Raw genomic sequence first — 100,194 nt, forward strand, 5'->3', positions numbered from 1 at the left:
GCGTCGATCATCACCACCACCTGGGCGGGCTTGAGTTCCTTCGCCGTCTGCGCGCCCGGAAGTTTCAGCGCGACTCCGGAATCGGGGATCATCTTGAGCACGATCATCACGAAGAACACGAGCAGGAACATCATGATGTCGATCATCGGCACGATTTCGAGCCGCGGGCGTTCGCGTTCGAGAAGGTCGCGGCGGCGGCGCATCGGTCAGATCCGCGCCACGCCGGCGGCGCGGCGCTTCGGCGCATCCACCGCCGCATCGTCGCCGGCGAGGCCGCGACCGTGCAGCCGGTTGATCAGCACGACTTCACGAGTTCGAGCTGCTGCACGATCCGGCGGGTCAGATTGTTGAAATAGTTCACGAGATAGACCGCGATGATGGCGATCAGCAGGCCGGCGCCGGTCGAGACCAGGGCATCGGCGATGCCGCCCGTCACTTTCGCCGGGCCGCCATTGCTCGACAGCACGTCGAACGCCTGGATCATGCCGATGATGGTGCCGAACAGGCCCAGCAGCGGGGCGATCGTCACCGCGGTGTCCAGAATCCAGAGGCCGCGGGTGATTCGCGGCATCGCATCCATGATCTCTTCCTCGAGATGGTTGTCGAGCTCGTCGGCGGTCTCCCCGCGCGAGGCGAGGGCGGTGGCGATGAGGTGGCTTGCAGCGTGGTGCCGTGGCTCTCGGCGAGATCGCGCAGCCCGGCCGGATTGCCATACCCCACGGCGCGCAGTGCCGCATGGATGCGCCGCCCGGCGCCGAGCGTGCGCTTGAGCAGCCAGAAGCGTTCAAGCCCGACCACGAGCGTCACCAGCAGCAGTACCGGCATGACCGCCAGCAGGCCGCCCGTCATCATGACCAGACGGACGATTTCATTCATCGGCTCAGCTCCTCGTTCATCCCGCCCCGCGATGGCGCGCCGGCGGGGCGCTTCAATCCTATAGCCGCATTCCGCGCGGGGGCGAAAATGCGCCCGCCGCCGGACGCCGGGCGAGATGTGGCCGCGGCGGTGGGGCGGGAACGGAAATCCATGTCCATTCCGACCATCGAGCTAGCCGTGAACGCGGATCTGGATGGGTACCGCGAAGGTCTTGTCGGCGGCGCCGGGGAAGGGCGGGAAGTGATGGTGCCGCACCGCATCGAGCGCCGCGCGGTCGATCAGCGGGTTGCCGCTGCTGCGGTAGATCCGTGCTGAGAGCAGCCTTCCATCCGGGGCGAGGGTGAATTCGATGAACGCGATGCCGCGAACGCCGAGCATGCGCATCGTTTGTGTCACATGCACCTCGCGTTGCAGCGGCCCGCGCAGGCTGGCGGCGTATTGCGCGAAATCGAAAGCCGGCTGCGGCGGCGGGTGTTTCGTCTTTGGTGGCGGTGGCGGGGCGGGGCGGGGCGCCGGATGGGCGACCGGATGTGGCTTCGGCGCCGGGCGCGGCGGGGGCGGGTGATGCACCACGTTCGGCAGCGGCTTCGGCGGGGGCATCGGCGATGGCGCGGGGGCGGCGGCAGCGGCTTGGGCTGCGGTTGCGGCGGCGGGGGCACTGGCGGCGGGGCGCCGGCAGCGGCGGTGGCGGCGGCTGCACCGGCTTGGGCGGCAGCGGCAAGGGCGGCGCGAGCCGGACCAGATGCACGGTGGTCGCCGGAACGATGGGCGTGCGATAGCGCGGCAGGTGGCGGGCGGCATAGAGCGCGCCCGCGGCGATCAGCCCGACCAGCGCGAGCCCCGCCGCCGTTGCGCGCGGCAGCCCAAGCTCGTCGGGCCGCCAGGACGGAACGGCGCCGTTCGCCGTAGCCCCTCCGTCCTCATGCGTGGCTCCGGTGCTGGTCCGGGTTGGTGATCACGCCTTTGTCTTCGGGGTGTGGCTGAGGGCTGTCAAGGCGCCGCACCGGCCTCGATGCGGCGGCCGAGCCGCCGGCGAGATCGCAGATGAACTGCCACGCCACCCGCCCCGAACGCGCACCCCGCGTCACCGACCATTCCACCGCCTCGGCGTGAAGGGTTTCCGCGTCGACATCGAGGGCGAACGCCTTCGCATAGCCCTCGATCATGGCGAAGAAGGTCTGCTGATCACAATTGTGAAAGCCGAGCCAGATGCCGAACCGGTCCGACAGCGACACTTTTTCCTCGGTCGCTTCCGAGGCGTGGATCGCGGTGCTGCGCTCGTTCTCGATCATGTCGCGCGGCATCAGGTGCCGCCGGTTCGAGGTCGCGTAGAACAGCACGTTGTCCGGCCGGCCCTTGATCCCGCCATCCAATACCGATTTCAGCGCCTTGTAGTCGGCATCCTCGCGCTCGAAGCTGAGATCGTCGCACAGGATCAGGCACTGGCGGGGCTGGCCGCGCAGGATGTCGAGCAGCGCGGGCAGGGTGGCGATGTCCTCGCGATGGATCTCGATCAGCGCGAGACTGCCGGGATAGGCCCGATTCGCCGCCGCATGCGCGGCCTTCACCAGCGAGGATTTGCCCATCCCGCGCGCCCCCACAGCATCGCGTTGTTGGCCGGCAGGGCGCGGGCGAAGCGCAGCGTGTTCTCGGTCAGGATGTCCTTCTGCCGCTCCACGCCCTGCAGCAGCCCGATCGGCACGCGCGAGACCTGCTCCACCGGCTCCAGCGCCGCGCGCTCGGGATGCCAGACATAGGCATCGTGCGCGGTCACCTCGGCCGGCGGCGGCGGCGGCGGGGCGAGGCGGTCGAGCGCATCGGCGATGCGGGCGAGCAGGTCGTGTGTCGGCTGGTCCATGACGTCTCCTCAGGCAGGCCCCGCGCGGCTTGACGGGGCGGGCGTGCAAACTATGGTCCCGCCCGAGCCAGGACAAGCTTCACCACAGCAGATCGGGATATTCCGCATGTTCATCGCCACCGCCTACGCTGCCGCACAGTCATCGCCATCGGATGTCACGGCGGCGGTGATCAATTTCGCACCGCTGGTGCTGATCGTCATCGTCTTCTACTTCATCCTGATCCGCCCGCAGCAGCAGCAGGCCAAGGCGCAGAAGGCGCGGCTCGCTTCCATCCGCCGCGGCGACAAGGTGGTGACTGGCGGCGGCATCGTCGGCCAGGTGGTCAAGGCGCTGGACGGCGCCGAGGAAATCGAGGTCGATATCGCCCCCAATGTCCGCATCACCGTGCTGCGCAGCACGATCAGCAACGTGCTGACCGATTCGAAGCCGGCCGAGACCAGGCCGGCCGAGCCGAAGAAGAAGTAAGCGCCGCAAACGGCAACGGCCCCGGAGCGAATCTCCGGGGCCGCGAATATCGTCGGGCTTTGCCCGGCCTCAGCCCAGCAGGTGTTCGGCGTGGGCGTAGTTGGCCAGCTTGTCGAGCCAGTTCTGGATATAGTCCGGCCGGCGGTTGCGGAAATCGAGATAGTAGGAGTGTTCCCACACATCGAGGCCGAGCAGCGGCTTGCCCTCGCCGGTGGCGACCGGGTTGGAGCCGTTCGGCGTCTTGGTGACGGCGAGCTTGCCGCCCGGGGTGAGGATCAGCCAGGCCCAGCCGGAGCCGAACTGGGTGGTCCGGCGGTCTTGAACGCATCCTTGAACTGCGCGACGCCGCCGAAATCCTCGACGAGCTTCGCCTCCAGCCGGCCCGGCAGCTTGCCGCCATCGGTGGGCGACATGCATTGCCAGAACAGGTTGTGGTTCCAGTGTTGCCCGGCATTGTTGAACACCGGCGCGAGATCGGCCTTGTTGTAGGTGAAGGCGACGATCTCCTCCAGGCTCTTGCCCTGCAGGTCGGCGTTCTTCTCGACGAAGCCGTTCAGCGCCGTCACATAGGCCTGATGGTGCTTGCCGTGGTGAAGTTCGAGCGTTTCCTGGCACATGCCATGCGCGGCAAGGGCTGCGTGCGCATAGGGCAACGCGGGGAGTTCAAAGGCCATGGGGCATCTCCGATCCGGTTTGGGCTTCTGTTTCGGCGCCGGCACGGGGCGTGCCGACCGCTCGTCCGGTAGCTATGGTCCGGCCCTGCCAGCGTCAAGCATCGAAAGAGTTTCGCAATGACCGACCCCGACCTCGCCGCCCTCGTCCGTCGCGCCGATCCGGACCGCTTTCTCGGCGCGCTCTTCGCCCCGCCGGAGGCGCGGCGCTGGCTGTTCGTGCTCTATGGCTTCAACCACGAACTGGCGCGGGCGCGCGAGGTGGCGAGCCAGCCGCCGCTGGCGCTGATCCGGCTGCACTGGTGGCGCGAGGTGGTGGAGGGGGCCGAGCGCGCCCATCCGCTGGCCGCTTCCCTCCGCGCCGGCCTCGCCGGGGGCATTTTTTCCGCCGCCGCGCTGACGGCGCTGATCGATGCGCGCGAGGCCGAGGCCGAACCGATTCCCGACCGCGCCGCCTTTCTCGCCTATGCGCGCGGCACGGCGGGCGGGCTGGCGCGGAGTGCCGGCACGGTGCTCGGCGTGACCGACCCCGATGCGCTGGCGGCGCTGGAGGATCTCGGCACCGGCTATGGCATTGCCGGGATTCTCCGCGCCGCCCCGGCACTTGAAGCCGCCGGCCGCGATCTGCTGCCGCAGGACGGCACCGATCCCGCGACCTTGCGCGCGGACGCGGCTCGGCTGCTGCGCCACCGCGCGCCGCGCCAGGGCCTTGCCGCCGCCCTGCCGGCGGTGCTCGCCCGGCGCGATTTGCGCGACCTGCTCGCCCGGCGCGACCTGCGCCGCCCCGCCGGTCCGGCGCCGCGCGGCCTAGCGGACCGGATCGCCGTCGTGTTCGCCGGACTGACCGGACGCTGTTGAGCCGTACCCCTCGCCCCCGCGCGGCGCAGGTGATATGACGCCGGCATGACCGACACGACCGACCAGACCGAGGGGCCAAGCGGCCAGGTGCCCGTGACGATCGAGCAGGAGATGCGCCGCTCCTATCTCGATTACGCCATGTCCGTGATCGTCTCGCGCGCCCTGCCGGACGCGCGGGACGGGCTGAAGCCGGTGCATCGCCGCATCCTCTACGCCATGCAGGAATCGGGCAACACGCCGGACAAGCCCTATCGCAAATCCGCCCGCATGGTCGGCGATGTGATGGGCAAGTATCACCCGCATGGCGACGCCGCGATCTACGATGCCGCGGTTCGCATGGCCCAGGGCTTCTCGATGCGGGTGCCGCTGATCGATGGCCAGGGCAATTTCGGTTCGGTCGATGGCGATCCGCCGGCGGCGATGCGCTACACCGAGGCCCGCCTCGCCGATGCCGCGATGGCCCTGTTGGCGGATATCGACAAGGACACGGTCGATTTCCAGCCGACCTATGACGAGAGCGACAGCGAGCCCCGCGTTCTGCCCGCCGCCTTCCCCAACCTGCTGGTCAATGGCGGCAACGGCATCGCCGTCGGCATGGCGACCAACATCCCGCCGCACAATCCGAGCGAGATCATCGACGCGACGCTGCACCTCATCGCCCAGCCGGAGGCGACGCTGGACGAGCTGATGCGGATCGTCCCCGGCCCGGATTTCCCGACCGGCGGCATCATTCTCGGCCGTTCCGGCATCCGCAGCGCCTTCGAGACCGGGCGCGGCGGCATCGTTGTCCGCGCCCGCACCAGCATCGAGGAAATCCGCAAGGATCGCATGGCGATCATCGTCAGCGAACTACCCTACCAGGTGAACAAGGCGACGCTGCTCGAACGCATTGCCGAACTCGTGCGCGCCAAGGAAATCGAGGGCATCGCCGACCTGCGCGACGAGAGCGACCGCGAGGGCATGCGCATGGTGATCGAGCTGAAGCGCGACGCCACGCCGGAAGTCGTGCTCAACCACCTGTACCGCTTCACCCAGATGCAGACCGGCTTCGGCATCAACATGCTCGCCCTCGATGGCGGCCGGCCGCGCCAGCTCGGCCTGCGCGATGCGCTGGACTGCTTCATCACCTTCCGCGAGGACGTGATCCTGCGCCGCTCGCGCTTCGAGCTGAACAAGGCGCGCGACCGGGCGCATCTGCTGGTCGGGCTCGGCATCGCGGTGGCGAATATCGACGAGGTGATCGCGCTGATCCGCGCGGCGCCGGACGCGGCCTCCGCCCGCATCGCCCTGATGGCACGGGACTGGCCGGCCGGCGATGTCCGCCCGCTGCTCGAACTGATCGACGATCACGGCAACCAGATCTCGGCGGATGGCACCGTGCGCCTGACCGAGGCGCAGGCCCGCGGCATACTCGAACTGCGCCTCCAGCGCCTCACCGGGCTCGAACGCGAGAAGATCCAGTCCGAACTCGCCGAGGTCGGCCGCCGCATCGGCGAGCTGCTCGAAATTATCGCCTCCCGCCCGCGCCGGCTCGAGGTGATGCGCGGCGAGTTGATCGCCATCCGCGAGCGTATCGCGTCTCCGCGCCTGACCAGCATCGAGGACAGCATTGCCGACCAGGACGATGAAAGCCTGATCGAGCCGGGCCAGATGGTCGTCACCATGACGCGCGACGGCTTCATCAAGCGCACCCCGCTCGAATCCTTCCGCGCCCAGAACCGCGGCGGCCGCGGCCGCGCCGCCGCCTCGATGCGCGGCGACGACGTGATCACCCGCAGCTTCAACGCCCATACCCACCAGTTCGTGCTGTTCTTCAGCCAGGGCGGCAAGGCGTTCCGCGAAAAGGTCTGGCGCCTGCCCGAATCGGCGCCGGCGGCGAAGGGCAGGGCGATCGTCAACATCCTGCCCGAGCTGAACGGCGATGCCGTCACCGCCGTGCTGCCGCTGCCGCAGGACGAAAGCCTGTGGAACGATCTTCACCTCGTTTTCGCCACCGCATCGGGCAATGTGCGGCGCAACCGGCTGGCGGATTTCCGCAATGTGCGTTCCACCGGCCTGATCGCGATGAAGCTCGACGAGGGCGACCGACTGATCGGCGTCGCCACCTGCCGCGAGGGCGATGACGTGTTCCTGGCCACGCGCCAGGCGCGCTGCATCCGCTTCCAGATCACTGACGACACGCTGCGCGTTTTCGCCGGCCGCGACTCGAGCGGTGTGCGCGGCATTCGCCTCGGCGCCGGCGACGAGGTGATCTCGCTCTCGGTGCTTCGCCACGTCGAGGCGAGCGTGGACGAGCGCGCGGCCTATCTGAAATACGCCGCCGCCCAGCGCCGCGCCGGCGGCGAGGAGGCCGAGACCGAGACGGTGGAAAGCGACGAGGCGGCGGCCGACATCCAGCTCGCCCCCGAGCGGATCGCCGAGCTGCAATCGGCTGAGGAGATGCTGCTCACCGTCACCACCGGCGGGTTCGGCAAGCTCTCCTCGGCTTATGAATACCGCGTCACCGGGCGCGGCGGCCAGGGCATCGCCAATATCGCGCTTGCCGCGCGCAATGGCCGCGCGGTTGCCGCGAGCTTCCCGGTGCGGCCGGGCGGCGACATCATGCTGGTGACCGACCAGGGCAAGCTGATCCGCGCGCCGGTCGATCAGGTGCGCATCACCGGCCGCCAGGCGATGGGCGTGACGTTGGTGCGGGTCGAGAAGGACGAGCAGGTGACCAGCGTTTTCCCGGTCATCGACGATGGCGAGGAGGAAGGCTTGGAGGAGCGGGATGCGTGAGGGCGGGCTGGTTGGGCTGTATCCGGGAACGTTCGATCCCATTACCAACGGGCATCTCGACATTATCGGCCGCGCCGCGCAGCTTTGCTCGAAGCTGGTGATCGGGGTCGCGCGCAACGCCGGCAAGGGGCCGCTGTTCCCCACCGATGAGCGCGTCGAGATGGTGCGTGCCGAGGTGACCCCCATTGCCGAGCGCACCGGCACCGAGATCGACGTTCAGGCTTTCGATTCGTTGCTGATCGCCTTCGCCCAGCAGGTCGGCGCACAAGTGATCGTGCGTGGCTTGCGCGCGGTCTCCGACTTCGATTACGAATTTCAGATGGCTGGGATGAATGCGCGGCTCGACCAGCGGATCGAGACGATTTTCCTGATGGCGAGCGAGCGGCACCAGTTCATCTCGTCCCGCTTCGTGAAGGAAATCGCCCAGCTGGGCGGCGACATCTCGAGCTTCGTTCCAAAACTGACCTTGGAGAGGACCCTTCGCCGGGTTGGCAGACCATGATGATCAGACGCCGCACATTTCTCGCCGCCGCCGCTTCCACCCCTCTTGCCGGAGTTTTCATGTCCGAATCCGCTTCCGCCGCCAGCCCGTCGAACACCATCCACATGACGCTGCCCTTCGGCGTCGTCACGATCGAGCTGCGCCCCGATCTTGCCCCGAAAACCTGCGAGCAGATCCGCACGCTGACCGCGCGCGGCTTCTATGACGGCTGCGAGTTCTTCCGCGTGATCGCCGGTTTCATGGCGCAGACCGGCGACCCGACCAACACCGGCACCGGCGGCAGCAACCTGCCCAACGTGCCCGCCGAGTTCACCGACAAGGCAAAGTTCCTCACCGGCTCTCTCGGCATGGCCCGCACCAACGATCCGAACAGCGGCAACAGCCAGTTCTTCATCTGCTTCGCTCCCGCCGCCTGGCTCGATGGACAATATACCCTGTTCGGCCAGGTGACCGCCGGGATGGACTTCGTCGACCAGATCAAGAAAGGCCAGGGCCAAAGCGGCCGCGTCACCGATCCGACCAAGATCATCAAGATGGAACTCGCCGCGTAATACCGGCAATCCGCCACAGCCTCTTGACGAACCCCGCCGGAATTGGTCTTTCCGGCGGGTCGCCTGGTGAGAGCCCGTAGCTCAGTTGGTAGAGCACGAGACTTTTAATCTTGGGGTCCAGGGTTCGAATCCCTGCGGGCTCACCATGACGTTTCCGGCGCGGAGAACATCTCCTTGAGCTATGTCGAGCAGGTTCTGCAGCCCGATGAAACCGTACTAAGCTGGACGCATCTCCACTGGTTCGTCTATCTGCGCGGCATATTCGCGATCACCCTTGCCTTTGCGCTCATCGTGGCCGGAGGCATGGCGGCAGGACGGCCGGCGACGATACTGCATTTCGCCGCGGCGGCGGCATTTTTGCTCGGCTGCTGGCTGCTGCTCGTCGCCTGGCTTCGGCGCATGTCTACCGAACTCGCGGTCACCGACCGCAGGGTGATCCACAAGAGCGGCATTTTCGGCCGCACCACGCATGAGATGAGCCTGGAGAAGGTCGAGAGCGTCGAGGTCCGGCAGTCCCTGGCCGGCCGGCTCTTCAATTACGGCACCGTCATTGTGCGCGGTACCGGGTCGACCTGGGAGCCGTTCCCCCGCATTGCCGACCCGCTCGCGTTTCGCAGCAGCATTACCGCCGCCTGACCCGGCATCACAGCGCCGGGAATGCCGCCGCGCGAGCCTTGCGATCACCGCATTTGCCGTCGGATCGCGCGCCCCTCGTTCCCGGTGCGCGCGAGGCAGTCATTGGCGCAGCGCGGGCGTGTTCGCCCGGTGCGTATGGCGCTCGGCCTGGTCCGCGGTCCATGGCATTCAGGTGGCGTCCGCCTTGTCGATCACGACCAGCAACCCGCCGGCGAGCGGCGAGGGTGTGCGGTCGGCTGGAAGCGTTGCCGCCACCCGCATATCCTCCCGCGCGGCTGCCTCCTGTTCGCGATCCAGCACGCCATGACGATCGAGAAAGCGGTTCATCGCCGCCGAGATCCGTACGCATCCCTGCGAGGCCGGGCGGCCGAGGCGCGGCTCCAGAAGGTCGGGGTCGGTTGCATGCACCAGCAGCCGGATCTCGCCGGTCTCGCCATCGGGGCGCCAGCCCTTCGCCGCAATCCGCCAGCCGAAATCCCAGACCCGCATGCCCTTGAGGCCGAGACCGCGGACATGGTTTTCGTTGAAGGTGCCGAGTGCGCGGTAATCGAGAATGTCGGCGGTGTGAGCGAAGACGCCTTCCGGGGTGATGAAGTATCCGCGCCGGCCGGACTGTCCGGTCGAGACCGTATCGCAGCCGATCACCCGCCACGGCTCCGACGGGGCCGCGGCGATGAGGCAGAGCCGTTGCACGAGGGGATCGCGATTGACGACGACGATGAGTTGCGGCCGTGTCAGTCTCACGGTCGCTCTCGCCAGCGCGTGCCGCGTGGCCGCAATCCAGCGTGCCGCGGCAGCGTGCGCGGGAGGGAGGCGCGCTTCACTTCGCGCGCGAGGTCCGCCCGAGCCGCCGCGGCCTCGGCCTCGAAGGCCGCCCTGGCGGCGCCGCGCGCCGGTTCCGGCGGTGGCTGGAGAGCGCGAAGCGCCGGCCGCGCGCACCCTGCCAGCATGACTGCCAAGGCCAGCCACATCTTGGCGTGAGACGGTCTCATGTTTTCCTCCGCCGCAACCACAGATCGAGCCTGGAGCATCATCCGGTCAGATGATTCCATCTGATCGGATGATGCTCTAGGCCTGCCGCGGCGCATGGTCATTGATCCAGCGCAGCCTGGCGTTTGACCGGAACGGTCCGGGCGGTTAGATCACGATGCGATCGGACAAGGATCGGATGTGACGTTCTATCTTGTTGATCATCAAGAGTATTTTACCCGTTCAGATGATGTCGCCTGATCGGGCGATGCTCTGGTTGTCGCGGGCCGCGCCCACCGGCCGCAACATGGCGCCGGCAGGGCATGGCAAAGCCGAGGGACGTTTGCTTGCGTGAACCAAAATTGTTTGCCGGAGCGAGACTGAGGCTGATCCGCGAGCAGCGCGGCCTGCAGCAGCGCGATATTGCCCGCCAGCTCGGCCTGTCGCCGAGTTACATGAACCAGATCGAGAACGACCGTCGTCCGGTTCCGCCGCGCCTTGCGGCGCCCCTTTGCGAGTTGCTCGGCATTCCGCCGGCCGAACTGTCCGGCGATGACGAGGTGCGCCGCGCCGGTGACCTGCTCGAAGCCGCTCTCGATCCCGCGCTCGGCCCCGGCCGGCTGACCTTCACCGAGGCCCGCGCGGCGGTGCGCGACACGCCGGAACTCGCTCGTCGCTTTATTGCCCTCTATGCCGCCTATCGCTCTCTGCACACCAGCCTCGCGCGTGGTACCGCCCTGGGGCGGGACGAATCCGGCCCATTGCCTCCATATGATGAGGTGCGCGACTGGGTGCAGTCCGAGCGGAACTACTTCCATGAGATCGATCTTGCGGCCGAGCGGCTCGCCGCGGACGTCCACGCTACGCTTGGCCGTGAAGCCGCGGCACTCGAACATCATCTTGCCGCCACGCACCGGATCGAGGTCGTCCCTTCGGCCAATCTCCTGCCCGACGGGATTCTCTGGCAGATCGACCGTCGCAACCGCCGCCTGCTGATCGCCGAGGAAATGCGGCTCGAAACCCGCCGGTTCTCCCTGGCCCATGTGATCGGCCTGCTCAGCCATGGGCGGCTCATTTCGCGGCTGGTCGAGCGGGCGAAATTCTCCTCAGAGGCGGCGCGGGGGATTGCCCGTGTGGCTCTGGCCAATTACTTCGCCGGCGCGCTGATCATGCCCTATGGCGCCTTTCTCGCCGAGGCCGAGGCCGAGCGATACGATATCCAGCGCCTGCAGATCAGGTTCCAGGCGAGTTTCGAGCAGGTCTGCCACCGGCTCAGCACGCTGCAGCGCCCGGGCGCGCAGGGAATTCCGTTCTTTTTCCTGAAGACCGACGTCGCCGGCAACGTGCTCAAGCGCAGCAGCGCCACGCGCTTCCGCTTCGACCGTTTCGGCGGTCCGTGCCCGCTCTGGAATGTCTACCAGGCGTTTTCGCAGCCCGGGAAAATCTCGGTTCAGCTCGCCCAGCCGCCGGGCGAGACCACCTATATCAGCATCGCCCGCACGGTCGGCGGCGGCGGCACGTCCTATCTGGCGCGGCCGCGCGCCGTCGCGGTCGGTCTCGGCTGCGAGATCCAGTATGCACCCCGGATCGTCTACGCCGCCGGGCTCGATCTCGACCGGCCGGGCGCGATCGACCCGATCGGCCCCGGCTGCCGCTCCTGCCTGCGGGTTTCCTGCCGCCATCGCGCCATGCCGCCGATCGACGGCACGATCGATGTCGGCACCGCCGAGCGCGGCGTGGTGCCCTACCGGGTCAGCCGCCCGTCGTCCGGCGGCTGACGCCATCTGGCCGCAGGCGGCGGCCTCGACTATCAGAACCGGATGACGATCCCCGGCACTTCCGCGCGTTCCGCCGCCGCGTTGCGGATCGAGTCGCTGCGCCTTGCCGATTTCCGGTCCTACGCCCGGCTCGACTGGCAGCCCGGCGGCAAGATCATCGCCCTTGCCGGGCCGAACGGCGCGGGCAAGACCAATCTGCTCGAAGCCGTTTCGCTGCTTGCGCCGGGCCGGGGCCTGCGCGGCGCACGCCTCGCCGAGCTGGCCCGCCATGCGCCGGGCGCCGCCGGCGGCTGGGCTATTGCCGCAAGGCTGGAGGGCAAGGAGGGCGGTGGCGCGATCGGCACCGGCATCGAGGCCGGGCAGGGGGATCGTCGGCGCCTGCTGCTGGATGGCGAGCCGGTGCCGGCGTCGCGCATCGCCGCCCGGTTTTCCTGCCTCTGGCTCACCCCGCAGATGGACCGGCTGTTCACCGAGGGCGCATCGTCGCGCCGCCGGTTTCTCGACCGTCTGGTGCTCGCCCTCGAACCGGGCCATGCCAGCGAGGTCGCTGCCTTCGAATCCGCCTCGGCCAACCGCAACCGGCTGATCGAGGCCGGGCGGTACGACCCGCTTTGGCTCGCCACGATCGAGGATTCGATGGCCCGCCACGCCGCAGCACTCACCGCGTCCCGGCTCTACGTCATCGAGCGGCTCAACGCGCTGCTCGCCGCCGGCACCGCCGATCCGTTCCCCGCCGCGCGCCTGTCGCTCGACTGCCCGATCGGCGCCGAACTCGCGCACCGCCCGGCGCTGGAGGTCGAGGACTGGCTGCGCGCCCGCTATGCCGCCTCGCGTGCCGAACCGGTCGCCGCGATCTCGCCGCAGCGCGCCGATCTCGGTCTCGCCCAGGCGGCGAGCGGCCTCGTCGCGGCGCTGGCCTCGACCGGGCAGCAACGCGCGATGCTGGTGTCGATCGTGCTGGCGCATGTGGCGCTGGTTGCCTCCGCTCGCGGCACGGCACCGGTGCTGCTGCTCGACGAGCCGTTCGTGCATCTCGATGCCGCGCACCGGATGGCGCTCGGCGATGCCTTGCAGCGCGGGGAGGCGCAGGTGTTCTGCACCGCGACCGAGCGCGACCAGTTCGCTGCCCTCGGCGATGCCGCGATCTGGACCGTCGGCGAGGGCGGTCTTCGCCGCGATTGAGGCATCGCGCCAAGCTGAGGGCGCGGCTCGCGCACCAACAGCGCTCTGCCAGGATCGGGCTTCGGTCAGATCGCCGCCAGCAGGCGCCGCGCCTCCTCCGCATCGGCCACGATCTGCGCCCGCAGCGCGTCGAAATCGGCGAAGCGCCGCTCCTCGCGGATGAAATGGTGGAGCGAGACCGCGATATCCTGGCCGTAGAGGTCGCCGGCGAAGTCGAACAGATGCGCCTCCAGCCGCGAGATCGCCCCTTCCGCCACGGTCGGCCGCCGCCCGATATTGGCGACGCCCTTGACCCTGCTGCCGTCCTTGAGCCGCACTGTCACGGCATAAACGCCGCGCGCCGGCTCCAGATGCCGGCCGAGGGCGACGTTGGCGGTGGGAAAGCCGATCGTCCGCCCCCGCGCGTCGCCATGCGCGACCACGCCGCGAATCGCGTGCGGCCGGCCGAGCAGCGCGGTGGCGCGTTCAGGATAGCCATCCTGCAGCAGCCGGCGGATTCGGCTGGAGGAAATCGGGCCCTCGGCGTCATCCAGATGCGGCACGACCGAGAGGCCGATACCATGCGATTCCGCGGCCATCCGCAGCATGGCGACATCGCCGCCCCGACGGTGGCCGAAGGCGAAATCCGCGCCGCATGCCAGATGCGCCGCCCCGATGCCACGATACAGCACGTCCGCGACGAATGCCTCGGCGCTCAGCTGCGAGAAGGCGCGGTCGAAGGTGAGTTCGTAGAGGAAGTCGATCCCCGCCTCCTCCAGCGCCGCCGCCCTCTCGGCCTCCAGCATCAGCCGGAACGGCGGGTCCTCGGGGCGGAAGAACTCGCGCGGGTGCGGCGCGAAGGTGAGCGCGGCCCGCGGCGCTTCCGGCCGTGCGGCATGCGCGGCCCGCAGCACTTCCAGATGGCCACGATGCATCCCGTCGAAATTCCCGAGAGCCACGGAGGCACCGCGTGCCTCGTCAGGGATCGCCGTCCAGTCGTGGAAGACGCGGATCATTCGGCAGCGCGCTTCTCGTTCTGCGCCACGGCGACGACGGCTTCCGTGGGCGGAATCACCACGGCCTCGCCCTCGATCACCACCTTGCCGCGGACGAAGCAGCGCGTGCGCATCGTCGCCCGCCGCTTTTCATGATCGAGTGCCGCGACCTCGACCTCGGCGGTGACGGTATCGCCGATGCGCACCGGCGCGCGGAAGCGCATCGACTGGGTGAGATAGATCGTGCCCAGCCCCGGCAGCACCGTGCCCAGCACGGCCGAGATCAGGCTACCGCACAGCATACCGTGCGCAACGCGCCCCTTGAACAGTGTTTCGTCGGCCAGCTCCTGGTTCAGGTGCACCGGGTTCGTGTCCATCGACACTGCCGAGAACAGCAGGATATCTGCCTCGGTGATGGTTTTTCCCAGCGAGGCGGTCTGGCCGGGTTGGAGCTGATCGAAGGGACGCAGCTGGGCATGGGAACTCCCGTCGCGGTTCAAGATGTCGCGATGCACAAAGCGCCGGATCGGGGGGCCGGGTCAAGGCCCCGGGGCTTGATGGCGCAGATAGGCGAGCAGCCTCGTTTCCCGGCGCCCGCGTGTCACCGTATCGAGGATAACGCCCGTGGTCAGGCTGAGCGCGCCGGCGAGGACGATGCCGGTCGCCAGCACAGCGGTCGGCAGCCGTGGCACAAGGCCGGTGCGCAGATAGGTCGCGATGACCGGGGCGATGAGCACGGCTGCGGCAAGAAACGCCGCGAGGCCGAGGGCGCCGAAAAAGGCCAGCGGCCGCTCGTGCCGCAGCAGCCGCAGGATCAGCCTGAGGATGCGCCAGCCATCGCTCCAGGTTCTCAGCTTGCTGGCCGATCCCGCCGGCCGCGGGCGGTATTCGCCCTCGACATGGGCGATCGGCAGCGCGAGTTCGAGCGCATGCACCGCAAGCTCGGTCTCGATGTCGAATCCCGTTGCCAGAACCGGGAAGGATTTCACGAAGCGGCGCGACAGCACCTTGTATCCCGAAAGCATGTCCTCGACCCGGTCGCCGAAAATGGCGCGGACCGCCCCGGTGAGCAGGTGGTTGCCGAACCGGTGGCCGCTGCGATAGGCGGCGGCATCGGTCTCGCGGCGCACGCAGTTGACGAGGTCATACGGCCCGCGCTGCGCCAGCGCGATCATCGCCGGGGCCAGCGTCGCGTCATAGGTGTCGTCGCCATCCGCCATGACGTAGAGATCCGCCTGGATGTCGCGGAACATCCGCCGGACCACATATCCCTTGCCCTGCAAACTCTCCTGGCGAACGATGGCTCCTGCGGCACGTGCGATCGCGGCGGTGTCGTCGGTCGAATTATTGTCGAACACGTAGATATCCGCTGTGGGCAACGCAGCGCGGAAGGCGCGCACGACCGCGCCGATCGCCGCTTCCTCGTTGTGACAGGGCAGGAGAACCGCGATTTTCGGCTCCGTCATCGTGATCCAGCTCCGTATTGGCCGCATCCGGTGTAGCCGCCGTCGTGCCACCGGTAAACCGAGCAGGCCGCCCGTTTGGCCTTGAGCAGCGCCGCCGCTACAGTGAGCGCGCGGATGTGAAAGGACGCAAGATGCGAAGGCTGGTCCGTTTTCTGTCGCTCGCGCTGGTGGTCGTGGGGATCTTCTGGGTCGGGCTCTGGTGGTATGCCGAAAGCCGTCTCGCCCTGGCGGTGGACCAGATGACCACGCTGCTGCGATCGCATGGCTGGACGGTTGCCCACGGTGCGGTCATTCGCGGCACGTCGCCGTTCCGGGTCGAGGTCCTGGTGAGCGATCTGCGGCTGACGCCGCCTGTCACGAATGGTCCGGCGCCGACGCTCGCCATCCCCGCGCTGGACATGACGGTGCGCCCGGGCACGCCCTTCACGCTCGATCTCGCGCCGGCGTCGACATGGCGTCTCGCGCTGGCCGATGGCCCTTCGGCCACGCTGCATTTCGGCAGCATCGCCGCGACCGAGCGTTTCGATCCGGCCTCTCTGCTCAACGGATCGGACAATCCGCTTCGCGCCGGCAGCTTCCATGCGACCGATCTCAGGATCGACAGTCAGAATACCAATTTCACCCTGCTGAGCATAGCGGCGATATCCGTCGACGACACCCGTAATCCACGCGCGGGCACCGCCGAGACCGCGTTCTCATTGCGTGAATCGGTGTCGGGGCTCGCGCTGTCGCCGATCTTCACCACGCTGGGCGACCTGCCGTTCGGCGGCAAGCTCGGTCGGCTCAGCCTCGATCTTGCGGTCTCCGGCCCCGCCGCCGAACTGCCGGCCGGCCTTGCCGGTGCGCTCGCTCCGCAGATCAACCGTCCGGCCAGGCCCCTGGCAGGCATGACCCCGGCGGATTTCATGGCGATCTGGCAGCGAACCGGCCCCGCGCTGCATCGCTGGGCGCGCGCCGGCGGGCATGGCAGCCTCGGCGTCCGGCTTGTGGTCGGCCCCCTCGATGCAACCGGAAAAGGTGAGTTCGGCTTCGATTCCGGAACCCAGCCGCGCGGCCAGATGCACCTGGTCGCAGATGGGTTCGGCGCGGCGCTGGGAACGATCTCGACCCACTATCCCGGCCTCGTCGGCGGCATCAGCGCGCTGACCGCGGCCGCTTCGCCCTTTCTGGTCCGCGGCCCGAAAGGTGGCCAGCGCCTCGCCGTCACGTTCAGCCTCGCCCATGGCGCGCTGACGGCGAACGGCACCTATCTGGTGACGGTGCCGCCTCTGGTCTGGCCCGACGCACCGCCCCCGCCCGCCGGAGCGCCGAAACCGAAGGGTTGAGGCGTGACCGACTCGGCCCCCGACGACGAGGCCGGCGGCGCGATGCTGCCGCCGCACAGGATGCGCCTGACCGCGCTGATCGTGGCCACCGCGCTGTTCATGCAGAACCTCGACGGCACCATCGTGGCCACGGCCCTGCCGGCGATGGCGAAGAGCTTCCACGCCGATCCGCTGCATATGAGCCTGGCGCTTACCTCCTACCTGATCGCGCTCGCGGTCTTCATTCCCGCTTCCGGCTGGGTTGCCGACCGCTTCGGCAGCCGGACCGTGTTCCGCGCGGCGATTGTGACTTTCACGCTCGGATCGATTTTCTGCGGCCTGTCGCAGAGTCTGGGCGAGCTGATCGCCGCGCGGGTTTTCCAGGGCCTGGGCGGGGCGATGATGGTGCCGGTCGGCCGGTTGCTGCTGCTCAGGTCGGTGCGCCGGCGGGACATGATCGCGGCCACGTCGTGGCTCACCATGCCGGCCCTGCTCGGCCCCATCATCGGCCCGCCGCTCGGCGGCTTCATCGTCACCTATCTTTCCTGGCGCTGGACGTTCGACATCAACGTTCCCATTGGCCTGATCGGCATTGCCGCCGTGACCCGGCACGTGCGCGAGGTGAAGGACGAGGCGCAGGCCGGCCGGCTCGATCTCGCCGGCCTGGTCTGGAGCGGGCTTGCCATGGCGCTGCTGATGGCCGGTTTCGAGACGGTAGGCCGTGGCATCATTCCCCTGCGCTGGAGCCTCGGCTGCTTCGCCGGCGGCGCGGCGGCCGCTCTCGCCTATGTCCGGCATGCGCGCCACCATCCGCATCCGGTGCTCGACCTGACGCTGATGCGGATCGATACATTCGCGAATTCGACCATCGCCGGCAGCCTCTTCCGCGTGCTGGCCGGCGCCATGCCGTTCCTGCTGCCGCTGATGCTCCAGCTCGGCTTCGGCGATACCGCGGCGAAATCGGGCACGATCACCTTTGCGGCGGCAATCGGCGCGCTGGCGATGAAGCCGCTGGCCGAGCCGGTCCTGCGGCGTCTCGGCTTTCGCGTGGCGATGATGCTGTTCGGCGGGCTGGCGGTGGTCTTCACCGCCGCCTGCGCGGCCTTTCGGCCTGGCTGGCCGGAACTCGGGCTCGACGCGGTGCTGCTGGTCGGCGGCGTGTTCCGCTCGTTGCAGTTCACCGCCCTCAACACCATCGCCTATGCCGATGTGCCGCGGAGCCGGATGAGCGCGGCGACGAGCTTTTATGCCACGTTCCAGCAGATCACCCTGACCCTTGGCATATCGGTTGCCGCAGGCGCGCTTGAGTTCACCACGGCGCTCGCCGGGCATGCCGAACCCGCGATCGCCGATTACGGCTGGGCGTTCATCATCGTCAGCGCGATCGGCGCGCTCTCGGTGCCGGTCTGCGCCCGGCTCGCGCCCGGCGCCGGCGAGGCGCTGAGCGGGCACGGCGCCGCCGCGCCGGTGATTGACGCGAACCCGGCGCCGCGCCAGTAACGCAGCATCGCAAGCGGAAACGGATCTCTCATGATGGAAACCGGCAGCAGCATCGCGCTCGCGCGGCGGCTGTGGCGGCAACATGTCACCGCCTATCGCGGCCGTGTCGCGCTGATCATCGTCGCCACACTGGTGATGTCCGGCACGACGGCGCTCTACCCCGCGCTGATCGACCGCGCCTTTACCATGTTCGCCAAGCGCGATCCGCGGATTCTGTATCAGGTGCCGCTGATCGTGCTCGTCGTCACCTTGGTCAAGGCGCTTGCCCAATACGTCCAGACGCTGCTGACGCAGCAGGTTGTGCTTGGCACCATCCGCCGCTTGCAGGTCTCGATGTTCGGACATCTGACCAGTGCCGAACTGGTGCGGATCGATCGCGAGCCGCCGGCGGCGCTCGCCGCCCGTTTCACGACCGACGCCACCGTGATCCGCGAGGCGATGAGCCGCGCGGTGAACGGCATCGCCGATTTCTTCACGCTGATCGGGCTGGTCGGCACCATGCTCTGGATCGACTGGGAGCTAAGCCTGATCGCCGCCGTGCTCTACCCGCTGGCCGGGCTGCCGATCCAGAAGATCGGCCGGCGCATCCGGCGCGCCTCGGGCGGCATGCAGGAGCGGATGGGCGAAACCGCCTCACTGCTGAACGAGAGCTTCGCGCAGGCTCGGACCGTCCGCGCCTATGGTCTCGAAGAGGATGAACGCCGCAGGGCCGATCGGGCCTTCGAACAATTGTATCGCGCGCTGATGCGCATGATCCGGGGGCGGGCCGCGCTCGATCCGGTTCTTGAGGTTCTGGGCGGTCTCGCGATTGCCTTGGTCATCGGCTTTGCCGGCTGGCGGCACGCCGCGGGCGCTTCCGGCATCGGCAATTTCACCGGCTTTGTTGCGGCGCTGCTGATTGCCTCACGCCCGTTGCGCGCGCTCGGCACGATGAATGCCGCGGTGCAGGAAGGCATGGCGGGGCTGGAGCGCGTGTTCCACGTGATCGACGAGCCTTCGGCGAGCATCGAGCGCCCGGGGGCGGCGCCGCTGCCGCCTGGCCCCGGCCGGGTGGAGTTTCGCCATGTCGGGTTCGCCTATCCGGATGGCCGGCCGGGGTTGCGCGATCTTTCCTTTGTTGCCGAACCGGGCCGAACCCTCGCTTTGGTCGGCGCGTCAGGTGCTGGAAAATCGACGGCGCTGGCGCTGATTCCCCGGCTCTACGAGGCCGATCGCGGCGCGATCCTGATCGATGGCGCCGATATCGCGGCGGTGTCGCTCGGGTCTCTGCGCAGTGCGATCGCCTATGTCGGCCAGGACGCGCTGCTCTTCGACGACACGATTGCCGCCAATATCGGGATGGGCCGCAAGGGCGCCTCGATTGGTGAGATCCGGGAGGCGGCCGAGGCGGCGGCGGCAGGGTTCATTGCCGAGCTGCCCGAGGGGTTCGACACCCGCGTCGGGGTGAACGGCCAGCGGCTTTCGGGCGGGCAGCGCCAGCGCGTCGCCCTGGCCCGCGCCCTGCTGCGCGATCCGCGGATCCTGCTGCTGGACGAGGCGACCAGCGCGCTGGACGCCGAGAGCGAGGCGGCGGTGCAGGAAGCCCTCGCCCGCCTTCGGCGTGGCCGCACGACCATTGTGGTCGCGCACCGCCTCGCCACCGTGCGAGATGCGGACAGGATCGTGGTGGTTGCGGATGGGGTGGTGGTGGAGCAAGGCACGCATGCCGACCTGATGGCGGAGGAGGGCGCGTTTGCCCGCCTCGTTCGTGCGCAGGCACTGTCTTCTTAGAGTGCCTTCAGATCCATCCCCGGATTGGATGATGCGCCAAAGCCTGTGAAGCCGTGTTGGCGGAAATGATGTGTCCGATCTGTCTTTGCCGCGGCGCGCTGAAAGATATCTTGCCTTCCCCCCGTGCTGTCGGGCAAGATTCGCGATCATGTGGCCATGGCTTGTTCCGTGCCGTCTCAGCTATACAAAAAATAAAGACGAAATACAAAAATAAAGATATTAGTTGTGTTATTTTTACATAATAACTTATCAATTGTTTTTAATATTGGGATATATCGTTAAAATAATTTTTTAAAATAAATTAAAACATTATATACCGATTGTATTAATTGACGGAACGTTATTATCCCCTGTATAACCAACGTAACGAGTTAAGGGCTTCGGCGTCGCCGTGGCGCTGCAATTTTCAGATTTATTTCAATGGCCTGTAGATGGACTGCATATTTTGGAGAGGTAATTAGGCGAGCCTGCTTACAGGAGAAAAAGTCTCTTCCCCATGAAAAATCTCATTCAAACGGCATCAACTGCCACGAATATTGAATCGGTAGAGGATTGTTTTGTTGAGTTCGGTTTATGTTGTGCCGCCGGAAATGCCGGTGTGGGAAGCGCCGCAAGGTATTCGTTATGATTTTCTTGATGGGGCGCGTGTATATCTGCCTGAGCGTGAAGGCGGCGTATGGTTTGTCACTCTGAAGGACGTTGATTCCGGACTTATTGTTTATCAGAATGAGATCAAGACTGGCGTTCTAAAGTCAAAAAAGAGGTATTTTGTTCGTTTTGAAATCAAGATCGAGCGGCGTAGCGATTCGGGCGATATCGAGCTTGTCTTCGAACATGTGCTTGATCTTCGGGACCGCGACGTTGTCGTGCAGATCCCGGTTGGAACCATTGGGGATGTTTTTGCCTGGTTCCCCTATGTTTCGCGTTTTGCCGAGACGAGCAAGGCAAAAGTCACGTGTGTTCTGTCGCCAGTTCTCATTCCCCTGTTCGAGGCGACCTATCCGGAGCTTCGTCTGATGACCACCGCGCAGCTCGAAGCCGAAAACGTCATGAGCCGGGCCTATGCGAATTACCATATGGGGCTGTTTTTCACCGACGCCGAAAACACCATGCAACCGACCGATTTCCGCCATGTCGGCCTGCACAAGACGGCAGCTTACATCCTGGGCGTCGATCCGGTGGAAATCCGGCCGCGGATTGCGCTTGAGGATGATACGAGACCGATCGAGGAGCCCTATGTCTGCATCGCGGTGCAGAGTTCGGCTCAGTGCAAATACTGGAACAATCCCACGGGGTGGCTGGAGGTCGTCCGCCATATCAAGGCGCGCGGTTACCGGGTCATCTGTATCGACCAGAAGCCAGTGAACGGGGTCGGGTATGTGTGGAACCGGATACCGCACGGCGCCGAAGACGAGACGGGTGACCGCCCGCTGGCCGAGCGCGCCCGCTGGCTGAAGCATGCCGCATTTTTCGTCGGGCTGAGTTCCGGCCTGTCCTGGCTTGCCTGGGCCATGGAGACTCCCGTGGTGATGATTTCGGGGTTCACGCACCCCACCAACGAGTTCGAAACACCATACCGCGTCATCAACTGGCATGCCTGCAATTCATGCTGGAACGATCCGCGGGAAATGTTCGATCATAACGATTTTTTCTGGTGTCCACGGCATGCAAACACATCACGGCAGTTTGAATGCACGCGTCTGATCACCGCGGATCAGGTGGTCAAAATTATCGAGCCGCTTCTGAGTATTGAATAACCACTGTTTTCTGAAAAGGAATTGAACATGACGACAAATTTGAGTGGGACCTGGTCCGCGGTAAATTCCAACGGTACGCTTCAGTTTCTCAGCAATGGCGCAACCGTTACCGGTGCCGTCGTTCTTGACGGGAATATGACGCTCGTCGTTGAAGAGGGCGCGGTTGTCAGCGGGCTGACCAATTCAGGCCCGACTTGAACAGCGACCTGAAAATAGTCCAATGAAAACAGCCATGTATTGTGGGCGCGTGGTTTCTTAGCACCACACCCTGCGGCTTTCGGGAGGATTTGGATCAGGAAGCGGATGCGTCTCGCACGTTGGCTGGCAGGGCGACGCCGGCGGCCTTGAAGATCGGCCCGATCGAGTTGGTTGCTGGGGTGCGCAGGACGATCTGCTGCCCGCGCTTGCTGATGGTGACCTCCTGGAGGCGGTCGAGATCACGCAGGAGATCGGCCCATTCGACGCGCTTGCCGGCCCGGCGGAGTTTTTCGTCGAGCGCCTGGTGCAGGATCAGCGCGAGGAACGAGCAGAAGACGTGGCCGCGGATGGCGGCGTCGGAGGAATGGTAGATTGGCCGGGTGCGCATTGTCGCCTTCGCGACACGGAACAGCCGTTCGACATTCTGCAGGTCCCGGTAGCGGATCACCGCCTGCAGCGGTGAAATCCGGGCGTTGGAGCGCAGCACGAAGACGCCGTCGAAGCGGGCTTCCTCGGCGAGCTTGCCGGCGTCGATCTCGAACAGCTTGTGCTTGCGGCCGGGCTTTGCGTCACTGACCGGGCGCAGGAAGCGGCGATAGGCGGAGTTGCCGATCAGCGCCTTATCGCCGCGCGTCAGCTGACGATCGAGGGCGGCGACCACCTTGCGCCTGGTCTCGGCCTCTTCGATGGCCACCGCCTCGTTGCGGCAGACGATATAGCGCTTGCCCGCGACCTTGACCTCCTTGATGAAGAGCTGGGTCTCGTCGCCACCGGCGCGCTCGAGGCAGAGCGGGGTGTAGGGGCGCTCATCGGCCAGCACCACCTCGCGGACGATGCGGTCGGTGCGTTCCCTTGCGCCGAGCACGTATTCCAGCCCGCGCTCCTCCAGCGCGGCGATCGTCGCGGCACTGATCATGCCGCGATCGGCGACGACGCAGACCCGGCCGATGCCGAAGCGCGACCGCAGGCGGTCGATCACCGGCACCAGCACCGAGACATCGGCGGTGTTTCCTGGCCACATCTCGGTGCAGATTGGCCTTCCGTCCTGATCGATCACCACGCCGAGGATCATCTGCGCGAGCTGTGGGCGGTAATCCTTGGAGTGGCCCCGCGCGCCCAGCGTCTCGCCGCCGGCACCTTCGAAATACAGCGAGGTGGTGTCCATGAACACGACCGAGAGGTCGGTGAACAGATCATGCCGTCGGGCGAAGAGACGCTCTTCCACCAGATCCTTCACCGTCCGTGGCGCAAAGGGCGTGGCATCCCCCTGTTCCTCGTCCGGCAGCTCTTCGCCGAGCCAGGCCATGGCGCGGTAGAGGTGATGCAGGCCGAGCTCCTCGGTGCCGGGAATGTCGTAATCCTCGAGCCATTTGTCGCAGGCGCGATCCGAGCCCGAGACCATGATCCGGTGGAGCACGGTGGCGAACACCGCGCGCTCGACCGGGAACTCGAACTGCCGCCCGGCCAGCAGCTCCTCGAACACAGCAGCGATCCCGCTCTCCTGCCACAGTCGGCCGAACAACAGCGGCGCGCCGATCCGCTTGCAGCTCAGCCCGTCCGGATTGCCTGCCGCCAGCTGGGCCAGGACCGAGGCACGGTCGGCATAGCGCGCGATCGAGGCGGCGAGGCGGTCGAGACCTCCATCGGCCAGGACGACTTCCTTCCGGCCCAGGTTCTTGATGATGCGCTGCTTGCTGCGCCCGTCCTCACGGACGCTCTCGACCAGATAAAGGTAGCTGTAGCCGTTGATTCGCTTCTCGCGCACGAACATGCCGAATTGGCAGCCGAAAACCAATCATAAATCAAGTTAAAAGAAGCAATTTACGCAATTATTTAGCACCACGTTTTTGCAAAATCCCGACGTGCCTACGAAAATCTCGAGTGAAATCAAAGATCTCAACTTACGATACCGTATCGTTCCGGGTTTGACTGTTTAAGAGCCCGAATCTGAATGGTAGTGCGACTATCGGTGACGGGCGATTTTTCGTGTGAGCAGGCGGATATGGGCGAGGAAGAGCCATGCGGTGGCGCTGGTAACGGTGGCCTCGAAATCCCTTGCGAGACGTCGGCATCTGCCGAGCCAGGCGAAGGTTCTTTCTACCACCCAGCGCCGCGGCAGGAGTTCAAACCCGCTCGCGGCGTCGGAGCGCTTTACGATCTGTATGGTCCATTTGCCGATTTTGGCGAGGCGTCCATTGAGTTTAGGACCGGCATAACCGCCGTCAGCGAATATGTGCCGCAACCAGGGATACAGGGATTTGACGGATTTGAGCACGTCGGGCGCCCCGTCGCGGTCCTGAATACCGGCATGATGAACGACGGCACCGACGAGGTGGCCGATTGTATCTGTGATGATGTGGCGCTTGCGGCCCTTGATCTTCTTTCCGGCATCGAACCCGCGCGGCCCGCCGGCTTCGGTGGTCTTGACCGACTGACTGTCGATCACACCGGCTGTGGGTGAAGCCTCGCGTCCGGCCATTTCCCGCGCCTGCATGACTAGGACGTGATTGATGCGATCGAACGTGCCGTCACGACAGAAGCGGTAGAAATACCCCTGCACGGTGGTGAACGGAGCGAATTCCTTCGGGATCTGGCGCCACTGACAGCCGGTTGCCAGCATGTAGAAGATGGCCTCCACAATCCTTCGAAGCGCCACCCTTCGGGGTCGGCCTCGATGCTGCGGAGCGGGCATGAACGGCTCGATCATGGCCCATTCAGCGTCGGTGAGGTCGCTTGCGTAGCGCAATCCGGCCCGGCAATATCGTCGCCGAGCGATTTCAGTCCAGGTCATCGTGTCTCCGTCCGTCTTCGCAAACGAACTGAATCACAACTTACTGAAATCGCTCAACTATCTTTTTCGGTCCGGCTCTAAGTCGGGTCAGGCACGGGCGCACAAATTCAAATTTCGAGTGGCGGCGTGGTGGAAAGCTCCGTTCTCAACGGGGCCAACCTGCAGGTATCCGCGGGCGGTGCCAGCCTCGACAACACCGTGACCGGCACTAACGGGCAGGTCAACGTTTCCTCCGGTGGCATTGTATCAGGCACATTCGTCAGTGCCGGCGCAACGGCGAATTACCAGACCGGTGCAATTGTCGATCAGCCCTACATGCCGGTGCCAACAGTGTTGACCGGATTTTCTGCGTGGTCGGCGGTGAATTCCGGTGGCGCGACCGTCTATACCAGCGGCAGCACGACGGTCAGCGGTCCTGTGGTATTGGGCAACACAACGCTGGATATTCAGAATGGCGCGATTGTCTCCGGGCTGACGGTTTCGAGCGGCGCCAATGCGGCGATCAATGTGTCCTCCGGGGGCGAACTGCTTAGCTCGGTCCTCACGAGCGCCACTAACGCGACCGTCTCGCAGGGTGGCACGGTTCTTGACTCGGTCATTTCCAGCGGCGCCACGGTCAACGTCCAGTCCGGCGCCACAGCGACCAGCAACACCGCGGTCAGTGGCGGCGTTCTGTCCGCCAACACTGGCGCGACCTTGTCGAACAATATCGCGGGGGTCGGTGGATTTGTCAGTTCCGGAAACGCGGTCTCGGGCGGCTTCGACTATCGTTCAGGTACCGTTACCAACGTGCCGATCCTTTCCGGCGGCACCTGGTCGGCGGTGAGCACCGGCTCCGGAACAGTCTATCAGAGCGGAAGCACCACCTATTCGGGGCAGGTTGCTCTCGAACCAGGCGCCACTTTGAATATCTTGAGCGGCGCTGTTGTTTCCGGCCTGCTGACCCCGGCGCCTTACAACGGCAACAATACCGTGAATGTCAGCGCCGGCGGCGAGCTGCTCAGCTCGGTGCTGATCAATGGTTTTCTCAACGTTTCTTCGGGCGGCGTTACCAGCGGCAACGTGCTGAACTCAAACGCCGAAACGATTTCGTCCGGCGGTTCGTCGATCAACGACATCTACGCGAATATCTCGGGGAGCGGCGTCAACGACGCCAATGGTCCGACGGTTCAGAGCGGGGCCACCATTTCCGGCGCCACGGTTACGAGCGGTGGATATCTGGTTATCAGTTCCGGTGCGAACGCTTCGAACAATACGGCAACGGTGGGCGGCTTCATCAGTTCGATCACCAACTCGGGGACCAATGTCGTCGGGGGGTTCGTCGATATCAATGGTGGCCAAGTCACCAATGTGCCGGTTCTATCGGGCACCTGGTCGGCGGTGAGCACCGGTTCCGGAACGGTTTATGAGAGCGGAAGCACCACCTACACGGGCAGGGTCGCGCTTGATGCGGGTGCGACGCTGAATATCTCGAGCGGCGCTGTTGTCTCCGGCCTGCTGACCCCGGCGCCTTACAACGGCAATAATACCGTGAATGTCAGCGCCGGCGGAACGCTGCTCAGCTCGGTGCTGATCAACGGCATCCTGAATGTTTCCTCTGGCGGCGTTACCAGCGGCAACGTGCTCAACTCCAATCTGGAAACGATTTCGTCCGGCGGTTCGTCGATCAACGACACCTATATCAACGTCGCCAGCAGCGGTTTCACCGACAGCAATGGTCCGACGGTTCAGAGCGGGGCCACCATTTCCGGCGCCACGGTTACGAGCGGTGGATATCTGGTTATCAGTTCCGGTGCGACGGCCTCGAACAATACCGCGACGGCGGGTGGTCTGATCAGTTCGGTCACCAATGCGGGGACCAATGTCGTCGGTGGATTTCTCGACAAATCGGGCAATGCGCAGAACAATGTGCCGATCCTCTCCGGCGGCACCTGGTCGGCGGTAAGCACCGGAACAGGTACGGTCTATCAGAGCGGCGCCACCACATATAATGGTCCGATCGCGCTTGGCGCGAACACGACGCTGATTGTGGAGTCTGGTGCTGTTGTTTCCGGCCTGAACACGCCGGCTCAAAACGGCGGCAACACGGTCAGCGTGAATAGCGGCGGCGAACTGCTGAACTCGATCCTCACCCACGGTTATCTCTATGTAAACTCGGGTGGCGTGACCAGCGGCAACCTGCTGAATTCGGACCCGGTGACGATTTCCTCGGGCGGCGAGTCGATCGGGGACACGTTCTTCAACAGCGGTTATGCCACGCAAACGGTCACTGTCTCGAGCGGCGGCCAGATCTATAATCCGACCATCGTTCCCGGCGGCGCCGGCCTGACCCTGGACCAAGGCGCCAGCTCCAGCCCGAACAACCCGTGTTTTGCCGAAGGGACGCTTATCGCGACGGCGCGCGGCCCGGTGCCGGTGGAAAATCTTTCAGCCGGAGAAACCGTCATTCTGCATGATGGCGGCACGGCGCCGGTCGTCTGGCTTGGGCGCCGTACCATCGATCTGACGCGCCATCCGCGGCCGGAAACGGTGCAGCCGATCGTCATTTCCGCGCACGCCATCGCGGAGGGTGTGCCCGCGCGGGATCTGGTTGTGTCTCCGGATCACGCTTTCTATCTCGATGGCTTGCTGATCCCGGCCAAGATCCTGGTCAACGGCGTAACAATCCGGCAAATCGAGATGCGCGAGGTGACCTACTTCCATGTTGAACTGCCGTTCCACGCGGTGCTGCTCGCCGAGGGGATGGCGGCGGAAAGCTACCTCGAAACCGGAAACCGCGCCGCATTCGAGAATGGCGGCCAGGCGCTCATCCTGCATCCGGATTTCGCGCAGACCTTGCGCGAGACACGCAGCTGCGCGCCGTTTGCCGACCATGGCGCAGTCGTCGAGCGGGTCCGGGCGCGGATTCTCGACCGGGCCGGGATCGAGATGACGTCCGAGGCCGACATCGCAACAATCTATCGTGCTGACGGCAGCGTGGTGATCGCATCCCGTGTTGCTGTCCCTGGAGAACTGACCGCCGATCCGCGCGATCGCCGCGAGCTGGGTGTCAAGATCGGCGCGCTGAAGGCCGGGGATGAACTGATCGCGCTCGATCATCCCCGCCTTGCGGAAGGCTGGCATGATGTGGAGGCCAACGGTCGGTGGACCAATGGCGCCGCAGTGATCCCGGCTGATCTGGTGCGGGGCAGGGACGTAGAGATTACCGTTGCGAGCACGCTGTCATATCCTGTCATTACCGGCAGCCGTATGGCGGCTCGCGGCTGACGCTCGAACTTTTGGACCGCGCCCAGGCCACTCGATAGGGCGCGGTTCGTGACTGCAGAGGCCCGACCAGGCGAGACGCTTGGTCGGGCCTTTTTGTCACGAGCCCGTTCGGATGTTGCGCCACAGGCCCGAGCAGGTCGGGCATGCCGCAGCGCCAGGTTTCCGGCCGGCCGGCCACAGCGCGACGCGGACCGCACTCTCGGCGAAAACCCGCCGGTCGAGCGCGTGATGGGCAAGCGTGATCAACTCGACGGCGCTGGTGAAGATGGCGCCGTGGCTGCCGATGAATTTCTGAAATCGAAATTCGTTTCGATTCTGCGAGCGGGCAGGGCAGTCATGGGACGAATATTTTTCGTTTTTATTTAAAAAATACAGATCAAAATTATATGATGCCAGAGAGATCGGGCAGATCGATAGCAGGAATTGTAATAAGATTTCCGGCCTTTTTCCGCAGCGACCGATCATTCATGGTGTTTTACTTCGTCCGCAAAAGGTTGCAATGCGGGCGCGGTTGCGACAGGCTTGGGCAGTCGTATGACGCAAGGAGATCGCGATGGAACATAAAACGGGGATCGGGCTGGCATCGGCAATCGCACTGGTGGCCGCCACCGTTGTCAGCCATGCCGCCTCTGGGCCGATCAAGATTGGCGTGCAGGCGCCCATCACCGGCGCCTATGCCGATGAGGGGCAGGGCATCGAAAAGGCCGTGAAGCTGCTGGCCGAGCAGCAGAACGCCAAGGGCGGCCTGCTCGGCCGCAAGATCGAGGTCAAGGCCTGCGACGATGAAGGCAAGGCCTCCCAAGCCGCCATCTGCGCGCGCCAGCTGGTCAATGATGGCGTGATTGCCGTGGTCGGCTCCTACACCAGCGGCGCCGCCCTCGCGGCCGAGCCGATCTATGCGCGCTCGAACGTTATCCAGACCTCGGACGGCACCAGCAACAAGCTGCTCGCGCGCGGCTACAAGACCTGGTTCGGCAACGCGGCGCCCAACAGCGCCGAGGCGAAATTCACCGCGCACTACATGGTCGATGCCCGCCACTTCAAGCGCATCGCGGTGCTGACCGACCATTCGAGCTTCGCCACCGGCCTCGCCGATGCGGTGATACAGAACATCAAGGCCGACCATGGCAAGGTGATCGACAAGTCCTTCATCTCCGCCGGCTCGCAGAATTTTACCCCGGTGCTGACCAAGCTGAAGGCGCTGAAGCCGGACGCGATCTATTTCTCCGGCTATTACTCGGATGGCGGGCTGATCAAGGCGCAGATGGCCCAGCTCGGCATCAACGCGGCCTTTGTCGGCGGTGACGCCAACCAGAACGTCGCCTTCGGCAAGATCGCCGGTTCAGCGGCAAAGGGCGCCATCATCGTCAACGTCCCCGGCCCGGAACAGCTTCCCTATCCCGCCGCCAAGGCCTTCGTCGCCGCCTACAAGGCGAAATATCACCAGAGCCCGCCTTCGGTGTTCACCCTCACCAATGCCGATGGCATGCGCGCGGTGATGCAGGCGATCGAGCAGACCAAGAGCGTCAAGCCGGCGAAGCTCGAACATTACCTGCACAACATGAAGAGCTTCGATGGCCTGACCGGCCAGTTCCGCTGGAACGCCAAGGGCAAGCGCGTCGGCAGCCCGTTCACCGCCTTCGAGGTGAATGCCGACGGGAGCTACACGATCGTCTACCCGGCCCCCAAGGCCGGCTGACGACCCGATCGCGCGCGGAGGAGGCATCGCCATGGGAACGTTCATCCAGCAGGTCTTCAACGGCCTGACGGTCGGAGGCATCTACGCGCTCATCGCGCTGGGCTACACGATGGTCTATGGCGTGATGCGCCTGATCAACTTCGCCCATGGCGATCTCTGCATCCTCGGCGCCTTCATCGGCCTGACCTTCCTTACCTCGCTCGGCGGTGCCGGCCATCCCGGCGCCGCCCTGCTGGTGTTCGCCTTCGTTGCGGCGGTCGTGGTGGTGGCGGTCGCCGGCGTCGTGCTCGAACTCGCCGCCTATCGGCCGCTGCGCAAGGCGGACCGCCTCGCCGCCGTGGTTTCGGCGCTTGGCGCATCGCTGCTGATCGAGAACGGAATCATGCTGATCTGGAGCCCCCAGGTCAGCGTATTTCCCTCCGGCCTGCTGCCGGCGATCACGTTTCACATCGCGGGCGCCTCGATCAGCTTCGTGCAGGTGATGATCATTGTTGTCTCCTTCGTTCTGATGGCGGCGCTTTATCTGTTCGTGAACCACACCCGCTTCGGCACCGCGATCCGCGCCGCGGCGATCGACCAGGACGCCGCCCGACTGATGGGCATCAACGTCAACCGCGTGATCGCCAGCGTCTTCATCATCGGCCCGGCGCTCGGCGCGGTGGGCGGGCTGTTCGTCGGCGTCTATTATCGCGAAGTCTATTTCACCATGGGCTGGACCTACGGGCTTTACGCCTTCATCGCCGCCATACTCGGCGGCATCGGTAACATTCCGGGGGCGATGCTCGGCGGCATTCTGCTCGGCCTCTTCAACGCCTTCGCCGCCGGCTACCTCTCCAGCTCCTGGCAGGATGCGATCACCTTCGCGCTGCTGATCGGAATCCTGCTGGTGCGGCCTTCGGGAATTCTGGGCGAACGCGTCGCGGAGAAGGTGTGATGAGCGCAACCGCAACCCGCAATGTCGGCATCGCCGTCTGGATCCTCGGCCTGTTCCTGCCGCTCGCGCTGAACAGCGCCTGGGTCTCCGTCGCCGCGATCTTCGCGATCTATGGCATCGTCGCCCTGTCCGAAGACATCATCCTCGGCCGCGCCGGCATGTTCGACATGGGGCACGCCGTCTATTTCGGCATCGGCGCCTATGTCACGGCGATCCTGAACGTCACCTTCAACTGGCCGATCTTCCTGACCATCCCCTTCGCCATCCTGCTCGCGGCTGCGTTCGGCGCCCTGCTTGCCGCCCCGCTGATCCGCCTGCGCGGTGACTACCTGCTGGTCGCCAGCATCGGTTTCAACGCAATCTTCGTGCTGGCGATGCAGAACGACCTGTTCGGCCTCACCGGCGGGTCGGACGGCATCACCGGCATCGGCGTGCCCTCGCTGTTTGGTCTGCAGATCGAGAGCCAGAGCGCGATGTACTGGCTCGACTGGGTGGTGCTCGGCATCGTGCTCGTGCTGATGCGCAATCTCGACGGCTCGGAATTCGGTCGCGCGCTGCGCTATCTCAAGCAGGACGAACTCGCCGCGACGACGATCGGTGTCAATCCGCGCAAGGTGAAGACGCTCGCCTTCGCCATCGGCGCCGGGCTCGCCGGCCTCGCCGGCACGCTGTTTGCGGTGCAGCTCTCCACGGTCAGCCCGTCCTCCTTCAAGTTCACCGAATCGGTGACGCTGTTCGCCATCGTCATCGTCGGCGGCCAGGGCTCGATTCCCGGCGTGCTGCTCGGCACCGCGCTGATGTTCGTGCTGCCCCAGGTCTTCCGCGACTTCGCGCAATACCGCTACTTGGTCTTCGGCTTCGCGATGATCCTGGTGATGGTGCTGCGCCCGCAGGGCCTGTGGCCGCGGCGGGGGGCGCGGGCATGAGCGCGCTGCTGGAACTCCAGGGGGTCGGCATCCGCTTCGGCGGGCTGCGCGCGGTCGACAAGCTCTCCTTCACCGTCGACAAAGGGCAGATCGTCGCCCTGATCGGGCCGAACGGCGCCGGCAAGACGACCGTGTTCAACATGATCACCGGCGTCTACCGGCCGACCGAGGCAGCATCCGCTTCGAGGGGCAGGACATCACCGCCCGCCGCCCGCATCTCGTCGCAGCCGCCGGCATCATGCGGACCTTCCAGACCATCAGGCTGTTTCCCGAAATGTCGGTGCTGGAAAACGTTCGCGCCGGCTGCCACCTGCGGGTGCGCCAGCAATGGTGGCAGGGGCTGCTCAGCCTGCCGTCGCAGCGGCGCGAGGAGGCGGAGCTTTCCGACCGCGCGCACGAGATCCTGCGCCGGCTCGATCTCGACCAGTTCGCGCATGACCGCGCGATCTCGCTGCCCTATGGCGTGCAGCGCCGCGTCGAGCTGGCCCGCACGCTGGCGGCCGATCCCAAGATGATCATTCTCGACGAGCCGGCCGCCGGCCTGAACGACAATGAGTCGGCCGCGCTCAGCGAGACGATCTTCGGCATCCGCGACAGCGGCATCACCGTGCTGCTGGTCGAGCACGACATGAACGTGGTGATGAGCGTCGCCGACAAGATCGTGGTGATCAATTTCGGCCAGAAGATCGCCGAGGGCGGGCCGGACGACATCCGCAACGACGCGCAGGTGATCGAGGCCTATCTCGGGCGCGATGACGACGAGGAGGAGGGCGTATCGTGAGCCTGCTCGAAATCGCCGATCTCAAGGTTAATTACGGTCAGATCGAGGCGCTGAAGGGCGTCTCGCTGCGGGTGGAATCGCGCGAGATCGTGGCCATTCTCGGTGCCAATGGCGCCGGCAAGACCACGCTGATGCGCACGATCTCGGGGCTGCTGTCGCCGCGCGGCGGGTCGGTCGTCTTCGATGGCACCGACATCACCCGCATGGGGGCGGACCGGATCGTCCGCCTCGGCATTGCCCAGTCGCCCGAGGGGCGGCGGGTGTTCGGCACGCTGAGCGTGATGGAGAATCTCCGCCTCGGCGCCTTCACCCGCCCGGCGGGCGAGGTCGCCGGCTCGCTCGACTTCGTGCTGGAGATGTTCCCCCGCCTCGCCGAGCGCCGCAGCCAGCTCGCCGGCACGATGTCCGGCGGCGAGCAGCAGATGCTGGCGATCGGCCGGGCGTTGATGGCCAAGCCGCGCCTGCTGCTGCTCGACGAGCCGAGCCTCGGCCTCGCGCCGATCATCGTCCAGGGCATTTTCCGCACCCTGCGCGAGATCGCCGATAGCGGCGTCACCATCCTCATCGTCGAGCAGAACGCCCGCAGCGCGCTTAAACTCGCCGATCGCGGCTATGTTCTGGAGGTTGGCCGCTTCGTCATCGAGGACGATGCGAAGACGCTGCTCACCTCGCCTGAGGTGCAGGCCGCCTATCTGGGCGGCGAGCGTAAGAAAGCCTGACGACACGTCAGGATTTCGCGAGATCCTCGCGGATGCGGGCGAGTTCCTTCTTCCGCTTGCCGCTGACTTTGGGATAGTTCATGTCGAGCTCCTGCATGGTCTCCAGCAGGATGTTCGAGATGATCAGGCGGGCGTTGCGCTTGTCGTCCGCCGGCACCGCGTACCAGGGAGAATCGACCGTGCTGGTCGCGTTCAGGCAGTCCTGATACGCGGCCATGTAGTCGTTCCAGAATTTCCGTTCCTCGACATCGGCGGTGCTGAATTTCCAGTTCTTCGAGGGATCGTCGATCCGGTCGATCAGCCGGCGCAGTTGCTCCTCCTTCGAGATGTGCAGGAAGATCTTGACAATTTTCGTGCCGTTTCCGGAGAGGTGGCGTTCGAGATCGTTGATCGAGCGGTAGCGGTGATCCCAGATCGAGCTGACCTCCTTCGGCGGCTCGGGCACGCCTTCGTTGGCGAGGATTTCGGGGTGTACGCGCGCGATCAGCACCTCCTCGTAATAGGAGCGGTTGAAGATGCCGATCCGCCCGCGTTCGGGCAGGTTGCGCGTCGTGCGCCAGAGGAAGTCGTGCTGGAGTTCCACGGCACTCGGATGCTTGAAGCTGAAGACCTGGCAGCCCTGCGGGTTCACGCCGGACATCACGTGCTTGATCGCGCCATCCTTGCCGGCCGCGTCCATCGCCTGGAAAATGATCAGCACGGCGTGGCGGTTCGAGGCGTAAAGCAATTGCTGCATTTCGCTGAGCCGCTTGACGTGATCGTCCAGCTCGGTGCGATACGCGCCTTTCGAATCGAACAGCGGATCGATGGCGGTCGGCCAGGACGACAGGTCGATTGGCACGCTGGGCTGGATGCGGAACTGCCTTGAATTTATGGCCATGGCAACACTCCGGACTGAAATCTGGTGCCGCTCACACTGAGCCGCTGCCGGAGGCGTGTCAAAGACAGGTCGCGTTGGTCCCGATCAGGAAAAGAACGGAAGGATGATCAGCGCCAGACCTGTGGCCAGCAGAAAACGTGGTGGCAGGCCAAACAGGTAGTGACGTCGTAAAAAAATCTTGCGGCGTGGCGGGAATGTTGTGTTCATGTGATCTCGACGGGATTTACTCACCAGTCGGTAATTAAGACGACATTTTGCTAGTCGTATGTTTGCGGGGATGATATAATTCTGGCATGAAACGGGACGGTCGCAGATTTGATCATCGCACCCTGGAAACCATCCGGCTGATGGCTGTAGAGCGGGTGCGCGAGGGCGAAGCGGCCTCTTTGGTGATTGCCTCATACGGGTTCAGCCGCACAACAATCTATAAATGGCTCAGCGCGGCATCGAAGCCTGGGGTCGGGGTGAAAGCCTTGCGGTCACGGCCGGCAACCGGCCGGCCGCGGCGTCTGACGCCGCGCCAGGAGCAGCAGGTGTTGCGTTGGATCAATGGCCGCGATCCGCGCCAATACGGCCTGGATTTCGGGCTGTGGACCCGGCACGTTGTGGCCGAACTGATCGAGCGCAAGTTTGGTATCAAACTCGGTGTGACGGCTGTGGGCGAACTGCTGTCGAAACTGGGCCTGACGCCGCAAAAGCCGTTGCAGCGTGCCTATCAGCGCGATCCGGAGGCGATCGAGGCATGGCGACGTGAGCGGTTTCCTGAAATCGCCAGGCAGGCCAAGTCCTGTGGCGGCGAGGTCTTTTTCTGGGACGAGTCCGGCTTTCGGGCCGACGCCGTGCATGGCAAGACCTGGGGCGTGAAGGGACAGACGCCGATCGTCGAGCGTCCGGGCCAACGGCAATCGATCAGCGCCGCCTCGGCGGTGACAGCCCGCGGCGGGTTCTGGTATTGCACTTATGAAGGCGGCCTGAATGCTGAGTTGTTCGTAGCGCTGCTACGCCGGATGATGCGGCACCGCACGAGGCCGGTGCACCTGGTCCTCGACGGGCTGCCTGCCCACAAAACAGCGCTGGTGAAAGCCTACGTGGCGTCGACCAATGGAATGCTGACGTTGCATTTTCTGCCAGGCTACGCCCCTGACCTGAACCCAGATGAACTGGTCTGGAGCCACATGAAGCGGACGGGCGTCGCCCGGACTCCGCTACGCCAAGGCGAAAAGCTTCAGGACAAAATCGAAGCCCAACTCGCCGCCATCAAGCGCAAACCACGTCTCGTGCAATCATTCTTCAAAGCACCAACTGTCGCCTATATTACCGACTGCTGAGTAAATATAGAAAAGTTAAAAAGTTCTCAATTAGTGAACGATTGTTGATAGTATTATTAACGATAATTAGAGCGCTTTAAGGATTCACGCAAACGGAAAATACGGTGGTTCATGGTGTTGCCGGCGGACTGATCGGGATGGCGGGGGGTGCTGCAATAGAGCAGTCATGCCGCGGCAACTTTGTGATATGCAACTTCAGCGCGAAAATCTGGTTGCGCGCCTGGCGCGCCGATCCGTGCAAGGTTTCGTGCCTCGTTGCTCTATGGTATTGATAAAAAGCATCTTTATCCGACCAGATGACTCCATCTGATCGGATGATGCTATGGTTTCACGCTCCGGCGCCGGCTCTGCACGGCGACTGTGCCCGGATTAAGGATGGGGGATAGATGATCGCGGGACCTGAGCCATTTCGCCTGAACGTTCCCGAGACCGCGCTCGGCGCGTTGCGCCAGCGGCTCCAGCTCACCCGGTTGCCCGACGAAGTGCCCGGAGCGCCCTGGGCATACGGCGCCGATGTCGGCTATCTGCGCGAACTCGCGACCTATTGGGAAACCCGGTTCGACTGGCGCGCACAGGAAGCCGCGCTCAACGGCTTCGCGCAGTTCCGCGTCGAGATTGCCGGCGCACCGCTGCATTTTCTGCATGTGGAAGGCCGCGGCCCTTCGCCAATGCCGCTCCTGCTGATGCATGGCTGGCCCGGATCTGTCTTCGAGTTTCTCGACATCATTCCCCGCCTTACCGATCCCGCCCGGTTCGGCGGCGACCCCGCCGATGCCTGCACGGTGGTGGCGCCGTCGCTGCCTGGCTTCACCCTCTCGTTCCGGCCGGGCCAGCAGCGCCACGGCGTTCCCGGAATGGCCGACATCCTCGCGCATCTGATGACTGATGTGCTCGGCTACGAGCGGTTCGGCGCGCAGGGCGGCGATTGGGGTTCGGGAGTCGCCAGCCGGCTTGCCGTCGTGTATCCGGAACGCCTGCTGGGAATACACCTGAACTATCTCATGGCCACCCGCAACGCGATTTCCGCATCGCCCGACAATACCGACGAGGAAAACCGCTATCTCGACAGCCTCGACGACTGGACGCGGGAGGAGACCGCCTACACCAGCATTCAGGGCACCAAGCCGCAAACTCTGGCTTTCGCGCTGGTCGATTCGCCGGCCGGACTTGCCGCGTGGATGGTGGAAAAATTCCGCACCTGGTCGGACTGCGGCGGCGTCATCGAGCGCGCGATCGATCGCGACCGCATGCTCGCGAACATCTCGCTCTACTGGTTCACCGGCGCCATCGGGTCATCCTTCTGGCCTTATTATGCCCGCGCCCATGGCAGCGTCATCCAGCCGCCCGGCACCACGATCGACGTGCCGATGGGCTACGCCGAATTTCCGCATGAAATCCTGCGCCCGCCGCGTTCGGTGGCCGCTCGCGTCTTCACCGATATCAGGCGCTGGACCGTGATGAAGCGGGGAGGGCACTTCGCCGCGATGGAGCAGCCGGACCTGTTGGCGGAGGATATTCTCGCGTTCTTCAATCCCCTGCGCGCGAGCGGGCCGTCCTGAACGCCGCCGGCTGCGGGCTCAGCCGCCCGGCATCGGTTCCAGCCGATCGCGCAGCCGCGCCAGCGTGGCGGGCAGGTCGATCCGCATGGAGCTGAGAATTTCCAGCCTTTCGTCGGTCTTGGGGTCAAGCGGCGCGATCCGCGCCGCGTGCCGGGCAAGCCGCCGGTCCCGCCGGCGCAGCAGCGCCGCGATCTGCGGGCGATAAAGCCTGAACAGCGCGCCGAGCGCCTTGTTGATGCCGGCATCCCCCGGAGCATCCCGCCAGGCCATGCGGTGCAATTGCGTGATCAGGCGCTCCGCCTTCACATAATCGTCATTCGTGACCCAGAGATTGGTGGTGAACATCCTGCAGGGGCGGCCATGATCATCGAGGCCGATGGCAAGCACATGCGTCATCCCCGCCTTGCTCTTCCGGCGCAGGAAGCAGTGGATATGCCCGCTTTCGATCCGCCCGCGATGGGCATGGAAGTAATACTGCGCCCCGGTCACCGGATCGCGAACGTCATCGGGAGGATAATGCTCGAATTCGACGAACGGCGCGGTCCCCAGCAGGGCGGTCACCAGGTTTCGGCCCGAAGATTCGATCTCGCCCAACGCGGCGACGAGATCCACGGCCGCCGCGGCCTTGTCCTTGAATGTCACGGGGTCCTCAGCTCGCCGCTGTCGCCGGTTGCATATCTCCTCCCGTGCCGTCTGCCGGCGGCCGGAGCATCGTACCGGCCGCCATGCATCCGCTCTCAGGGGAAGGTGGTTGTCACTTGCTGCCGCAACACCCTTTTTTCATGGCGTGCGCCGGCTTCTGCTGCCCGCCCTTCTGGCTGGTCTTCTTGCCCCCGCAATTCGACATCTTCCCCGAGCAGGCCGCGAAAGCCGGGGTCGGAACGGTGGCGGCGACGAGCCCGCCAAGGCTGATTGCGGTGCCGAGCGTGAGCATGGAGGCTTTGAGTTTCATTCTGACTGCTTCCGTAATGGGGCCGCGCATGCGCCAATCGCATTCGCTTCTCCCAAATATGTTCGAATTCCCCAAAGGTTACACCCGGCGGCGGCAAAACCTTTCCTCGCTCGCCTGATCGTGTCCGGAGCCACGGGCAGAATTGCGATCGTGCGATGCCCGGCCCGAATTCGATATCCGGCTCCATTCACATCAGGGACGCCCGGTCAGGCGCTGGCGCGACGACGCAGTGTCGCGGTCGCGCGTCTTCAGGGGCGCGAACGCGCCGAACCCCGTCTTAAGGTCCAGATCGAGATAGATTCCCTCCATCCCGCCGCCGCGCTGATAGGCCTCATGCCATATCCCGGTCCCGCCGGTATCGGCGCTGAACGCGCGCCACCAAAGCCTGTGCGGCTCGCTGCGGGTGAAGCGTTCGAGCGACTCCAGATCGCGCCAGTATTGCCGTATGCCGACATGGTTGATGCGCCACAGGAATGTCTCGTGGTGCAGCAGCCCGTCCGGGCCCAGTCGCGCCATCGCCCCGATCGGCCGGCCGACGCCGAACAGCGTGCGCAGGCCGGCGAGTTTCCTGACTTTCATTCCCAGCAAGACAACGACCAGATCGGGATACGCCGACAGGTCCGCGATTTCAGCCTGGGTCATCATAATCCCGCTCCTGATAGGGTGATTGGCCGGTCGGGGTCATCTGCCCCGATTGGCGAGTCTTGTCGTCGCGCCCGGAGCGCAATTTCATGTTTACAATGTCAACATCTCATGCAAATGTTAACGATGTCAACTTCAAAATATCACCATGGCGACCTGCGTCAGAGCCTGATCGAGGCGGGCGCGATCCTGCTCCGCGACGAGGGGGTGGCCGGCCTTACCCTGCGTGCTGCGTCGCGCGCCGCGGGCGTTTCCCCTACCGCGTCCTATCGTCATTTCGCGGACAAGAGCGCCCTGCTGGCCGCGATTGCCGATCACGGCTTTGGCCTGCTCGAAGCGGATCTCCGCGCCGCCGATACCGATCCCGATCACCGGGTTGCGCTCTGCCGGCAGGGAGTCGCCTATGTCGAATTCGCCGTGGCCCATCCGGATCTGTTCCGGCTGATGTTCAGCGGCGTCCATGCAAAGCGGAATATGAGCGCCGGGCCCCCGGCCCGGCACGGCGCGTTTGCGGTGCTGGCCGATCGCGTCGCGCAGCGCGTCGGGCCTGCGAATGCCGCCGCCGTCACGCTCGCCGCCTGGTCGATCGTTCATGGCCTTGCCGCGCTGATCGTCGAGCAACGTATCGCAGCACCCGACCCGGCCGCCCTTGCGGCGCGGATCATCTCGCTGCTGAATCTGGATGCGTAGAGGCGAGAGCGGCCGGCACCCGAAAGGCGCTAATCAATTCTAAACATGTGCATGGGATATAACTTTGAACGTCCCGGTATTGCGGCGGACGGAAGGAGACCACGAACCATGCCGCAGGTGATCTCTATGAGTAACGGCCTGTGTCCGCCGGGGTGCGCAAGCCGATGATGACGAATGGAAGATCGCATGCGCTCGCTGTCCATATCCCTCAAATTCAACCTCGTTCTTGCCCTGTTTGCCGTCTTCGCCCTCGCGGCCGGCATCTATTCCAGCCTTGCCATCGCCCGGATCGATCGCAACGCCGAAGCGATCACCAAAACCGTGGCCCGCGCCGAGGTGCTCGAAATTCTCGCCAACCGCGCCATCCAGACCTTCGTGGTCGATCTTGAGTGGCAGGCGCTGGCCACGACGCCGAATACCTACGACAAGGCAGGCGAGGGGGCCCGGCAGTCGGTGGCGTTCTTCAACACGATGCTTGACGGCGCCATCAAGGCCCTGCCGTCCGAGCGCGGAACGCTGGAAGCCTTCAAGCGGCGCGGCAATGCCCTGGCGCAGCAGAGCTGTGTCGCGGCGACGCCGCCGGTGAATGGCAGTACGGATGTATTGACCGATCTCCCGACCCGCGAGCGCCTGCTGACCAACTGCATCGCGTCGCTGCCGTCCCTCACGGCGGACATGATCGCCGAGCGCACCAGGATGGACAGGCTGACCAGCGCCCGCCTTGCGCAGATGTCGCAGGAAACCCGACATACGATCATCGTTACCTTCATCAGCCTGATTGTCGGCTTCATCATGGTAATGTCGATCGCCCAGATCATCATTCGCCGCGGCGTTACCGGGCCGCTGCGCGCCCTCGGCGGCACCATGATGCGGCTGATGCGCGGCGATCTCGATGTCGAGGTCGAGGTCGGCCGTCGCGACGAAATCGGCGACATGGCGCGCTCCGTCGCGGTCTTTCAGGAAAATGCCCGGAAGACCCTGAGCCTGGAACAGGAAGCGGCCGCCATGCGCGAGCGAGAAGAGGCGGAGCGTGCCCGAAGCGAGGCGGAAAAGGCCGAAGCCGCCGCGCAGCAGCTGTTCGTGGTCAAGGAACTCGCCCAGGGACTCGCCGGCCTGTCGAACGGCGATCTGACCACGCAGCTCACCAAGCCCTTCGCCGGCGTGCATGAGCAACTGCGGCAGGATTTCAACATGGCGGTCAATCGCCTGCGCGAGACGACCCGCGCGATCGCCGAGGCCGCGCAGAAAATCTCCATGGTCTCGACGGAGATTACCGAGGCCACTGACAATCTTTCCGGCCGCACCGAGCAGCAGGCCGCCAGCCTTGAGCAGAGCGCCGCCGCGATCAACGAACTCACTGCAACGCTCAACCGCACCGCCACCAGCAGCGCCGAGGCGCATCAGGTGACCCTCACCGCGCGGGAACGCGCCGAAACCTCGGGCACAGTGATGCGCGAGGCCGTCGCCGCAATGAGCGCGATCGAGGCGTCGACAAGGCAGATTTCCGATATTCTCGGCGTTATCGACGAGATCGCATTCCAGACCAACCTCCTGGCGCTGAATGCCGGGGTTGAGGCGGCGCGCGCGGGAGATGCCGGCAGGGGCTTCGCCGTGGTCGCGACCGAGGTCCGTGCCCTGGCCCAGCGCTCGGCTGATGCCGCGAAGGAAATCAAGGCGCTGATCGGCAAGTCGGATCATGAAGTGACGACCGGCGTGAAACTCGTCAGCAACACCGAGCAGGCGATGCTCGGGATTTTGGCCGAGGTTGGCACGATGAGCGGGCTGATCGCCGAAATCGCGGAAGCGGCGAAGGAACAGGCGGCCGGACTCGACCAAGTCAATACGGCGGTTGGCCACATGGACCAGATGACGCAGCAGAATGCGGCGATGGCGGAGCAGACAACCGCGGCGACGCGCGGACTGATGGGAGAAGCCCAGCATCTCGCCGAGCGGGTTGCGCAGTTCAAGCTCGGCGGGCCGGTTTCGGCGCCGGCATCGCCGCGCCCCCCGTCTTCCCGGCCAGTGACCACAACAAGGAAACGTCCCGCCGTGCCGGCCGGTGTTGTCGCCGCTTCCGAAAATACCGAGGAAGCCTGGGCTGAATTCTGACGGCTTCAGCAGGCTCGCGCAAACCCTCTGTTGGCCATGGTTTTGTCGCGGGTGATCGCGTGACGCTGAAACAGGAACGCTGACCGTCGATGAAAATGAAATCCCCTTTCCAACCAGTGAGTGTGGAAAGGGGACTGGGTGGATTTGCCGGTGTCGTCAGGCCGAATGGTCTGTCATTCGGCCGCTGACTGCGGCCGGCGTCTGACCGGTTTCAGGAATGCAAGGTCTTGAGATACGCGATGATGTCCAGCGCCTGTACTTTGGTCAGGCGGCCCTTCCACGCGGGCATGGGCTGATCGAGCCGATCGCCGTCCTCATCCCGCGCGTCGAGGATGGCGCGAACCAGCAGCTTCGTGCTGTGATGATAGGTGGTTTCAAGGCCAGGCGCCCGCAGATTTGCGGAAACGGCCTTGCCGAAATGTACGCCCCCGGCGCCGTTGGCACGATGGCAGCCGCTGCAATGAGCCATGTAAAGAGCCTTGCCGGTAGCGACCGTATTGGCATGCGCGAAACCGGTGCCAGCCAGCACGGTGGCAAAGATCGCGCCAGCGATAAAGCGTTTCATAGTTTCAGGCTCCTGTGATCGAAGGATGATGCCGGATTGGACGCGGCGGACAGCGCACGGCCGATCATCTGACACGAAGTTTTCATACCGCGACATCAGACGATCCTGTATCCGGAACGAAATGACCGGTGTCAATCAGGGTGCAGACCGTTGGCGAAACACCAATCCGAAAAAGCAGGCAGATTTTTTCTTTCTCGCAGATAAATTGCGGATGTTGCGGTTTGTTTCAATGTGATGAAATCATCATGATAATTTTTGCTCCAGAGTTTTGGCCCTGAGGTCCGGAAGACAAGTCGCGTCCAATGGTTTTGTAACAAAAATATAACGAAAAATTCTCCAATATAAAATCAAATTTTCGATCTTTTGTAGAGAATCAATTTCATATATCGCAGAACTCCCTGATTTTCCGGAATAAAATGAACAGAATTCCCGGTTGGTCCGCTCCATATTGTTACCTGACCCAGATGAATGACTTCAAACCTTAACGTGACGGAACGTAACTGACCTTCTAAGTGCGGGCGTGTCGTTCACCGCTTGGTTGGAAACCGCGACATGATCAGTGTCGTGGTCCGCGTTTATCTCTGGGAGAGAGCCGGATAATGAAATTATACCACATCGTTTCCGTTAGTTCGACATTGCGCGCCGGCTTGTTGGCGGGCGCCAGTGTTATCGCGCTCATGCCGCACGCTCACGCCCAGACCGTCAGTGCCGGGCAGGTTTCGGCAACGACGACAACGAAATATTATACACATCTGGGCAAATCGAGCGTCAAGCTCACCAAGAAGAAGATCTTCAAATCCGCGCAGTCGCAGGCTGTTGTCAGCCGGCAGGACATCCAGGCGCTCGGCCCTTCGACCAGTGCGGCCGGTGCGCTTTCGGCGGCGCCCGGCGTGCAGATCCGTGGCTATGGCGGCAATTCCGACACCGCGCGCTATCAGATCCAGCTGCGCGGCTCGAAGGTCGGCTGGTCGTCGACGAATGGCGATGCCGAGCGCAACGGTCTCACGGTGCTGTTCGACGGCATTCCGATGAACAACACGATTTCGCATAACGGCCAGTGGGATTCGAACGAGATCCCCATCACCCAGCTCTTCAGCGGCATCAACGTCATTTACGGCCCGGGCAATCCGGATACGCGCTGGTTCGACTCGGTCGGCGGCACCATCAACTATGTTCCCGTCCAGCCGACGAAGCACGCGCATTATCAGGTCGGCGTCGCCTATGGCAGCCAGCAGACGGAAAACCTCCATTTCATCTTCGACACCGGCGAATATGACGGCTGGAGCGGTGTCATCGGCGGCGGCTATGCCGGTGCGAAGAGCTACTGGGGCGGAACCTCGGTCGGGCATTATAGCTGGCCGGCCCAGTCGCACGCGATCTATGCCAAGCTGGTCAAGGATTTTTCCAACGGCTCGCTCAGCTTCGCCGTCTATAACGACAACAACGTCGAATACGCGCCGCGCCCGAATTTCATTCCGCTGACGCCGATCCCCGGCGTCACGGTGACCGGCTATTCCGGCTCGCCGCTCTTCAGCCAGCAGACAACAGGGTTCTACGGCACCGGCACGCCGGATATCTGGTTCAAGCAGTTGCAGGTGCGCGACACCATCCTCTACAGCAAGATGTCGATCGCACTGTCGAAGGACATGACCTTCCACAACAATCTCTGGTATCGCTGGGGTCATCGCGTCCACTATCGTGTTACCAATTACGGCACGAATTCGCCGCTTTCAGGTACAGCTTATGTGCCAAATGCTAACACTGAATATTATTTCCCAACCACAAATCAGTATGGCGACAATCTCTATTTTGATTATCACCTGCCCTATAACGACATCAAGTTCGGCGGCTATGTGATCTACGAGCGGTATTTCTCGCCCTACGACGGATATAATTATCTTGGCAATGGATCGACGCAGCAGAACCCGGCGCAGATCCAGCGCTTCACGCTTTACACCACCTACGCCAATGCCTTCCTGCAAGACACGATCCACCCGTTCAAGGGGTTCTCGATCACGCCGGGCATCGCCGAGGTGTCCTACCACACCGATTTCCACAACGATCTTCCTCTCGGCGGCACGAATGCCATAGGCGCCGGGGATGCCTCGAGAACCTTCGTCCGCGCCGAGCCCTCGATCGGGCTACGCTACGAGCCGGTCCCCTGGGCCGCGTTATACGGCAGCATGGCGATCTCGTACCAGAACCCGACCGACAACGTGTTCGGTGCCAATCAGCAAAACCCGGTCAACCTGTCGATCGTGAAGCCGATCCAGGCGCGCGACTACGAAATCGGCCTCAAGCTGTTCAGCAATCACGTGCCCTATTTGCATCACGCGACGCTGAATCTGAACTACTTCAACGATACGCTGACCGACGAGGCGATCTCGATCTATCACGCGAACATCGTCAGCTCCTCACTGGCGGCGGCGAATGCGCGCCTGCAGGGCGTGCAGCTCGATGCCTCGGTCGAGCCGAACTTCCACTGGCGCGGCTTCGTCAATGCGAGCTTCGACAACAATAAATATCTGCAATACGAAACCGGCGGCATCGTCTATCACAACGAGCCGATCGCCTATAATCCGAGCATGCTGCTGAATTTCGGCCTGAACTACCGCACCTTCGTGGGCTCGACTCTGGTGACCCTCGGCTTCCTCGATCAATACACAGGCTCGCAGCACTACTTCAACAACAACACCAACAACGTTTCGTCGCGCAAGCTGTCGGGGTTCAATGTTGCCAACCTCTCCATCACGGCGAACATCCCGGTTCCGAAAAGTCTCTCCCGGGGCATCAAGGTGCTGGAGCTATCCTTCAACATCAACAATCTCTTCGACACCAAATACAACGTCAACGGATACATTACACAAGGCGGCTATTTCGGCACGAATACGCTCGGCACGAACACCGCCAACGCGATCCTGGTCCAGCCGGGCGCGCCGCGGCAGTTCATCGCTGGTCTGACCGCGAAGTTCTGAGAGTACTGTCCGGTCCGGCCAGATCGCCCAATCTGGCCGGACGCCTTTGCTCGGTGTGTCCGTGCGGACAGACCGCCGGCGTGCTGCGCGTGGGACCATTTGCGGCGTGAACGGATCATGCTCGGGTTCCCGACGCGCACTTCAGCAACGGCGCGCATGGTCATCGAAACGCGATCCGAATTGGCTTCGGATCGCGTCATTGGTCAGGTCGCGCTGCGATCCTTCAGCAGGTCGCGAATTTCGCTGAGGAGGTGTTCGGTCGGTGTCGGCGCGGGCGGAGCGGCGGGGGCCGCTTCCGGTGCCTTGTGCAGCTTGGTGATCAGACGGACCATCCAGAAGATCGCGAAGCCGACGATGAGGAAATTGAACAGTGTGTTGATGAAGGCGCCGTAGTTCAGCGTGACCGCGCCGGCCTTCTTCGCCGCGGCGAGGGTGGGTTCGACCGCGCCCTTGAGCGTGACGAAATGGTTCGAGAAATCGACCCCGCCGGTCAGCAGGCCGATGACCGGGTTGATGATGTCGGCGACGAAACTCTTGACGATATTCGAGAAGGCGGCGCCGATGACCACGGCGACGGCCAGGTCGACCACGTTGCCGCGCATCAGGAAGGCCTTGAAGTCATCCACCCAGGCGGGCCGTTTTGGCTTGAAAGACTCAGACATTGACTGCTCCCGTTATGAAACTGCCCGCGTTCGGGCAGTCGCCTGTCATCGCCGTTGGCCGGTCACGATGGCGTGCGGAAGGCTAGCCGGGTTTGCGCGCCGGGGCCAGTCCGATTTCAAGCCGGCGCACCGCCCAGCGCCCGGCTTCGGCGACGACGGGATCGTTATCGGCGGCGAGGCGGGCGGCGGCGGAGGTGAGTGCCGGTTCGGCTGCATTGCCGATGGCGATGGCGACATTGCGCGCGAGGCGGGCGCGGCCGATGCGTTTGATCGGGCTGCCGGCGAAGAGTGTGCGGAAGCTTGCATCGTCGAGGGCTGCGAGATCGGCGAGGCGAGGGGCGCGGAGATCGTCGCGCGCGGCGAGTTTCTGTTCGCGCCCGGCGGCGGCGAACTTGTTCCAGGGGCAGGCGGCAAGACAGTCGTCGCAGCCATAGATGCGGTTGCCGATGGCGGGGCGAAACGCTTCCGGGATCGGGCCCTTGTGCTCGATGGTGAGGTAGGAAATGCAGCGCCGGGCATCGAGCCGGTAGGGGGCGGGGAAGGCATCGGTCGGGCAGGCGGCCTGGCAGGCGGTGCAGGTGCCGCAGCGGTCGGCGTGCGGCGGATCGGGCGGCAGGGCCAGCGTCGTCATGATCTCGCCGAGCAGGAGCCAGGAGCCGTGGCGGCGGGAGACGAGGTTGGTGTGCTTGCCCTGCCAGCCGAGCCCGGCGGCGGCGGCCAGAGGTTTTTCCATCACCGGGGCGGTGTCGACGAAGACCTTCACGCCCGCGCCGCGCGCGGCGATGAACTGGGCGAGGTGCTTCAGCCGGCCCTTGATGATGTCGTGATAGTCGCGGTTGCGGGCATAGACCGAGATGTTGCCGCGATCGGGGCGGGACAGGGTTGCGAGCGGGTCGCCATCGGGGGCGTAGGACAGGCCGAGGGAGATGACGCTGACCGCCTCCGGCCAGAGTGATGCGGGGTCGCCGCGCTGGGCGGCGCGATCTTCCATCCAGCCCATCGTGCCGTGATGGCCGGCGGCGAGATGGGCGCGGAGATTGTCGCGGACGCTCTCGGGCAGGCGGGCGCGGGCGATGCCGATCGCATCGAAGCCGAGAGCGGCGGCGCGGGCGGCGATGGCGGCGCGGAGATCGGCCTCAGCCACGGCCGCGATAGGGCGGCACGCCCTGGTCGGGCAGGAAGGTGCCCTCGGGCGGGGCGCCGGTCTGCCAGAACACGTCGATCGGGATACCGCCGCGCGGATACCAGTAGGCGCCGATCCGCAGCCAGCGCGGGGTGAGCAGGTCGACCAGGCGTTCGGCGATCATCAGCGTGCAGGCCTCGTGAAAGGCGCCGTGGTTGCGGAAGCTGCCGAGATAGAGCTTGAGCGACTTGCTCTCCACGATCCATGACTCGGGGATGTAGTCGATCACGATATGGGCGAAATCGGGCTGGCCGGTGATCGGGCAGAGGGAGGTGAATTCGGGGCAGGTGAAGCGCACCACGTAGTTCTTCCCCTGGGACGGGGCGGCGACGCGTTCGAGCACGGCGGCCTCGGGCGAGTCCGGCATGCGGCTCTCGCGGCCGAGCTGTTGCAGCGCGTCATAGCGTGTGTCGGTCATCGCCCTGGCTCCATGCGTCGCGGGTGGCGGCGGCGTAGGCGGCGAAGCGTCCGGCCTCGATCGCCTCGCGGGCGCCGCGCATCACCGTCTGGTAATAGCTCAGATTGTGGGTGGTCAGCAGCATCGGGCCGAGCATTTCGTCGCAGCGGAAAAGATGGTGCAGATAAGCGCGGCTGTGGCGCGCGCAGGCGAGACAGGGACAGGCCGGGTCGAGCGGGCGGTCCTCCGCGGCGAAACGGGCGTTGCGCAGGTTGAGGATGCCGCGCGAGGTGAAGGCGCGGCCGGTGCGGCCGGCGCGGGTGGGCATCACGCAGTCGAACATGTCAACACCGCGGGCGATGCCGCCGAGCAGATCATCCGGCGTGCCGACGCCCATGAGGTAGCGCGGGCGGTCGGTGGGCAGCAGGGGGGTGGTGACATCCAGCGTGTCGAACATCGCCTGCTGGCCCTCGCCGACCGCGAGACCGCCGATCGCGTAGCCCTCGAAGCCGAGGCCGGTGAGGGCGGCGGCGGATTCGGCGCGGAGATCGGCGAAGACGCTGCCCTGGACGATGCCGAACTGGCCATAGCCGGGGCGCGGTTCGAAGGCCGCGCGCGAACGTTCGGCCCAGCGCATCGACAGGCGCATCGAGGCGGCGGCCTCATCGTGCGTGGCGGGGAAGGGCGTGCACTCGTCGAAGGCCATGGTGATGGTGGCGTCGAGCGCGTTCTGGATCGCGGTCGAGGATTCGGGGGTGAGGTGGTGGGCCGAGCCATCGAGATGCGAGCGGAAGGTGACGCCGACCTCGTCGATCTTGCGCAGCTTCGCCAGCGACATGACCTGGAAGCCGCCGGAATCGGTGAGGATGATGCCCGGCCAGTCCATCATCCGGTGCAGCCCGCCAAGAGCGCGGACCCGATCGGCGCCGGGGCGGAGCATCAGGTGATAGGTGTTGCCGAGGACGATCTCGGTGCCGGTGGCGCGGACGGCGTCGGCCGTCATCGCCTTCACCGTGCCGGCGGTGCCGACCGCCATGAAGGCGGGAGTTTCGGCGGTGCCGTGGGCGGTGACGAGGCGGCCGCGGCGGGCGGCGCCATCCTGCCCGAGCTTGTGGAAGGTGAAGCCGGTCATGCGCGCTCCAGCAGCGAGGCATCGCCATAGGAGTAGAACCGGTAGCCCTGTGCGATGGCGTGGGCATAGGCGGCCCGCATGCGATCCAGCCCGGCGAAGGCGGCGACCAGCATCAGCAGGGTGGATTTCGGCAGATGGAAATTGGTCATCAGCCGGTCGACGAGCTTGAAGCGGTAGCCGGGGGTGATGAAGAGCTCGGTCTCGCCGAGCCAGGGGGCGAGGGTGCCGTCTTTGGCGGCGGCGGTCTCCAGCACGCGCAGGCTGGTGGTGCCGACGGCGACGATGCGCCCGCCCCGCGCGCGGGTGGCGTTGACCAGCGCGGCGGTCTCGGGGCCGATCAGGCCGCGCTCGGCGTGGAGCTTGTGGCGTTCGAGCTGGTCCTCGCGCACCGGCAGGAAGGTGCCCGCGCCGACATGCAGCGTGACCGTGGCGAGGCCGACGCCGCGTGCGGCGAGGGCGGCGAGCACGGTTTCGGTGAAATGCAGTCCGGCGGTGGGTGCGGCGACGGCCCCCTCTTCGGCGGCGAACATGGTCTGATAGTCCTGCCGGTCCTGCTCGGAGATGCCGGTGGGGCGGGGGATGTAGGGCGGCAAAGCGAGGCTCGCCGCGCGGTCGAGCATGGCGCGGAAGGTTTCGGCGTCGCAGTCGAAGCGCAGGGTCGCCGAGCCGTCGGGCGCGCGGGCGATCACCTCGGCGGCGATGCCGCCGGCGCCGTCGATCGCGATGGTCTCGCCCGGGCGGGCGCGGCGGGCGTTGCGCAGCAGAACGCGCCAGGTGCCGTCGGCCAGCGGACGATCGAGGGTGATGCCGATCCGCGCGTCGCCGCGTCGTCCGGTGAGTTGGGCGGGGATGACGCGGGTGTCGTTCGCCACCAGCAGGTCGCCGGGGGCGAGAAGGGCGGGCAGGTCGAGGATGGTGCGGTCATCGAGCCCATCCGGCCGGACATGCAGCAGGCGCGCGGCATGGCGCGGCCGCGCCGGCTCGGCCGCGATGCGCTCGGGCGGCAGGTGATAGTCGAAATCGGCGAGGTTCATTCTTCGAGGTAGCTGGAAATTTCGACCAGGTTGCCGTCCGGATCGCGGCAGTAGACCGAGCGCATGGCGCCGAGCGCGCCGATTTTTGGCGCCGGACCCTCGACGATCGCCACCCGCTGGGCCTTGAGGTGGTTCACGACGAAATCGGTGCCGAGGGCGGTGACGAAGCAGATGTCGAGCGCGCTGGGAGCGGGTTTCGCCGCCTGCGGGCCGGCATCGCGCCCGGCCTGGTGCAGGTTCAGCTTCTGCGCGCCGAAGCGCAGGGCGATCCGGCGCTCGGCGCCGAATTCCTCGCGCTCCATGCCGAGAACGCGCTCATACCAATCGGCCGTCGCGTCGATATCCGAGCAGGTCAGCACGACATGGTCGATCCGGTCGACGGTAAACTTCATGGCGTGGTCACGAAAGATCGGCGAAGAAGTCGTTGCCCTTGTCATCGACGACGATGAAGGCGGGGAAGTTCTCGACCTCGATGCGCCAGACCGCTTCCATGCCGAGTTCGGGGTATTCCAGCACCTCGACCTTGCGGATGTTGTCACGGGCGAGCACCGCGGCGGGGCCGCCGATAGAGCCGAGATAGAAGCCGCCATGCGCCTTGCAGGCGTCGCGCACGGCGCGCGAGCGGTTGCCCTTGGCCAGCATCACCAGCGAACCGCCGGCGGCCTGGAACTGCTCGACATAGCTGTCCATCCGCCCGGCGGTGGTGGGACCGAAGCTTCCGGTGGCCATGCCCTCGGGCGTTTTCGCGGGGCCGGCGTAATAGACCGGATGGTTCTTGATGTAGTCGGGCAGGCCTTCGCCGCTGTCGAGCCGTTCCTTCAGCTTGGCGTGGGCGATGTCGCGCGCCACGACGATCGGGCCGGTGAGGGCGACGCGGGTCTTGACCGGGTGTTTCGAGAGCTCGGCGAGAATGTCCGCCATCGGGCGGTTGAGGTCGATCTGCACCACATCACCACCCAGATGGGTGTCGGTGACCTCGGGGAGGTATTTCGCCGGATCGGTTTCGAGCTGTTCGAGGAAGACGCCATCCCTGGTGATCTTCGCGCGGATCTGCCGGTCCGCCGAGCAGGAGACGCCGATGCCGACGGGCAGCGAAGCGCCGTGGCGGGGCAGGCGCACCACGCGGACGTCGTGACAGAAATATTTGCCCCCAAACTGCGCGCCGATGCCGAGCTGGCGGGTCATTTCCAGGATCTGCTGTTCCAGTTCGAGATCACGGAAGGCGTGGCCGGTGGGCGAACCCTGGGTCGGCAGGGAGTCGAGCCAGCGGGTGGAAGCGAGCTTGACCGTCTTCATTGTGGTCTCGGCCGAGGTGCCGCCAATGACGATAGCGAGATGGTAGGGCGGACAGGCGGCGGTTCCGAGTGTCTTTACTTTGGTTTCAATGAATTCGAAAAGTTTTTTCGGATTCAGGATCGCCCGCGTTTCCTGATACAGGAAGCTCTTGTTGGCCGAGCCGCCGCCCTTGGCGACGAACATCAGCTCGAATTCCTCGGCATGGGCCTCGCCGGGGGCGGCCATGATGTCGCACTGGACTGGCAGGTTGGTGCCGGTGTTCCGCTCCTCGTACATCGAGAGCGGCGCCATCTGCGAGTAGCGCAGGTTGGTCTCGGTATAGGTGCGGTAGACGCCGTGGGAGAAGGCTTCCTCCTCGTCGCCCTCGACCCAGACGCGCTGGCCCTTCTTGCCGAAGACGATGGCGGTGCCGGTGTCCTGGCACATCGGCAGGATGCCGCCGGCGGCGATATTGGCGTTCTTGAGGAATTCCATCGCCACGTAACGGTCGTTCTGGGAGGCTTCAGGATCGTCGAGGATCGCGCGGAGCTGGCGCAGATGGCCGGGGCGCAGCAGGTGCGAGACGTCGTGGAACGCCTGGAAGGCGAGGGCGGAGAGGGTTTCCGGGGCGATTTGCAGGATGGTCCTGCCCGCCGCCTCGATGGTGGAGACGCCGCCGAGATCGAGCCTGCGCCAGGGCGTGTCGTCATGGCCCAGGGGGAACATGGTGCTGAAGGCGAAATCGGGCGTCTTCTTGGTGATCGCGTTCATGGCGGCTCTCCGGACTCAGTCTTTGGCGGGCGGGCGGCGGCGGAAGGCATCGAGGCTGACGACCTCGGCGGGGCCCTGGTCCGGCGCCGGCGCGGCGGGCGGGGGTTCGGGCGTTTCAGGCTCGGCAGGGTTCTCGGCCTCGCGGACGGCGAATTGCAGGCCGAAGCGCACCGCCGGGTCGGCGAAAGCGGTAACCGCGTCAAGCGGAATGTCGAGCGTCGCCGGCACGCCACCGAAGGAGAGACGGACCGTGAAGCGACGCGCCTCGGCATCGACCGACAATTCGCGGTACTGGTGCTGCAGGACGATGGTCATCTCGTCCGGATACTGGGCGCGCAGCCGGTCGGGCATGATCACGCCGGGATGGGCGGTGGCGAAGGTGATGTAGAAGTGATGCTCCCCTGGCAGGCCTTCGCGTGAGGCATGGTCGAGGGCGCGCAGTACGACGAGGCGAAGCGCGTCCTCGGTCCATTCGTCATACGGCAGGAGGCTCTCGGGAGCGGCGTGTCGTCGTCTTCGGCCATGTCGTCGAATTCACCTTGCAGTCGTAATGCGTGCGGCGCCGGCAGAGGCGCCGGTGCGGGTCAGCGGGACTGTCGTTCGTAATGACGGTAATATTTTTCGGTCACAAGATCCGTCTGCACGACCACGGCTATGTCCGTCGTGTTGAACTGCCAGTCAATCACCGCGCCGTCGCCGACGAAGCCGCCGAGGCGGAGATAGCCCTTGATCAGCGGCGGCAACTCGGCGAGGGCCTGGCGGGCGTCGTATTCGCCGTCACCCAACCGGCGCATCTCGACATAGCGCTCATCCAGCGCCCGCGGCCGGATATGTGGTGGAGCGAGGTGCTGGGCGTGGAGGTAGGACAGGCACGGCGCCAGCTCATCGAGATCGGTGCCGTGCAGGCTGGCGCACCCGAACATCAGCTCGATTCCATGCTGGAACACATAGGCGGCGATGCCGCGCCAGAGCAGCTGCATCACGGCGCGCGAGCGGTGCGCCTGGTCGACGCAGGAGCGGCCAAGCTCAAGCAGGCGGCCCGAGAAACGCTGGAGCGGCGCGATGTCATATTCATCGGCCGAATAGAATTGCTGACCGGGGGCAAGGGCCTCCTGGCGAATCAGGCGGTAGGTGCCGACCACACCCCGCGCATCATCCCCGATGTCATGATCGATCACCAGCAGATGATCAGCGATCGCATCAAAGGCATCCCTGTCGCGGCCCGAGGCAAGGGTCGCCTCGTCGGGATGGGCCCCCAGCTCCTCGTAAAAGATACGAAATCGCAGCGCGAGCGCCGCGTCGAGCTCGTCAGCCGTGGCGGCGAGGCGCACCCCCAGATTTCCGACGCGGATTTCCGGGAAAGCCACGACACTATCGACCGGATGCTGGATTGTCATCGGCCTGGCGCTCCGTCGATTGTTTCGGTCGTGCGTGTCATCGCACCAAGGCGGCGGCCGAACAACTCGATCTTGAGAGAAACCAGTTCAAAACCATGGCGGGCGGCAACTTTGCGCATCAGCATCTCGGTTTCCGGCTCGTCAAATTCGATCACCTGGCCACTTTCCTGATCAACAAGATGAAAATGGTCATGTTCGCCAGACATCTCATACCGCGCACGGCGGCTGCCGAGATTGCGCCGTTCCAGGATGCCGTGCTGCTCGAACAGGCGGACGGTGCGGTAGACGGTGGCGAGCGATATTCTGGAGTCGATGCCGTGGGCGAGGCGGTGCAACTCGTCGACATCGGGGTGGCCGTTCGCTTCGGACAACACGCGGGCAATGATACGTCGCGGGCTCGTCATTCTGAGCCCGTTTGCCACGCACAGACGTTCGATGCGGGTCTCCATCCGCTGCGTTGTGAACCATCTCGGCGGCGCGGTCCACCCCATTCCGTCCGGCGGGTTGCAAGGCCTAGGGACGGGATCTCAGCGGGGTATAAAAATTGCAGAAACCGTCACTCGAAACGGGTCCCCGCACCCGTGCGCAGAGTTGCGTGACGGCGCGGTAGTTGGCGCAATTCCCGCAGCGCGCCCCGTCCCGGTAGGGATGCGGCCGGTAACCCGCAGCGAGCGGTGTCGCCTTGGGTCGGGAAGCTCCGGTTTCCGCCGCGGCCATCAGAGCGGCAAGGCCTGCGATGGCTTCCAGCCAGTAGCGGCGCGGATGGAGTTTAATGACCCGACTCCGTAAACTACAATCCTGAATTATATATACGAAAACAAAACACTTTTAAATTGTATTTTTGGATCTCGTTTGCATGCGGTCTGGCTGCGGGTGCGGCAGGCTGCATCCAGATTGTCTCCACGACGGTAATGCCATAAGCAATGTTCGATGGTCCGGGAAACAGCATCTTGATGGCGTCGCCAGGCGGGGCAAACACGATGGAGGACGGTCTCGGCCTGCTCATCGAGGCCTGCCAGAGACAGGATGCGGCCGCCCTGCGGGAGCTGTACCGACGCATGGCGCCGACCATGCTTGGTGTGGCGCTGCGGCTGCTGCGCGATCGCCTGATGGCCGAGGACGTCTTGCAGGAGGCCTTCCTGCAGATCTGGCGCAATGCGTCGCGTTTCGACCGGGCGCGGGGATCGGCGCGGGCCTGGATGATCGGGATCGTCCGCTACCGCGCGCTTGACCGGCTTGATAGCGAGCGGCGGCTACCGGTCACCGGCGATGAAATTCCCGACATCGCCGCTGAGGAGGGCATCCCCGTCGAGGATGGTCGCGCGCTGGCGGGCTGCCTTGCAACCCTGCCGGAACACTGGCGACGGATGGTGCTGCTGTCTTACATCGAGGGCTATTCCCATAGCGAGATTGCCGCGCGCACCGATACACCGCTGGGAACGGTCAAGAGCTGGATCGTGAGATCGCTCGACGCGCTGAAGAGGTGTCTCGAACAATGAGCGACGCGCCGGATTTCGGGGCCGACCGTGCGGGGCTTTATGTCCTTGGTCTTCTGCGCGGCGAGGAGCGGCGGAATTTCGAGGCCGAGTGCGCGCGCGATCCGGCGCTGGCGGCCGAGGTGGAGGCGTGGGAGGAGCGGCTGCTGCCGCTGGCGCGCGCGGTGCCGCCGGTGGAGCCGGGGCCGGCGGTGTGGGCGGCGATCGAGCGCGCAACCAGCCCGCGCGCGGCGGCACCGGCGCCGCGGCACCGGCTGCGGGAGATCTGGGACAATCTGTTCGTCTGGCGGGGCATCGCCCTGGCCGGCGCGGTGGCGGCGGCGCTGCTGGCGCTGCTGCCGCGCGGGACGACGGGGCCGGCGATGGTCGCGGTGCTGTCGACGAAGGCGGGCCCCGTGTTCACGGTGGCGATGAGGACGAACGGCGCGCTGAACATCGCGCCGGTGGGGCGGATGGCGCCGCCGGCGGGCAAGGTCTGGCAGCTCTGGGCGGTTGGCCAGGGCGAGGCGCCGGTGCCGATCGGCTTTGTGCAGGCGGGGGCGACACGGCTGCCGGCGAATGACGTGCCGGCGCGGCTGCGCCGGGCGCATACGCTGATCGCGGTGACGGTGGAACCGCCCGGCGGCTCGCCGACCGGCAGGCCGGATATGCCGATCGTCTTCGCCGGGCCGCTGCTGCCGGTGGCGCCGACGACCTCCTGATATCCGGCCGGATCAGAGATCGAGGCTGGTCTGCTCCGGCGGCGCGCGGTCCGTTTCGGGACGCACGCCGAGCGTGCCATCGCCGAAATGCAGGACGAGGCGCCGCTTCGACCCGGCATCGCGCCGCGTGGTCACCGGGTCGCCGGACGGGGTCGCCACCATCGCGAAGCCGCGCGCGAGGGTTGCGTGATAGGACAGGGCTTCGAGGCGCGCGGCGAGCGCGTCGAGGCGGAGCCGGTTTTCCCGCAGCAGGCCGGGGGCTGGGGCGGCGAGGCGCTGGCCGAGCAGGGCGAGGCTGTGGCGGCGGGCGGCGATGATCTCGCGCGGATGCGCGAGGCGGGCGGCGACCTCTCGCGCCTGGGCGCGCTTCGCGGCGACGAGGCGGGGCAGGGCAAGGGCAAGGCGCTCGCCGCGATCGTCGAGCCGCTGGCGGGCGGTGCCGATCATCGAGGGCAGGTCGGGGAGGGCGGCGGCGGCGCGATCGAGCCGGAGGCGGACCGACTGGGTGACGCGGGTGAGCGCGCCGGTCAGCCGCGCGCCGCTCTGGGCAAGGTCGGCGATCAGCGCCATGCGATCCGGCACAGCGAGTTCGGCGGCGGCGGTGGGGTCGGGGCACGACGGTCGGAGGCGAAGTCGATCAGCGTCGTGTCGGTCTCGTGGCCGACGGCGGAGATCAGCGGAATCGGGCAGGAGGCCGCGGCGCGGACCACCTCCTCGTCATTGAAGGCCATCAGGTCTTCGAGCGAGCCGCCGCCGCGGGCGACGATCAGAACGTCCGGCCGCGGCACCTCGCCCCTTCCGGCAGCGCGCCGAAGCCACGGATGGCGGCGGCGATCTGGGCGGCGGCGGCCTCGCCCTGGACGGCGACCGGCCAGAGGATGATGCGGCTGGGGAAGCGGCGGGCGATGGTGGTGCGGATGTCCTGGATCACCGCACCCTGGGGCGAGCTGACGACGCCGACGATGCGCGGCAGCAGCGGCAGGGCGCGCTTGCGGGCGGCGTCGAACAGGCCTTCCTCGGTGAGGCGCAGACGCAGCTTCTCGATGCGGGCGAGCAGCGCGCCTTCGCCGGCATAGTCCAGCCGCTCGATGATGAGCTGGTATTCCGAGCGCTCGGGATAGGTGGTGACGCGGCCGGTGGCGATGACCTCGACGCCGTTCTCCGGCTTCAGCCCGAGTCGCGCGGCGTTGCCGCGCCAGATGATCGCCCGGATCTTCGCCCCCTCGTCCTTCAGCGCCATGTAGGTGTGGCCGGAGGCGTAGGTTTTCATCTCGGTGATTTCGCCGCGCACGCGCACGCGGCCGAAGGCGGTCTCGACCGTGCGTTTGACCGCGCCGGCGAGTTCGGAAACGGTGAGTTCGGGCACGTTGCCGGTGGTGGGGTCCGCGGTTTCGCTCATGGCGGCGGACTATGCTAAGCGCGCGCCGGTTGCACAAGCGCAGGGGATTTGATCATGCGGGTTCTGGTTGTCGGCGGCGGCGGGCGCGAGCATGCGCTGGCGTGGAAGCTCGCGCAGAGCCCGGTGCTGGAAAAACTCTTCGTCGCGCCGGGAAATCCGGGCATGGAATCGCTCGCCGAATGCGTACGGATCGGCGCGGAGGAGATCGATGCGCTCGTCGATTTCGCGCGGGCGGAGAAGATCGACCTCGTGGTGCCTGGGCCGGAGGCGCCGCTGGCGCTCGGCCTTGCCGACCGGATGGCGGCGGCGGGAATCGCCTGTTTCGGCCCCACCGAGGCGGCGGCGCGGCTCGAATCCTCGAAGCGGTTCACCAAGGAAATCTGCGACGAGGCGGGGATTCCGACCGCTTCCTGGGCGAGCTTCACCGATGCCGACGCGGCGCGGGCCTATCTCGACGAGCACCCGGCGCCGATCGTGATCAAGGCGGACGGGCTGGCGGCGGGCAAGGGCGTGGTGGTCGCCGCGACCGATGAGGAGGCGCGCGAGGCCGTCGCCGCGATGCTGGAGGGCGGGCTGCATGGCGACTCGGGCGCTGAGATCGTGATCGAGGAATGCCTGATCGGCACCGAGATTTCGCTGTTCGCGATCTGCGATGGCGAGACCGCGCTGTTCTGTGGCACCGCCTCGGACCACAAGCGGGTGGGCGATGGCGATACCGGGCCGAATACCGGCGGGATGGGGGCGATCGCGCCGCCGCCGGCGGCCTCGGAGGCGGTGATCGGGGCGGCGATGGAGCGGATCGTCCGTCCGGCGCTGCGGACGATGGCGCGGCGCGGCGCGCCCTTCCGCGGCTTTCTGTTCGCCGGGCTGATGCTCACCGCCTCCGGCCCGAGGCTGATCGAGTTCAACGTGCGGTTCGGCGATCCGGAATGCGAGACGCTGCTGCCGCTGCTGAAGACCGACCTGCTGCCGGTGCTCGCCGATGCGGCGCGGGGCCGGCTCGATCCGCAAACCCGGCTCGACTGGCGGGACGGCGCGGCGGCGACGGTGGTGATGGCGGCGAAGGGCTATCCGGGCGCCTATGAGAAGGGGCACGAGATCGACCTTGCCGGCGTGGACGGGTTGCCGGAGACTTCGGTGTTCCAGGCCGGCACGGCGCGGCGCGATGGCGCGCTGGTGAGCGCTGGCGGGCGGGTGCTGGCGGTGACGGCGACGGGCGATGACCTGCGCGAGGCGATCGACCGCGCCTATGTCGCGGTGCGGCGGATCGGCTTTCCCGGCGGGTTCTGCCGCCGGGATATCGGCGCCAAGGCGGTCTGACCCTCAGGCGGCGCGGCGTTCGCCGCGCACCGCCGCGGCCAGGGCGGTGACATCATCCAGCACCGCCTCGACGATGGCGGGCGGGGCCTTGCCCTCGGCATCGAGGCCGGCGGCGAGTTTGTCGATCAGGGCGGAGGCGACCACGGCGGCATCGGCGAACTTGGCGACCGTCGCGGCCTGCGCGGGGGTGCGGACGCCGAAGCCGACGGCGATCGGCATGTCCGTCGCCTTGCGCAGGCGGGGGATGTCGCGCGCGAGATCCTCGGCCGAGGCGGTGCGCGTGCCGGTGATGCCGGTGATCGAGACGTAGTAGACGAACCCGGAGGAGTCGTTGAGCACGACGGGCAGGCGTTCGTCGGTCGTGGTGGGGGCGACGAGGCGGATCAGATCGATGCGGTGATGGCGCAGATGCGGCAGCAGCAAGTCGGCCTCCTCGGTCGGCAGGTCGACGACGATGACGCCATCGACGCCGGCGGCGGCGGCATCGGCGGTGAAACGCTCGACGCCGTAGGAGAGGATCGGGTTGAGATAGCCCATCAGGATCAGCGGCACGGTGTCGTTGACGGCGCGGAAGTCGCGCACCAGGCCGAGCGTGCCGGCGAGGGTGGCGCCGGCGCGCAGCGCCCGGCGGCCGGCCTGCTGGATGGTCGGGCCATCGGCCATCGGGTCGGTGAAGGGCATGCCGATCTCGATCAGATCGGCGCCGCGGGCGGCCATGCCGGCGAGCAGGGTGGCGGAGGTTTCGCGATCGGGGTCGAACGCCTCGACGAAGGGGATCAGACCCGCCCGGCCCTCATCGCGAAGGCGGGCGAAGGTGGCGGCGATGCGGCTCAAATCTGTTCTCCGAGATGGCGGGCGACGGTGAAGATGTCCTTGTCGCCGCGGCCGCAGAGATTCATCAGGATGATCTTGTCCGGGTCCATTGTGGGGGCGATCTTCGCGACATGGGCGAGCGCGTGCGCGGGTTCGAGGGCCGGGATGATACCCTCGGTGCGGCAGCAGAGCTGGAAGGCGGCGAGGGCTTCGTCGTCGGTCACGGACACGTATTCGACGCGGCCGATATCGTGCAGATAGGAGTGTTCGGGGCCGATGCCCGGATAGTCGAGCCCGGCGGAGATCGAGTGGGCCTCGAGGATCTGGCCGTCATCGTCCTGCAGCAGGTAGGTGCGGTTGCCGTGCAGCACGCCGGGGCGGCCGCGCGCGAGCGATGCGGCGTGCTCGCCCGACTCAAGACCGCGCCCGGCGGCCTCGACGCCGATCAGCTTCACTTGATCGTCGAGAAAAGCGTGGAACAGGCCGATGGCGTTGGAGCCGCCGCCGATCGCCGCGATCGCGGCATCCGGCAGGCGGCCTTCGGCCTCCATCATCTGGGCGCGGGCCTCGACCCCGATGACCGACTGGAAGTCCCGCACCATGGCGGGATAGGGGTGCGGGCCGGCGGCGGTGCCGATGATGTAGAACGTATCGCGCACATTCGCGACCCAGTCGCGCAGCGCCTCGTTCATCGCGTCCTTCAGCGTGGCCGCGCCGGACGTGACCGGGCGGACTTCGGCGCCGAGCAGTTTCATGCGGAAGACGTTGGGCTGCTGCCGCTCGACATCGGTGGCGCCCATATAGACGATGCAGGGAAGGCCGAAGAGCGCGGCGACGGTTGCGGTGGCCACGCCGTGCTGGCCGGCGCCGGTCTCGGCGATGATCCGCGTCTTGCCCATGCGTTTGGCGAGCAGGATCTGGCCGATGCAGTTGTTGATCTTGTGCGCGCCGGTGTGGTTCAGCTCATCGCGCTTGAAATAGACCTTCGCGCCGCCGAGTTGCTTCGTCAGCCGTTCGGCGAACCAGAGTGGGCTGGGGCGGCCGACATAATGCTGCAGGTAATACTGAAATTCCCGCATGAAATCGGGATCGTCCTTCGCCGCTTCATAGGCCGCCTCGAGTTCGAGGATCAGCGGCATCAGGGTTTCGGCAACGAACCTGCCGCCGAACTCGCCGAAGCGGCCGCGATCGTCGGGCAGGGTGCGCAGGGAATTAGGTATCGGCTTGTTCATGCTGGCTCTCCGTTCCGAACGGATAGCCGATATGTCAGGCAGATGAAACCGGATCAGGTCTCCAATTCGGTATCCCAGTAGAGAAAGTCGCGCCAGCTTTCGTGCAGGTAGTTGGGCGGGAAGGCGCGGCCACGGTCCTGCAGCTCCCAGCTGTTCGGCCGGCGCGGCGTTTCATAGGGGAACATGTGGCATTCGCGCGGAAGTTTCGAGCCCTTGCGCAGGTTGCAGGCGCCGCAGGCGGTGACGACGTTCTCCCAGGTGGTGCGGCCGCCGCGGGCGCGCGGGATGACGTGGTCGAAGGTCAGTTCCGGGGCGGGCAGGCGGCTGTGGCAATACTGGCAGGTGAAGGCATCGCGGAGAAAGACGTTGAAGCGGGTGAAGGCCGGCTGGCGCAGGCCGGGGACGAAATCCTTCAGCGCGATGACCGAGGGCAGGCGCATCGCCGCGGAGACGGAATGCACCTCGTGGTCGTATTCCGACAGAACGGAAACGCGGTCGAGAAAGACGGCCTTGACGGCATCCTGCCAGGACCAGAGCGACAACGGGAAATAGGAGAGCGGACGGAAATCCGCATTCAGGACGAGAGCGGGAAAATTTTGCCCGCCGTCAGGCATTACTGAACCGGTCCCAGAAGGGCGGCCAGCTCACCGGACCGCCCTCGGACTGGAAACGCCCTGCAATGTTTTGCACCGATTCCATGACATGAATATGGCCCCAACGATCAGGGGCCGCAAGGCGGGTTTCGTGATGTCAACAGCTTGTCACGCAGACGAGGCCGGCGCCGCGAAGGCGCGCTGGAGCGTGAGCGCACCGAGGGAAAGCCCGGAATCGTCGATGCCATGAGCGAGTTTCGGAACGAAGAGGCTCTCCACCGGCACACCGGCGGCGCGCAGCGCGGCCTCGGCGTCGCGCGAGCGGGAGGGCGGCACGATCTCGTCGGCCTCGCCATGCACGAGCAGTACCGGCGGGCGGGCGGTGAGTTCGGCGGCCAGCGATTCTGGGGCGAGCAGCGCGCCGGAATAGGCGAGAATCGCCCGTGGCGGCACCGCCCGGCGCAGACCGGTGAACAGGACCGTCATCGCGCCCTGGCTGAATCCCATCAGCGCGTAGGCATCGACCGGCAGGCCGAGGCGTGCGAGTTCGGCATCGATGAACGGGTCGAGCGCCGCGCGGGCCCGGCGCACGCCGCCACCAAGCGCGTGCGGGTCCAGCGTGCCGATTGGAAACCATTGGCGGCCGAAGGGGGCGAGATCGAACGGGTCCGGCGCGTGCGGGGCGACGAAGGCGGCATCGGGGATCGCGCGGGCCCAGTAGGGCGCGAGGTCGATCAGGTCGTTGCCATCGGCGCCGACGCCGTGGCACAGCACCACGAGTTGTCGCGCCTTGCCGCCGTTCGCCGGGCCCCAGCGCGGTCCGTCCAGTTCAGCCATGAAGTTCCTGCTCCTTGCATTTGCGGGAGAGGGTATCATCGTGGAGGCCGATGTCCATCGTCACCCGTTTCGCGCCGAGCCCGACCGGCTATCTGCATCTCGGCCACGCCGCCTCGGCGCTGGCCGGACACGACCTGGCGCGCGCGGGCGGCGGGCGCTTCCTGCTGCGGCTCGAGGATATCGATGCCGGGCGCTGCCGGCCCCGGTTCGCCGAGGCGATTCTGGAGGATCTCGCCTGGCTCGGTCTCGCCTGGGATGGCGCGGTGCGGGTGCAATCGGCGCATTTCGGCGCATATCGGGCCGTACTGGCGCGGCTGGAGGCGATGGGCCTGCTGTATCGATGTTTCTGCACGCGGGCGACGATTGCCGCCGCTCTTGGCGCGCCGCACGGCACTGAGGCGGCCTATCCTGGCACGTGCCGCGGGCTCGACCCGGCGCTGGCGGACGAACGGGCGGCGCAGGGCGAGCCCTATGCGCTGCGGCTGCGGATGGACCGGGCCGCGGGGATGGCCGGGCGGCTGCGCTATCACGAGGCGGCGGAAGGCTGGGTCGAGGCCGATCCGCTGTCGCATGGCGATGTGGTTCTGGCGCGCAAGGACGTGCCGGCGAGCTATCATCTCTGCGTCTGCCATGACGACGCGGCGCAGGGGGTGACACATGTGACGCGGGGCGAGGACCTCCGTGCCGCAACGGATGTTCACGTGCTGTTGCAGACGCTGCTCGGCTGGCCGCATCCGGCCTATGCCCATCATCCGCTGATCCGCGATGCGGCGGGGCGGCGGCTGGCCAAGCGCGACCGGGCGGCGACATTGCGCGACCTGCGCGAAGCCGGAGCGACGCCGGCGCAAATCCGCGAGATGGTCTCTTGCCGGATTGGCGATCTCGCCTCACTCTAGACCGCATGAGAGGTTTTCCGATTTCGGTTCCGACCGCCGGTGCGGCCCTCGCGCTGGGCCTGCTGCTTTCCGCGCCACCCGCACGCGCCGTGCCGACGCCGCCCGCGATCGCACAGGTCGCGCGCGCCGCGCTGCCTGCCGTCGTGGATGTCGAGAGCATCGATCCCTCCAAGGGCAAGGGTGAAAAACCCGGCGAGATGTCGCCACCCGATCAGGGGGTTGCCGCACATTCGACATCGCAGCCGGCGGATACGAATACCCTGATTGTCCCGCCCAAGGCCGAACAGGCGCTCGGCACCGGGTTTTTCATCAGCCCGACCGGCTATATCGTCACCAATCATCACGTCATCGCCGGGGCGAGCGAGATCAAGGTGACGCTGCACGATGGCTCGATCTTCACCGCGAAGCTGGTCGGTTCGGACAAGAAGGCCGATCTCGCGGTGCTGAAGATCAACGCGCATCACCCTGTGCCCTTCCTGCATTTCGGCAACAGTTCGCGCCTCGATCTCGGCGACTGGGTGGTGGCGATCGGCAATCCGTTCGGCCTCGGCTTCAGCGTGTCGGCCGGTGTGGTGAGCGCGCTGCATCGCGATATCGGCTCGGGGCCGTATGACGATTTCATCCAGACCGATGCGGCCATCAACCGTGGCAATTCGGGCGGACCGCTGCTGGACGCCAAGGGGCATGTGATCGGCGTCGATTCGGCGATCTACTCTCCTTCCGGCGGGTCGGTCGGGATCGGGTTCGCGATCCCCTCGAGCATGGTCAGGCCGGTGACAGCGGCGATCATCGCCGATGGGGCGATGAAGCGCGGCTGGGCGGGGCTGCGGATCGAGCATGTGTCAGAGGACATGAAGGCGGCCTGGCATCTGGCCTCGACCGACGGCGTGGTGGTCGGCGGCGTGGTCGCGGGGGGGCCTTCGGCCGGCAAGCTTGGTCCGGGCGACGTGGTGACGGCGGTCAATGGCCGGAAAGTGACTACCGTGCATGATTTCAAGGTTTCGCTGGCGGAGATCCCGGTCGGGCACGAGGCCAGGATGACCGTTGTGCACGGCGGCAAGACCGAAGATGCCGTGATCACCATGGCGGCGCCGCCCCAGCATCGGGGCAAGACCGGGATGGCGCATCGGCAGGCCGAAATGCCCATGCTCAAGCCGACCGAGATTCCGGCACTCGGCATTGGCGTCGCCACCCATCCTGGCGGGGCGGGAGTAATTGTTGTGACGGTCGCCAAGGACGGCCCCGCCGCGCGCGCCGGGCTCGCCCCGGATACGCTGATCGAGGCGGTCGGCCCGCACTTCGTGAAGGACAGCGCGGCGTTGCAACGGGGTGTGAAGGCCAGTGGCGATGCCGTGCCGCTTCTGGTCGACGGGCCGCAGGGGGCCAGCTGGATTGTTGTGCCGGTGGGAGCCGCGCATAACTGAGAGGAATACCCGGCCAGACGGTTGGTCTGGCCGGATGGGCCACCTTGCTCCGCGCGACATTCGACGCCGGCGCAGGAACCGGCTGTGTCGCGGCCGGATCAGAAAGGGCTGGCCTTCACACAGTCAAAACTGATGGTCAGTTCGCGCGCGGAGCGAAACCGGCCACCTCGATGCCGGCGATGGCACAGGCTTCGTCATTGTCCGAGGTATCGCCAGAAATGCCGACCGCGCCGAGCACCGCGCCATCCGCCGTGACCAGCACGCCGCCGGGCACCGGCACCATGCGCCCGCCGGTTGCCGCGGCGAGCCCGGTGACGAAGCCGGCGCCGCCAGCGTTCCAGCGATCGAACAGCATGCGTGAGCCAGCACCGACGCCGAGGCCGCCCCAGGCCTTGCCGGTGGCGATCTCGACGCGGGCGATGCCGGAGCCATCCTCGCGGGCAAGGGCGACCATGTGGCCGCCGGCATCGAGCACAACCACGGTCAGGGGGGCAAGGCCGAGTTCGCGGCCTTTGGCGCGGGCGCCCGCGATGATGCGGTTGGCGGCTTCAAGCGTGAGACGGGTCATGCGTTTTCTCCGTTGGACCAGTTTACGCCGGGGTTTTCGCGGCGGCCGGCCGCGAAGTCCAGACCGTGGGATGCAAAAAACCCGCGGCCGGAGGGTCTTCTCCGGCCGCGGGCCTTTCGGTTGGGTTTGATTGAGCCTTATTTGGAGTTCGGCAGCTTTACGAAGCCCGGGAATTTCGGCTGCGCGTTCGCCAGCTTGGCCGGCCAGATCACCTTCTGCTCGCCATCCTGCCATTGCAGGTCGATCCAGCGGGTATGGCCCTTGCCATAGACGGCACCGTTCGCGAATCGGGCTTGCGGCCCGTTGAACTGCATCCGCCCCTCGGTGCCGATCCGGTCTGTCTTGGCGAGGGCTGCGACCAGCGGTCCCGACTTGGTCGATTTTGCCCGTTCGATCGCGGCGGCAAGGGCATACATCGCGTCATAGGTGGTGAAACCCGTATAGGCCGGCGATGTGTGGAATTTTGCCTGATAGGCGTTCATGAAAGGCTGCGTCTTCGGCGTGATGGCGATCCCGGCGGCAGCCGGAGCAATCGTGATGACGCCTTGCGTCGCCCCGTTGGTCGCCTTCCAGAACGTCGTCGATGTCGCCTGCGAACTGATTCCCATCAGCGGGATCGGCACGTTCTGCTCGGCCCACTGGGTTGTCGGCTTGACGCCCGCATGCGCCCATCCGGTGATGATCACATCCGGATGCATCGCCTCGATCTTCTGGTAGATCGGGGTGAAATCCGTGGTATCCGGTGCGAAGCGGATATCCTTCAGCACCTTGATCCCGGCTTGGGGCAGGCACTTGTTGAATCCGGCATCGAGCGGCAGGGTCCAGGCGGCGTCCTCGCTCATCACCACCGCGGTCTTCATGTGCAGCTTGCCGACAAGGACCGATTTCGCGGCGTCGCAGATGTTCTGCGCCAGCTCGGCCGAGTTCTCGTTCGGCTCGAAAATGTATTTATGCTGCTTGTAGTTCGCGTGAACGAATTCGGTGAGCTTGTTCGAGGCCGCGCCGGTGATGAGGAAGGGCTCGTGCATGCGCGCCGCCCAGGGTTCGAGCGCCAGGCCGACTTCGCTGGTGAAATCGCCGACGACGGCCACCGCATGATCCTGCCGCACCATGCGCTGGAACGAGCGGATCGCGTCGGTCGTCGAGTTGTGGTTGTCCTCGATCACGAGCTTGATCGGCCGGCCGTTCACGCCGCCCTTGGCGTTGATTTCCTCGGCGGCGAGGGTCGCGCCATCCGCGATCGAGCGGCCGGGAATCGAGCCGAGCCAGGCGGTGATCCCGACCACGATCGGCTTCGGTTTGGCCTGGGCCAGCAATGGAAGCGCTGTCAGCGCGGCGACGGCAATCATACCCACGGATTTGCGCCGCAACCGGCGCCCTGTTCCAGATTGCATGTTTCTCTCCCCTGTCAGGTGACCGGCTTGGAAGCCAGTCAGGGAAGACTGTGCCGAAACATGCGGCTTTGGCAACCCTTCCCGAATGCCGGGCGAGCGGCCGCGTTAGCACACCGACAATACGGCGGGTGCCAGGGCCGGCAGCTTGCCTGCCGGATGGGTGGGATTGCGAAACCGCAGCGCGTCGGCGCCGTCCTCGGCACAAAGTTCGATCCGCGATGTGCAGGTGACGGCGACGACCGGCCTCGCTTCCGGAAAAGTGAGGAACTGTCGGGCTTCGCCTTCAAGGGTGAGCTGCTCGCGCAGCAGGCGCCATTCGAGCCGGTCGGTATCCTCGATGAACATGGCGAGAATGCCCGGCCGGGTGCCGGTCAGCCGGGCGGGCGCCAGCGCGGCAAGGCGATGGCGCATCGCGACCGCGACTTCATTTTCGCTGCCGGCACGCGCGGCGAGCACAAAAACGCCCTGTCCGTCGCCGGTGACGGCAAGGTTCGCCTCGGGGCCGAATTCGCGCCGCAGTCGGTTCATCAGTCCGTTTTCGCTGGCCTGCGCCGCCGCCAGCATGAGGGGGTCAAGCCGCAATACCGCAGCCTCGTCCTGGTCCGACCGCCTTGCGCTGGTCAGCATTTCATTGATGCGGCGATGCAGTTCGGCCAGGGTCGTGGTGTCGTCCGGCTCGGCAACCCGCAGCCCGCGCGGCAATGTCATTTTCAGAAGATAGCGGCCCGGATGCGCGGAAAGCCATGTCTGCAGATCCGGATCGATCCGGTCCATCAACTGCACCCATGCGGCGCGGTGGACGAGGCGGCCAGCCTCTGCCGAGAGTGTGTCGCAAACGATTTCAACCGCCGTATCTTCGCGCGTGGCAAGGAGATCAAACGTGGCGCCCTCCTCCAGCCCCGCGAATTCGACATCAAACCCTACTGCGCGATGCCGCTCCGCGGTGTCATGAACATGCAGCAACGGTATCAGAGTTCCGTCCGCCGCAAGAGCAGCGGCAAGGGCGGCTTCGAACCTCTCCTGTCCGGGCTTGCCGAGTCCGGCCGCAAGCGACCCGAGGGACGCCACGCGGCCGGCGAGCACCTGATCGACCGGTGTAAGTGGTAGATCCCTGACAACTTTCTCGGCGGCGAATTCCGCCGCATGGCGCAGCGCGACAAGGCGTCCATAGCGCGGGCTGGCCGCAGCCTCGTCACGCAGGCGACCGATCCGGGCGGACCAGGATTTTCGCCCGGCACGATCGATCAGGGCGATAATCTGGTTTCGGGTTGCGGCCGGTGCGCGTGAATTGTTCATAAGCAAATCATCTACCTCACGCGCCGGCGGGCCGCTATCACTTTTTTGCCAGCGGCAGCTGTCCTGCGCCGGTGTCGCCGCACTGAGCGCGGTGCAGCAGGAGCTGGTCGGCCAGCACGCAGGCCATCATCGCCTCGCCGACCGGCACCGCGCGGATGCCGACACAGGGATCGTGCCGGCCCTTGGTCTGGATATCGACCTCGTCGCCATCGGAATCGACGCTGTGCACCGGGGTCAGAATCGAGCTGGTCGGCTTTACCGCGAAACGGACGATGACGGGCTGGCCGGTCGAGATGCCGCCGAGCACGCCGCCGGCGTGGTTGGCGAGGAAGCGGACCGTGCCGTCCTCGTTCATCCGCATCTCGTCGGCGTTCTGCTCGCCGCGCAGGGCGGCGGCGGCGAAGCCATCGCCGATCTCGACACCCTTGACCGCGTTGATGCTCATCATCGCCGCGGCGAGATCGGCGTCGAGCTTGGCATAGACCGGCGCGCCGAGGCCGGGGGAAAGCCCCTCGGCAACGACTTCGACCACGGCGCCGAGCGAGGAGCCGGCCTTGCGCACGGCATCGAGTTCCTCGGCCCAAGCCGTCGCGGCAACGGCGTCGGGGCAGAAGAAAGCGTTGCGGTCCACCTCGTCCCAGTCGAAACGGGCGCGGTCGATCGGGTGCGGCCCCATCTGCACCAGGGCACCGCGAATCCGCACGCGCTCGCCGAGGATCTTGCGGGCGATGGCGCCGGCGGCAACGCGGGACGCGGTTTCCCGCGCCGAGGAGCGGCCGCCACCGCGCGGATCGCGGATGCCGTATTTCCAGTGATAGGCGATGTCGGCATGGCCGGGGCGGAAACGGTCGGCGATGTTGGCGTAGTCCTGCGAGCGCTGATCGGTATTCTCGATCTGTAACGCGATCGGTGTCCCGGTGGTCATGCCGCCATGAACGCCGGAGAGGATACGGACGATGTCCGGCTCGCGGCGCTGGGTGGTGAACCGGGACTGACCGGGCCGCCGCCGGTCGAGAAAGGGCTGAATGTCGGCTTCCGAAAGCGGAATCCGGGGCGGCACGCCGTCGACGACGCAGCCGATCGCCGGGCCGTGGCTTTCACCCCAGGTGGTGACGCGGAAGAGATGGCCGAAACTGTTGTAGGACATGCCGGTTTATAGGCTCCGGCGGCGGCGTTCCGCTAGTCTTCGCCGGCCGCGTGAGGCGGCCGGCGAAAGGTCGGTCAAAGCCCGAGGCCAAGTTGCGGGCGCAGGGCGGCAAGGAGCGACTCTGCCAGCGCATCGGGTTCGGCGGTTGTGGTGCGCAGGTGGAATTCCGGCGCTTCCGGCGGCTCGTAGGGACTGTCGATGCCGGTGAAGTTGCGGATTTCGCCGGCATCGGCCTTGCGGTAGAGGCCCTTCGGATCGCGCTGGCGGCAGACCGCGATCGGCGTGTCCACGAAAACCTCGTAGAAAAGGCCAGGCTCGACCAGTTCGCGCGCCATGTTCCGCTCGGCGCGGAAGGGCGAGATGAAGCTGACCAGCACGATCATGCCCGCATCGGCGAACAGCTTCGCCACCTCGGCAACCCGGCGGATGTTCTCCACCCGGTCGGTATCGGTAAAGCCGAGATCGCGGTTGAGCCCGTGGCGGACATTGTCGCCATCGAGCAGGTAGGTGTGCGCGCCGAGCAGATGCAGCCGGGTTTCCAGCGCGTTGGCGATGGTCGATTTGCCGGAGCCGGACAGGCCGGTGAACCAGAGGATCGCCGGGCGATGGCCGTTCAGCGCCTCGCGGGCGGTGCGGTCGATGGTCAGCGCCTGGCGGTGGATGTTGCTCGCCCGGCGCAGCGGGTGGCGGATCATGCCTGCCGCGACGGTGGCGTTGGTCATCCGGTCGATCAGGATGAAGGCGCCGGTGCGCGGGTTCAGCGTGTAGGGGTCGAAGGCGACCGGGGTGGCGAGGGCGACATTCACCGAGCCGACCTCGTTCAGCGTGAGGGAATCGGCGGCGAGCTCATCGAAATTGTTGACGTTGACCTTGTGCTTGATGCGCGAGACGACGCCGGAGACGGTCGCGGTGCCGAGCTTCACGATATAGGGTCGCCCGGCGAGGAGCGGCGCCTCGCCCATCCAGACGAGGTCGGCGGCGAACTGGTCGGCGACGTCGGGCCGGGCGCCGGGGCTGGCGAGGACATCGCCGCGGGAGAGATCGACCTCGTCCGCCAGGGTCAGGGTGACGGCCTCGCCGGCGCGGGCGGCGGGGCGGTCGCCATCGGCGGTGACGATGCGGGCAATGCGTGTGAGCTGACCGGAGGCGGCGACCACCACCTCGTCGCCCGGCCTGACCTCGCCGCCGGCGAGCGTGCCGGCATAGCCGCGGAAATCGGCGTCCGGCCGGTTGACCCATTGCACGGGGAAGCGGAACGGACCGGTGCTGGTGCCGCCGGGCTCGATGGTCTCCAGATGCTCGAGCAGAGTCGGCCCGCCATGCCAGGGCATGCGCGCGCTGCGATGGACCACGTTGTCGCCATGGCGGGCGGAGAGCGGGATCGGCGTGATCGTCTCGAAATGGAACCGCGTGGCGAGGGCGCGGAACTCGTCGGCGATGGCATCGAAGCGCGCCTGGTCGAAGTCGATCAGGTCGATCTTGTTCACCGCCAGCACGATGTGGCGGATGCCGAGCAGGTCGGCGATGAAGGCGTGGCGGCGGGTCTGGGTCAGCAGGCCCTGGCTCGCATCGACGAGCAGGATGGCGAGCTGCGCGGTGGAGGCGCCTGTGGCCATGTTGCGGGTGTATTGCTCGTGGCCGGGCGTGTCGGCGATAATGAACTTGCGCCGCTTCGTCGCCATGAAGCGGTAGGCGACATCGATCGTGATGCCCTGCTCGCGCTCGGCCTCCAGCCCGTCGACAAGGAGGGCGTAGTCGATATTGGCGCCATCGGTGCCGTATTTGCGCGAGTCGCGTTCGAGGGCGGCGCGCTGGTCGTCGGGGATGTTATCGGTGTCGAACAGCAGCCGGCCGATCAGGGTGGATTTGCCGTCATCCACCGAGCCGCAGGTCAGCAGGCGCAGCAGTGAGCGGGAAGAGGTCATGCTCATCGCGTTCATCAGAAATATCCCTCGCGCTTCTTCTTTTCCATCGCCGCGGCATCATCGTGGTCGATCAGCCTGCCCTGGCGCTCGGACATGCGCGAAGCGCGCATTTCGGCGAGTACCGCTTCGAGGGTTTCGGCCTCCGACTCGATCGCGGCGGTAAGCGGGTAGCAGCCGAGCGTGCGGAAGCGGACCTTGCGCAGTTGCGGCACCTCGCCGGGGTTGAGCGGGAGGCGGTTGTCATCGACCATCAGGAGCTGGCCGCCGCGCTCGACCACCGGGCGTTCCTTGGCGAAATAGAGCGGCACGACGGGGATGGTCTCGCGGGCGATGTAGTTCCAGATATCCGCCTCGGTCCAGTTCGAGAGCGGAAAGACCCGCATGGTCTGGCCGGGGCGAGGCGGGTGTTGAACAGGTTCCAGATTTCCGGCCGCTGCGCCTTTGGATCCCATCCATGGCCGGCGGTGCGGACCGAGAAGACGCGCTCCTTGGCGCGGGATTTTTCCTCGTCGCGCCGGGCGCCGCCGAAGGCCGCGTCGAACCCGAGTTCATCGAGCCCGGCCTTCAGCGTTTCGGTTTTCATCACCTGCGTGTAGGTCGAGGCGCCGTAATCGAACGGGTTGACGCCACGCGCCGCGGCCTCGGCATTGTGGCGGACGATGAGGTCGAGGCCGAGGCGTTTGACCGTTTCGTCGCGGAACCGGATCATTTCCCGGAATTTCCAGCCGGTGTCGACATGCATGAGCGGGAAGGGCGGCTTTGCCGGGTAGAACGCCTTCATCGCCAGATGCAGCATCACCGAGCTGTCCTTGCCGATCGAATAGAGCATCACCGGGTTGCGGAACCCCGCCGCGGTCTCGCGGATGATCTCGATGCTTTCAGCTTCGAGGGCCGCGAGATCGGCATCCAACGTCGCGGTCGCAGTCTCTGTCACGCTCATGATCGGCCTCGTTTCCGTAAGGAATTTCCTTTCGAAAACAGAAACGCCTCCGGCCCGCAAGAGCCGGAGGCGATTTGAGCAGAAACCGGTTTCGGGACGGCCCGCGCGGAGTTTTTTATGCCCCGCGCGCCTGTCCCGGTAGCAAAACGCTTTGCCGTTATTTGGAGGTCTTTTCCTGCGGCAACGGCACCGCGACGAACAGAGCCTGGTTGCCGCGCATCACCCGCAGCGCGATCGCCTTGGCGTGGCCGGCCTCCGCCTTGTGGATGGCGCCAACCGCCTGCTCGGGGTCATTCACGGTCGTGCTGCCGACACCCACGATCACGTCGCCGGGGCGCAGGCCCGCCTCGTCCGCCGGCGAATTCGGCGCGACGTGAGCGATCAGCGCGCCCGATACACCACCCGGCAGGTTGAGCTGCTGGCGGGCCGCATCGGTCAGCGGCGCGAGCGAGAGGCCGAGTTCAGGCTTGTGCACCGCAGAGCCGCCCTGGTTGCCGCCGGGGCCGAAGGCGGCCTGGGCGTTTGCCGGCATTTTCTCGACACGCAGGCTCAACTCGTGCGAGGCGCCGCCCCGCAGATAGGTGATGCTGGCCTTGCCGTCCGGCTTGATGCCGGAAATGGCGAGGGCCAGTTCGCGCGGATCGCGCACCATCTTGCCATCGACCTTGGTAATGATGTCCCCGGGCTTCAGGCCCGCCTTGGCCGCCGGGCCATCGGGCATGGTTTCCGCGATCAGCGCGCCATCGGCACGGCCGTCATGCACGGAGACGCCCATCGCCTGCGCCATTTCCGGCGTGATCGTCTGCACCTGCACGCCGATGAAGCCGCGGGTGACGTGGCCCGACTTGATCAGCTCGTCGGAGATCTGCTTGACCATGTCCGACGGGATCGAGAAGCCGATGCCAACGGACCCGCCGGAAGGCGTCAGGATCGCGGTGTTCACGCCGATCACCTCGCCCCGCTGGTTGAGCAGCGGACCGCCGGAATTGCCTTCGTTGATCGGCGCATCGATCTGGATGAAGCTATCGTACTGCCCGTCGCCTATATCGCGGCCGAGTGCTGAAACCACGCCCGTCGTCACCGTTTCGGCGAGGCCGAACGGGTTGCCGATCGCGATCACCCACTGGCCGGGAACCACTTTGGACGAATTCCCGAGCTGCAGGTAGGGAAACGGCTTGTCGCGCGTGACCTTGAGGACCGCGAGGTCGGTGCTCGGATCGGTGCCGACGACCTTGGCCGGCAGTTTGGAACCGTCAGACAGGGTAACAAAAACCGATTTGGCATGTCTCACCACGTGATTGTTGGTCACGAGGTAGCCGGTGGAGGAAATGAAGAAGCCAGACCCCTTGGCCTCGACCGCCTGGGGCCGCTGCGGATGAGGCATCGCGAACGGGAAGGGGAACGGCATGCCGGGCGGAAGCCCGTTCTGCGTCTGGGTATCGCTGGCGGTCTGCGTCTTGAGATGAACCGTGACGGAGACAACAGCCGGGCTGACATCCTTGACCAGCGGGGCAAAGCTCGGAATCGGTTTGAAGTCCTTCTGGACCTTGGCCGTTGCGTCGTATGCCTGATTGTTGGCGAAAGCGCTGCCGGCCGAAACCGCGGCCAGCGAGGCGCTGGCCAGCATCACTGCGGTGAGGGCGGCAAGGCGCCCGGGCCGACGGCGGGCGAGGAACAGGTTCATTCAGTCTATCCTTCTTGTTCGGCCGGCGGTGCCGGCGGAAGAGGAGCCGCCCCGCGAGGGGCAGCGGCTAGGGGCACCGATCCGGAATACCGGTCCGTTCCAAGGGCGGGACAGTTCCCGAAACGGATCAATCACCCGAAAGCGCATATAGAGTGGTTCCTAAACGGCACTATCCCGTGCCCATGAAACTCGTTTCATTCACGAATGTCGACAAGCACGAGCTCGGCGCCGTCTGCATCCGCGGTGATCACAATCTCGCGTTCTCCCTGCACCGCCACGCCATCACGGGTTGCGGCGGCATGGCCGTTGACGGTGAACGATCCGCTGGCCGGCACGAGATAGGCGGCGCGGCCCGTTGCGAGGGGTTGGGTGATCCGCTCGCCAGGGGCCATGCGCGCGGCCAGCACGGCAGCGTCGGCGTGCAGCGGCAAGGCGCCGCGTTCGCCATCTCCGTTCCGTCCGCCAGCCAGCACGGTCAGGCCGGCGCCGGTCGACCTCGGAAATGCCCGCGTTGCCCAGCCGGGCTCGACGCCGCGCCGATCCGGCAATATCCAGATCTGAAACAGCCGGGTCGGCTCCGCCTCCAGATTGTATTCGGCATGCACGATGCCGGTTCCGGCATGCATGACCTGAACGTCACCCGCGCGCGTCACGCCGCGATTGCCCAGATTGTCCTGGTGCGTGATCGCGCCCTGGCGGATGAAGGTGATGATTTCCATATCCCGGTGCGGATGCGGATCGAACCCGGTTTGCGGGGCAACCTCGTCGTCGTTCCAGACCCGCAGCGCGCCCCAGCCCATGCGGTCGGGGTCGTGGTAGCCGCCGAAGCTGAAGTGATGGCGCGCATTCAGCCATTCGTTGCGGAAACTGCCCAATGTCGCGAAGGGGCGAATGTCGATCATCCTGTTTCTCCTGCACGATCCGCGTCGGGTATCGTGATATTATTCGATATCGAATGATATATAGGGTGGAGATGCCGACGTTCAATCCTCGGCGGCAACACGCCCGAGCCGCCGCAACAATTCTTGCAGCGCCCGAAGCTCGCTCTGGTCGAGGCCGCGCATTGCCGCGGCGATGTCCCTGGCATGCCGAGGGAAAATTTCCTCGATGAAGTGTCGCCCCGCATCGGTGAGGACAACGCGGACCCTTCGCCGGTCTTCGGGGCACTGGACCCGTTGGACGAGCTGGCGGCGGGCCAGCTTGTCGATCACGTCGGTCAGGTTGCCCGGGCTGGTCAGCAGCTTGCGCGTCAGGTCGCGCTGCGTCAGCGGGCCAAGGTGAAGCAGGGCCTCCAGCACCCCGAGCTGAACATGCGTGAGGCCGGCGGCTGCCAGAAGCGGCTGCGTGCGGTTGAGTACCGAATGGCTCGCGCGCATGAGCTTCACATAGGCGCTGACGGCGGTCTTCGTAGCCTCGTCCTCGACGCCGAACATCGGTCTACCGGTTCATCAGCACCGGCAGTCGGGCGTGTTCGAGAACATGCCGGGTGACACCGCCGAGGATGAGCTGACGCAGCCGCGAGTGCGAATATGCCCCCATGGCCAGCAAATCCGCTCCGTATTCGGTCACGGCCGCGAGAAGCCCGGCGCCGGCGCTGCGGTCGGTCGCGCGGAATTCGGTTTCGTCCGCGGTGATGCCGTGAAGTTCGAGATAGGCCGCGAGTTGGGCGGCCGGCGGGCCTTGCCGCTGGTAATCCGGCGAGTGAAAAATCCGCACATGCGCGGCGCTGGCGAGCCAGGGCATTGCGGAGGCGACAGCGGAGGCGCTTTCCGCGGTTCCGTTCCAGGCGATCGCGATGCGGGTGCCGATCGAGTCCGCCGGCTCGACGGGGGCGATCAGCGCGGGGCGGCCGGAGTCGAACAGAACGGCGTGAAGTGCGTCCGCGGAGGCAACGTCCTCGGCGGATTTGGGATGCGGCACCACGATGAGGTCCGACAGCCGAGCCTCGCTGGCGACAAGCTCATCCTCGCGACCGACGACGGAACTGAACCATGCGCTGGCCTGCTCGACGGCGCCGCTGACCGCGCGGACCGGCGCGCCGACCGCAATGCCGCGGGCGGTGGTTTCTGCGTCGAACAGCGCCGAGAGGGCGCGGGCCTCGGTGTTCCCTTCCTTCTCGGTGGTCGCCATCATTTCTTCGATCATCGCGCCCGACAGGCCTTCGCCGGCCAGTGGCGCGACATCGCGCGTATCGGTGCGGACATGAAGAGCGTGCACATGCGCCCGCCAGCGCTGGCCGAGCAGAAGCGCGGTCGCGAGCGCTGCGCGGGCCGAGGCTGCGCCCGCGAGAGGGAGAAGAATCTTGCGGATCGCCATGGTCAATTCCTCCAGACCGCTTCGATGGTGCCGACGATCTTACATCGTTGGCAGCCGCTCAGTACATTGTCGAGAGAACGGTGCGCAGACGCTTCAGTTCCTCAAGAGCCCGGCCAGTGCCCTTGGCGACGCATTGCAGCGCCTCGTCGGCCACAACAACCGGAAGACCCGTCGCGTCCCGCAGCACATCGTCCAGACCGCGGAGCAGCGCGCCGCCGCCGGTGAGAACGATCCCCTTGTCAACGATATCGCCGGCAAGTTCCGGTGGCGTATTCTCAAGCGCGACCTTCACCGTCTCGACAATCTGGCCAACCGGTTCGGCAAGGCTCTCGGCGATCTGGGCTCTCGTCACCCTGACCTCGCGCGGGACACCATTGATCAGATCGCGGCCCTTCACCTCGTGCCAGTCGTTGTTGGATGCCGGGTTTGCCCAGGCCGCCCCGATATCCAGCTTGATCTTCTCGGCCGAGGATTCGCCGATCAGCAGATTATGCCCGCGCCGGAGATAGGAGATGATGGCCTCGTCCATCTTGTCGCCACCTACACGCACCGACCGGGCATAGACGATGCCGCCGAGCGAGATCACCGCGACTTCGGTGGTCCCGCCGCCAATATCGACCACCATCGATCCTGAAGGCTCGGTGACCGGCAGACCCGCGCCGATCGCGGCCGCCATCGGTTCCTCGATCAGCAGAACCTTGCGCGCGCCGGCGCTCTCGGCGCTTTCCTGAATCGCGCGGCGTTCAACCGCGGTCGATCCCGATGGAACGCAGACGATGATCAGCGGCGAGGCAAACCCCCGCCGGTTGTGCACCTTGCGGATGAAATGCTTGATCATTTCCTCCGCTACCTCGAAATCGGCGATCACGCCGTCGCGCAGCGGGCGAATGGCGGAAATGTTGCCCGGCGTGCGGCCGAGCATGTGCTTGGCTTCCTCGCCGACGGCAAGCACCTGCTTGCGTCCCTTCACCTCGGCGATCGCGACAACGGAGGGCTCGTCGAGAACGATGCCACGGCCCTTCACGTAGACAAGCGTGTTGGCGGTTCCCAAATCGATGGCCATGTCGGCGGACATGAGCCCGAGAAGTCTGGAGAGCATGAAATCCTTTCCGCACGGCCAGGCCGGGTTTGCGTGCGGTTCCCGGCGCCGGTTTTCAGTCTGGCTTTGGTTCAGCGAATATGTTCTGTCAACGCATCTCGACCCGGGGTGTTGATGCAATGGCCGAATTACAGGCTACCCGTTCGATTAACAAGGCTGCCCGCGCAGGCGCCATGAAGTTGCCGGAAAGCCGCCGTTACAATGCCGACATCCGGCGGACATCCATTCGCAACGCCGAGACCTATATCGCGTTGAACGGAATGAGGAGACCTGGACAATGGCCTTGAGATCGAAACAACGCTTCATTTTGCCCACCCTGCTGTGCGCGACGGCGCTGGGGCTTGCCGGGTGTGGCTATACCCCGGGCCAGCGCGCCCTGTCGGGCGGAGCCATCGGTGCCGGCGCTGGTGCCATCCTCGGCGCTGCAACCGGCGGTTCGGCTGCGACGGGGGCATTGATCGGCGGTGCTGTGGGAGCGATCGGCGGCGCGGTAACGAACCCGAACCAGGTCAACCTGGGCCACGTGCCGTAATTTCACCAATGCTTGGGTAACAGGCGTCGGGAAGATGAAAAAGGGGGCTTTCGCCCCCTTTTTTTGTGCAGTCTCTTCAGCCTGGCCGGATCAGCCGACGATCTCGGTGCCGGCGAAGAAGAAGGCGATTTCCTGCGCCGCGGTGTCGGCGGCGTCAGAGCCATGAACGGAATTCGCCTCGATATCCTCGGCGAATTCCGCGCGGATCGTCCCGGCTTCAGCCTTCTTGGGGTCTGTCGCGCCCATGATCGCGCGGTTGCGGGCCACCGCGTCGTCACCTTCCAGAACCTGGACGACGACCGGGCCCGAGGTCATGAAGCTGACCAGCCCGGCGAAGAAGGGGCGTTCCTTGTGGACGCCGTAGAACGCCTCGGCCTGGCTCTTGGTCAGGTGGATGCGCTTCTGGGCGACGATGCGCAGCCCCGCCTCCTCGAACTTCGCATTGATGCGGCCGGTGAGGTTGCGCCGGGTCGCGTCGGGCTTGATGATGGAAAGCGTGCGTTCGGTTGCCATGGGGGCCTCGTGTCTGGAGTTGAGCCGTTGCGCGCGGCCATACAGGGCCGGGCCGGGGTGGGCAAGTCCCGGCTTGTGGGATAGCAAGCGGCCATGAGCCTGTTGCGGATCGAAGACCTGTCTTTTTCCATCGCCGGCCGCGCCCTGCTCGAAGGGGCGGGGCTGGTCGTAGATCCCGGCCGCAAGATCGGCCTGATCGGGCGCAACGGCGCTGGAAAATCCACGCTGCTGAAGCTGATCGCCGGCATCTACGCGCCGGATGGCGGAAGCATCCGTCTTGCAAGCCGTGCGCGGCTCGGCACGGTGGCGCAGGAGGCGCCGGCCGGTTCGATCACGCCAGCCGCCGTCGTGCTCGCCGCCGATGCCGAGCGCGGCGCGCTCCTCGCCGAGGCTGACAGCGCCGCCCCCGAGCGGCTGGCGGCGATCCATGAGCGGCTGATCGCCATCGACGCCGACTCCGCCCCCGCCCGGGCCGGGGCGATTCTCGCCGGACTCGGGTTCGACGAGGCGGCGCAGAACCGGCCGATGTCGAGCTTTTCGGGCGGCTGGCGGATGCGCGTCGCCCTGGCCGCCGCGCTGTTCGCCGCCCCCGATCTGCTGCTGCTCGACGAGCCGACCAACCATCTCGACCTCGAGGCGACGCTGTGGCTGGAAACCTGGCTCGCCCGCTTCTCCGGCGCGGTGCTGATGGTGTCGCACGACCGCGATCTGCTCGACCGCGCGGTGGACTCCATCGCCCATCTCGACCGCGGCAGGATCACGCTGACGCCGGGCGGCTTTGCTGAATTCGTCCGCATCCGCACCGAACGGGCCGAGCAGCAGAACCGCGAGGCGGCGCGGATCGCCGCCCAGCGCGCCCACATGCAGGCCTTCGTCGACCGCTTCCGCGCCCAGGCTACCAAGGCGCGGCAGGCGCAGTCCCGCCTCAAGGCGCTGGCGCGGATGCCGGTGATCGATACGATTGTCGAGGACGCGCCGACGCGGTTCAGTTTCCCGGAACCGAGGCCGCTTTCCCCGCCGCTGCTCGCCCTCGACCGCGCGACGCTGGGCTATGATGGCAAGCCGGTGCTGCGCGAGGTCTCGCTGCGGATCGACATGGAAGACCGGATCGCCCTGCTCGGCGCCAATGGCAACGGCAAGTCCACCCTGGCCAAGGCGCTGGCCGGGCGGCTGGAGCCGATGGCGGGCACGGCGTTCTGCACCCGCGGCATCACCGTCGGTTATTTCGCGCAGCACCAGGAGGATGATCTCGACCTCGCGGACACGCCGCTCGGCCATCTCGCCCGCGCCCTGCCGAAGGCGACGGTGACGGAGCTGCGCGCCCAGGCCGCACGGTTCGGCCTCGACGCCGAGCGGGTGGAGACGGTGGTCGGCCAGCTTTCCGGCGGCGAGAAGGCGCGTCTGCTGCTCGCCCTCGCCACGCGCGACGCGCCGCAGGTGCTGATCCTCGACGAGCCGACCAACCATCTCGACATTGATGCCCGCGAGGCGCTGGTGCGCGCGATTACCGATTTCGCAGGCGCGGTGGTGCTGGTGACCCATGACACACATCTGCTCGACCTGGTGGCCGACCGGCTGCTGCTCGTCGCCGATGGGCGGGTCGCGGCCTATGACGACGATCTCGATTCCTATCGCCGGCTGATTACCCAGAAGCCGTCCGGCACTGCCGAGCGCAAGGCGGCGCCGGCGGCGAAGGATGACCGGCGGGCCCGCGCCGTCGCCCGCGAGGCGACCGCGCCGCTGCGCAAGGCGGCGCGTGACGCCGAGGCGGCGATCGGCCGGCTCGAGGCGGAGAAGCGGACGCTGATGGCGAAGCTCGCCGATGCCGGTTTCTATGCCCGGGCGAAGCCGGAGGAGATTTCGGCGATCAATATCCGTCTGGCCGCCATTGCCGGCGAGATCGAGGTCAAGGAGGCCGCCTGGCTGGAGGCCGAGGCGGCGCTGGAAGCCGCTTCCGGCTGACCACCCGGCGTCATTCGGCGGCGAGGGCGGCAGGTGCGGGCGGGTAGCGGCGCAGGATGTAGAGCATCACCGCCATCGCCGGCAGCGCCGAGATCACGGTGAATTCGTAGAAGGGCAGCCAGCCCATCGCATGGGCGAGAACCCCGGAGAAGCCGCCGATCGTGCGCAGGGCAAGGGCTGCGACGGAGGAGAGCAGGGCATATTGCGTCGCGGTATAGGCCTTGGTGCACAGGCCGGAGAGATAGGTGATGAAGGCGGCATCGGCGATCCCTTCGGCGAAACTCTCCGCAATGCTGGTCGCCAGCAGAATGTGCGGCAAATGCGGGTAGAGGCCGAGCAGCGGGTAGAGGATGAGCGTGAGGGTCTGGAAGGCGCCGGCGGTTAGCAGGGCGCGGCCGACGCCGAGCCGGGCCACGGCGACGCCGCCGAGCGCCGTGCCCGCGAGGACGGCCACCAGCGAGGGCGGGCCGTTGGCGATGGCGATGGTCGCGCGGTCGAAGCCCAGATGAGTGTAGTAGGGCGCGAGCATCACGCCGGCCAACGCCTCGCCGAGGCGGAACAGGATGACGAAGGCGAGGATGATCCAGGCGCCCTCGCGGCTGAGGAAATCGGCGAGCGGGGCGATGACCGCCTCGCGGAAGCGGGCGCCGATCGAGACCGGCAAGCGCGCCGGCGGCGGGGTGGGCTCGGCACAGGCCAGCGTTGCGGCGGCGCCGACGAGCTGGAGCGGCACCATCGCGAGGATCGCGACATGCCAGCCGGTGAGGGTGGACAGGGCGATGACGCCCGAGCCCGAGATCAGCATCGCCGCCCGGTAGCCCCAGACATAGCCGGCGGTGGCGGCACCCTGCAGGTGCTGGGGGAAGAACTCGATCCGCCAAGTGTCGATCATGATGTCCTGGCTAGCCGAGAGGAAGGCGACGAGGCCGCCGGCTAGCAGGGTGGCGGCCAGGGCGTGCGCGGGGCGTGTGAGGGCGAGGGCGAGAACGGCGGCGGCGAGGCAGAGCTGGATCGGCAGCAGCCAGCCGCGTCGGCGCCCGAGCGCGCGGAAGGGGCGCGGCGGGCGGAACTGGTCGAGCGCCGGCGCCCAGAGGAATTTCAGAGAATAGGCGATGCCGAGATTTGCGGTGAAGCCGATCGCCTCCAGCGGCAGATGGGCGCGGGCGAGCCAGAGCCGCAGCGTGAAGCCGGACAGGGCGAGCGGCAGGCCCGAGGAAAAGCCGAGCAGGCCGATCAGGGTGATGGCGCGAATCCGGTTCATGGCATCATTTGCCAGTCCAGCGCCCGGCGCCGTCAAGCCGGGGCGGACATTCGTGACAATGGTTTAATCGCGTGGTGACGCATCTCCCGTTGCCCCGTGCCGCGCCGGACCCAACGTCTCGGCACGGAGCCGGCTTCGCGGGATATCGCGGAGACGCATTTCGAGGAGGGAGACCATCATGAAGTCCGTTGTGCTGACTGGTTTTGCGCTGGCCCTGTCGGGTGGCATCGCCCTTGCTCAGGCGCCGGCATCGACTCGCATGGGTGGTGCGCTGCCAAGCGGCGCCTCGGCCGGAACCTATCTCGGCATTGCCGGGCAGGCGGTTGCCGCGCATCAGAAAACCCGGGCGCGGGTCGCGCTCGGCCGGGCCGAGACAGATCTGCTGACCAATTCCTATGTCCAGGGCAGCGTGAACGGGATCATCCGCACACCGGCCATCGATGCGGTGCGGCGGGCCCGAAGCGCCGTGGCGAGCGGCGAGTACGGCCGGGCGAGAGCGCTGATACATCAGGCGATGACGATGATCGACGGCAAGGCCGGGATGGCGGCGCCGATGCCGGCGCAGAGCAGCGACGGAATGCCCGCGCATGGAGGCGGGCCGATGATGCCGGCCCCGGCGCCGGTTGCGAAATAGCGGCGCAGACGCCGCCCGGCGACGCAGACGGGCAGCTTCTGCCGGCCCGTTTTCAACTCTTCATATCGCGTCTGCGTCATGAAGCTCGCTTTTGCAATGCAAAACGTGTAGAGGAGCCGCGTTGAACCCCGAAAGACCTTTATCATGACCGAGACCAAGCTGCGCAACGTGGCGATCATCGCCCATGTCGACCATGGCAAGACCACGCTTGTGGACAACCTTCTCAAGCAGTCCGGCTCGTTCGGCGCGCATCAGCAGGTGGCCGAGCGGGCGCTCGACCGCAACGACCTTGAGCGCGAGCGCGGCATCACCATCCTCGCCAAGTGCACCGCCGTGCAGTGGGGCGATGTGCGCATCAATATCGTCGATACACCTGGCCATGCCGATTTCGGCGGCGAGGTCGAGCGAATCCTGAACATGGTGGACGGCGTGGTCGTCCTCGTCGATGCCGCCGAGGGCGTGCTGCCGCAGACGAAGTTCGTGGTGGGCAAGGCGCTGGCCCGCGGGCTGAAGCCGATCGTCGTCGTCAACAAGATCGACCGCCCGGATGCCCGCGCCGACGAGGTGCATAACGAGGTGTTCGACCTGTTCGCGGCCCTCGGCGCGAATGACGAGCAGCTCGATTTCCCGATGCTCTATGCCTCCGGCCGCCAGGGCTGGGCGACCGCGACGCTGGATGGCCCGCGCGAGAACCTCTCGCCGCTGTTCGACCTGATCGTGAGCCATGTGCCCGAGCCTGGCCTCGATGCCGAAGCGCCCTTCGCCATGGTCGTGACCATTCTCGAGAGCGACAACTTCCTCGGCCGCGTGCTGACTGGCCGCGTCGAGCAGGGGCGGGCGACCGTGAACATGCCGGTGCGCGCCATCAGCTTCGACGGGCGTGCGGTGGAAACCGGGCGGCTGACCAAGCTGCTCGCCTTCCGCGGCCTGGAGCGCGTGCCGGTGGACGAGGTTTCCGCGGGCGACATCATCGCCGTGGCCGGCCTCAAGGAGGCGACCGTGCCAGATACGATCGGTGCGATGGAGATCAGCGCCGCGCTGCCGGCGATCCCGATCGACCCGCCAACCCTGTCGATGACCTTCCGCATCAATGACGGCCCGCTCGGCGGGCGCGAGGGCAAGAAGGTGACATCGCGGCAGATCCGCGACCGGCTGTTCCGCGAGGCGGAAGCCAATGTCGCGATCCGTGTGACCGACTCGTCCGAGACCGAGGCCTTCGAGGTCGCCGGGCGCGGCGAATTGCAGCTCGGTGTGCTGATCGAGACGATGCGCCGCGAGGGGTTCGAGCTGACCATCGGCCGGCCGCGCGTGCTGACCCGCGACAACCCGGAGACCGGCGTGCGCGAGGAGCCGATGGAAGAGGTGCTGATCGACGTCGATGAGCCCTATTCCGGCGTCGTCGTCGAGAAGATGAGCCGCCGCAAGGGCGAATTGCAGGATATCCGTCCCTCGGGCGGCGACAAGCAGCGGCTGACCTTCCACATCCCGAGCCGCGGGCTGATCGGCTATCACGGCGAGTTCCTGACCGACACGCGCGGCTCCGGTGTAATGAACCGGCACTTCATCGGCTATGGCCCGTGGAAGGGCACGATCGAGGGGCGGCGCAACGGCGCGCTGATTGCCAATGCCGATGGCGAGAGCGTGCAATACGCGCTGTTCTCCCTGCAAGACCGCGGCACGCTGTTCATCGGCGGCGGCCAGAAGGTTTATGAGGGGATGATCATCGGCGAGCACAGCCGGGAGAACGATCTCGACGTGAACCCGATCAAGGAGAAGAAGCTCACCAACATCCGCGCCGCCGGCAAGGACGAGGCGCTGCTGCTGACGCCGCCGCGCCGGATGAGCCTTGAGCAGGCGATCGCCTATATCGAGGATGACGAGCTGGTGGAGGTGACGCCGAGTGCCGTGCGGCTGCGCAAGCGGCATCTCGATCCGCATGCGCGCAAGAAGGCCGAGCGGGCGTCCGACGCCGCCTGATCCTGCGGAAATCTCGTTCTGAATTGAGCCTGACCGGCCGGCGCGACAACGCCGGCCGGTTTTTTGTTAGAGCATCTTTATCCGATCAGATGACTCCATCTGATCGGATGATGCTCTAGGTTCTGGACTCAACTGATCCAAGATGTGACGGCGAGGACGAGGCAGATACCTGCGAGGAAATTTCGTGCGGTTTTGTCGTAGCGTGTGGCGATGGCGCGCCAGTCCTTGAGCCTGCAGAAGGCGCGTTCGATGAGATTGCGCTTTCTGTAGGCGACGGGGTCGAAGGGCGGAATGGCGCGGCGGTTGGGCATGGGCGAGATCACGGGCCTGGTGCCTTGGCGGGTGAGGAAGGCGCGCAGGTCATCGGCGTCGTAGGCTTTGTCGGCGATCAGCTCTTCTGGTGGCGGTATTGTGGGCAGAAGCGCCCTGGCGCCGCTGATGTCGGAGGCCTGTCCCGGCGTCAGGAGGAGTGCGGCGATGCGTCCCTGCTCATCCGCGACGGCGTGGATCTTGGTCGTCCGTCCACCCCTCGACCGGCCGATAGCCTGGCTTTGCGCCCCCCTTTACCGCCCGCGGCCGCGCGATGTGCCCGAACCGAGGTGCTGTCCACCATGGCGATGCGCGGCGGATACGCGCAGGCGACCAGGGCCGCAAAGATCTCCTGCCAGAGGCCACGCTGGCTCCAGCGGTTGAACCGGTTGAACACCGTGGTTCGTGGCCCATAGGCCTCAGGAAGCGCTCGCCATCGCAAGCCCTCGCGAAAGCGATGCAGGATGCCGCTCAGCACCCGGCGGTCATCAACCCGAGGCTTGCCGCCAAGCTTCGGCAGCAATGGTTCGATCGCAGCCCATTGCGTGTCGTTCAGCCAGAAAAGTTCCGCCATGTTCCAAGTCCTCCAAACAGACTTGAATCAGACGCTCCGTAGTCATGGCAATAGGTACAGAACCTAGTCCCACTCCGGTGCGAAGGCCGGGTCGACGAAACGCTGGGTTTTCGGCAGGGCGGCGAGGGCGGCGCGGTCCTCGTCGTCGAGGGTGATGGCGAGGGCGGCGAGATTGGCGCGCTGGGTTTCTTCCCGCGCGGCTTTGGGGATGGCCGCGACGCCATCCTGGTCGAGCAGATATTTGAGGGCGATCTGCGCCGGTGTTGCGCCATGCTTCGCGGCGACCGCAGCGAGCGCCGGATGGTCGCCGAGCCGACCCTGGGCGAGCGGGCAATAGGCGGTGACCGCGATGCCGTGGGCCCGCGCATAGTCGAGCACCGCGTTCTGCCCGAGCAGGACGTGATATTCCACCTGGTTGCAGGCGATCTCGGCGCCGATCGCCTCGACGGCCTGGCGCATCAGCGCCACGGTGAAGTTCGACACGCCGATATGTCGAACCAAACCCTCATGTTTCAGATGCGCCATGGTGGCCAGGACCGCCGCAAGGTTCATCGAGGGTGAGGGCCAGTGGATCAGGAAGAGGTTCACATGGTCGGTGCGCAGCTTGGCGAGGCTCGCCTCGATGGCGCGGCGCACCCCGTCCGGCGTGAGGTTCTCGTACCAGACCTTGGTGGTGAGGAAGATTTCCTCGCGCGCAATGCCGCTTTCGGCGAGGGCGGCGCCGACGGCCTCTTCATTGCCGTACATCTCGGCGGTGTCGATATGACGATACCCGAGTGACAGCGCGCGGGTGACAGCGGCGGTGCAGTCGCGGCCGCTCATCCGCCAGGTGCCAAGACCGAGCTTGGGCATGGCGAGCGCGCCGCCGGTGATGGGCGTGCTGGTCATGTCAGTCCTTTCGCGAGAAATCGATCAGGGCGAGACAGCCGGATTCCGTACCGAAGGCGAGATGGGCGCCGTTCGGGCTCCAGCCCAGGGCGGAAACGGCGCCGCGCCCCGGGCCCGCGACGGGCAGGATGCGTTCGCGCCCGATATCGGCCACGACGACCGAGCCATCGGCGAAACCGGCGGCGACGACCTCGTGCTGCGGATGGCAGGCGACCCGGCGGACCACGGTTTCGCCGGCAGCAAGCTCCAGCGGGGCCTTGCCCATTGGCCCGCCGCCGAAGAACGGCCAGATCACGATGGCCTCGGCGCCGGCGGTCGCGAGCCACTTGCCCGAGCGGGTGAAGTCGAGCGATTCGGGTTTCGTCGGGTAGCCGCTCATCCGCATGTGCTGGCCGTCAGGCAGTTTCCAGCCATGCAGCTCGTTTTCCTGCATGGCGGTGACCATCGCCTCGACATCGGGATGCAGGGCGACGGCGAGATGACTACCCTTCCACTCGAAGACCTGCGGCTTCGCGTTCTCGGAGCGGACGAACCAGAGCGAGGCGCCGTTGTAGTGCGCGGCGGCGAGGCGGCGGTGTTTCGGATCGAGCGCCATGCCGGCGACGGTCGAGGGGTGGGCGAGGGTGCGGAGCGTGGCGCCGGCGGCATCGAGCAGGTGGATCGTCTTGCCGACCGCAACCGCCCGCAGCGGCGCCTTGCGGTCTGGCACGGTCAGAACGTGCTCCACCCATTTCATGCCGAAGCTGGCGAGTTCCGTGCACTCGCCCGTTGCGGAGTCAAGACGTTTCAGCGTGCCGTCATCGCCGCCGGAGCAGAACCCGCGCTCGTCGAAATCCGGCGCGAGGGTGAGCACCGCGCCGTCATGGCAGGCGTGTTCGGCGAAATCGCCGCCGGTAACGCCGCGCAGCACGATCCGCCCGTCGCCAAGGCCGGCGGCGAGGGTGCCGCCGGCACGGTCGAAGGCGAGGGCGGTGACGAACTCGGCGCAATCGTGCGTCATGCCGCGCACGCGGAGCATCTCGTCCGCGTCGGTGACCATGCCGCTCATTCGGCGATGCAGCTTTCGAAACCACGGCGCAGCATCGGGCGGTTGAGATCGCGACCGATGAAGACGATGCGGCTTTCGCGCTCCTCGTCGTCCTTCCAGGGGCGGATGAAATCGCCATCCGCCATCATGTGCACGGCCTGGAAGGCGAAGCGGCGATCCTCGCCGGCAAAGGCGAGGATGCCCTTGGTGCGCAGGATGTCCTGGCCCTGGGTGGCGAGGATGCCGCCGATCCAGGCGTTGAACAGCTCGGGGTCGAGCGGCTTCTTCACGGAGAGGCTGATGCTGCTCATGTGCTCGTCATGCGTGTGGGAATCCTCTTCAAGGAAATCCGGCACCGATTGCAGCACGCGGTCGAGGCTGAAGGCGTTGATTCCGAGCAGGCGGTCGGCCGGCACATCGGCGCGGGTGGTGTGGTGGATCTGCGCGAAGCGGTTGATCGTGCGGATCCGCGCCTCGACATCGGCGAGTTCCTCCGGGGTGACGAGGTCGAGCTTGTTGAGCACGATGACGTCGGCGAAGGCGATCTGGTCCTCGGCTTCTGGCGCGTCGGCGAGGCGGGCGGGCAGGTTCTTCGCGTCGACCACCGTGACGATCGCATCGAGCCTTGTCTTCGCCTTCACGTCCTCGTCGACGAAGAAGGTCTGTGCGACGGGGGCGGGATTGGCGAGGCCGGTGGTCTCGACGATGATGCCGTCGAAGCGGTTGCGGCGCTTCATCAGCCCGCCGATGATGCGGATCAGGTCGCCGCGCACGGTGCAGCAGATGCAGCCGTTGTTCATCTCGAAGACTTCCTCGTCGGTATCGACGACGAGGTCGTTGTCCACCCGCGCTCGCCGAACTCGTTGATCACGACCGCGTATTTCCGGCCATGATCCTCGGTGAGGATGCGGTTGAGCAGGGTGGTCTTGCCGGCACCGAGAAAGCCGGTGAGGACGGTGACGGGAACGAGATCGCTCATGCGGAAGATCCTGTCGTAGTGGGTCGTGTCGTTGCTTCGGGATATAGGCAGGCGGGCTCGGGCGGACCAGAGCGCGGCAGGGCAAGGCCGAGGCCAAGCATGAGGAAGAGCCAGCCGGCCATCGGCAGGACGGCGAAATTGTCGGTCGAGGCGAGCGGCCAGGCATAGGTGAGCACGCCGATGAAGGCGCCGAGCGCGAGCGGGCGACGCATGATGCCACGGCCGAGCGCCAGCAGCCAGGCGGCGTTCATCGCGGCGAACAGCACAAGGCCGGCCAGCCCGGCGTCGAGCGCGGCCTGGAGATAGAAATTGTGCGGATGGATGTTGCAGGCGCCGCGCTTCAGGCTGGTCGGGCCGATGCCGAGCGCCGGGAGACCGCGATCGAACCGCGCCTCGGGGCAGAAATCCCTGAACCCGTTGAAGCCGTAGCCGCGCCAGGGGGCGTGCTCGATCATCACCGTCGCCCGTGTGTAAAGCTCGCCATACGGGCTTTTCGCGAAATGGCTGACCTGCCGTCCGGTCTCCAGCACGAGCTTGTCGAAACTGGGCGGCGAGACGAGTTTGAGTGCCGGGATCGCGAGCACGATCAGCACACCAAGGCCGATCGCCGGCAGACGGATCGGCCGGAAGGCAAGCGCGGCAACCGCGAGGCCCAGCAACGCCAGCGCGAATGGCATCCGCTGACCGATCATCAGCGTCGTCGCAAAGCCGATCACGCCGATCACCGCCGCGGCGAGTTTCGGCGCGGCACCCCGCCGCGCGACAAGCGCCGCAATGACGGGCAGGGCGGTGAGAAACAGCAGATGGCTGAAGGGCGGGCCGGCCCGCGGCGCCCAGAACGGGCCGGTGAGCGCGCCATCGCCCCAGCGGTGATCGCCGAAGATGTTCACGCCGACGATCTCCTGCTGCCAGCTTTGCAGCAGAATCCAGGCTTCGCAGGCGGCGAGGGCAAGCCAGAACCGGGTCCGCGCGGCCGCCGTGTCGAGCACCCAATGGCCAAGGGCGGCGGCGAGAACCAGCAGGCGGATCAGCACCAGCGCCTGGGTGAAGGATGTCCAGCCGCCCGGCCCGAGGCCGAGGGCCGGGATCGGCGCGGAGCAGATCATCACCGCGATCCACCAGAGGCATCCGAACACGAACCAGGGCTGCCGTACCCACCGCCAGTCGCCGTTGCGGGCGGAGTGGACCAGGAACAGGATATCCACTGTCGCCATTGCCAATTCCGCCCCGGCGCGGGCGTAGAGCAGCCCAAGGGGCAGGATCAGGGCGGCGATGAAGGCGGCGCGTTGCATCGTCATGCCCCGCTCATACCGGCGTTTCCGCGTCGTGCAACCGTTGCAGCCGGGCGGCGATAACGGACGTGTCGAACAGTTTCGCGCGGGCGCGGCCAGCCTCGGCGAGGCGGTCGCGGGCCGATTCGTCCGCTGCCAGCCGCAGGAAGGCGGCTTCCAGCGCGGCGGCATCGCCGGCGGGCACCAGCAGCCCGGCCTCGCCCACCACTTCCGGCAGGCCGCCCGCCTTGGTCGCGACCAGTGCGGCGCCGCTCGCCATGGCCTCCAGCGCGGTCAGGCCGAAGGGTTCCGGCCAGCGGCTCGGCACCGCGACGATCGCGGCACCGGCCATCGCCGCCAGACCGTCCTCATGCGGCAGATAGCCGTCCCAGGCGATACCGGCGGATCTGGCACGGGTCCGCATCTCGCGCACGAACGGGGTTTCCGGACTGTCCGGCCCGAATCGGTCGCCACCGATGATGCGGGCAGTCCAGCCGGGCAGGTGCGGCAGGGCGGCGGCGGCGGCGGCGATGAAATCGGCGATGCCCTTGCCCTCGACGATGCGGCCGGCGAACACGATTTCGCGCCGCCGCTCGCCCTGGGAAGGCGGCAATTCGGCAAGGGTGAGCGGGTTATACAGGGTGACGAGGCGGGCGGTGTCGGCAAGCCCGGTCGCGTAGCGGGCGCGGAGATGATCCGAGACGCAGACCACCGCGTGCAGGCGGCGCAGCGTGCGTGCCCGCGCCCCTGCGGTGGTAAGGCCGCGCATCGTCGTCGGCTCGTTGTGCAGAAACAGCATCACGCGGCTGGCGGGCAGCAGGCGCGCGGCAAGCCGGGCGAGGCGGGGCTGCTGGTGGATGTCGATGTTCGCCGGGCGCAGTTGTCGCAGCCGGCGCAGCACGGCGGAATTGTAGCCGAGCGGCGAGCGAAAGCGGACCGGATGATAGGCAATGCCGGGAAAGCTCGGGCAAGCACTGGCGGCGCCGATCACCGAAGCGCCGGCAGCCGCCGCGAGCCGCCGGACGACCAGGGCGATCGCGCCGGCCCTGCCGGGAGCGAAGGCTTCGCTGGCGGGCAGCACCATTGCGGTGCCGCCGGCCGAATCGCGTTGTTTCAAGCAGATCGGACTTTCACGTATTCGCCCGGCGCATCGGCGAGTGCGGGCAGGCCGCCCCGGCCAGGTGTACGGGCCTGAACCTCGTCATCCCCCTGCTGCGCGAGCCATCGCTGCCAGTCCGGCCACCAGGAGCCGGCCACCTCGGTTGCGCCGGCGAACCAGTCTTCGGCGCTCGCCGGCAGGGTCGCGTTGACGAAATGGTTGTATTTGCCGCTGTCCGGTGGATTGATGACGCCGGCGATATGGCCGGAAGCGGCGAGCACGAAGCGCTTCGGCCCGGCCATCAGCTGGGTTGCGCGATAGGTGCTGGCCCAGGGGGCGATGTGGTCCTCGCGGCAGGAGAGGAAATAGACCGGCACCTTGATCCGCCGGAGATCGACTTGCGTGCCGTCGAGCGTGATGGCGTCCTTCTGGCTCAGCAGGTTCTTCTGGTACATGTTTCGAAGATAGAACGAGTGCATGGCCGCCGGCATGCGGGTGGAATCGGAATTCCAGTAGAGCAGGTCGAAGGGGAAGGTCTCGTTGCCGAGCAGGTAGTTGTTGACCACGAAGCTCCAGATCAAATCATTCGAACGCAGCATGTTGAAGGTGGTGGCCATCGCCGAGCCTTCGAGATAGCCGCGCCGGTTCATCTTCTCCTCAAGGGCGACCAGTTGCTCTTCATCGATGAAGACCCCGAGTTCGCCGACATCGGCGAAATCCGTCAGCGTGACGAGGAAGGTCGCGCTTTTGATCCGCGTGTCGCGCCGACGGGCCATTACCGCGAGGGTCGCGGCGAGCAACGTTCCGCCGAGGCAGTAGCCGATCGCGTTCACCTGGCGCTCGCCGGTGGCCTGTTCGATCGCGTCGAGCGCCGCGAACACGCCGAGTTTCATGTAATCGGCGAAATCCTTCTCCGCGAGTCGCTCGTCGGGGTTCACCCAGCTCGCGACGAAGACGGTGTGCCCCTGCTCGACGGCCCAGCGGATGAAGCTGTTCTTGGGGCGTAGGTCGAGGATGTAGAACTTGTTGATCCACGGCGGAAAGATCACCAGCGGCGTCTTCCGGACGGTCTGCGTCGCCGGAGCGTACTGGATCAGCTCCATCAACTCGTTGCGGAAGATCACCTTTCCCGGCGTGACCGCGATATTGTCACCGACACTGAAGGCTTCGGCATCGGTCATGCGGATATGCAGCTGGCCGCGTCCGGCCTCGAGGTCGCGCAGCAGGTTGGACAGGCCCCGCAGCAGGTTCTCTCCGCGAGTTTCGATCGTTTTGCGCAAGACCTGCGGGTTGGTGAGGGCGAAGTTCGAGGGGCTCATCGCATCGACGAACTGCCGCGCGTAGAAATCGACCTTCTGGGCGGTTTTCGGATCGAGCCCGTCGACGCGCCGGACCACATCCTGCACGAACCGCGCCGAAAGCAGGTAGCTCTGCCGGATGAAGTCGAAAATCTCGTTTTCTTTCCATTCCTCGTGCTGGAATCGCTTGTCGCGAGGGTCGGGCGGCACCACAGGCGCCGTCTCCAACCCCATCATCCGGCGCGTGGAATGCTGCCACAGCGTCACGTAGTCCTGCCAGAACCCGATCTGGGCATCGATCAGTGTCGAGGGATTGGCCACCAGCTTGGCCATCATTTCCATGAAAGCGCTGCCGATGTTGAGTGGATCGATCGCAACGTCGACCTCGTGCTGGCGTTCCAGCCACTCGGCGACGATTCGCTGCGATCTGGCCGCGATATCGGACATTGCCCGTGAATAGTCCGCCGGATCGGACATGTTCGGCGTTGCAGGTCGCGGATTTTGCTGTTCGGCCATTGACGCTCCTTCCGGCTCCGGGATGCAGGCGCTAAGGTCGAGAGTGCAAGCGAGGAGCCGAAGTGACCTATAGCCAGATTCCGCCCGATCCCGAAACCCCGCGCCGTATCGCGTTTGCCATCATGGCGCTGTCCAGTCTCGCCCTTTCGGGCTGCGCCGCCTACAGCCCCGAAGCACTGCTCCATCGCTACGAGGGGGGGGTGATCAGTTCGGGGCCGCCGCCGGCACCCGGCCTGCGATCCCCGTGGCCCAATCTGGCGACCGTTCCGGCGCGCCCCGTCTCGCTCTCGCCCCAAGCCCAAACGGCGATCCGCACCCGCCTCGAGGCGGCCAATCGCGGTCAGAACAGCCTGGGCGGCCACCATCCGGCGTCGCCGAAGCCGGCCCCGCCCATCCCGCCCGTGCCATCGCTGCGCCTGGGGTTCGCGCCGCGCAGGGCCGTGCTGTCATCGCGGCAGGTTGCGCTGCTGCGCGGGTTCGCAGCCCAGCGTGCCGGCCATCCGGTTCTCGCCGCGGGTTTTGCGCCTGAAAATGCACCAGGAAGCCTGCGCCTCGCTTTGCTGCGCGCGGCCGCCATCGCCAATGCGCTGGAAGCCGCGGGCGTGCCGCCTGCTTCTATCCGGATCGAAGCGCTCGCAGGCGGTCGCGGCGGCGCGGCACAGGTGTTATACCCCCGCGACCCATCCACCACTCCGGACGCCCAGGACCGATCATGACCGAGGAATTTCATCGAATTCGCCGTCTGCCTCCGTATGTTTTCGCAGAGGTCAATCAGGCCAAGGCGGCCGCGCGCAACCGGCGCGAGGACATCATCGACCTCGGCATGGGCAATCCGGACAGCGCGACCCCGCCCCATATCGTGGCGAAACTGGTGGAAACCGTCGCCGATCCGCGCAGCCATCGCTATTCGACCAGCAAGGGCATTCCCGGCCTGCGACGCGCGCTCGCCGCCTATTACGACCGCCGCTTCGGCGTGAAGCTGAACCCGGAGACCGAGGTGATCGCAACACTCGGCTCGAAGGAGGGGCTGGCCAATCTCGCCAACGCGATCACCTCCCCCGGCGACACGATCCTGGTCCCCAACCCGTCCTACCCGATCCATCAGTTCGGCTTCATCATCGCCGGCGCCTCGGTGCGCTCGGTGCCGGCCACGCCGGATGACGAGATGCTGCGCGCGCTTGACCGCGCGGTGCGGCATTCAGTGCCTAAACCGACTGCCCTGATCGTGAATTTTCCTTCAAATCCAACAGCATATCTGGCGACGCTGGATTTTTATAAGGAAATCGTGGCGTTCGCCCGCAAGCACGAGATCTTCATCCTGTCCGATCTCGCCTATGCCGAGATCTATTTCGAAGGCGCGCCGCCGCCCTCGGTGTTGCAGGTCGAGGGGGCGAAGGACATCACGGTGGAATTCACCTCGATGTCGAAGACCTATTCGATGCCCGGCTGGCGGATGGGCTTTGCCGCGGGCAACCCGCGGCTGATTTCCGCGCTGGCGCGGATGAAATCCTATCTCGATTACGGCGCCTTCACGCCGATCCAGGTGGCCGCGACAGCGGCATTGAACGGCCCGCAGGATTGCGTCGAGCAGATGCGCACGCTCTATCGCGAGCGGCGCGACGTGCTGATCAAGGGCCTCGCGCAGGCGGGCTGGGATGTGCCAAGCCCGGCGGGATCGATGTTCGCCTGGGCGCCGATTCCGGAGCGATACGCGCATCTCGGGTCGGTTGATTTCGCGAAACTCCTGCTCGAACGCGCCAAGGTCGCGGTCGCGCCGGGGATCGGATTTGGCGAATATGGCGATGGCCATGTCCGCATCGCGCTCGTTGAAAATACCCACCGGCTCCGCCAGGCGGTGCGCAATATCCGTGCGTTCATGGCGCCAGGCAATGCGCCGAACCCGCAGGAAAGCGTCTCGGCATGAGCGGTGAGCTGTCGGTCGGGATCGCCGGACTCGGGACGGTCGGTGCCGGAGTTTTACGGCTGTTGGAAGAGAATGCCGGCATCATCACCGCGCGGGCCGGGCGGCCGGTGCGGGTGGTGGCGGTGTCTGCCCGTGACCGGACGCGGGATCGCGGGGTTTCGCTTCAGGGTATCCGCTGGGTCGAGGATTCGCTGGTGCTCGCATCTGATCCGGCGGTGGATGTTGTCGTCGAACTGATCGGCGGTGCTTCCGGTGCTGCGCGCGATCTTGTCGAGGCGGCTCTGCTCGCCGGCAAGCCGGTGGTGACGGCAAACAAGGCGCTGATCGCGCAGGCGGGCGGCGAACTCGCCGGGCTGATCCGTGGCGGCCCGGGTATTCGCTTCGAAGCGGCGGTGGCCGGGGGTATTCCGGTGATCAAGGCGCTGCGCGAGGGGCTTGGGGCCAACCGCATCGCCAGCGTGTCCGGCATCTTCAATGGTACCTGCAACTACATGCTCACGCGTATGCGCGACGAAAAAATGGAATTCGCCGACGTGCTCGCCGAGGCGCAGGCGCTAGGCTATGCCGAGGCCGACCCCTCAGCCGATATCGACGGCGTGGACACCGCCCACAAGCTGGCGATCCTCGCGGCCATCGCCTTTGGCCGCCAGGTCGATTTCGGTGCCGTGCATGTCGAGGGCATCCGCCGCATCAGCGCTGTCGATATCGCGTTCGCCGATGAACTCGGCTACCGGATCAAGCTGCTAGGCATCGCCCGCGCCAGCGAAGCGGGGATCGAAACCCGGGTGCATCCCGCGATGGTGCCGGAGCATTCGGCGCTCGCGAAAGTGGATGGCGTGAACAACGCGGTCGTGATCAGCGGCGAGCCGGTCGGCGATATCGTGCTTCAGGGACGCGGCGCCGGGGCGGGGCCCACCGCCTCTGCCGTGGTCGCCGACCTGATCGACCTTGCGCGCGGCCGGCAGACGCCGATGCTCGGCATGGCGCCGGATGCGCTGCGCAGCGCGGCCTCGGTGCCGATGGCGGCGCATCGCGGGGCCTATTGCCTCCGGTTGATGGTGCTCGACCAGCCAGGCGTGATCGCCGACGTGACTGCTGTGCTGCGCGACCACGGCATTTCGCTCGAAACAATGCTTCAGCGCGGCCGCAGCCCGGGCGATGTGGTGCCGGTGGTGATCATCACCCACGAGACGGGCGAGGCCGCGATGGCGGCGGCGCTGGTGCAGATCGCGGCACTTCCGGCGGTGCAGGAACCGCCGGCGCTCATCCGCATCGAACAAGCCTGACCTAAGCTCGACCCAAGGAGACCGCGTAGATGGATAACGCCAAGACCCCGGCCCAGTCGGACCGCAACCTTGCCCTCGAACTCGTGCGTGTGACCGAGGCCGCAGCACTTGCGGCTTCGGCCTGGATCGGTCGGGGCGACAAGAACAGCGCCGATGGCGCCGCCGTCGGCGCGATGCGCCAGGCGTTCAACGCTGTCGCGATCGACGGGCTGGTGGTGATCGGCGAGGGCGAGATGGACGAGGCGCCGATGCTTTACATCGGCGAGCGCGTCGGCGCCGGCGGACCGGAAATGGACATCGCCGTCGATCCGCTGGAAGGCACGACGATCGCCGCCAAGGGCGCGCCGAACGCGATCGCGGTGATCGCTCTGGCCGAGCGGGGCAAATTCCTGCACGCTCCCGACATATATATGGACAAGATCGCCGTGGGGCCGGGACTGCCGGAGGGGGTCGTGGCGCTGGATGCGCCGGTCGAGGAAAATCTCCGCAACCTCGCTCGCGCCAAACGTTGCGATATTTCCGACCTCATGGTCTGCACGCTGGAGCGCGAGCGCCATGCGGAACTCATCGCCCGTTGCCGCGAAGCCGGCGCCCGCATCACCCTGATCGGCGATGGTGACGTTTCCGGCGTGATCGCGGTGGCCCAACCCGAAACAGGGATCGATCTTTATGTCGGGTCCGGCGGCGCTCCCGAAGGGGTTCTTGCGGCGGCGGCGCTTCGCTGCACCGGCGGGCAAATGCAGGGCCGCTTGATGTTCGAGGACGATACGCAGACCGAACGGGCGAGGGGCATGGGCATCACCGACCCTTCGCGCCTCTATCAGGTTCACGAAATGGCATCCGGCAGCGTGATGTTCGCGGCAACCGGTGTCACGACGGGTCAGATGCTGCGCGGCGTTCGCCGCAGCGCTGCGGGTGCGGTGACGCACTCGATCGTGATGCGGTCGAAATCCGGTACGGTCCGCTATATCGAAGCGCATCACAACTTCCAGACAAAGCCGTGGACGCACGTCTGAGCGAGAACCCGCCGGCTTTCGGGGTCGAGCATAGTCTGGCTGGCCGGCGCTGGCTTTGGCGACCCGCCGAGGACCGCATCGCGCAGGCGATCGCCCAGCGTTGCGGCGTCCCCGACGTGGTCGGACGCCTGCTTGCCGGACGCGGCGTGATGCCCGACCGCGCCGCCGATTTTCTCGATCCTACCCTTCGCGCCTATCTGCCGGATCCCTCAGCGCTGACCGACATGGATGTCGCGGCGGCGCGCATCGCCGATGCGGTGCAGCGTGGCGCGACTGTTGCGATTTTTGGCGACTATGACGTCGATGGTGCCTGTTCGGGCGCGCTCATGGCAATGGGGCTTGGTGAACTCGGCGCCCGGACCATCAACTACGTCCCCGACCGGCAACGCGAGGGCTATGGGCCGAACGCGCAGGCTTTGCTCGCTCTGGCGGCGCAGGGGGCTGAACTGGTCGTCTGCGTCGATTGCGGCACGGCAGCGCATGATGCTCTTGCGGCGCTGCGGGGGCGGGCCGACGCCATCGTGCTCGATCACCACAAGAGCCAGGGGGCACCGCCGGCCATCGTCGCGACCGTGAATCCAAACCGGGCCGATGATGAGTCCGGCCTTGGCAATGTTTGTGCGGCGACAATCAGTTTTCTCACCCTTGTCGCAGTGCAGCGCGAACTGCGCCGGCGCGGCTTTTTTGCAACGCGTCCTGAACTTGACCTCATCTCGATGCTTGATCTGGTCGCGCTCGCGACCGTCTGCGATGTGATGCCGCTCAGCGGCCTTAACCGTGCGCTGGTGGCCCAGGGGCTGAAGGTCATGGCGCGGCGGGGGCGGCCGGGTATCGCGGCACTGCTGGATGTTGCCCAGGTAAAGGAAGCGCCCGGCACGATGACCTGTGGCTTCGCAATCGGTCCCCGCATCAACGCCGCCGGCCGTATCGCTGAAGCCGATCTGGGCCTGCGCACGCTGCTTGCCCCGGAATTGGCGACCGCCACAGCACTGGCGCGCCGTCTCGACGAGATCAATCGTGAGCGTCAGGCGGTTGAAGCGGGTCTGCTTGATGAGGCGATGGCTCAGGCCGAAGCGCAATTCGCTGCCGGCGCCTCTGTCGCGCTGGTCGCTGGCGAACGATGGCATCCCGGCGTCGTTGGCATTGTTGCCGGCCGGATCAAGGAGGCTTTCAACCGTCCGGCCCTGGTGGCCGGGATCGCCGAGGGCACGGCGGTCGGATCGGGCCGATCGGTGCCCGGGATCGATCTTGGCGGCGCGATCATTGCCGCGCGCGAGGCGGGGCTGCTGATCAAAGGGGGCGGCCATGCGATGGCCGCAGGGTTCACGTTTGAAGCCGAACGTATTGAAGCCCTGCGTGATTTCCTTGCCGAGCGACTGGCTGCGGCAGCAACGCTTCCCAACGCCCCGGATCTGGCGATCGAGGGTACTGCTGCGGTGGCCATGATCGACGAGACGCTTGCTGCGGCCATCGGCCGGGTCGGGCCGTTCGGCGCTGGCAATGAGGAACCGGTTTTCGTGGTTCCCCGGGCCCGCGTTGTCCGCTCCGACAGGATCGGGCGTAACGAGGGGACGATCCGGGCCATTGTCGAGGGCGAGACAGGTGGGCGGCTGAAAACAATCCTGTTCCGCGCAGGAGAGAATGACCTTGCGGCGGCGCTGAGCCGACCGGGCGGGGAGCCGTTGAACCTCGCCGGTCACATCCGCGCTGAGCAATGGAATGGGCGCACAACGGTCAGTCTGATCCTGATCGACGCTGCACCCGCTTGACCTGCCCTTCCCACTCGGCTACCCAGCCTTCGCGCGGTCCCGTTCGTCTAGAGGCCTAGGACGTCGCCCTCTCACGGCGATAACAGGGGTTCGAATCCCCTACGGGACGCCAAGCTTCACAACCCATTGAATTTACTAGAGTTTATCTAGTGTCGTCCCGCTGAAGTGACACACGTTTGTGCCACCTGTGGGAAGCCATCATGGCGTTGTGTTCTTACGTCGAGAGACGGCGTCTGACCTACTATTTTCGGCTGCGTTTGCCGGTCGGGATCGATGATCTGTTTGGCCGAACGCACCTGATCGCGGTATCCATCCGGTGTGAACCGCCTGCCGGTACGGCAAGGAGGCGTGCATAAGAGCGCTGCTACGAGCTGATTCATGGTAAGGGGCGGCGGGCGGATGGAGATTATCACGGGGGTAGAGCGCCGGCGCCGCTGGCGGGATGAGTGCGGATTCCGGAGAATTCGCCCATGGATTCCGATTTTAATTCGCCCACGATTCCGACGTTTATTCGCCCGGGGATTCCGAGATTTATTCGCCCGGGTAGCGGTCTCTGTGGCTGTTGATTTCGTTGCTCTCCTGTTCTCGTTGGGTCAAGCGGTTTTTGGGGTTTGCTTGCGGATCTTGCGCAGGCTTTCGCCGGTGAGTTCGATGCGGTGGGCATTGTGGAGCAGACGGTCGAGAATGGCGTCGGCGTAGGTCGGATCGCCGATCAGCTCATGCCAATGCGCCGGGGGATCTGGCTGGTGATGATGGTGGCGCGGCGGCCGTAGCGATCCTCGACGATCTCGAGCAGGTCGTGACGGGCGCCGGCGTCGAGTGGAGCAAGGCCGAAGTCGTCGAGGATCAGTAGATTGACGGCACCGAGGGTGCGGATCATCCGGCCGTGACGCCCTTCGGCGCGGGCGACCGCGAGTTCTGCGAAGAGTTTGGGGGCGCGCTGATAGAGCACGGTCCTGTCATCGCGACATGCCTTGTGACCGAGGGCACAGGCCAGCCACGATTTTCCGACCCCTGTCGGCCCGCTCAGGACGAGATTGTCGTGCGCGTCGATCCACTCACCCTGGATCAGCTTCTGGAACAGAGCCCGATCGAGGCCGCGGGCACTCCGGTAATCGACATCCTCGATTGCAGCGTCATGGCGCAGCCTGGCATGGCGCAGCCTTGTGCTCAACCGCTTGTCACGTCGGACGGTGATCTCGCGGTCGAGCAGAAGACCGAGCCATTCGGCGTGACTGAGGCTGGGGGTTTCGGGATTGGCGTGCAGCTCGGTGAACGCGCGGGCCATGCCTGCAAGACCGAGCTGGTGGATCTGATCGAGGGTCGGATGGTTCAGCATGAGGCTTCTCCTTGTCATCAGTGGAAATATCCGCCGCCCCGGATGTTGGGGTGGCGGATCGGGGTGGGATCGGGACTGGCGGTGCCGGCGGCTCGCTCCAGCCGGTTATCGAGGATGGATTTGACCGAGCCGTAGGTCAGGGTGCCGATGGTGAGCGCGCGCTCGGCCGCGGCATCGAGCCGGTCGGCGCCAACACTGCGGGCCAGGCGAAGGATGCCGATGCAGGCGCGGAACCCCTGCTCCGGATGAGGCCGGCGTTCGAGGATCAGGGTGCAGAGTGTCGCGACCGAGGGACCAAGCCGTGCGGCTTCCTGATGGATCCGTGCGATGGTCCAGTCGCCATAACGCCGGTGGCTCGAGGGCATGTGCTCGGCGATCGTCGTGTGTTTGCCGTTACCCGGCCTGCGTGCGTGCACGGCGATCCGTTCGCCACGGAGAAAGATCTCGACCGTGCGCACGGTGAACCGGGCCTCGACCTCGGCGCGGGCGTGCCGGTAGGGGACGGAGTAAAAATGCTTCTCGATCTCGACGTGATAATCGATGCCGACCCGCCGGCGCCGCCATTGCGCCAGCACATAGGGTTCGGCCGGCAGTTCCTTCAGCGCGGGACGATCGAGTGTTTCCAGCAGATGCCGTCTTGTCGCCCCCAGGCGACGGACGACCCGCTCCTCGTTCAGCCAGCGGCAGAATTCAGCGATCGCGGCATTCAGTTCGGCGAGGCCGTAAAATGCCCGGTTGCGCAGCTTGCCCAGCAGCCACCGCTCCGCCAGCAAAACCGCCACCTCGACCTTCGCCTTGTCACGCGGCCGCCGCGGCCGCGCCGGGAGAATGGCCGTGCCGTAATGGCGCGCCATATCGGTGTAGGTCCGGTTGACCTGTGGATCGTAGAGGCAGGCGCGGATGATCGCGACCCTGGCGTTGTCGGGCACCAGCAGCGCCGGCACGCCGCCAATTGCTGCCAGAGTGCGATTATGCGCCTCGATCCAGTCCGGCAGGGTCTGGGTCCAGGTCGCCTCAGCATAGGTGAAGCTCGATGCGCCGAGAACGGCGACGAAGATCTGGGCCGCACGCGTCTCGCCGGTGAGCCGGTCGATCACCACCGGCACCGTGTCGCCGGCATAATCGACGAACAGCTTCTCGCCCGATGCGTGGGTCTGGCGCATCGTCACCGGTAGCCGGGCTTCCCAGCTCCGGTAGAGCTCGCAGAACCGGCTGTAGCGATACCCATCCGGGTGCTCGGCAATATACTCGTCCCACAGGATCGACAGCGTCACGTGCTTGCGCTGCAACTCGCGGCGGATACGCCCCCAGTCCGGCTCATCCACACGTCGATGCCCCGGCCGCTTGCCCACCGCGCCGTCGAACAAGCGCCTTTCCAATGCCGCTTCGGACAGCGCCAGAGCCCCTGGCCCATCGAGCCCGGCCGCCTCCAGTCGCCGCAGCGTCAAGCGCACCGTCGATGCCGCAACCCCGACCCGGATCCCCACCTGGCGGGTCGAAAGCCCCGCCATCCTCAATCTGACAATCTCGCGCACATCGCGCATCGCAATCCGCTCCACTGGCATTCATCCGCTCCCTCGATCAGCCAAAGGGAGGGAACCTGAACCAGCCAGCAGAGACCTCAAGCCAACCCGGCCAACCCCGCCCGCCTGGGCGAATAAAAGTCGGAACAGGTGGGCGAATTAATCTCGGAATAGGTGGGCGAATAATTCCCGGAATCCCGGGCGAGTTAATCTCGGGAATCCCGGGCGAATTGAGCCCGGAATCAGCACGGGATGAGGACAAGCTTCGGATTGTGGCGGAGGCTGAGGCGCCGGGTGCGGTGTTTGCGCTGGTTGCGCGCGGCACGCGATTTCGAGAGGGCAATTGTGGAAGTGGCGCGGTCAGGTTCGGCGTGGTGAGTTGGTGCCGGTGCCGATGGTACCGGAATTCATTCCGGTGCGGGTAATGGCGAGTGCGGCACTGTCGATGCCGCGGGCGGCAGGCAAGTCAGCTTCGGTGAACGACGCGAGCGTTGATCCGATGTCGCAGAGGCGAGCCACGCGATGCGATGCGAGCCGGATCGAGATCGTGCTGCCGGACGGGACGTGTGTTCGGTTTGATGATGGAGTTGGGGTTGCCGCCTTGCGTCGGGTGCTGACGGCGGTGCGGCGGTGATCCCGGTCTCGGCCGGTGTGC

87 protein-coding genes, 2 tRNA genes and 9 pseudogenes are annotated in these 100,194 nt (G+C 66.0%); 43 read left to right on the forward strand and 55 right to left on the reverse strand.

The window, feature by feature from the left end; genetic code table 11:
* The 4 genes and pseudogenes from ACIDOCELLA78_RS87090 to ACIDOCELLA78_RS87105 form a co-directional block, all read right to left on the reverse strand.
* Nucleotides 1-203, reverse strand: a 203-nt coding sequence (locus ACIDOCELLA78_RS87090; protein WP_201728389.1) for a biopolymer transporter ExbD, incomplete at its 3' end; no start/stop codon positions are given.
* 92 nt (nt 204-295) lie between these two features.
* Nucleotides 296-778 carry a MotA/TolQ/ExbB proton channel family protein gene (locus ACIDOCELLA78_RS87095; protein ID WP_307850886.1) on the reverse strand — a complete coding sequence of 161 codons (483 nt, stop codon included), beginning with the start codon at nt 776-778 and terminating at the stop codon, nt 296-298.
* Nucleotides 779-1,047: 269 nt separating this feature from the next.
* A complete protein-coding gene (locus ACIDOCELLA78_RS87100; RefSeq protein WP_249675606.1) occupies nt 1,048-1,476 on the reverse strand; it encodes an energy transducer TonB in 429 nt (142 codons plus the stop codon).
* Between the two features lie 390 nt (nt 1,477-1,866).
* Nucleotides 1,867-2,734 (reverse strand): annotated as a pseudogene (locus tag ACIDOCELLA78_RS87105) (ATP-binding protein).
* A 106-nt stretch (nt 2,735-2,840) separates the two neighbouring features.
* Between ACIDOCELLA78_RS87105 and yajC the strand changes: the two are divergent.
* Nucleotides 2,841-3,200, forward strand: coding sequence for a preprotein translocase subunit YajC (yajC, locus tag ACIDOCELLA78_RS87110; protein ID WP_201728390.1), 360 nt, complete (start codon nt 2,841-2,843; stop codon nt 3,198-3,200).
* A 69-nt stretch (nt 3,201-3,269) separates the two neighbouring features.
* Here the strand turns inward: yajC and ACIDOCELLA78_RS87115 are convergent.
* Nucleotides 3,270-3,874: pseudogene (locus ACIDOCELLA78_RS87115) on the reverse strand (superoxide dismutase).
* A gap of 117 nt (nt 3,875-3,991) precedes the next feature.
* Between ACIDOCELLA78_RS87115 and ACIDOCELLA78_RS87120 the strand changes: the two are divergent.
* The 6 genes from ACIDOCELLA78_RS87120 (at nt 3,992) to ACIDOCELLA78_RS87145 (ending at nt 9,196) form a co-directional block, all read left to right on the forward strand.
* Nucleotides 3,992-4,729: a squalene/phytoene synthase family protein gene (locus ACIDOCELLA78_RS87120; protein ID WP_201728391.1), complete on the forward strand. Its 738-nt coding sequence runs from the start codon at nt 3,992-3,994 to the stop codon at nt 4,727-4,729.
* Between the two features lie 45 nt (nt 4,730-4,774).
* Nucleotides 4,775-7,507: a DNA gyrase subunit A gene (gene gyrA, locus ACIDOCELLA78_RS87125; protein WP_201728392.1), complete on the forward strand. Its 2,733-nt coding sequence runs from the start codon at nt 4,775-4,777 to the stop codon at nt 7,505-7,507.
* A complete protein-coding gene (coaD, locus tag ACIDOCELLA78_RS87130) occupies nt 7,500-8,009 on the forward strand; it encodes a pantetheine-phosphate adenylyltransferase (RefSeq protein WP_201728393.1) in 510 nt (169 codons plus the stop codon). Before gyrA ends, coaD begins: the two co-directional genes overlap by 8 nt.
* Entirely contained in the window at nt 8,006-8,560 is a 555-nt protein-coding gene (locus ACIDOCELLA78_RS87135) for a peptidylprolyl isomerase (RefSeq protein WP_201728394.1), read from the forward strand. The genes coaD and ACIDOCELLA78_RS87135 overlap by 4 nt, the downstream gene beginning before the upstream one ends.
* 70 nt (nt 8,561-8,630) lie before the next feature.
* Nucleotides 8,631-8,706: transfer RNA gene (locus ACIDOCELLA78_RS87140), tRNA-Lys, on the forward strand.
* Between the two features lie 28 nt (nt 8,707-8,734).
* Nucleotides 8,735-9,196 (forward strand): PH domain-containing protein, encoded by a 462-nt coding sequence (locus ACIDOCELLA78_RS87145; protein WP_201728395.1) that lies wholly within the window; start codon nt 8,735-8,737, stop codon nt 9,194-9,196.
* 168 nt (nt 9,197-9,364) lie between these two features.
* Here ACIDOCELLA78_RS87145 and ACIDOCELLA78_RS87150 read toward each other — a convergent pair whose 3' ends face one another.
* Nucleotides 9,365-9,940, reverse strand: a complete 576-nt coding sequence (locus ACIDOCELLA78_RS87150; RefSeq protein WP_249675611.1) for a hypothetical protein — start codon at nt 9,938-9,940, stop codon at nt 9,365-9,367.
* A gap of 572 nt (nt 9,941-10,512) precedes the next feature.
* On the opposite strand from ACIDOCELLA78_RS87150, the gene ACIDOCELLA78_RS87155 reads away from it, so the two are divergent.
* The gene (locus ACIDOCELLA78_RS87155; protein WP_249675634.1) at nt 10,513-11,943 is read left to right on the forward strand and encodes a short-chain fatty acyl-CoA regulator family protein; all 1,431 of its coding nucleotides are present in this window, start codon (nt 10,513-10,515) and stop codon (nt 11,941-11,943) included.
* A 42-nt stretch (nt 11,944-11,985) separates the two neighbouring features.
* Nucleotides 11,986-13,125, forward strand: a complete 1,140-nt coding sequence (recF, locus tag ACIDOCELLA78_RS87160) for a DNA replication/repair protein RecF (protein ID WP_201728397.1) — start codon at nt 11,986-11,988, stop codon at nt 13,123-13,125.
* 65 nt (nt 13,126-13,190) lie between these two features.
* On the opposite strand, the gene ACIDOCELLA78_RS87165 is transcribed toward recF, so the two are convergent.
* The 3 genes from ACIDOCELLA78_RS87165 to ACIDOCELLA78_RS87175 are packed head-to-tail and all read right to left on the reverse strand — an operon-like array spanning nt 13,191 to nt 15,565.
* On the reverse strand, nt 13,191-14,120 hold the full coding sequence (locus tag ACIDOCELLA78_RS87165) for a bifunctional riboflavin kinase/FAD synthetase (RefSeq protein ID WP_201728398.1): 930 nt from the start codon (nt 14,118-14,120) through the stop codon (nt 13,191-13,193).
* Nucleotides 14,117-14,599 carry a MaoC family dehydratase gene (locus tag ACIDOCELLA78_RS87170; protein WP_249675638.1) on the reverse strand — a complete coding sequence of 161 codons (483 nt, stop codon included), beginning with the start codon at nt 14,597-14,599 and terminating at the stop codon, nt 14,117-14,119. Before ACIDOCELLA78_RS87170 ends, ACIDOCELLA78_RS87165 begins: the two co-directional genes overlap by 4 nt.
* Nucleotides 14,600-14,638: 39 nt before the next feature.
* Nucleotides 14,639-15,565 (reverse strand): glycosyltransferase family 2 protein, encoded by a 927-nt coding sequence (locus tag ACIDOCELLA78_RS87175; RefSeq protein ID WP_374223245.1) that lies wholly within the window; start codon nt 15,563-15,565, stop codon nt 14,639-14,641.
* 131 nt (nt 15,566-15,696) lie between these two features.
* Here ACIDOCELLA78_RS87175 and ACIDOCELLA78_RS87180 point away from each other — a divergent pair, with 131 nt between their 5' ends.
* The 5 genes from ACIDOCELLA78_RS87180 (at nt 15,697) to ACIDOCELLA78_RS87200 (ending at nt 22,094) form a co-directional block, all read left to right on the forward strand.
* Entirely contained in the window at nt 15,697-16,890 is a 1,194-nt protein-coding gene (locus tag ACIDOCELLA78_RS87180; RefSeq protein WP_201728399.1) for a DUF2125 domain-containing protein, read from the forward strand.
* Between the two features lie 42 nt (nt 16,891-16,932).
* A complete protein-coding gene (locus tag ACIDOCELLA78_RS87185) occupies nt 16,933-18,369 on the forward strand; it encodes an MFS transporter (RefSeq protein ID WP_201728463.1) in 1,437 nt (478 codons plus the stop codon).
* Between the two features lie 30 nt (nt 18,370-18,399).
* Complete coding sequence (locus ACIDOCELLA78_RS87190) at nt 18,400-20,139, forward strand: ABC transporter ATP-binding protein (RefSeq protein ID WP_201728400.1); 1,740 nt, start codon at nt 18,400-18,402, stop codon at nt 20,137-20,139.
* A 560-nt stretch (nt 20,140-20,699) separates the two neighbouring features.
* Nucleotides 20,700-21,896 carry an autotransporter strand-loop-strand O-heptosyltransferase gene (locus ACIDOCELLA78_RS87195; protein ID WP_249675641.1) on the forward strand — a complete coding sequence of 399 codons (1,197 nt, stop codon included), beginning with the start codon at nt 20,700-20,702 and terminating at the stop codon, nt 21,894-21,896.
* Between the two features lie 27 nt (nt 21,897-21,923).
* Nucleotides 21,924-22,094, forward strand: a complete 171-nt coding sequence (locus ACIDOCELLA78_RS87200; RefSeq protein WP_201728401.1) for a hypothetical protein — start codon at nt 21,924-21,926, stop codon at nt 22,092-22,094.
* Nucleotides 22,095-22,188: 94 nt separating this feature from the next.
* Here ACIDOCELLA78_RS87200 and ACIDOCELLA78_RS87205 read toward each other — a convergent pair whose 3' ends face one another.
* Both ACIDOCELLA78_RS87205 and ACIDOCELLA78_RS87210 read right to left on the reverse strand, forming a co-directional pair.
* Entirely contained in the window at nt 22,189-23,865 is a 1,677-nt protein-coding gene (locus tag ACIDOCELLA78_RS87205) for an IS1634 family transposase (protein ID WP_201727475.1), read from the reverse strand.
* A 192-nt stretch (nt 23,866-24,057) separates the two neighbouring features.
* Nucleotides 24,058-24,885 carry an IS5 family transposase gene (locus ACIDOCELLA78_RS87210; RefSeq protein WP_201727504.1) on the reverse strand — a complete coding sequence of 276 codons (828 nt, stop codon included), beginning with the start codon at nt 24,883-24,885 and terminating at the stop codon, nt 24,058-24,060.
* Between the two features lie 126 nt (nt 24,886-25,011).
* Here ACIDOCELLA78_RS87210 and ACIDOCELLA78_RS87215 point away from each other — a divergent pair, with 126 nt between their 5' ends.
* Nucleotides 25,012-28,152: a Hint domain-containing protein gene (locus tag ACIDOCELLA78_RS87215; protein ID WP_249675645.1), complete on the forward strand. Its 3,141-nt coding sequence runs from the start codon at nt 25,012-25,014 to the stop codon at nt 28,150-28,152.
* A 127-nt stretch (nt 28,153-28,279) separates the two neighbouring features.
* Here the strand turns inward: ACIDOCELLA78_RS87215 and ACIDOCELLA78_RS87220 are convergent.
* A pseudogene (locus ACIDOCELLA78_RS87220) lies at nt 28,280-28,443 on the reverse strand (dihydrodipicolinate reductase C-terminal domain-containing protein); the annotation flags it as partial.
* A gap of 262 nt (nt 28,444-28,705) precedes the next feature.
* Between ACIDOCELLA78_RS87220 and ACIDOCELLA78_RS87225 the strand changes: the two are divergent.
* The 6 genes and pseudogenes from ACIDOCELLA78_RS87225 (at nt 28,706) to ACIDOCELLA78_RS87250 (ending at nt 33,211) form a co-directional block, all read left to right on the forward strand.
* On the forward strand, nt 28,706-29,851 hold the full coding sequence (locus tag ACIDOCELLA78_RS87225; protein WP_201728403.1) for a branched-chain amino acid ABC transporter substrate-binding protein: 1,146 nt from the start codon (nt 28,706-28,708) through the stop codon (nt 29,849-29,851).
* 31 nt (nt 29,852-29,882) lie between these two features.
* The gene (locus tag ACIDOCELLA78_RS87230) at nt 29,883-30,785 is read left to right on the forward strand and encodes a branched-chain amino acid ABC transporter permease (RefSeq protein ID WP_201728404.1); all 903 of its coding nucleotides are present in this window, start codon (nt 29,883-29,885) and stop codon (nt 30,783-30,785) included.
* The gene (locus tag ACIDOCELLA78_RS87235) at nt 30,785-31,711 is read left to right on the forward strand and encodes a branched-chain amino acid ABC transporter permease (protein ID WP_201728405.1); all 927 of its coding nucleotides are present in this window, start codon (nt 30,785-30,787) and stop codon (nt 31,709-31,711) included. The genes ACIDOCELLA78_RS87230 and ACIDOCELLA78_RS87235 overlap by 1 nt, the downstream gene beginning before the upstream one ends.
* Nucleotides 31,708-32,186 (forward strand): annotated as a pseudogene (locus tag ACIDOCELLA78_RS87240) (ABC transporter ATP-binding protein); the annotation flags it as partial. The gene ACIDOCELLA78_RS87235 and the pseudogene ACIDOCELLA78_RS87240, both read left to right, overlap by 4 nt.
* A 165-nt stretch (nt 32,187-32,351) precedes the next feature.
* Nucleotides 32,352-32,492: a hypothetical protein gene (locus ACIDOCELLA78_RS87245; protein ID WP_249675675.1), complete on the forward strand. Its 141-nt coding sequence runs from the start codon at nt 32,352-32,354 to the stop codon at nt 32,490-32,492.
* Nucleotides 32,489-33,211, forward strand: coding sequence for an ABC transporter ATP-binding protein (locus ACIDOCELLA78_RS87250; RefSeq protein WP_201728406.1), 723 nt, complete (start codon nt 32,489-32,491; stop codon nt 33,209-33,211). The genes ACIDOCELLA78_RS87245 and ACIDOCELLA78_RS87250 overlap by 4 nt, the downstream gene beginning before the upstream one ends.
* 7 nt (nt 33,212-33,218) lie before the next feature.
* On the opposite strand, the gene ACIDOCELLA78_RS87255 is transcribed toward ACIDOCELLA78_RS87250, so the two are convergent.
* Both ACIDOCELLA78_RS87255 and ACIDOCELLA78_RS87260 read right to left on the reverse strand, forming a co-directional pair.
* A complete protein-coding gene (locus ACIDOCELLA78_RS87255) occupies nt 33,219-34,091 on the reverse strand; it encodes an ADP-polyphosphate phosphotransferase (protein WP_201728407.1) in 873 nt (290 codons plus the stop codon).
* A gap of 84 nt (nt 34,092-34,175) precedes the next feature.
* Nucleotides 34,176-34,298 carry a hypothetical protein gene (locus ACIDOCELLA78_RS87260; protein WP_283770828.1) on the reverse strand — a complete coding sequence of 41 codons (123 nt, stop codon included), beginning with the start codon at nt 34,296-34,298 and terminating at the stop codon, nt 34,176-34,178.
* An 86-nt stretch (nt 34,299-34,384) separates the two neighbouring features.
* Here ACIDOCELLA78_RS87260 and ACIDOCELLA78_RS87265 point away from each other — a divergent pair, with 86 nt between their 5' ends.
* Together ACIDOCELLA78_RS87265 and ACIDOCELLA78_RS87270 are read left to right on the forward strand one after the other, a co-directional pair.
* The gene (locus ACIDOCELLA78_RS87265) at nt 34,385-35,419 is read left to right on the forward strand and encodes an IS630 family transposase (protein ID WP_201727480.1); all 1,035 of its coding nucleotides are present in this window, start codon (nt 34,385-34,387) and stop codon (nt 35,417-35,419) included.
* A gap of 386 nt (nt 35,420-35,805) precedes the next feature.
* Nucleotides 35,806-36,978, forward strand: coding sequence for an epoxide hydrolase family protein (locus ACIDOCELLA78_RS87270; RefSeq protein ID WP_201728408.1), 1,173 nt, complete (start codon nt 35,806-35,808; stop codon nt 36,976-36,978).
* A gap of 18 nt (nt 36,979-36,996) precedes the next feature.
* Here ACIDOCELLA78_RS87270 and ACIDOCELLA78_RS87275 read toward each other — a convergent pair whose 3' ends face one another.
* The 3 genes from ACIDOCELLA78_RS87275 to ACIDOCELLA78_RS87285 form a co-directional block, all read right to left on the reverse strand.
* A complete protein-coding gene (locus ACIDOCELLA78_RS87275) occupies nt 36,997-37,620 on the reverse strand; it encodes a DUF6969 family protein (protein WP_201728409.1) in 624 nt (207 codons plus the stop codon).
* Between the two features lie 112 nt (nt 37,621-37,732).
* The gene (locus ACIDOCELLA78_RS87280; RefSeq protein ID WP_201728410.1) at nt 37,733-37,930 is read right to left on the reverse strand and encodes a hypothetical protein; all 198 of its coding nucleotides are present in this window, start codon (nt 37,928-37,930) and stop codon (nt 37,733-37,735) included.
* A gap of 192 nt (nt 37,931-38,122) precedes the next feature.
* Nucleotides 38,123-38,572 carry a DUF4188 domain-containing protein gene (locus ACIDOCELLA78_RS87285; RefSeq protein WP_249675651.1) on the reverse strand — a complete coding sequence of 150 codons (450 nt, stop codon included), beginning with the start codon at nt 38,570-38,572 and terminating at the stop codon, nt 38,123-38,125.
* Between the two features lie 126 nt (nt 38,573-38,698).
* Here ACIDOCELLA78_RS87285 and ACIDOCELLA78_RS87290 point away from each other — a divergent pair, with 126 nt between their 5' ends.
* Both ACIDOCELLA78_RS87290 and ACIDOCELLA78_RS87295 read left to right on the forward strand, forming a co-directional pair.
* Complete coding sequence (locus ACIDOCELLA78_RS87290) at nt 38,699-39,262, forward strand: TetR/AcrR family transcriptional regulator (RefSeq protein WP_201728412.1); 564 nt, start codon at nt 38,699-38,701, stop codon at nt 39,260-39,262.
* Between the two features lie 186 nt (nt 39,263-39,448).
* Nucleotides 39,449-41,371, forward strand: a complete 1,923-nt coding sequence (locus ACIDOCELLA78_RS87295; protein WP_201728413.1) for a methyl-accepting chemotaxis protein — start codon at nt 39,449-39,451, stop codon at nt 41,369-41,371.
* A 211-nt stretch (nt 41,372-41,582) separates the two neighbouring features.
* Here ACIDOCELLA78_RS87295 and ACIDOCELLA78_RS87300 read toward each other — a convergent pair whose 3' ends face one another.
* Nucleotides 41,583-41,936: a cytochrome c gene (locus ACIDOCELLA78_RS87300; RefSeq protein WP_201728414.1), complete on the reverse strand. Its 354-nt coding sequence runs from the start codon at nt 41,934-41,936 to the stop codon at nt 41,583-41,585.
* Nucleotides 41,937-42,613: 677 nt separating this feature from the next.
* Between ACIDOCELLA78_RS87300 and ACIDOCELLA78_RS87305 the strand changes: the two genes are divergently transcribed.
* On the forward strand, nt 42,614-44,911 hold the full coding sequence (locus ACIDOCELLA78_RS87305) for a TonB-dependent receptor (RefSeq protein WP_249675654.1): 2,298 nt from the start codon (nt 42,614-42,616) through the stop codon (nt 44,909-44,911).
* A 203-nt stretch (nt 44,912-45,114) separates the two neighbouring features.
* Here ACIDOCELLA78_RS87305 and mscL read toward each other — a convergent pair whose 3' ends face one another.
* The 10 genes from mscL to ACIDOCELLA78_RS87355 form a co-directional block, all read right to left on the reverse strand.
* Complete coding sequence (gene mscL / locus ACIDOCELLA78_RS87310) at nt 45,115-45,573, reverse strand: large-conductance mechanosensitive channel protein MscL (RefSeq protein WP_201728416.1); 459 nt, start codon at nt 45,571-45,573, stop codon at nt 45,115-45,117.
* 82 nt (nt 45,574-45,655) lie between these two features.
* A complete protein-coding gene (queG, locus tag ACIDOCELLA78_RS87315; protein WP_201728417.1) occupies nt 45,656-46,717 on the reverse strand; it encodes a tRNA epoxyqueuosine(34) reductase QueG in 1,062 nt (353 codons plus the stop codon).
* Entirely contained in the window at nt 46,710-47,174 is a 465-nt protein-coding gene (gene queF / locus ACIDOCELLA78_RS87320; RefSeq protein WP_201728418.1) for a preQ(1) synthase, read from the reverse strand. Before queF ends, queG begins: the two co-directional genes overlap by 8 nt.
* Entirely contained in the window at nt 47,155-48,285 is a 1,131-nt protein-coding gene (gene tgt, locus ACIDOCELLA78_RS87325; RefSeq protein ID WP_201728419.1) for a tRNA guanosine(34) transglycosylase Tgt, read from the reverse strand. The genes queF and tgt overlap by 20 nt, the downstream gene beginning before the upstream one ends.
* Complete coding sequence (gene queA / locus ACIDOCELLA78_RS87330) at nt 48,282-49,319, reverse strand: tRNA preQ1(34) S-adenosylmethionine ribosyltransferase-isomerase QueA (protein WP_201728420.1); 1,038 nt, start codon at nt 49,317-49,319, stop codon at nt 48,282-48,284. Before queA ends, tgt begins: the two co-directional genes overlap by 4 nt.
* Entirely contained in the window at nt 49,316-49,711 is a 396-nt protein-coding gene (locus ACIDOCELLA78_RS87335) for a VOC family protein (protein WP_201728421.1), read from the reverse strand. The genes queA and ACIDOCELLA78_RS87335 overlap by 4 nt, the downstream gene beginning before the upstream one ends.
* A 7-nt stretch (nt 49,712-49,718) precedes the next feature.
* On the reverse strand, nt 49,719-51,365 hold the full coding sequence (locus ACIDOCELLA78_RS87340) for a fumarate hydratase (RefSeq protein WP_201728422.1): 1,647 nt from the start codon (nt 51,363-51,365) through the stop codon (nt 49,719-49,721).
* Nucleotides 51,366-51,380: 15 nt separating this feature from the next.
* Nucleotides 51,381-51,899, reverse strand: a complete 519-nt coding sequence (locus tag ACIDOCELLA78_RS87345) for a ClpXP protease specificity-enhancing factor SspB (protein WP_201728466.1) — start codon at nt 51,897-51,899, stop codon at nt 51,381-51,383.
* A gap of 50 nt (nt 51,900-51,949) precedes the next feature.
* Complete coding sequence (locus tag ACIDOCELLA78_RS87350; protein ID WP_201728423.1) at nt 51,950-52,762, reverse strand: GNAT family N-acetyltransferase; 813 nt, start codon at nt 52,760-52,762, stop codon at nt 51,950-51,952.
* Complete coding sequence (locus ACIDOCELLA78_RS87355) at nt 52,759-53,211, reverse strand: Fur family transcriptional regulator (RefSeq protein ID WP_201728424.1); 453 nt, start codon at nt 53,209-53,211, stop codon at nt 52,759-52,761. Before ACIDOCELLA78_RS87355 ends, ACIDOCELLA78_RS87350 begins: the two co-directional genes overlap by 4 nt.
* A 531-nt stretch (nt 53,212-53,742) precedes the next feature.
* Between ACIDOCELLA78_RS87355 and ACIDOCELLA78_RS87360 the strand changes: the two genes are divergently transcribed.
* Both ACIDOCELLA78_RS87360 and ACIDOCELLA78_RS87365 read left to right on the forward strand, forming a co-directional pair.
* On the forward strand, nt 53,743-54,261 hold the full coding sequence (locus tag ACIDOCELLA78_RS87360; protein WP_249675657.1) for a sigma-70 family RNA polymerase sigma factor: 519 nt from the start codon (nt 53,743-53,745) through the stop codon (nt 54,259-54,261).
* Nucleotides 54,258-54,959, forward strand: coding sequence for an anti-sigma factor domain-containing protein (locus ACIDOCELLA78_RS87365; protein ID WP_249675659.1), 702 nt, complete (start codon nt 54,258-54,260; stop codon nt 54,957-54,959). Before ACIDOCELLA78_RS87360 ends, ACIDOCELLA78_RS87365 begins: the two co-directional genes overlap by 4 nt.
* Nucleotides 54,960-54,971: 12 nt before the next feature.
* On the opposite strand, the pseudogene xseA reads toward ACIDOCELLA78_RS87365, so the two are convergent.
* Nucleotides 54,972-56,358, reverse strand: a pseudogene (gene xseA / locus ACIDOCELLA78_RS87370) (exodeoxyribonuclease VII large subunit).
* A gap of 54 nt (nt 56,359-56,412) precedes the next feature.
* On the opposite strand from xseA, the gene purD reads away from it, so the two are divergent.
* Complete coding sequence (gene purD, locus ACIDOCELLA78_RS87375; RefSeq protein ID WP_201728427.1) at nt 56,413-57,678, forward strand: phosphoribosylamine--glycine ligase; 1,266 nt, start codon at nt 56,413-56,415, stop codon at nt 57,676-57,678.
* Nucleotides 57,679-57,681: 3 nt separating this feature from the next.
* Here the strand turns inward: purD and trpA are convergent, their stop codons facing one another.
* The 4 genes from trpA to ACIDOCELLA78_RS87395 form a co-directional block, all read right to left on the reverse strand.
* Nucleotides 57,682-58,512: a tryptophan synthase subunit alpha gene (gene trpA, locus ACIDOCELLA78_RS87380; RefSeq protein ID WP_201728428.1), complete on the reverse strand. Its 831-nt coding sequence runs from the start codon at nt 58,510-58,512 to the stop codon at nt 57,682-57,684.
* Nucleotides 58,509-59,723 carry a tryptophan synthase subunit beta gene (gene trpB / locus ACIDOCELLA78_RS87385; RefSeq protein ID WP_201728429.1) on the reverse strand — a complete coding sequence of 405 codons (1,215 nt, stop codon included), beginning with the start codon at nt 59,721-59,723 and terminating at the stop codon, nt 58,509-58,511. Before trpB ends, trpA begins: the two co-directional genes overlap by 4 nt.
* A 53-nt stretch (nt 59,724-59,776) precedes the next feature.
* Nucleotides 59,777-60,337 carry an HNH endonuclease gene (locus ACIDOCELLA78_RS87390; RefSeq protein ID WP_201728430.1) on the reverse strand — a complete coding sequence of 187 codons (561 nt, stop codon included), beginning with the start codon at nt 60,335-60,337 and terminating at the stop codon, nt 59,777-59,779.
* A 147-nt stretch (nt 60,338-60,484) separates the two neighbouring features.
* Nucleotides 60,485-61,153, reverse strand: a complete 669-nt coding sequence (locus ACIDOCELLA78_RS87395) for an alpha/beta hydrolase (RefSeq protein WP_201728431.1) — start codon at nt 61,151-61,153, stop codon at nt 60,485-60,487.
* A gap of 50 nt (nt 61,154-61,203) precedes the next feature.
* Between ACIDOCELLA78_RS87395 and gluQRS the strand changes: the two genes are divergently transcribed.
* Together gluQRS and ACIDOCELLA78_RS87405 are read left to right on the forward strand one after the other, a co-directional pair.
* Nucleotides 61,204-62,049: a tRNA glutamyl-Q(34) synthetase GluQRS gene (gluQRS, locus tag ACIDOCELLA78_RS87400; protein WP_201728432.1), complete on the forward strand. Its 846-nt coding sequence runs from the start codon at nt 61,204-61,206 to the stop codon at nt 62,047-62,049.
* A 5-nt stretch (nt 62,050-62,054) separates the two neighbouring features.
* Nucleotides 62,055-63,473, forward strand: a complete 1,419-nt coding sequence (locus ACIDOCELLA78_RS87405; protein WP_201728433.1) for a trypsin-like peptidase domain-containing protein — start codon at nt 62,055-62,057, stop codon at nt 63,471-63,473.
* A 136-nt stretch (nt 63,474-63,609) separates the two neighbouring features.
* On the opposite strand, the gene ACIDOCELLA78_RS87410 is transcribed toward ACIDOCELLA78_RS87405, so the two are convergent.
* From ACIDOCELLA78_RS87410 to ACIDOCELLA78_RS87420, 3 genes are all read right to left on the reverse strand, one after another.
* The gene (locus tag ACIDOCELLA78_RS87410; RefSeq protein WP_201728434.1) at nt 63,610-64,041 is read right to left on the reverse strand and encodes a heme-binding protein; all 432 of its coding nucleotides are present in this window, start codon (nt 64,039-64,041) and stop codon (nt 63,610-63,612) included.
* Nucleotides 64,042-64,178: 137 nt separating this feature from the next.
* Nucleotides 64,179-65,390, reverse strand: a complete 1,212-nt coding sequence (locus tag ACIDOCELLA78_RS87415; RefSeq protein ID WP_249675678.1) for an ABC transporter substrate-binding protein — start codon at nt 65,388-65,390, stop codon at nt 64,179-64,181.
* 150 nt (nt 65,391-65,540) lie between these two features.
* A complete protein-coding gene (locus tag ACIDOCELLA78_RS87420) occupies nt 65,541-66,518 on the reverse strand; it encodes a hypothetical protein (protein WP_249675662.1) in 978 nt (325 codons plus the stop codon).
* Between the two features lie 60 nt (nt 66,519-66,578).
* Between ACIDOCELLA78_RS87420 and ACIDOCELLA78_RS87425 the strand changes: the two genes are divergently transcribed.
* Entirely contained in the window at nt 66,579-66,722 is a 144-nt protein-coding gene (locus tag ACIDOCELLA78_RS87425; RefSeq protein ID WP_249675665.1) for a hypothetical protein, read from the forward strand.
* Between the two features lie 46 nt (nt 66,723-66,768).
* Here the strand turns inward: ACIDOCELLA78_RS87425 and aroC are convergent, their stop codons facing one another.
* The 8 genes and pseudogenes from aroC to ACIDOCELLA78_RS87465 form a co-directional block, all read right to left on the reverse strand.
* A complete protein-coding gene (gene aroC, locus ACIDOCELLA78_RS87430; RefSeq protein WP_201728437.1) occupies nt 66,769-67,878 on the reverse strand; it encodes a chorismate synthase in 1,110 nt (369 codons plus the stop codon).
* Nucleotides 67,879-67,952: 74 nt separating this feature from the next.
* Entirely contained in the window at nt 67,953-69,818 is a 1,866-nt protein-coding gene (cysN, locus tag ACIDOCELLA78_RS87435; RefSeq protein WP_201728438.1) for a sulfate adenylyltransferase subunit CysN, read from the reverse strand.
* Nucleotides 69,818-70,743: pseudogene (gene cysD / locus ACIDOCELLA78_RS87440) on the reverse strand (sulfate adenylyltransferase subunit CysD). Before cysD ends, cysN begins: the two are co-directional and overlap by 1 nt.
* A 157-nt stretch (nt 70,744-70,900) precedes the next feature.
* Nucleotides 70,901-72,427, reverse strand: a complete 1,527-nt coding sequence (locus ACIDOCELLA78_RS87445) for a trypsin-like peptidase domain-containing protein (RefSeq protein ID WP_201728439.1) — start codon at nt 72,425-72,427, stop codon at nt 70,901-70,903.
* Nucleotides 72,428-72,621: 194 nt separating this feature from the next.
* Nucleotides 72,622-73,329 carry a pirin family protein gene (locus tag ACIDOCELLA78_RS87450; protein WP_201728440.1) on the reverse strand — a complete coding sequence of 236 codons (708 nt, stop codon included), beginning with the start codon at nt 73,327-73,329 and terminating at the stop codon, nt 72,622-72,624.
* 81 nt (nt 73,330-73,410) lie between these two features.
* On the reverse strand, nt 73,411-73,860 hold the full coding sequence (locus ACIDOCELLA78_RS87455) for a MarR family winged helix-turn-helix transcriptional regulator (RefSeq protein WP_201728441.1): 450 nt from the start codon (nt 73,858-73,860) through the stop codon (nt 73,411-73,413).
* A 4-nt stretch (nt 73,861-73,864) separates the two neighbouring features.
* A complete protein-coding gene (locus tag ACIDOCELLA78_RS87460) occupies nt 73,865-74,743 on the reverse strand; it encodes a universal stress protein (protein ID WP_201728442.1) in 879 nt (292 codons plus the stop codon).
* A 58-nt stretch (nt 74,744-74,801) separates the two neighbouring features.
* Nucleotides 74,802-75,842, reverse strand: coding sequence for a rod shape-determining protein (locus ACIDOCELLA78_RS87465; protein WP_201728443.1), 1,041 nt, complete (start codon nt 75,840-75,842; stop codon nt 74,802-74,804).
* Nucleotides 75,843-76,119: 277 nt separating this feature from the next.
* Between ACIDOCELLA78_RS87465 and ACIDOCELLA78_RS87470 the strand changes: the two genes are divergently transcribed.
* Complete coding sequence (locus ACIDOCELLA78_RS87470; protein ID WP_249675668.1) at nt 76,120-76,374, forward strand: YMGG-like glycine zipper-containing protein; 255 nt, start codon at nt 76,120-76,122, stop codon at nt 76,372-76,374.
* A gap of 90 nt (nt 76,375-76,464) precedes the next feature.
* On the opposite strand, the gene ndk is transcribed toward ACIDOCELLA78_RS87470, so the two are convergent.
* Complete coding sequence (ndk, locus tag ACIDOCELLA78_RS87475) at nt 76,465-76,887, reverse strand: nucleoside-diphosphate kinase (protein ID WP_201728444.1); 423 nt, start codon at nt 76,885-76,887, stop codon at nt 76,465-76,467.
* A 93-nt stretch (nt 76,888-76,980) separates the two neighbouring features.
* Between ndk and ACIDOCELLA78_RS87480 the strand changes: the two genes are divergently transcribed.
* Nucleotides 76,981-78,849 carry an ABC-F family ATP-binding cassette domain-containing protein gene (locus tag ACIDOCELLA78_RS87480; protein ID WP_201728445.1) on the forward strand — a complete coding sequence of 623 codons (1,869 nt, stop codon included), beginning with the start codon at nt 76,981-76,983 and terminating at the stop codon, nt 78,847-78,849.
* 10 nt (nt 78,850-78,859) lie between these two features.
* Here ACIDOCELLA78_RS87480 and ACIDOCELLA78_RS87485 read toward each other — a convergent pair whose 3' ends face one another.
* Nucleotides 78,860-80,110, reverse strand: coding sequence for an AmpG family muropeptide MFS transporter (locus tag ACIDOCELLA78_RS87485; RefSeq protein ID WP_201728446.1), 1,251 nt, complete (start codon nt 80,108-80,110; stop codon nt 78,860-78,862).
* 178 nt (nt 80,111-80,288) lie between these two features.
* Here ACIDOCELLA78_RS87485 and ACIDOCELLA78_RS87490 point away from each other — a divergent pair, with 178 nt between their 5' ends.
* Both ACIDOCELLA78_RS87490 and typA read left to right on the forward strand, forming a co-directional pair.
* Nucleotides 80,289-80,744, forward strand: coding sequence for a hypothetical protein (locus tag ACIDOCELLA78_RS87490; protein WP_201728447.1), 456 nt, complete (start codon nt 80,289-80,291; stop codon nt 80,742-80,744).
* 144 nt (nt 80,745-80,888) lie between these two features.
* A complete protein-coding gene (typA, locus tag ACIDOCELLA78_RS87495; RefSeq protein WP_201728448.1) occupies nt 80,889-82,721 on the forward strand; it encodes a translational GTPase TypA in 1,833 nt (610 codons plus the stop codon).
* Nucleotides 82,722-82,849: 128 nt separating this feature from the next.
* On the opposite strand, the pseudogene ACIDOCELLA78_RS87500 reads toward typA, so the two are convergent.
* The 7 genes and pseudogenes from ACIDOCELLA78_RS87500 to ACIDOCELLA78_RS87530 form a co-directional block, all read right to left on the reverse strand.
* A pseudogene (locus tag ACIDOCELLA78_RS87500) lies at nt 82,850-83,604 on the reverse strand (IS5 family transposase).
* Nucleotides 83,605-83,667: 63 nt separating this feature from the next.
* A complete protein-coding gene (locus ACIDOCELLA78_RS87505) occupies nt 83,668-84,492 on the reverse strand; it encodes an aldo/keto reductase (protein WP_201728450.1) in 825 nt (274 codons plus the stop codon).
* Between the two features lies 1 nt (nt 84,493).
* A complete protein-coding gene (locus ACIDOCELLA78_RS87510; RefSeq protein ID WP_201728451.1) occupies nt 84,494-85,540 on the reverse strand; it encodes a WD40 repeat domain-containing protein in 1,047 nt (348 codons plus the stop codon).
* A pseudogene (locus ACIDOCELLA78_RS87515) lies at nt 85,537-86,498 on the reverse strand (CobW family GTP-binding protein). The gene ACIDOCELLA78_RS87510 and the pseudogene ACIDOCELLA78_RS87515 overlap by 4 nt, the downstream one beginning before the upstream one ends.
* Nucleotides 86,495-87,796, reverse strand: coding sequence for an O-antigen ligase (locus ACIDOCELLA78_RS87520; RefSeq protein WP_201728452.1), 1,302 nt, complete (start codon nt 87,794-87,796; stop codon nt 86,495-86,497). The pseudogene ACIDOCELLA78_RS87515 and the gene ACIDOCELLA78_RS87520 overlap by 4 nt, the downstream one beginning before the upstream one ends.
* Nucleotides 87,797-87,803: 7 nt before the next feature.
* Nucleotides 87,804-88,886, reverse strand: a complete 1,083-nt coding sequence (locus tag ACIDOCELLA78_RS87525; protein WP_201728453.1) for a glycosyltransferase family 4 protein — start codon at nt 88,884-88,886, stop codon at nt 87,804-87,806.
* Nucleotides 88,883-90,682: an alpha/beta hydrolase gene (locus ACIDOCELLA78_RS87530; RefSeq protein WP_201728454.1), complete on the reverse strand. Its 1,800-nt coding sequence runs from the start codon at nt 90,680-90,682 to the stop codon at nt 88,883-88,885. Before ACIDOCELLA78_RS87530 ends, ACIDOCELLA78_RS87525 begins: the two co-directional genes overlap by 4 nt.
* A 62-nt stretch (nt 90,683-90,744) precedes the next feature.
* Here ACIDOCELLA78_RS87530 and ACIDOCELLA78_RS87535 point away from each other — a divergent pair, with 62 nt between their 5' ends.
* The 6 genes from ACIDOCELLA78_RS87535 (at nt 90,745) to ACIDOCELLA78_RS87560 (ending at nt 96,789) form a co-directional block, all read left to right on the forward strand.
* Complete coding sequence (locus tag ACIDOCELLA78_RS87535; RefSeq protein ID WP_201728455.1) at nt 90,745-91,398, forward strand: hypothetical protein; 654 nt, start codon at nt 90,745-90,747, stop codon at nt 91,396-91,398.
* Nucleotides 91,395-92,606: an LL-diaminopimelate aminotransferase gene (locus tag ACIDOCELLA78_RS87540; protein WP_201728456.1), complete on the forward strand. Its 1,212-nt coding sequence runs from the start codon at nt 91,395-91,397 to the stop codon at nt 92,604-92,606. Before ACIDOCELLA78_RS87535 ends, ACIDOCELLA78_RS87540 begins: the two co-directional genes overlap by 4 nt.
* Complete coding sequence (locus ACIDOCELLA78_RS87545; RefSeq protein WP_201728457.1) at nt 92,603-93,892, forward strand: homoserine dehydrogenase; 1,290 nt, start codon at nt 92,603-92,605, stop codon at nt 93,890-93,892. Before ACIDOCELLA78_RS87540 ends, ACIDOCELLA78_RS87545 begins: the two co-directional genes overlap by 4 nt.
* A gap of 29 nt (nt 93,893-93,921) precedes the next feature.
* Entirely contained in the window at nt 93,922-94,908 is a 987-nt protein-coding gene (gene glpX, locus ACIDOCELLA78_RS87550; RefSeq protein WP_201728458.1) for a class II fructose-bisphosphatase, read from the forward strand.
* A complete protein-coding gene (recJ, locus tag ACIDOCELLA78_RS87555) occupies nt 94,893-96,677 on the forward strand; it encodes a single-stranded-DNA-specific exonuclease RecJ (protein ID WP_201728459.1) in 1,785 nt (594 codons plus the stop codon). The genes glpX and recJ overlap by 16 nt, the downstream gene beginning before the upstream one ends.
* A gap of 36 nt (nt 96,678-96,713) precedes the next feature.
* Nucleotides 96,714-96,789, forward strand: a tRNA-Glu gene (locus ACIDOCELLA78_RS87560).
* Between the two features lie 481 nt (nt 96,790-97,270).
* Here ACIDOCELLA78_RS87560 and istB read toward each other — a convergent pair.
* Together istB and istA are read right to left on the reverse strand one after the other, a co-directional pair.
* Nucleotides 97,271-98,016, reverse strand: a pseudogene (gene istB, locus ACIDOCELLA78_RS87565) (IS21-like element helper ATPase IstB).
* 17 nt (nt 98,017-98,033) lie between these two features.
* On the reverse strand, nt 98,034-99,560 hold the full coding sequence (istA, locus tag ACIDOCELLA78_RS87570) for an IS21 family transposase (protein ID WP_201727680.1): 1,527 nt from the start codon (nt 99,558-99,560) through the stop codon (nt 98,034-98,036).
* Between the two features lie 367 nt (nt 99,561-99,927).
* Between istA and ACIDOCELLA78_RS87575 the strand changes: the two genes are divergently transcribed.
* On the forward strand, nt 99,928-100,173 hold the full coding sequence (locus tag ACIDOCELLA78_RS87575; RefSeq protein WP_201728460.1) for a hypothetical protein: 246 nt from the start codon (nt 99,928-99,930) through the stop codon (nt 100,171-100,173).
* Nucleotides 100,174-100,194 lie beyond the last annotated feature (21 nt).

The organism is Acidocella sp. C78 (genome assembly GCF_907164655.1).

Excerpts from the sequence above, each read along its gene's own strand:
- ACIDOCELLA78_RS87100 (WP_249675606.1), bottom strand. The coding sequence starts at position 1,476 with ATGCCCCCGCCGAAGCCGCTGCCGAACGTGGTGCATCACCCGCCCCCG.
- yajC (WP_201728390.1), top strand. The coding sequence starts at position 2,841 with ATGTTCATCGCCACCGCCTACGCTGCCGCACAGTCATCGCCATCGGAT.
- ACIDOCELLA78_RS87120 (WP_201728391.1), top strand. The coding sequence starts at position 3,992 with ATGACCGACCCCGACCTCGCCGCCCTCGTCCGTCGCGCCGATCCGGAC.
- gyrA (WP_201728392.1), top strand. The coding sequence starts at position 4,775 with ATGACCGACACGACCGACCAGACCGAGGGGCCAAGCGGCCAGGTGCCC.
- coaD (WP_201728393.1), top strand. The coding sequence starts at position 7,500 with ATGCGTGAGGGCGGGCTGGTTGGGCTGTATCCGGGAACGTTCGATCCC.
- ACIDOCELLA78_RS87135 (WP_201728394.1), top strand. The coding sequence starts at position 8,006 with ATGATGATCAGACGCCGCACATTTCTCGCCGCCGCCGCTTCCACCCCT.
- recF (WP_201728397.1), top strand. The coding sequence starts at position 11,986 with ATGACGATCCCCGGCACTTCCGCGCGTTCCGCCGCCGCGTTGCGGATC.
- ACIDOCELLA78_RS87165 (WP_201728398.1), bottom strand. The coding sequence starts at position 14,120 with ATGATCCGCGTCTTCCACGACTGGACGGCGATCCCTGACGAGGCACGC.
- ACIDOCELLA78_RS87175 (WP_374223245.1), bottom strand. The coding sequence starts at position 15,565 with ATGACGGAGCCGAAAATCGCGGTTCTCCTGCCCTGTCACAACGAGGAA.
- ACIDOCELLA78_RS87180 (WP_201728399.1), top strand. The coding sequence starts at position 15,697 with ATGCGAAGGCTGGTCCGTTTTCTGTCGCTCGCGCTGGTGGTCGTGGGG.
- ACIDOCELLA78_RS87185 (WP_201728463.1), top strand. The coding sequence starts at position 16,933 with ATGCTGCCGCCGCACAGGATGCGCCTGACCGCGCTGATCGTGGCCACC.
- ACIDOCELLA78_RS87190 (WP_201728400.1), top strand. The coding sequence starts at position 18,400 with ATGATGGAAACCGGCAGCAGCATCGCGCTCGCGCGGCGGCTGTGGCGG.
- ACIDOCELLA78_RS87200 (WP_201728401.1), top strand. The coding sequence starts at position 21,924 with ATGACGACAAATTTGAGTGGGACCTGGTCCGCGGTAAATTCCAACGGT.
- ACIDOCELLA78_RS87205 (WP_201727475.1), bottom strand. The coding sequence starts at position 23,865 with ATGTTCGTGCGCGAGAAGCGAATCAACGGCTACAGCTACCTTTATCTG.
- ACIDOCELLA78_RS87210 (WP_201727504.1), bottom strand. The coding sequence starts at position 24,885 with ATGACCTGGACTGAAATCGCTCGGCGACGATATTGCCGGGCCGGATTG.
- ACIDOCELLA78_RS87225 (WP_201728403.1), top strand. The coding sequence starts at position 28,706 with ATGGAACATAAAACGGGGATCGGGCTGGCATCGGCAATCGCACTGGTG.
- ACIDOCELLA78_RS87230 (WP_201728404.1), top strand. The coding sequence starts at position 29,883 with ATGGGAACGTTCATCCAGCAGGTCTTCAACGGCCTGACGGTCGGAGGC.
- ACIDOCELLA78_RS87235 (WP_201728405.1), top strand. The coding sequence starts at position 30,785 with ATGAGCGCAACCGCAACCCGCAATGTCGGCATCGCCGTCTGGATCCTC.
- ACIDOCELLA78_RS87245 (WP_249675675.1), top strand. The coding sequence starts at position 32,352 with ATGAGCGTCGCCGACAAGATCGTGGTGATCAATTTCGGCCAGAAGATC.
- ACIDOCELLA78_RS87255 (WP_201728407.1), bottom strand. The coding sequence starts at position 34,091 with ATGGCCATAAATTCAAGGCAGTTCCGCATCCAGCCCAGCGTGCCAATC.
- ACIDOCELLA78_RS87260 (WP_283770828.1), bottom strand. The coding sequence starts at position 34,298 with ATGAACACAACATTCCCGCCACGCCGCAAGATTTTTTTACGACGTCAC.
- ACIDOCELLA78_RS87265 (WP_201727480.1), top strand. The coding sequence starts at position 34,385 with ATGAAACGGGACGGTCGCAGATTTGATCATCGCACCCTGGAAACCATC.
- ACIDOCELLA78_RS87270 (WP_201728408.1), top strand. The coding sequence starts at position 35,806 with ATGATCGCGGGACCTGAGCCATTTCGCCTGAACGTTCCCGAGACCGCG.
- ACIDOCELLA78_RS87280 (WP_201728410.1), bottom strand. The coding sequence starts at position 37,930 with ATGAAACTCAAAGCCTCCATGCTCACGCTCGGCACCGCAATCAGCCTT.
- ACIDOCELLA78_RS87285 (WP_249675651.1), bottom strand. The coding sequence starts at position 38,572 with ATGACCCAGGCTGAAATCGCGGACCTGTCGGCGTATCCCGATCTGGTC.
- ACIDOCELLA78_RS87290 (WP_201728412.1), top strand. The coding sequence starts at position 38,699 with ATGTCAACTTCAAAATATCACCATGGCGACCTGCGTCAGAGCCTGATC.
- ACIDOCELLA78_RS87295 (WP_201728413.1), top strand. The coding sequence starts at position 39,449 with ATGCGCTCGCTGTCCATATCCCTCAAATTCAACCTCGTTCTTGCCCTG.
- ACIDOCELLA78_RS87300 (WP_201728414.1), bottom strand. The coding sequence starts at position 41,936 with ATGAAACGCTTTATCGCTGGCGCGATCTTTGCCACCGTGCTGGCTGGC.
- ACIDOCELLA78_RS87305 (WP_249675654.1), top strand. The coding sequence starts at position 42,614 with ATGCCGCACGCTCACGCCCAGACCGTCAGTGCCGGGCAGGTTTCGGCA.
- mscL (WP_201728416.1), bottom strand. The coding sequence starts at position 45,573 with ATGTCTGAGTCTTTCAAGCCAAAACGGCCCGCCTGGGTGGATGACTTC.
- queF (WP_201728418.1), bottom strand. The coding sequence starts at position 47,174 with ATGACCGACACACGCTATGACGCGCTGCAACAGCTCGGCCGCGAGAGC.
- tgt (WP_201728419.1), bottom strand. The coding sequence starts at position 48,285 with ATGACCGGCTTCACCTTCCACAAGCTCGGGCAGGATGGCGCCGCCCGC.
- queA (WP_201728420.1), bottom strand. The coding sequence starts at position 49,319 with ATGAACCTCGCCGATTTCGACTATCACCTGCCGCCCGAGCGCATCGCG.
- ACIDOCELLA78_RS87335 (WP_201728421.1), bottom strand. The coding sequence starts at position 49,711 with ATGAAGTTTACCGTCGACCGGATCGACCATGTCGTGCTGACCTGCTCG.
- ACIDOCELLA78_RS87340 (WP_201728422.1), bottom strand. The coding sequence starts at position 51,365 with ATGAACGCGATCACCAAGAAGACGCCCGATTTCGCCTTCAGCACCATG.
- ACIDOCELLA78_RS87350 (WP_201728423.1), bottom strand. The coding sequence starts at position 52,762 with ATGACAATCCAGCATCCGGTCGATAGTGTCGTGGCTTTCCCGGAAATC.
- ACIDOCELLA78_RS87355 (WP_201728424.1), bottom strand. The coding sequence starts at position 53,211 with ATGGAGACCCGCATCGAACGTCTGTGCGTGGCAAACGGGCTCAGAATG.
- ACIDOCELLA78_RS87360 (WP_249675657.1), top strand. The coding sequence starts at position 53,743 with ATGGAGGACGGTCTCGGCCTGCTCATCGAGGCCTGCCAGAGACAGGAT.
- ACIDOCELLA78_RS87365 (WP_249675659.1), top strand. The coding sequence starts at position 54,258 with ATGAGCGACGCGCCGGATTTCGGGGCCGACCGTGCGGGGCTTTATGTC.
- purD (WP_201728427.1), top strand. The coding sequence starts at position 56,413 with ATGCGGGTTCTGGTTGTCGGCGGCGGCGGGCGCGAGCATGCGCTGGCG.
- trpB (WP_201728429.1), bottom strand. The coding sequence starts at position 59,723 with ATGAACAAGCCGATACCTAATTCCCTGCGCACCCTGCCCGACGATCGC.
- ACIDOCELLA78_RS87390 (WP_201728430.1), bottom strand. The coding sequence starts at position 60,337 with ATGCCTGACGGCGGGCAAAATTTTCCCGCTCTCGTCCTGAATGCGGAT.
- ACIDOCELLA78_RS87395 (WP_201728431.1), bottom strand. The coding sequence starts at position 61,153 with ATGGCTGAACTGGACGGACCGCGCTGGGGCCCGGCGAACGGCGGCAAG.
- gluQRS (WP_201728432.1), top strand. The coding sequence starts at position 61,204 with ATGTCCATCGTCACCCGTTTCGCGCCGAGCCCGACCGGCTATCTGCAT.
- ACIDOCELLA78_RS87405 (WP_201728433.1), top strand. The coding sequence starts at position 62,055 with ATGAGAGGTTTTCCGATTTCGGTTCCGACCGCCGGTGCGGCCCTCGCG.
- ACIDOCELLA78_RS87410 (WP_201728434.1), bottom strand. The coding sequence starts at position 64,041 with ATGACCCGTCTCACGCTTGAAGCCGCCAACCGCATCATCGCGGGCGCC.
- ACIDOCELLA78_RS87415 (WP_249675678.1), bottom strand. The coding sequence starts at position 65,390 with ATGATTGCCGTCGCCGCGCTGACAGCGCTTCCATTGCTGGCCCAGGCC.
- ACIDOCELLA78_RS87425 (WP_249675665.1), top strand. The coding sequence starts at position 66,579 with ATGGCGCAGCGCGACAAGGCGTCCATAGCGCGGGCTGGCCGCAGCCTC.
- aroC (WP_201728437.1), bottom strand. The coding sequence starts at position 67,878 with ATGTCCTACAACAGTTTCGGCCATCTCTTCCGCGTCACCACCTGGGGT.
- cysN (WP_201728438.1), bottom strand. The coding sequence starts at position 69,818 with ATGAACGCGATGAGCATGACCTCTTCCCGCTCACTGCTGCGCCTGCTG.
- ACIDOCELLA78_RS87445 (WP_201728439.1), bottom strand. The coding sequence starts at position 72,427 with ATGAACCTGTTCCTCGCCCGCCGTCGGCCCGGGCGCCTTGCCGCCCTC.
- ACIDOCELLA78_RS87450 (WP_201728440.1), bottom strand. The coding sequence starts at position 73,329 with ATGATCGACATTCGCCCCTTCGCGACATTGGGCAGTTTCCGCAACGAA.
- ACIDOCELLA78_RS87455 (WP_201728441.1), bottom strand. The coding sequence starts at position 73,860 with ATGTTCGGCGTCGAGGACGAGGCTACGAAGACCGCCGTCAGCGCCTAT.
- ACIDOCELLA78_RS87460 (WP_201728442.1), bottom strand. The coding sequence starts at position 74,743 with ATGGCGATCCGCAAGATTCTTCTCCCTCTCGCGGGCGCAGCCTCGGCC.
- ACIDOCELLA78_RS87465 (WP_201728443.1), bottom strand. The coding sequence starts at position 75,842 with ATGCTCTCCAGACTTCTCGGGCTCATGTCCGCCGACATGGCCATCGAT.
- ACIDOCELLA78_RS87470 (WP_249675668.1), top strand. The coding sequence starts at position 76,120 with ATGGCCTTGAGATCGAAACAACGCTTCATTTTGCCCACCCTGCTGTGC.
- ndk (WP_201728444.1), bottom strand. The coding sequence starts at position 76,887 with ATGGCAACCGAACGCACGCTTTCCATCATCAAGCCCGACGCGACCCGG.
- ACIDOCELLA78_RS87480 (WP_201728445.1), top strand. The coding sequence starts at position 76,981 with ATGAGCCTGTTGCGGATCGAAGACCTGTCTTTTTCCATCGCCGGCCGC.
- ACIDOCELLA78_RS87485 (WP_201728446.1), bottom strand. The coding sequence starts at position 80,110 with ATGAACCGGATTCGCGCCATCACCCTGATCGGCCTGCTCGGCTTTTCC.
- ACIDOCELLA78_RS87490 (WP_201728447.1), top strand. The coding sequence starts at position 80,289 with ATGAAGTCCGTTGTGCTGACTGGTTTTGCGCTGGCCCTGTCGGGTGGC.
- typA (WP_201728448.1), top strand. The coding sequence starts at position 80,889 with ATGACCGAGACCAAGCTGCGCAACGTGGCGATCATCGCCCATGTCGAC.
- ACIDOCELLA78_RS87505 (WP_201728450.1), bottom strand. The coding sequence starts at position 84,492 with ATGACCAGCACGCCCATCACCGGCGGCGCGCTCGCCATGCCCAAGCTC.
- ACIDOCELLA78_RS87510 (WP_201728451.1), bottom strand. The coding sequence starts at position 85,540 with ATGAGCGGCATGGTCACCGACGCGGACGAGATGCTCCGCGTGCGCGGC.
- ACIDOCELLA78_RS87520 (WP_201728452.1), bottom strand. The coding sequence starts at position 87,796 with ATGACGATGCAACGCGCCGCCTTCATCGCCGCCCTGATCCTGCCCCTT.
- ACIDOCELLA78_RS87530 (WP_201728454.1), bottom strand. The coding sequence starts at position 90,682 with ATGGCCGAACAGCAAAATCCGCGACCTGCAACGCCGAACATGTCCGAT.
- ACIDOCELLA78_RS87540 (WP_201728456.1), top strand. The coding sequence starts at position 91,395 with ATGACCGAGGAATTTCATCGAATTCGCCGTCTGCCTCCGTATGTTTTC.
- ACIDOCELLA78_RS87545 (WP_201728457.1), top strand. The coding sequence starts at position 92,603 with ATGAGCGGTGAGCTGTCGGTCGGGATCGCCGGACTCGGGACGGTCGGT.
- glpX (WP_201728458.1), top strand. The coding sequence starts at position 93,922 with ATGGATAACGCCAAGACCCCGGCCCAGTCGGACCGCAACCTTGCCCTC.
- istA (WP_201727680.1), bottom strand. The coding sequence starts at position 99,560 with ATGCGCGATGTGCGCGAGATTGTCAGATTGAGGATGGCGGGGCTTTCG.